This is a genomic window from Agrobacterium sp., from assembly GCF_032092815.1.
GTDB lineage: Bacteria > Pseudomonadota > Alphaproteobacteria > Rhizobiales > Rhizobiaceae > Agrobacterium.
In genome coordinates this window covers 1-113194 of record NZ_DAMDBP010000006.1, presented here as the reverse complement: position 1 = coordinate 113194, position 113194 = coordinate 1, and the positions used below count along the sequence as shown (strand labels likewise).

At 55.7% G+C, this 113194-nt stretch carries 121 protein-coding genes, 1 tRNA gene and 1 riboswitch (1 of these 123 cut by a window edge); of the genes, 72 read left to right on the top strand and 50 right to left on the bottom strand.

The features are described from left to right. From RT613_RS05105 to RT613_RS05075, 7 genes are all read left to right on the top strand, one after another. Window positions 1-138, top strand: the 3' portion of a protein-coding gene (locus RT613_RS05105) for a type II secretion system F family protein (protein WP_313613490.1). Its footprint begins 846 nt before the window's first position; the window shows 138 of its 984 coding nt (coding positions 847-984); the start codon falls outside the window, past its left edge; its stop codon occupies window positions 136-138. 220 nt (window positions 139-358) lie between these two features. Continuing rightward, entirely contained in the window at window positions 359-1114 is a 756-nt protein-coding gene (locus RT613_RS05100; protein ID WP_409558765.1) for a FadR/GntR family transcriptional regulator, read from the top strand. Then, window positions 1111-2277, top strand: coding sequence for a PLP-dependent transferase (locus RT613_RS05095; RefSeq protein WP_313613486.1), 1167 nt, complete (start codon window positions 1111-1113; stop codon window positions 2275-2277). Before RT613_RS05100 ends, RT613_RS05095 begins: the two co-directional genes overlap by 4 nt. 48 nt (window positions 2278-2325) lie before the next feature. After that, a complete protein-coding gene (locus tag RT613_RS05090) occupies window positions 2326-3585 on the top strand; it encodes a sugar ABC transporter substrate-binding protein (protein ID WP_313613576.1) in 1260 nt (419 codons plus the stop codon). A gap of 123 nt (window positions 3586-3708) precedes the next feature. Continuing rightward, complete coding sequence (locus RT613_RS05085) at window positions 3709-4644, top strand: sugar ABC transporter permease (RefSeq protein ID WP_313613484.1); 936 nt, start codon at window positions 3709-3711, stop codon at window positions 4642-4644. Between the two features lie 4 nt (window positions 4645-4648). Then, complete coding sequence (locus RT613_RS05080) at window positions 4649-5482, top strand: carbohydrate ABC transporter permease (protein ID WP_313613482.1); 834 nt, start codon at window positions 4649-4651, stop codon at window positions 5480-5482. Between the two features lie 10 nt (window positions 5483-5492). Beyond that, a complete protein-coding gene (locus RT613_RS05075; RefSeq protein ID WP_313613480.1) occupies window positions 5493-6572 on the top strand; it encodes a sn-glycerol-3-phosphate ABC transporter ATP-binding protein UgpC in 1080 nt (359 codons plus the stop codon). Window positions 6573-6635: 63 nt separating this feature from the next. Here RT613_RS05075 and RT613_RS05070 read toward each other — a convergent pair whose 3' ends face one another. The 7 genes from RT613_RS05070 to RT613_RS05040 all read right to left on the bottom strand — a co-directional run bounded on the left by RT613_RS05070 (window position 6636) and on the right by RT613_RS05040 (window position 14004). Further along, window positions 6636-8027 carry an FGGY-family carbohydrate kinase gene (locus RT613_RS05070; RefSeq protein WP_313613479.1) on the bottom strand — a complete coding sequence of 464 codons (1392 nt, stop codon included), beginning with the start codon at window positions 8025-8027 and terminating at the stop codon, window positions 6636-6638. Next, window positions 8024-8347 carry an L-rhamnose mutarotase gene (gene rhaM / locus RT613_RS05065; protein WP_313613477.1) on the bottom strand — a complete coding sequence of 108 codons (324 nt, stop codon included), beginning with the start codon at window positions 8345-8347 and terminating at the stop codon, window positions 8024-8026. Before rhaM ends, RT613_RS05070 begins: the two co-directional genes overlap by 4 nt. Before the next feature lie 3 nt (window positions 8348-8350). Further along, on the bottom strand, window positions 8351-9358 hold the full coding sequence (locus tag RT613_RS05060; protein WP_313613476.1) for an ABC transporter permease: 1008 nt from the start codon (window positions 9356-9358) through the stop codon (window positions 8351-8353). After that, the gene (locus RT613_RS05055) at window positions 9355-10356 is read right to left on the bottom strand and encodes an ABC transporter permease (protein WP_313613475.1); all 1002 of its coding nucleotides are present in this window, start codon (window positions 10354-10356) and stop codon (window positions 9355-9357) included. Before RT613_RS05055 ends, RT613_RS05060 begins: the two co-directional genes overlap by 4 nt. A 10-nt stretch (window positions 10357-10366) precedes the next feature. Beyond that, complete coding sequence (locus tag RT613_RS05050; protein ID WP_313613575.1) at window positions 10367-11896, bottom strand: sugar ABC transporter ATP-binding protein; 1530 nt, start codon at window positions 11894-11896, stop codon at window positions 10367-10369. 208 nt (window positions 11897-12104) lie between these two features. After that, on the bottom strand, window positions 12105-13127 hold the full coding sequence (gene rhaS / locus RT613_RS05045) for a rhamnose ABC transporter substrate-binding protein (protein WP_409558764.1): 1023 nt from the start codon (window positions 13125-13127) through the stop codon (window positions 12105-12107). 46 nt (window positions 13128-13173) lie between these two features. After that, a complete protein-coding gene (locus RT613_RS05040) occupies window positions 13174-14004 on the bottom strand; it encodes a DeoR/GlpR family DNA-binding transcription regulator (RefSeq protein ID WP_313613474.1) in 831 nt (276 codons plus the stop codon). A 196-nt stretch (window positions 14005-14200) separates the two neighbouring features. Between RT613_RS05040 and RT613_RS05035 the strand changes: the two genes are divergently transcribed. Further along, window positions 14201-16297 carry a bifunctional rhamnulose-1-phosphate aldolase/short-chain dehydrogenase gene (locus RT613_RS05035; RefSeq protein WP_313613472.1) on the top strand — a complete coding sequence of 699 codons (2097 nt, stop codon included), beginning with the start codon at window positions 14201-14203 and terminating at the stop codon, window positions 16295-16297. Window positions 16298-16342: 45 nt separating this feature from the next. On the opposite strand, the gene RT613_RS05030 is transcribed toward RT613_RS05035, so the two are convergent. Next, window positions 16343-16501, bottom strand: a complete 159-nt coding sequence (locus tag RT613_RS05030) for a YqaE/Pmp3 family membrane protein (RefSeq protein ID WP_148146741.1) — start codon at window positions 16499-16501, stop codon at window positions 16343-16345. An 82-nt stretch (window positions 16502-16583) separates the two neighbouring features. Here RT613_RS05030 and rhaI point away from each other — a divergent pair, with 82 nt between their 5' ends. Beyond that, window positions 16584-17876, top strand: a complete 1293-nt coding sequence (rhaI, locus tag RT613_RS05025) for an L-rhamnose catabolism isomerase (protein WP_313613470.1) — start codon at window positions 16584-16586, stop codon at window positions 17874-17876. Between the two features lie 68 nt (window positions 17877-17944). Here rhaI and RT613_RS05020 read toward each other — a convergent pair whose 3' ends face one another. Beyond that, window positions 17945-18715 (bottom strand): DeoR/GlpR family DNA-binding transcription regulator, encoded by a 771-nt coding sequence (locus RT613_RS05020; RefSeq protein WP_313613469.1) that lies wholly within the window; start codon window positions 18713-18715, stop codon window positions 17945-17947. A gap of 65 nt (window positions 18716-18780) precedes the next feature. Between RT613_RS05020 and RT613_RS05015 the strand changes: the two genes are divergently transcribed. Further along, window positions 18781-19377: an NUDIX domain-containing protein gene (locus RT613_RS05015; protein ID WP_313613573.1), complete on the top strand. Its 597-nt coding sequence runs from the start codon at window positions 18781-18783 to the stop codon at window positions 19375-19377. Between the two features lie 62 nt (window positions 19378-19439). On the opposite strand, the gene RT613_RS05010 is transcribed toward RT613_RS05015, so the two are convergent. Then, window positions 19440-19961 carry a GcrA family cell cycle regulator gene (locus tag RT613_RS05010; protein WP_313613468.1) on the bottom strand — a complete coding sequence of 174 codons (522 nt, stop codon included), beginning with the start codon at window positions 19959-19961 and terminating at the stop codon, window positions 19440-19442. Between the two features lie 440 nt (window positions 19962-20401). On the opposite strand from RT613_RS05010, the gene RT613_RS05005 reads away from it, so the two are divergent. From RT613_RS05005 to RT613_RS04995, 3 genes are all read left to right on the top strand, one after another. Beyond that, window positions 20402-21601, top strand: a complete 1200-nt coding sequence (locus tag RT613_RS05005; protein ID WP_313613466.1) for an aspartate aminotransferase family protein — start codon at window positions 20402-20404, stop codon at window positions 21599-21601. A 52-nt stretch (window positions 21602-21653) separates the two neighbouring features. Continuing rightward, window positions 21654-22571 (top strand): ornithine carbamoyltransferase, encoded by a 918-nt coding sequence (gene argF / locus RT613_RS05000; RefSeq protein ID WP_313613464.1) that lies wholly within the window; start codon window positions 21654-21656, stop codon window positions 22569-22571. 393 nt (window positions 22572-22964) lie between these two features. After that, on the top strand, window positions 22965-23972 hold the full coding sequence (locus tag RT613_RS04995; RefSeq protein WP_313613462.1) for an Hsp33 family molecular chaperone: 1008 nt from the start codon (window positions 22965-22967) through the stop codon (window positions 23970-23972). A 23-nt stretch (window positions 23973-23995) separates the two neighbouring features. On the opposite strand, the gene apaG is transcribed toward RT613_RS04995, so the two are convergent. Further along, complete coding sequence (gene apaG, locus RT613_RS04990) at window positions 23996-24388, bottom strand: Co2+/Mg2+ efflux protein ApaG (RefSeq protein WP_313613460.1); 393 nt, start codon at window positions 24386-24388, stop codon at window positions 23996-23998. Window positions 24389-24575: 187 nt separating this feature from the next. Continuing rightward, window positions 24576-25760 (bottom strand): O-succinylhomoserine sulfhydrylase, encoded by a 1185-nt coding sequence (locus RT613_RS04985; RefSeq protein ID WP_313613458.1) that lies wholly within the window; start codon window positions 25758-25760, stop codon window positions 24576-24578. Between the two features lie 43 nt (window positions 25761-25803). Next, window positions 25804-25882, bottom strand: a riboswitch (SAM riboswitch). Window positions 25883-25960: 78 nt separating this feature from the next. Between RT613_RS04985 and RT613_RS04980 the strand changes: the two genes are divergently transcribed. After that, window positions 25961-27055, top strand: a complete 1095-nt coding sequence (locus RT613_RS04980) for a 2'-deoxycytidine 5'-triphosphate deaminase (RefSeq protein WP_313613457.1) — start codon at window positions 25961-25963, stop codon at window positions 27053-27055. Window positions 27056-27127: 72 nt separating this feature from the next. Next, window positions 27128-27201: transfer RNA gene (locus RT613_RS04975), tRNA-Gly, on the top strand. A gap of 72 nt (window positions 27202-27273) precedes the next feature. Here the strand turns inward: RT613_RS04975 and RT613_RS04970 are convergent. The 12 genes from RT613_RS04970 to RT613_RS04915 all read right to left on the bottom strand — a co-directional run bounded on the left by RT613_RS04970 (window position 27274) and on the right by RT613_RS04915 (window position 33104). Further along, entirely contained in the window at window positions 27274-28296 is a 1023-nt protein-coding gene (locus RT613_RS04970) for a site-specific integrase (RefSeq protein WP_313613572.1), read from the bottom strand. Continuing rightward, a complete protein-coding gene (locus tag RT613_RS04965) occupies window positions 28283-28510 on the bottom strand; it encodes a hypothetical protein (RefSeq protein WP_313613455.1) in 228 nt (75 codons plus the stop codon). Before RT613_RS04965 ends, RT613_RS04970 begins: the two co-directional genes overlap by 14 nt. Next, complete coding sequence (locus tag RT613_RS04960; protein WP_313613453.1) at window positions 28510-28848, bottom strand: HNH endonuclease signature motif containing protein; 339 nt, start codon at window positions 28846-28848, stop codon at window positions 28510-28512. The genes RT613_RS04965 and RT613_RS04960 overlap by 1 nt, the downstream gene beginning before the upstream one ends. Then, complete coding sequence (locus RT613_RS04955; RefSeq protein ID WP_313613452.1) at window positions 28845-29087, bottom strand: hypothetical protein; 243 nt, start codon at window positions 29085-29087, stop codon at window positions 28845-28847. Before RT613_RS04955 ends, RT613_RS04960 begins: the two co-directional genes overlap by 4 nt. Continuing rightward, on the bottom strand, window positions 29087-29662 hold the full coding sequence (locus RT613_RS04950) for a hypothetical protein (protein ID WP_313613450.1): 576 nt from the start codon (window positions 29660-29662) through the stop codon (window positions 29087-29089). Before RT613_RS04950 ends, RT613_RS04955 begins: the two co-directional genes overlap by 1 nt. Before the next feature lie 2 nt (window positions 29663-29664). Beyond that, on the bottom strand, window positions 29665-30789 hold the full coding sequence (gene dnaN, locus RT613_RS04945) for a DNA polymerase III subunit beta (RefSeq protein WP_313613448.1): 1125 nt from the start codon (window positions 30787-30789) through the stop codon (window positions 29665-29667). A 4-nt stretch (window positions 30790-30793) separates the two neighbouring features. Further along, a complete protein-coding gene (locus tag RT613_RS04940; protein WP_313613446.1) occupies window positions 30794-31135 on the bottom strand; it encodes a hypothetical protein in 342 nt (113 codons plus the stop codon). Further along, window positions 31132-31407 (bottom strand): hypothetical protein, encoded by a 276-nt coding sequence (locus RT613_RS04935; protein WP_313613445.1) that lies wholly within the window; start codon window positions 31405-31407, stop codon window positions 31132-31134. Before RT613_RS04935 ends, RT613_RS04940 begins: the two co-directional genes overlap by 4 nt. A gap of 3 nt (window positions 31408-31410) precedes the next feature. Then, a complete protein-coding gene (locus RT613_RS04930) occupies window positions 31411-31542 on the bottom strand; it encodes a hypothetical protein (protein ID WP_313613443.1) in 132 nt (43 codons plus the stop codon). A gap of 68 nt (window positions 31543-31610) precedes the next feature. Beyond that, window positions 31611-31823 (bottom strand): hypothetical protein, encoded by a 213-nt coding sequence (locus tag RT613_RS04925; protein WP_313613441.1) that lies wholly within the window; start codon window positions 31821-31823, stop codon window positions 31611-31613. A gap of 81 nt (window positions 31824-31904) precedes the next feature. After that, the gene (locus tag RT613_RS04920; protein WP_313613440.1) at window positions 31905-32087 is read right to left on the bottom strand and encodes a hypothetical protein; all 183 of its coding nucleotides are present in this window, start codon (window positions 32085-32087) and stop codon (window positions 31905-31907) included. 240 nt (window positions 32088-32327) lie between these two features. Continuing rightward, window positions 32328-33104, bottom strand: a complete 777-nt coding sequence (locus tag RT613_RS04915; protein ID WP_313613438.1) for a hypothetical protein — start codon at window positions 33102-33104, stop codon at window positions 32328-32330. Window positions 33105-33582: 478 nt separating this feature from the next. Between RT613_RS04915 and RT613_RS04910 the strand changes: the two genes are divergently transcribed. The 38 genes from RT613_RS04910 (at window position 33583) to RT613_RS04725 (ending at window position 64448) form a co-directional block, all read left to right on the top strand. Further along, window positions 33583-34056, top strand: coding sequence for a hypothetical protein (locus tag RT613_RS04910; RefSeq protein ID WP_313613436.1), 474 nt, complete (start codon window positions 33583-33585; stop codon window positions 34054-34056). Then, window positions 34053-34265, top strand: coding sequence for a DUF6525 family protein (locus RT613_RS04905; protein ID WP_313613435.1), 213 nt, complete (start codon window positions 34053-34055; stop codon window positions 34263-34265). Before RT613_RS04910 ends, RT613_RS04905 begins: the two co-directional genes overlap by 4 nt. Window positions 34266-34285: 20 nt before the next feature. Next, window positions 34286-35797: a ParB N-terminal domain-containing protein gene (locus tag RT613_RS04900; protein WP_313613434.1), complete on the top strand. Its 1512-nt coding sequence runs from the start codon at window positions 34286-34288 to the stop codon at window positions 35795-35797. Then, on the top strand, window positions 35794-37707 hold the full coding sequence (locus tag RT613_RS04895; protein WP_313613432.1) for a DNA cytosine methyltransferase: 1914 nt from the start codon (window positions 35794-35796) through the stop codon (window positions 37705-37707). The genes RT613_RS04900 and RT613_RS04895 overlap by 4 nt, the downstream gene beginning before the upstream one ends. After that, window positions 37704-38261, top strand: a complete 558-nt coding sequence (locus RT613_RS04890) for a hypothetical protein (protein WP_313613431.1) — start codon at window positions 37704-37706, stop codon at window positions 38259-38261. Before RT613_RS04895 ends, RT613_RS04890 begins: the two co-directional genes overlap by 4 nt. Beyond that, a complete protein-coding gene (locus RT613_RS04885; protein WP_313613430.1) occupies window positions 38258-38551 on the top strand; it encodes a hypothetical protein in 294 nt (97 codons plus the stop codon). Before RT613_RS04890 ends, RT613_RS04885 begins: the two co-directional genes overlap by 4 nt. Beyond that, window positions 38548-39774 carry a helix-turn-helix domain-containing protein gene (locus RT613_RS04880; protein ID WP_313613428.1) on the top strand — a complete coding sequence of 409 codons (1227 nt, stop codon included), beginning with the start codon at window positions 38548-38550 and terminating at the stop codon, window positions 39772-39774. Before RT613_RS04885 ends, RT613_RS04880 begins: the two co-directional genes overlap by 4 nt. Then, window positions 39761-40429: a transcription termination/antitermination protein NusG gene (locus RT613_RS04875; RefSeq protein WP_313613427.1), complete on the top strand. Its 669-nt coding sequence runs from the start codon at window positions 39761-39763 to the stop codon at window positions 40427-40429. Before RT613_RS04880 ends, RT613_RS04875 begins: the two co-directional genes overlap by 14 nt. 226 nt (window positions 40430-40655) lie before the next feature. After that, window positions 40656-41012: an HNH endonuclease signature motif containing protein gene (locus tag RT613_RS04870; RefSeq protein ID WP_313613426.1), complete on the top strand. Its 357-nt coding sequence runs from the start codon at window positions 40656-40658 to the stop codon at window positions 41010-41012. Between the two features lie 140 nt (window positions 41013-41152). Beyond that, window positions 41153-41641, top strand: coding sequence for a hypothetical protein (locus RT613_RS04865; RefSeq protein ID WP_313613425.1), 489 nt, complete (start codon window positions 41153-41155; stop codon window positions 41639-41641). A 61-nt stretch (window positions 41642-41702) separates the two neighbouring features. Next, window positions 41703-43340, top strand: coding sequence for a terminase large subunit domain-containing protein (locus RT613_RS04860; protein WP_313613424.1), 1638 nt, complete (start codon window positions 41703-41705; stop codon window positions 43338-43340). Continuing rightward, entirely contained in the window at window positions 43340-44563 is a 1224-nt protein-coding gene (locus RT613_RS04855; RefSeq protein ID WP_313613422.1) for a phage portal protein, read from the top strand. The genes RT613_RS04860 and RT613_RS04855 overlap by 1 nt, the downstream gene beginning before the upstream one ends. Continuing rightward, window positions 44563-45417 carry a head maturation protease, ClpP-related gene (locus RT613_RS04850; RefSeq protein WP_313613421.1) on the top strand — a complete coding sequence of 285 codons (855 nt, stop codon included), beginning with the start codon at window positions 44563-44565 and terminating at the stop codon, window positions 45415-45417. The genes RT613_RS04855 and RT613_RS04850 overlap by 1 nt, the downstream gene beginning before the upstream one ends. Window positions 45418-45445: 28 nt before the next feature. Next, the gene (locus RT613_RS04845; RefSeq protein WP_313613420.1) at window positions 45446-46660 is read left to right on the top strand and encodes a phage major capsid protein; all 1215 of its coding nucleotides are present in this window, start codon (window positions 45446-45448) and stop codon (window positions 46658-46660) included. Between the two features lie 69 nt (window positions 46661-46729). Beyond that, complete coding sequence (locus tag RT613_RS04840) at window positions 46730-46897, top strand: hypothetical protein (protein WP_313613419.1); 168 nt, start codon at window positions 46730-46732, stop codon at window positions 46895-46897. Between the two features lie 4 nt (window positions 46898-46901). After that, window positions 46902-47483 carry a head-tail connector protein gene (locus tag RT613_RS04835; RefSeq protein WP_313613418.1) on the top strand — a complete coding sequence of 194 codons (582 nt, stop codon included), beginning with the start codon at window positions 46902-46904 and terminating at the stop codon, window positions 47481-47483. A 9-nt stretch (window positions 47484-47492) separates the two neighbouring features. Then, on the top strand, window positions 47493-47684 hold the full coding sequence (locus tag RT613_RS04830) for a hypothetical protein (protein WP_313613417.1): 192 nt from the start codon (window positions 47493-47495) through the stop codon (window positions 47682-47684). Further along, entirely contained in the window at window positions 47659-48009 is a 351-nt protein-coding gene (locus RT613_RS04825; RefSeq protein ID WP_313613415.1) for a head-tail adaptor protein, read from the top strand. Before RT613_RS04830 ends, RT613_RS04825 begins: the two co-directional genes overlap by 26 nt. After that, complete coding sequence (locus RT613_RS04820) at window positions 48006-48428, top strand: HK97-gp10 family putative phage morphogenesis protein (protein ID WP_313613413.1); 423 nt, start codon at window positions 48006-48008, stop codon at window positions 48426-48428. Before RT613_RS04825 ends, RT613_RS04820 begins: the two co-directional genes overlap by 4 nt. Window positions 48429-48430: 2 nt before the next feature. Continuing rightward, on the top strand, window positions 48431-48835 hold the full coding sequence (locus RT613_RS04815) for a DUF3168 domain-containing protein (RefSeq protein WP_313613412.1): 405 nt from the start codon (window positions 48431-48433) through the stop codon (window positions 48833-48835). A 19-nt stretch (window positions 48836-48854) separates the two neighbouring features. Continuing rightward, window positions 48855-49304, top strand: a complete 450-nt coding sequence (locus tag RT613_RS04810) for a phage tail tube protein (RefSeq protein ID WP_313613410.1) — start codon at window positions 48855-48857, stop codon at window positions 49302-49304. Further along, window positions 49304-49636, top strand: a complete 333-nt coding sequence (locus RT613_RS04805) for a gene transfer agent family protein (protein WP_313613409.1) — start codon at window positions 49304-49306, stop codon at window positions 49634-49636. Before RT613_RS04810 ends, RT613_RS04805 begins: the two co-directional genes overlap by 1 nt. 601 nt (window positions 49637-50237) lie before the next feature. Next, window positions 50238-52166 (top strand): phage tail length tape measure family protein, encoded by a 1929-nt coding sequence (locus RT613_RS04800; RefSeq protein ID WP_313613408.1) that lies wholly within the window; start codon window positions 50238-50240, stop codon window positions 52164-52166. A gap of 3 nt (window positions 52167-52169) precedes the next feature. After that, the gene (locus tag RT613_RS04795) at window positions 52170-52814 is read left to right on the top strand and encodes a hypothetical protein (protein ID WP_313613406.1); all 645 of its coding nucleotides are present in this window, start codon (window positions 52170-52172) and stop codon (window positions 52812-52814) included. After that, on the top strand, window positions 52814-53479 hold the full coding sequence (locus RT613_RS04790; RefSeq protein WP_313613404.1) for a hypothetical protein: 666 nt from the start codon (window positions 52814-52816) through the stop codon (window positions 53477-53479). Before RT613_RS04795 ends, RT613_RS04790 begins: the two co-directional genes overlap by 1 nt. Next, window positions 53479-53910 (top strand): GNAT family N-acetyltransferase, encoded by a 432-nt coding sequence (locus RT613_RS04785; protein WP_313613403.1) that lies wholly within the window; start codon window positions 53479-53481, stop codon window positions 53908-53910. Before RT613_RS04790 ends, RT613_RS04785 begins: the two co-directional genes overlap by 1 nt. A gap of 19 nt (window positions 53911-53929) precedes the next feature. Continuing rightward, window positions 53930-56416 (top strand): phage tail protein, encoded by a 2487-nt coding sequence (locus RT613_RS04780; protein WP_313613401.1) that lies wholly within the window; start codon window positions 53930-53932, stop codon window positions 56414-56416. Then, complete coding sequence (locus tag RT613_RS04775) at window positions 56413-57957, top strand: hypothetical protein (RefSeq protein WP_313613399.1); 1545 nt, start codon at window positions 56413-56415, stop codon at window positions 57955-57957. The genes RT613_RS04780 and RT613_RS04775 overlap by 4 nt, the downstream gene beginning before the upstream one ends. Before the next feature lie 4 nt (window positions 57958-57961). Then, complete coding sequence (locus RT613_RS04770; protein ID WP_313613398.1) at window positions 57962-58156, top strand: hypothetical protein; 195 nt, start codon at window positions 57962-57964, stop codon at window positions 58154-58156. Beyond that, window positions 58149-59909: a hypothetical protein gene (locus tag RT613_RS04765; RefSeq protein WP_313613397.1), complete on the top strand. Its 1761-nt coding sequence runs from the start codon at window positions 58149-58151 to the stop codon at window positions 59907-59909. The genes RT613_RS04770 and RT613_RS04765 overlap by 8 nt, the downstream gene beginning before the upstream one ends. Before the next feature lie 2 nt (window positions 59910-59911). Next, window positions 59912-60220: a hypothetical protein gene (locus RT613_RS04760; RefSeq protein ID WP_313613395.1), complete on the top strand. Its 309-nt coding sequence runs from the start codon at window positions 59912-59914 to the stop codon at window positions 60218-60220. A 43-nt stretch (window positions 60221-60263) separates the two neighbouring features. Further along, on the top strand, window positions 60264-61124 hold the full coding sequence (locus tag RT613_RS04755; RefSeq protein WP_313613393.1) for a hypothetical protein: 861 nt from the start codon (window positions 60264-60266) through the stop codon (window positions 61122-61124). Beyond that, a complete protein-coding gene (locus RT613_RS04750) occupies window positions 61121-61375 on the top strand; it encodes a hypothetical protein (protein ID WP_313613392.1) in 255 nt (84 codons plus the stop codon). Before RT613_RS04755 ends, RT613_RS04750 begins: the two co-directional genes overlap by 4 nt. A gap of 138 nt (window positions 61376-61513) precedes the next feature. Further along, window positions 61514-61969 carry a hypothetical protein gene (locus RT613_RS04745; RefSeq protein ID WP_313613391.1) on the top strand — a complete coding sequence of 152 codons (456 nt, stop codon included), beginning with the start codon at window positions 61514-61516 and terminating at the stop codon, window positions 61967-61969. Further along, entirely contained in the window at window positions 61953-62276 is a 324-nt protein-coding gene (locus RT613_RS04740; protein ID WP_313613389.1) for a hypothetical protein, read from the top strand. The genes RT613_RS04745 and RT613_RS04740 overlap by 17 nt, the downstream gene beginning before the upstream one ends. Before the next feature lie 29 nt (window positions 62277-62305). Continuing rightward, entirely contained in the window at window positions 62306-62497 is a 192-nt protein-coding gene (locus RT613_RS04735; protein ID WP_313613387.1) for a hypothetical protein, read from the top strand. A 10-nt stretch (window positions 62498-62507) separates the two neighbouring features. Next, window positions 62508-64007: a hypothetical protein gene (locus RT613_RS04730; protein ID WP_313613386.1), complete on the top strand. Its 1500-nt coding sequence runs from the start codon at window positions 62508-62510 to the stop codon at window positions 64005-64007. An 81-nt stretch (window positions 64008-64088) separates the two neighbouring features. Continuing rightward, window positions 64089-64448 (top strand): hypothetical protein, encoded by a 360-nt coding sequence (locus RT613_RS04725; protein ID WP_313613384.1) that lies wholly within the window; start codon window positions 64089-64091, stop codon window positions 64446-64448. A 328-nt stretch (window positions 64449-64776) separates the two neighbouring features. Here RT613_RS04725 and RT613_RS04720 read toward each other — a convergent pair whose 3' ends face one another. From RT613_RS04720 to RT613_RS04690, 7 genes are all read right to left on the bottom strand, one after another. Beyond that, window positions 64777-65670: a tyrosine-type recombinase/integrase gene (locus RT613_RS04720; protein ID WP_313613382.1), complete on the bottom strand. Its 894-nt coding sequence runs from the start codon at window positions 65668-65670 to the stop codon at window positions 64777-64779. A gap of 272 nt (window positions 65671-65942) precedes the next feature. Beyond that, window positions 65943-66482 carry a hypothetical protein gene (locus RT613_RS04715; RefSeq protein ID WP_313613381.1) on the bottom strand — a complete coding sequence of 180 codons (540 nt, stop codon included), beginning with the start codon at window positions 66480-66482 and terminating at the stop codon, window positions 65943-65945. Window positions 66483-66961: 479 nt separating this feature from the next. Beyond that, on the bottom strand, window positions 66962-68722 hold the full coding sequence (locus tag RT613_RS04710) for a penicillin-binding protein 2 (protein ID WP_313613380.1): 1761 nt from the start codon (window positions 68720-68722) through the stop codon (window positions 66962-66964). Window positions 68723-69019: 297 nt separating this feature from the next. Further along, window positions 69020-69622, bottom strand: coding sequence for a general stress protein (locus tag RT613_RS04705; protein ID WP_313613379.1), 603 nt, complete (start codon window positions 69620-69622; stop codon window positions 69020-69022). A 23-nt stretch (window positions 69623-69645) separates the two neighbouring features. After that, window positions 69646-69954 carry a PepSY domain-containing protein gene (locus RT613_RS04700; protein WP_313613378.1) on the bottom strand — a complete coding sequence of 103 codons (309 nt, stop codon included), beginning with the start codon at window positions 69952-69954 and terminating at the stop codon, window positions 69646-69648. A 102-nt stretch (window positions 69955-70056) separates the two neighbouring features. Next, entirely contained in the window at window positions 70057-71073 is a 1017-nt protein-coding gene (locus RT613_RS04695; RefSeq protein ID WP_313613377.1) for a DNA topoisomerase IB, read from the bottom strand. 21 nt (window positions 71074-71094) lie between these two features. After that, a complete protein-coding gene (locus RT613_RS04690) occupies window positions 71095-71499 on the bottom strand; it encodes a hypothetical protein (RefSeq protein ID WP_313613375.1) in 405 nt (134 codons plus the stop codon). 198 nt (window positions 71500-71697) lie between these two features. On the opposite strand from RT613_RS04690, the gene RT613_RS04685 reads away from it, so the two are divergent. After that, window positions 71698-71991 (top strand): hypothetical protein, encoded by a 294-nt coding sequence (locus RT613_RS04685; protein WP_313613373.1) that lies wholly within the window; start codon window positions 71698-71700, stop codon window positions 71989-71991. 19 nt (window positions 71992-72010) lie between these two features. On the opposite strand, the gene RT613_RS04680 is transcribed toward RT613_RS04685, so the two are convergent. The 6 genes from RT613_RS04680 to RT613_RS04655 form a co-directional block, all read right to left on the bottom strand. Further along, complete coding sequence (locus RT613_RS04680) at window positions 72011-73237, bottom strand: FAD-binding oxidoreductase (RefSeq protein ID WP_313613372.1); 1227 nt, start codon at window positions 73235-73237, stop codon at window positions 72011-72013. 22 nt (window positions 73238-73259) lie between these two features. Next, complete coding sequence (locus RT613_RS04675) at window positions 73260-73667, bottom strand: TIGR02588 family protein (protein ID WP_313613370.1); 408 nt, start codon at window positions 73665-73667, stop codon at window positions 73260-73262. A 6-nt stretch (window positions 73668-73673) separates the two neighbouring features. After that, window positions 73674-74531 (bottom strand): TIGR02587 family membrane protein, encoded by an 858-nt coding sequence (locus tag RT613_RS04670; protein WP_313613369.1) that lies wholly within the window; start codon window positions 74529-74531, stop codon window positions 73674-73676. Window positions 74532-74587: 56 nt separating this feature from the next. Further along, complete coding sequence (locus RT613_RS04665; RefSeq protein WP_313613368.1) at window positions 74588-75028, bottom strand: DNA-binding protein; 441 nt, start codon at window positions 75026-75028, stop codon at window positions 74588-74590. A 70-nt stretch (window positions 75029-75098) separates the two neighbouring features. Next, window positions 75099-75659, bottom strand: a complete 561-nt coding sequence (locus tag RT613_RS04660) for a type 1 glutamine amidotransferase domain-containing protein (protein ID WP_313613366.1) — start codon at window positions 75657-75659, stop codon at window positions 75099-75101. Beyond that, on the bottom strand, window positions 75656-75901 hold the full coding sequence (locus tag RT613_RS04655) for a hypothetical protein (RefSeq protein WP_313613571.1): 246 nt from the start codon (window positions 75899-75901) through the stop codon (window positions 75656-75658). The genes RT613_RS04660 and RT613_RS04655 overlap by 4 nt, the downstream gene beginning before the upstream one ends. 361 nt (window positions 75902-76262) lie before the next feature. Between RT613_RS04655 and RT613_RS04650 the strand changes: the two genes are divergently transcribed. After that, window positions 76263-76589, top strand: coding sequence for a BA14K family protein (locus RT613_RS04650; RefSeq protein ID WP_313613364.1), 327 nt, complete (start codon window positions 76263-76265; stop codon window positions 76587-76589). Between the two features lie 11 nt (window positions 76590-76600). On the opposite strand, the gene RT613_RS04645 is transcribed toward RT613_RS04650, so the two are convergent. From RT613_RS04645 to RT613_RS04630, 4 genes are all read right to left on the bottom strand, one after another. Continuing rightward, the gene (locus tag RT613_RS04645; protein WP_313613363.1) at window positions 76601-76807 is read right to left on the bottom strand and encodes a hypothetical protein; all 207 of its coding nucleotides are present in this window, start codon (window positions 76805-76807) and stop codon (window positions 76601-76603) included. Window positions 76808-76950: 143 nt separating this feature from the next. Then, window positions 76951-79164, bottom strand: coding sequence for an FAD-dependent oxidoreductase (locus tag RT613_RS04640; protein WP_313613361.1), 2214 nt, complete (start codon window positions 79162-79164; stop codon window positions 76951-76953). 16 nt (window positions 79165-79180) lie between these two features. Then, complete coding sequence (locus RT613_RS04635) at window positions 79181-80389, bottom strand: acetyl-CoA C-acetyltransferase (RefSeq protein ID WP_313613360.1); 1209 nt, start codon at window positions 80387-80389, stop codon at window positions 79181-79183. Between the two features lie 70 nt (window positions 80390-80459). After that, window positions 80460-82256 carry an acyl-CoA dehydrogenase C-terminal domain-containing protein gene (locus RT613_RS04630; protein ID WP_313613359.1) on the bottom strand — a complete coding sequence of 599 codons (1797 nt, stop codon included), beginning with the start codon at window positions 82254-82256 and terminating at the stop codon, window positions 80460-80462. A 371-nt stretch (window positions 82257-82627) separates the two neighbouring features. Between RT613_RS04630 and RT613_RS04625 the strand changes: the two genes are divergently transcribed. From RT613_RS04625 to RT613_RS04610, 4 genes are all read left to right on the top strand, one after another. Further along, window positions 82628-86533 (top strand): peptidoglycan-binding protein, encoded by a 3906-nt coding sequence (locus RT613_RS04625; protein ID WP_313613358.1) that lies wholly within the window; start codon window positions 82628-82630, stop codon window positions 86531-86533. A 210-nt stretch (window positions 86534-86743) separates the two neighbouring features. Then, entirely contained in the window at window positions 86744-87670 is a 927-nt protein-coding gene (locus RT613_RS04620) for a sulfite exporter TauE/SafE family protein (RefSeq protein WP_313613357.1), read from the top strand. Next, a complete protein-coding gene (locus RT613_RS04615; protein WP_313613570.1) occupies window positions 87670-88497 on the top strand; it encodes a TIGR02186 family protein in 828 nt (275 codons plus the stop codon). The genes RT613_RS04620 and RT613_RS04615 overlap by 1 nt, the downstream gene beginning before the upstream one ends. A 150-nt stretch (window positions 88498-88647) precedes the next feature. After that, a complete protein-coding gene (locus RT613_RS04610) occupies window positions 88648-89088 on the top strand; it encodes a universal stress protein (RefSeq protein ID WP_313613356.1) in 441 nt (146 codons plus the stop codon). Window positions 89089-89095: 7 nt separating this feature from the next. On the opposite strand, the gene pdeM is transcribed toward RT613_RS04610, so the two are convergent. The 9 genes from pdeM to RT613_RS04565 form a co-directional block, all read right to left on the bottom strand. Beyond that, window positions 89096-89821, bottom strand: a complete 726-nt coding sequence (pdeM, locus tag RT613_RS04605) for a ligase-associated DNA damage response endonuclease PdeM (RefSeq protein ID WP_313613355.1) — start codon at window positions 89819-89821, stop codon at window positions 89096-89098. Between the two features lie 9 nt (window positions 89822-89830). Continuing rightward, the gene (locus RT613_RS04600; protein WP_313613354.1) at window positions 89831-92341 is read right to left on the bottom strand and encodes a ligase-associated DNA damage response DEXH box helicase; all 2511 of its coding nucleotides are present in this window, start codon (window positions 92339-92341) and stop codon (window positions 89831-89833) included. A 113-nt stretch (window positions 92342-92454) separates the two neighbouring features. Further along, window positions 92455-92808, bottom strand: a complete 354-nt coding sequence (gene mnhG / locus RT613_RS04595; RefSeq protein ID WP_313613353.1) for a monovalent cation/H(+) antiporter subunit G — start codon at window positions 92806-92808, stop codon at window positions 92455-92457. Beyond that, on the bottom strand, window positions 92805-93086 hold the full coding sequence (locus tag RT613_RS04590; protein ID WP_313613352.1) for a K+/H+ antiporter subunit F: 282 nt from the start codon (window positions 93084-93086) through the stop codon (window positions 92805-92807). Before RT613_RS04590 ends, mnhG begins: the two co-directional genes overlap by 4 nt. Then, entirely contained in the window at window positions 93083-93571 is a 489-nt protein-coding gene (locus RT613_RS04585; RefSeq protein WP_313613351.1) for a Na+/H+ antiporter subunit E, read from the bottom strand. Before RT613_RS04585 ends, RT613_RS04590 begins: the two co-directional genes overlap by 4 nt. After that, on the bottom strand, window positions 93568-95217 hold the full coding sequence (locus tag RT613_RS04580) for a monovalent cation/H+ antiporter subunit D (RefSeq protein ID WP_313613350.1): 1650 nt from the start codon (window positions 95215-95217) through the stop codon (window positions 93568-93570). Before RT613_RS04580 ends, RT613_RS04585 begins: the two co-directional genes overlap by 4 nt. After that, window positions 95214-95552, bottom strand: a complete 339-nt coding sequence (locus RT613_RS04575) for a Na+/H+ antiporter subunit C (protein WP_313613348.1) — start codon at window positions 95550-95552, stop codon at window positions 95214-95216. Before RT613_RS04575 ends, RT613_RS04580 begins: the two co-directional genes overlap by 4 nt. After that, window positions 95553-98468 (bottom strand): monovalent cation/H+ antiporter subunit A, encoded by a 2916-nt coding sequence (locus tag RT613_RS04570; RefSeq protein WP_313613346.1) that lies wholly within the window; start codon window positions 98466-98468, stop codon window positions 95553-95555. It lies immediately after the preceding gene. Between the two features lie 113 nt (window positions 98469-98581). After that, window positions 98582-98980: a hypothetical protein gene (locus RT613_RS04565; protein WP_313613344.1), complete on the bottom strand. Its 399-nt coding sequence runs from the start codon at window positions 98978-98980 to the stop codon at window positions 98582-98584. Window positions 98981-99458: 478 nt separating this feature from the next. On the opposite strand from RT613_RS04565, the gene RT613_RS04560 reads away from it, so the two are divergent. The 13 genes from RT613_RS04560 to RT613_RS04500 all read left to right on the top strand — a co-directional run bounded on the left by RT613_RS04560 (window position 99459) and on the right by RT613_RS04500 (window position 113091). Then, window positions 99459-101054, top strand: a complete 1596-nt coding sequence (locus RT613_RS04560; RefSeq protein WP_313613342.1) for a methyl-accepting chemotaxis protein — start codon at window positions 99459-99461, stop codon at window positions 101052-101054. Next, on the top strand, window positions 101054-101353 hold the full coding sequence (locus RT613_RS04555; RefSeq protein WP_313613340.1) for an STAS domain-containing protein: 300 nt from the start codon (window positions 101054-101056) through the stop codon (window positions 101351-101353). Before RT613_RS04560 ends, RT613_RS04555 begins: the two co-directional genes overlap by 1 nt. Continuing rightward, window positions 101350-101715 carry a chemotaxis response regulator CheY1 gene (gene cheY1 / locus RT613_RS04550; RefSeq protein WP_250983432.1) on the top strand — a complete coding sequence of 122 codons (366 nt, stop codon included), beginning with the start codon at window positions 101350-101352 and terminating at the stop codon, window positions 101713-101715. Before RT613_RS04555 ends, cheY1 begins: the two co-directional genes overlap by 4 nt. Window positions 101716-101731: 16 nt before the next feature. After that, the gene (locus RT613_RS04545) at window positions 101732-103981 is read left to right on the top strand and encodes a chemotaxis protein CheA (protein ID WP_313613338.1); all 2250 of its coding nucleotides are present in this window, start codon (window positions 101732-101734) and stop codon (window positions 103979-103981) included. A gap of 12 nt (window positions 103982-103993) precedes the next feature. Then, the gene (cheR, locus tag RT613_RS04540) at window positions 103994-104893 is read left to right on the top strand and encodes a protein-glutamate O-methyltransferase CheR (protein ID WP_313613337.1); all 900 of its coding nucleotides are present in this window, start codon (window positions 103994-103996) and stop codon (window positions 104891-104893) included. Continuing rightward, window positions 104893-105957, top strand: a complete 1065-nt coding sequence (gene cheB, locus RT613_RS04535; RefSeq protein ID WP_313613335.1) for a protein-glutamate O-methylesterase CheB — start codon at window positions 104893-104895, stop codon at window positions 105955-105957. The genes cheR and cheB overlap by 1 nt, the downstream gene beginning before the upstream one ends. Next, complete coding sequence (locus RT613_RS04530) at window positions 105957-106346, top strand: response regulator (RefSeq protein WP_313613333.1); 390 nt, start codon at window positions 105957-105959, stop codon at window positions 106344-106346. Before cheB ends, RT613_RS04530 begins: the two co-directional genes overlap by 1 nt. Then, entirely contained in the window at window positions 106343-106888 is a 546-nt protein-coding gene (gene cheD / locus RT613_RS04525; protein WP_313613331.1) for a chemoreceptor glutamine deamidase CheD, read from the top strand. The genes RT613_RS04530 and cheD overlap by 4 nt, the downstream gene beginning before the upstream one ends. A 13-nt stretch (window positions 106889-106901) precedes the next feature. Next, window positions 106902-107285 carry a hypothetical protein gene (locus tag RT613_RS04520; protein WP_313613329.1) on the top strand — a complete coding sequence of 128 codons (384 nt, stop codon included), beginning with the start codon at window positions 106902-106904 and terminating at the stop codon, window positions 107283-107285. Between the two features lie 134 nt (window positions 107286-107419). Beyond that, on the top strand, window positions 107420-109102 hold the full coding sequence (gene fliF, locus RT613_RS04515; RefSeq protein WP_313613327.1) for a flagellar basal-body MS-ring/collar protein FliF: 1683 nt from the start codon (window positions 107420-107422) through the stop codon (window positions 109100-109102). Between the two features lie 482 nt (window positions 109103-109584). Then, window positions 109585-110316, top strand: coding sequence for a transcriptional regulator VisN (visN, locus tag RT613_RS04510; RefSeq protein WP_313613326.1), 732 nt, complete (start codon window positions 109585-109587; stop codon window positions 110314-110316). A gap of 10 nt (window positions 110317-110326) precedes the next feature. After that, window positions 110327-111073: a transcriptional regulator VisR gene (gene visR, locus RT613_RS04505; RefSeq protein ID WP_313613325.1), complete on the top strand. Its 747-nt coding sequence runs from the start codon at window positions 110327-110329 to the stop codon at window positions 111071-111073. Window positions 111074-111243: 170 nt separating this feature from the next. Then, window positions 111244-113091, top strand: coding sequence for a methyl-accepting chemotaxis protein (locus RT613_RS04500; protein ID WP_313613323.1), 1848 nt, complete (start codon window positions 111244-111246; stop codon window positions 113089-113091). Window positions 113092-113194 lie beyond the last annotated feature (103 nt).

Here is a 113194-nt window from a genome sequence, read left to right as displayed (position 1 = left end):
GAGCGCATGAATGAGGCTGAAAAGAAGGCGGCGGCTCTGCCTCCTAAGTTGACCGTTCCGATGATCCTGTTTTTCCTGCCCGTTCTGATCGCGGTTATTCTCGGACCGGCTGGCATTCAGGTCGCAGACCGCTTCTGATTGGTTTCTTCTGCTATAAAGCCTTCACACATTCGTTTGGCTGCTCAGCATAGGAAATTTCATAGCGCGCTATTTAATTTCGCCATTGTAATTGTTGATGTTTTCCGCGGAGTGGCACGCCAGAACTCCGCACGTCAGCTTGTTTTTCAGAATTTGAAAAAACAGAACAAACTGATCCAACCTCGACCTTGACAGATCGTTAATGCGGCATAATGCTAAGATGTCAGACCAATTAATAGGTCGTCGGGGAAAAAACGTGAAGGTTAAACAGGAGAGGCCGTCAATCGCGCCACTGCCACCAATTGATCGTGTGGCACAGGTGACCAGCGCATTGTCGGATTACATCGACAGAGCCAGCCTCAAGACGGGTGACCGTTTGCCTGCCGAGCGCGAGTTGATGGCAGCGCTTGCTGTTGGTCGCTCGACCATCCGCGAAGTGATCCGGCATTTCCAGGCGCTGGGCGTCATGGAAACCCGTAAAGGCAGCGGAACCTATCTGCTGAAGCCTGTCACCACAGCGACAATTCACATGCCATTGTCCCTCGAAACGGTGAACCTGCGCGACATTCTGCTCCAAACGCTGGAAGTGCGGCGCGGCATCGAAGTGGAAGCCAGCATGGTGGCTGCGCGCCGCCGCACCGCCACCGATGTCGTGACCATTGAGCAGAAACTCGACGAAATGGAGCGGGCACATCTCGAAAGGGGCACTTCCGGTCGTCAGGACCTCGAGTTTCATCTGGCCATTTATGACGCCACGCATAATCCGCTGTTCCGCCAGTTGCTGGAGCAGATGCGAGAGGCTTTTGAGCAGTTCTGGGATCAGCCCTTTGATCGACCGGATTTTGCGCGCCGCTCGTTCCCATTCCATCGCACGCTATTTAACGCGATTGCCGCGCAGGACACTGAAGCGGCACGCCGTGAAACACTGAAAATCCTCGATATTGTCGAGGAAGATATCAAGGAAATGTCCAAATGAATGATGTGACCGGCACGTTCGATCTTGCGTCACAGATCGTCGCCCACGATGAAGAAAATGCCTACGAGGCCGTTGTCCCGCCAATCGTGCAGACCTCGCTGTTCACTTTCTCCAGCTATGACGAGATGGTCTCGACCTATCGCGGCGAAAAGTCCCGTCCGGTCTATACCCGTGGTTTGAACCCGACGGTCCGCGCCTTCGAGGAAATGCTTGCCAAGCTGGAAGGCGCAGAAGATGCCATCGGGTTTGCCAGCGGCATGTCAGCGATTTCGTCGACCGTCCTGTCATTCGTCGAGCCGGGCGATCGGATCGTTGCCGTGCGTCACGTTTACCCGGATGCCTTCCGCCTGTTTGGAACACTTCTCAAGCGCATGCGGGTTGAGGTGACCTATGTGGATGGTCGCGACGAAGAAGCCGTTGCCAAGGCGCTTCCCGGCGCCAAGCTGTTCTACATGGAAAGCCCGACCAGCTGGGTCATGGAGGCGCATGATGTTGGCGCATTGGCCGCAATCGCCCGCAAACACGGCATCATCAGCGTCATCGATAACAGCTGGGCCAGCCCGATCTTCCAGCAACCTTTGAAGCTGGGCGTTGATATTGTCCTGCATTCGGCCTCCAAATATCTCGGTGGCCACAGTGATGTTGTCGCCGGTGTGGTTGCCGGTTCGAAGGAGCTGATCAGCCGCATTCGCGGGGAGGCCTATCCATATCTTGGCGGCAAGCTTTCGCCGTTCGATGCATGGCTGCTGATCCGTGGCATGCGCACATTGCCGATCCGCATGAAGGCGCATGAGCAATCGGCACTGACGATTGCCCGCAAACTTCAGGACCTTGATGTCGTGGAAACCGTCTGCCATCCGGCTTTGGCCAATCGCCTGCCGACCGGTCTGAACGGCACATCGGGCCTGTTTTCATTCATTTTCCGGGAAGGCGTGAATGTGCGCGCTTTTGCGGATCAGCTTAAATTTTTCAAGCTCGGCGTCAGCTGGGGCGGTCATGAAAGTCTGATCGTTCCCGGCGAGGTGGTGCTTGAACAAAAAGCGCAGCCCAATTCAGCCCAGACCTTCGGCATCAGCGCCCGTTCGGTGCGGCTGCATGTCGGTCTTGAGGGGACAGATGCGCTTTGGGGAGATCTGGAAGCGGCCATCGCTGCTGCGACCTGATGGAGTAACGACAACCAACGAAACCCAACAACAGGGGGAACTGGAATGATGAAGAAGCTGCTGACCGCTGCGGTTTTTGCCTCGATGATGGCAGGCACGGCACTTGCGGACACGACATTGAAGCTGGTGGAGGTTATTACCAGCCCTGAACGGACCGAGACCTTGAAGTCCATCGTCGCCAAGTTTGAGGCAGCGAACCCGCGCACCAAAGTTGAGATCATTTCGCTTCCTTGGGGGGAGGCATTCCAGAAATTTGCAACCATGGTATCGGCTGGCGAAGTGCCTGACGTTATCGAAATGCCGGATACCTGGCTGTCGCTTTATGCCAACAATGGCATGCTCGAAAGCCTTGAGCCATATCTCGCAAAGTGGGAGCACACACCAGGTCTGACATCGCGTGCGCTTGAACTTGGCCGCGACGTCAAAGACACGGCCTATATGCTGCCTTACGGCTTCTATCTGCGCGCCATGTTCTACAACAAGAAACTGCTGTCGGAAGCAGGTGTGAGCGAACCGCCAAAGACCATGGATGAGTTCACCGAAGCCTCGAAGAAGATTTCGGCACTGCCGGGCAAATACGGTTATTGCCTTCGTGGTGGTCCCGGTGGCCTGAATGGCTGGATCATGTTCGGCGCATCTATGGCCGGCTCCAACAAGTTCTTCAATGAGGACGGCACTTCGACGATGAACAGCGAAGGCTGGGTCAAGGGTCTGACATGGCTGATCGATCTCTACAAGAACGGTTATGCACCGAAGGACAGCGTCAACTGGGGCTTCAACGAAATCGTTGCCGGCTTCTACACGGGCACCTGCGCCTTCCTTGACCAGGATCCGGACGCTCTGATTGCGATTGCCGAGCGCATGAAGTCGGAAGACTATGGTATCATGACCATGCCAAAGGGTCCTGATGGCAAGACCTTCCCGACAATCGGCTTTGCTGGTTGGTCGATGATGGCGTCGTCCAAGGACAAGGATCTGTCCTGGAAGCTGATTGAAACGCTCGAAGGCCCAGAGGGCAACATCGAGTGGAACAAAAAGACCGGCGCTCTTCCGGTTCACAAGTCGGCTGAAAAAGACCCGTTCTATGCCAGTGAACAGTTCAAGGGCTGGTTTGCCGAACTGGAAGACAAGGATGCCGTGCCAACCACCATGCCGACCTATCTGGAAGAATTTGCCTTCTTCAAGGATTCGCTTGTGATCAAGACCTCGCAGGAGGCCTTGCTGGGCGACATCACTCCGGAAGATCTGGCCAACCAGTGGGCAGACTACCTGACCAAGGCGCAGCAGAAGCACCTTGCCAAGCAGTAAAACGAAGTGCGGTGCGGGGTTCAGCCCCGCACCGTGACTTGCTGTCGGTTTGATCTCCGAAAGCCCTGATAAAGAGTGGTGGCGCAAGGCGACCGCCAAAAGGCCAGAACAGGAATGCCTTCCATGAACAACACTGCCCTTCCGCACACGCGGCGCCAGGACAGACGACCATTTTTGCAGCGGCTGGCGCACAAGAGTGAGCCTTGGCTCTACAGTGCGCCGTCGCTCATCCTGATTGCCGCCGTCATGCTGGTGCCATTGGCACTGGGCGTGTCCTATGCATTTCGGGATGTGCAGCTTCTCAATCCGTTTTCAGGCGGCTTTATCGGCATTGAACATTTCAAAACGCTGTCGCAGGACCAGGCCTTTTACCGCGCTCTGAAAAACACGCTGTGGTGGACCGGTGCCTCGGTGTTCCTGCAGTTTGTGTTTGGCCTTATTCTGGCATTGCTGCTCGACAAACCCTTTTATGGCCGTGGACTTGTCCAGGCGCTGGTCTTCCTGCCTTGGGCGGTGCCGACATTTCTGGCCGGCCTCAACTGGGCATGGTTGTTTAATCCGCTGATCGGCCCGCTGCCACACTGGCTGCATGCACTCGGCATTCTGGATGCGCCCAACAACATCCTGTCCGATCCACAACTTGCCATGTGGGGACCAATTGTCGCCAATATCTGGTGGGGCATTCCGTTCTTCGCCATCACGCTGCTGGCTGCCTTGCAGGCCATCCCGCGTGATATTTATGAAGCGGCCGAAATCGATGGCGCAGGTCCTGTCCAGCGTTTCATGTCGATTACGTTGCCGTTTCTGGCGCCGACCATTGCCATCACCGTGCTGCTCAGAACCGTTTGGATTTCCAATTTCGCCGATCTGATCATCGTCATGACCAATGGTGGTCCGGCAGACCGCACGCAGATCGTCGCAAGTTACATTTTCACGCAGGCTTTCAAGCGGTTGGATTTTGGTTACGCTTCGGCTATCGCGCTGGTGTTGCTGGTTCTTCTCCTGGCCTATTCGATGCTGATTATCCTGCTGCGCCAATCGATGTTGAAGAAGGATTGATCCCATGAGAGCCAATAAAGTTATCTCCATCGGCGCTCATCGTCTTGCCATTCTGGTCTATGTGGTCGTTGCGCTTTTCCCGTTGTACTGGTTGTTGAAGGTGTCGGTCACGCCAAATGACCTGCTCTACAGCGAAGGTGTGCGCATGTGGCCGTCGCGCATGACATTTGACCATTTCAGCTTCGTTATTGCCCATAGTGCTTTTCCAGTGTTCTTCAAGAACAGCCTGATCGTTGCCGGTTCGACAGCCGTTGTCGTGACAATCCTTGCATCTTTGTCCGGTTACGCGCTGTCGCGTTTCGACTTCAAGGCGAAATACTGGATCGTCGGCCTGATGCTGCTGACCCAGATGTTTCCGCTGGTCATGCTGGTTGCGCCAATCTTCAAGATGCTGTCGCCGCTTGGCCTGACCAACAGCCTGACCGGGCTCGTTGTGGTTTACACCGCCTTCAACGTGCCGTTTGCCACCTTCCTGATGCAGTCCTTCTTTGATGGAATTCCGAAGGATCTGGAAGAGGCAGCGATGATTGATGGCGCCAGCCGTTTTGTTGCCTTCCGGCAGATCATTCTGCCTTTGACGCTTCCCGGCGTAGCGGCAACCCTCGGCTTCGTCTTTACCGCGGCCTGGAGCGAACTGCTGTTTGCGCTGATGCTGATCTCCGGCAACGACGCGGCGACATTCCCGGTCGGCCTTCTGACCTTCGTTTCAAAATTCTCGGTGGACTTTGGACAGATGATGGCGGCGGGCGTTCTTGCGCTTATCCCGGCCTGCGTCTTCTTCCTGCTGATCCAGCGTTACCTTGTTCAAGGCCTCACCGCCGGCGCGGTGAAAGGCTAGGAGCTCTATTATGGCATCTATCGATATTCAAAATGTTCGCAAAACCTATGGCAACTATCCGGTGCTGCATGGGGTCGATCTGGAAATTCAGGACGGGGAATTTATCGTCCTGGTTGGACCGTCCGGCTGCGGCAAGTCCACGCTACTGCGCATGATTGCCGGTCTGGAAGATATTTCGTCCGGTGACATCCGCATTGAAGGAAACCGCGTCAACGACGTCGCACCGAAGAACCGCGATATCGCCATGGTGTTCCAGTCCTACGCGCTTTATCCGCATATGTCGGTTGCCGACAATATGAGCTACAGCCTTCGGCTTCGCAAAACCGCCAAGGAAAAGATTGCCGCTGCCGTCAGCGGTGCGGCCGCGAAACTGGGGCTTGATCCGTTGCTGGAACGCCGCCCCAAGGCGCTCTCGGGTGGCCAGCGTCAGCGCGTCGCCATGGGGCGTGCCATCGTGCGCCAACCCAAGGCCTTCCTGTTTGACGAGCCGCTTTCCAATCTCGATGCCCGCCTGCGTGAACAGATGCGCGCTGAAATCAAGAAAATGCATGCCGACCTCAAGGCAACCTCGATCTATGTGACCCACGACCAGATCGAAGCCATGACACTGGCTGACCGTATCGTTGCCATGAATGGTGGCGTGGTGCAGCAGGTCGGCACACCGCTCGAACTTTACGATACCCCAGCCAACCTGTTCGTTGCCGGGTTTATCGGTTCTCCGGGCATGAACTTCCTGACCGGCACCTATGTTGCGCAGGATGGTAGCCATGGTGTTCGCCTTGCCGATGGCACGGTCATGAAACTGGCAAAGCCGGTCAAGCTGCATGAGAACGCGTCTGTCACCCTCGGCATTCGCCCCGAGCATGTCACCATGGTCGAAACGGGTGGCATTGAGGCCGATGTTGAACTGATCGAGCCGACCGGTTTTGGCATCATCATTCACCTGTCACTGCATGGCCTGCCGTTCAAGATTTTCACGCTGGATCGTGCCGCTCTGTCGGCTGGTCCCAAGGTGCGGGTGGATTTCCCTGGCCAGCACCTGCATGTGTTCGACACGGAAGGTGCACGCGCCGTCAGTCTCGACGCCTGAAACAACAAGGGCTTCCCGTTTATCGATCGGGAAGCCCTTGATCTCAGCGTTTGCTGGATTTTTTCAGCCGGCAACACGCTCCATCGCCGCATGCCAGTGGCGTTTGTATTCACCGACCTCGAGCCTCCCCGCAACAATTTCGCGACTGTCTTGTGTGGTGGGTGATGACCCCGTTAGCAGAGCCGCGCCAGCGCTGGTGCCCGTCGAGCCACCAATCGCAATCACATCAGTATTGGCAAAACTGGAAAGCGCCTTGAGATAAAGGGCATTTTTGGCAAACGGCCCTTCAACGAGGATTGGCCCTTTGCGACCAAGTAGTCCGAGACTGACATCCGTCATCAAGGCCAGATAAAGCGCTGCCGCTGCATGCCGCTCGGCATTGTTGGCGTCCTTGTCTGCAACCCACCGGGCATCCTCGTTCGGAAATGGACCAGACCCTTTGACCACACTTGGCAACAACATCATGCCATGTGTCAGCACTGTGGGTAACGCGGCTTCAATCTCCACGGCTGGTACGCTGCCGAACTGCTGGCTCAGCATTTCATATTCACGGCCGCCCATGAAACGGGATGACGGAACGGGACGGGCATAGGCATCGACATTGGTCAACGTATCGCGTGTTGGGTCCAGTTGATCGAGCGCGCCGCCAATTGCGAAATTCACCACCCATGTCCCGGTCGAGACGACGGAAAAATCTCCATCGCGCTTGAGAAGGTGCGGTAACAGCGAAGCGTTGGAATCGTGAATGCCGCAATAAACCGGAATCTGTTTCGACAGGCCGATCTCGGTGGCAATCTCTTGCCGTACGGGCCCCAAGATGTCGAAGGCTGAGCGGACAGGCGCCATCAACTGGCGAATGTTGAGCGTATCAACCAAAGACGAAAAGTCTTTTGTCCGTGGGTTCCACAAATCGGTATGGCAACCAAGCGATGTGACTTCGGTTGCAAGAACACCGGTTAACCGCGCAGCCCAATATTGGGCATAGGTAACAATGCTGCGGACCGTCTGAAAAACGGTAGAGAAGGCAGTCTTCTGGTAGTGAATTTGCGCGCCGAGATTAAGGCCGACCGACTGCAAGGGTGAGCCGGTTTCCGCAAAATCAGGGCGTAGCGAAATGTAATCCTCCCTGATCTGGGCAGGGTAGGCATGCTCGTAATCGAGCACCGGCATTGCCAGCTGCCCAATTTCATCCAGCAACGCGGCAGATGCGCCATGGGTGGTGATGGAGATGGCATCGAAACCGGGTGTAACGGCGAATGTCTTCAGGCTTGTAAGAATGAACTGCCAGAGAGCCTCGACGTCGTAATGCGGATAAAGCCCGCTTTTGATGACGGTGTTAGGCCGACGTTCAACGGCGATTTCGGCACCTGTTGTCGTATCGAGTACGACCACCTTGGCGTTGGTCTTGCCGATGTCGATGACGGCGACGCGATGGGAAGCGGATGCACTGTTCATTTCAGATGGAACACGGTCACGAGGTCGGTTGCAACGGGGGAATTATCCGGATTGCTCTCCATGATGTCGGCCATGTGCGCCCACCATTTTTTCATCACCGGCTGGTCGGGCAGGGCCGCCATGCCGTGATTTTTAGGGCGGGTCAGCACACCAAACAGAATGTTGGTCTCATGATCGAGATGGATGGAGTAATCGCTGACGCCTGCCTCATGCAGCAGGGTCACCAGTTCCGGCCAGATCTCGTCATGGCGTTTTTTGTATTCGGCTTCCATGCCGGGAAACAGTTTCATCTTGAAGGCGTGTTTTTCCAGATCCGGCATGGCTTACCTCATGGTCCGAAAGCGGCGAACGATGATCGGAAGTGCGATGGTAACGATCAAAAGCAGGCCGACAAAAATGGACATCACGATGCCCGGTACATTGAGAAGGCCAAGACCGAAGGTCACAAGCCCCATAACGAAGGCGGCAATGACAACACCGCCAATTGTGCCGGAGCCGCCAAGAATGGACACGCCACCCAGTACCACCATCGTCACGACTTCCAGCTCCCAGCCCTGCGCAATCGACGGGCGGGTGGAGCCAAGGCGCGAGGTGAGGCAGACGGCAGCAATACCGCTCATCAATCCCGTCAGCAGAAACAGGATGAATTTAACCCGCTCGACTGGAATGCCGGAAAATCGTGCGGCAAAGGGATTGCTACCGATAACGAAAACCTGGCGGCCGAAATTCGTGGCGTGCAGCAGAATGGCGAAAATCACCGCCATTACGATGAACAGCACAAATTCGAATGATATGACCCAGAACACGTAGCCCTGACCGAAATAGGAAAAATCGGCTGGATATTTGCCATAGGCCTGGTCACCCAGCACCATGTAGGAAATGCCACGAAACAGGCTCATGGTGCCGATGGTGACAACAATTGATGGCAGCTTCAGCCCTGCCACCAGAAAGCCGTTAAACGCACCGCAGAGAAGGCCGGTGCCAATACCAATCGCAACGAGGCCCGGCGTGCCGACCCCCATCTGGACGGCATAACCCATGGCGGTGGAGGCCAATGCGATGATGGCAGCAACCGAAAGATCGATCTCGCCGGCAATGATCAACAACGCCATGGCAAAGGCGATCATTGCCTTTTCCGTGAAGTTGAAGGTGGCGTCCGACAGGTTCCAGGCATTGAGGAAGTAGGGCGAGGCAAAGGAGTTGGCGACGAAGATCAGGATCGCCACACCCAGCAATAGCACTTCCCAGCTGGACATGATGCGTTTGAACGGGGTGCCGAGCTTGTCAGGAATAACGCGGACTGAGGTGTTTTCGGTGTGTGAGATGCTCATGCCGCAACCTCCTTCGCTGTATCTTTTGCGGCCTGATCCCGCAGGATGATGCGGCCCTTCTTCGCTTCAGCGCGGGCGTTGAAGACGACCGCAAGGACAATAACGATGCCGGAAATCGCCATCTGCGCGAAGGGTGAGATGCCAATCACCGGCAGGGCATTTTTGATGACGCCGAGAAACAGGGCGCCAAGGACAGCTCCTGCCACTGAGCCAATACCACCGGCAATCGAAATGCCGCCAATCACGTTCGCTGCTACGCTGTCGAGTTCAAAACCGGCGGCAATATCGACATAGGCAACGGCGTAACGTGACACCCAGAGATAACCCGCCAGACCGGCCAGCGCGCCGGATAGCACGAAGGCAAGGAACCGTGTTCGTCCAACATCAATACCGGCATAGATCGCGGCGTTGGGGTTACCGCCCGATGCAAAGGTAGAGCGGCCAAACGAGGTGCGTGTCAGAACCAGCCATGCGCCAGCAATGATGAACACGGCAATCCAGGAGAGGACCGGAACACCAAGGATCGGCAGCCGTGGAATATTGAGGAAACTTGGCGACATCTGGTGCGCGTTGACCCAGCCACCACCCGACAACACAAAGGCCATGCCGCGATAGATGGTGAGGGTACCCAGTGTCACAACAATCGGCGGAATGCGCAGTGCCCAGACGAGAAAGCCGTTGATGCCGCCAAGACATGCACCGATGCCGATGGCCATGGCAATGAGAACAGGCAATGGCACGCCGGGAAAGGCCGCATTGGTCATGGCCACCGCCATGCCGGTAAAGGCAAGGTTCGCGGCGACGGAAAGATCGATCGATTTCGTCAGGATCACGCCCATCTGGCCAAGCGCCAGAATGATGAGAATGGATGTGTCGTTGAAGATATTGACGAGATTGGCCGGTTTTTCAAAACCGGGAGCGCGCATCGAAAAGCCAATGATCATCAGGATGATGATGCCGGCCAGCAAGATTTCGCGGTTTTTGAGAAGTCTCTGCATCGTCAATGTCCTAGAGGTTGCCAGTGGCGGCGCGCACCAGCGCTTCCGGCGAAAATTCGGCACGTTCAAACATGCCGGCCATCAGGCCTTCACGCATCACCAGAGCACGATCGGACATGCCGAGAATTTCCGGCAGTTCCGATGAGATCATGATGATCGACAGGCCCTCTGCCGCCAGTTCGCTGATGAAGCCGTGCACGGCCGCCTTGGAGCCGATATCGATGCCCTTGGTCGGTTCATCGAGAATGATCACCTTGGGCTGTGTTGCCAGCCATTTGCCGATGACAACCTTCTGCTGGTTGCCGCCGGACAGCGTGCCAACCGGTACGGAAAGCGCTGCGGCGCGCAGATCAAGTCGCGTGGCATATTTGCGCGCCAGCGCAAACTCGTTGGCGGCGGCAAGAAACCCCTTGCGTGAAGTGCGTGCCAGCGAGGGCAGCGACATGTTCTGGTAGATCGGCATGTCGAGCGCCAGGCCGTGGCGCCCACGTTCCTCTGGAACATAAACGATGCCAGCACCAATGGCGTCGCCGGGAGAATGGATCTGGATATCCTGACCGTTGAGGGCCAGACTGCCGGAGGCCGGTTTGGTGATGCCAAACAGCGACTGACACAGTTCCGAGCGGCCAGCGCCGATCAATCCGTAAAGGCCAAGAATCTCGCCCTTGCGAAGATCGAAGGAAATGTCGCGGAATTCGGTGTCGTGGCAGTAGTTCTTCACCGAAAGCACGGTAGCGCCAATATTGACGGCCTGTTTCGGGAAAGCATCCTTGACGTCACGTCCCACCATCAGGCGCACGATATTTTCCTGTGGTGTATTGGCCAGCTGTCCGGCGCCCACCATCTTGCCGTCGCGGAACACTGCGTAATTTTCGGCAATTTCATAGACTTCATCGAACTTGTGGCTGATGAACAGAATGGCTTTGCCCTGCTTTTTCAGATTTTCGACGATGCGGAACAGGTCGTCGATTTCCTTGCGCGACAGGGCAGCTGTCGGTTCATCCATGATCACGATGCGGGCTTCAACCGAAAGCGCGCGGGCAATCGCCACCAGATGGCGCTGCGCAATGGACAGGTCTTTCAGCCGGATCGACGGATCGATGGTGCTTTCGAGTTTTTCGAGCAAAACCCGTGCACGGTTGTTGATGGTTTTCCAGTCGATCAGACCAAAACGGCCTTTTGGCGCGTGGCCGAGAAAGATGTTTTCACCAACCGATAGCTCGTCAAACAGCACGGTTTCCTGATGAATGGCCGTGACGCCGCGATCAATGGCATCCTGCGCACTTTGAAAATTGACCTGCTGGCCATCAAGCAGGATTTCGCCTTCATTGGGGCGGTAAATGCCGGTCAGGATTTTCACCAGCGTCGATTTTCCAGCACCGTTCTCACCGATCAAGGCGGTGACCTTACCGGGATAAAGCGCGATATTGACGCCATCCAACGCCTTTACGCCAGGAAATATCTGGCTGATGCCGCGCATTTCCAGAATGGGTGTCTGGTTGGCGGAAGCCGACATTTCAGGTGTGGTGGTTTCAGCCATTTTTTCAATTGCCATGGTCATTACTGTGAACCTGAAGTGCTCATGAGCGAGCAATAAGCAAACCGCATACTCGACGTCATCCTCCGGCTTGACCCGAGGATCCAACGAGGTTGACGAAGTCGATCCATCTCAGATGGCGATGACGTTGAGTATGCAATTGCGGTCTAAGACCCCGACGGCTTTCGCCGCCGGGATAGGCTGTCGCAGATCAGAAAATCTTCGAGAACTCATCGATGTTCGATGCGTTGTAGATGAACGGCTCCGACATTGCGGCTTCGCTGTTTTCGCCAACCTTGATCTTGCCCATGCGGCCAGCTTCGATTTCCGAGCTTGGCTTGCCATCGGTGTCACCCTTGACGAGGTGATAGGCAATCTGCGTGGCAGAATAACCAAGGTCGATCGGGTTCCAGATCGCAAATTCCTTGGTGGCGCCAGACTTGATCGCACCGGCCATTTCGGACGGAAGACCAAGGCCGGTTACGTAGACTTCACCGATCTTGCCAGCATCCTTGACGGCCTGCGAGGCTGCGAGAACGCCAACCGTGGTTGGTGCAACGATAACCTTTACGTTCGGCTGCGAGGTCAGCAGGCCCTGTGCTTCACGGTAGCTCTTGTCGGCCAGGTCATCACCATAAACTGTGGTGACGAGGTTGAGGCCCGGAAAATCACCCAGCTGCTTCTTCATTTCCTCGATCCAGATGTTCTGGTTCGTGGATGTTGTGGTCGCAGACAGAATGGCGAAATCGCCCTTGCCACCTTCGAGATGAGCTGCGGCCAGCTGCAGGCACATCTTGCCGATCAGCGCGTTGGACGATGGGTTGAGCTGCAGGATACGACCTTCCGGTGCAACGCCGCTGTCCCAGGAAATGACCTTGATGCCGCGCTGTTCAGCCTTCTTGAGAGCTGGAACAACCGCATCCGGGTCGTTTGCGGAGATTGCGATGGCATCAACGCCCTGTGCGATCAGCGAGTTGATCACTTCGATCTGGCCTTCTGCCGTGGTCGAGGTTGGGCCGGTATAGATGATTTCAACGCCGCCAAGTTCCTTGGCAGCTTCCTGCGCGCCCTTGTTGGCAGCTTCGAAGAAGCCGTTGCCGAGCGACTTGACGACGAGCGCGATTTTCATGTCGGCGGCCTGTGCCGTCGTGCTGAGGCCGGAGCCAATACCGACGACGCCCATGGCGACGCCAAGCATCAATGCGCGTGACAATGTTCTACGTGTAAGTTTCATGCCTTTTCCTCCCAGTTGATGGCTTAACTCCTCCCGTCGACGCTCCTCAAGCGACCGACGTGGAACCTCTTTTGTCGGGCGGCGCATCGGCCGCCCCGCTCGCCGTTGATCCAGCGACAATCAGTTTTATGCCGGCGTCTTCCACCATGCGTGCCGCATCGTCAGGCACGCCCTCATCGGTGATGATGGTGGAGACATTTTCCAGCGGACAAAGAATGAGACTTGAGCGTTTGCGGAACTTGCTGGAATCGACCATCACGATCAGTTCCTCGGCCTGCCGCATCAGCTTCTGCTCGCTTTGAATGACCAGCGCGTCGGATTCCATGATGCCAAGGGCACCAACGCCCTGTGCACCGATGAAGATACGGCGTGCGTAAAAATTGCGGATCGCATCATTGTCAAAGGGCGAAAGGATCAGGCTCTGGTCGCGATAGATCGCGCCGCCGGGAACGCTGACATTGCACTTTGAATGTTTGACGAGATGTTCGGCAATCGCAAAGGAATTCGTCATTACCTGCAGGCGGCGCGCCGACATGTAATGTACCATCTGGAAGGTCGTCGTGCCGCCATTGATGATGATTGCATCACCATCGTCGCACAAATCGACAGCTTTGCGTGCAATTGCGCGTTTTTTATCGATATTGACTGATTCGGAGACGCGGAACGGTCGGGCCGCCAGGTTGCCGAGCTGTGGCGGGTGCACAGCTTCTGCACCACCACGCACCCGGCGCAGTTTGCCCTGCACATGCAAAGACGCGATATCCCGCCGGATGGTTGCTTCGGAAGCATCCGTCAATTCGGCAATATCCTGCACCGTCACCACAGGCTTTTCCTGTACGGCGCTCAAGATAATGCGATGGCGTTCGCTTTCGTGCATGGGGTCCTCCTGATGAGCAATTATTCGCAAACTCTTTACGTTGTCAATCAAGATCGATCAAATTAATCAATGGTGCGACGCACAATGAAAATTTATGATCGTTTTTGATTGACATTGCGGTTTTGATTGCGCGATACCTGCATCAACGGGAGGCGGACCATGTGTGGTTCGCGAACGAAACACTTGGGAGGAAGACATGACGGGCAAAACCCGCCTTCTCGATAATCGCTGGGATGATGCTTACGCTGCAAAGCTCGATGAGCCGGGCAAGCTTTTGTATCGCTCCAACCTGCTGGGCGCCGACAAGCGCATCACCAACTATGGTGGCGGCAACACCTCGGCGAAGGTTCTGGAAACCGATCCGCTGACGGGTGAAAAAGTCCGTGTCATGTGGGTTAAGGGATCTGGCGGTGACGTCGGCACCATCAAGCTGGATGGCTTTTCCACGCTTTACATGGACAAGCTGGAAGCGCTGAAAGGCATCTATAAGGGTGTCGAAGACGAAGACCGCATGGTTGGGTTCCTGCCGCATTGCACGTTCAACCTCAACCCGCGCGCGGCCTCCATCGACACGCCTCTGCACGGTTTTGTGCCCTTTGATCATGTCGATCACATGCACCCGGACGCAATCATTGCCATTGCCGCCTCGAAGAATTCGAAAGAGCTGACACAGCAGATTTTTGGGTCTGACATTGGCTGGTTGCCATGGCGCCGTCCGGGTTTCCAACTTGGTCTCGATCTGGAAGCCTTCGTCAAGGCAAACCCGACGGCCAAGGGTGTTGTGCTGGAAAGCCACGGCCTGTTCACCTGGGATAATGATGCCAAGACATGCTATGAACTGACACTGGCCATCATCAACAAGGCCATCGAATGGTTCGCAGCGCAAACAGAAGGCAAGACCATCTTCGGCGGTGCCGTTGCAAAAAGCCTTGATGTTGAAACGCGCCGCGCTATTGCCGCCCGCCTGATGCCGGAAATCCGTGGTCGGATTGGCCGCGAAGAGCGCAAGCTCGGTCATTTCGATGATCAGGATGCGGTTTTGGAATTCGTCAACTCGAAAGATCTGAAGCCTCTCGGCGCATTGGGTACATCCTGCCCGGATCACTTCCTGCGCACCAAGATCCGCCCGCTGATCCTTGATCTCGATACGTCAAAACCTGATGTCGATGGTCTGCTGGCTGGTCTCGACAAGGCTCTGGACGATTATCGCGCAGATTACACGCGCTATTACGAGAGCTGCAAACACGACAATTCGCCTGATATGCGTGACCCGAACCCGGTCATCTTCCTTATTCCAGGCGTTGGCATGTTCTCATTTGCCAAGGACAAGGCAACGGCACGTATTGCCGGTGAATTTTACGTCAACGCCATTAATGTGATGCGCGGTGCATCGACGGTGTCCGAATATCAGGGCCTGCCAGAACAGGAAGCATTCGATATTGAATACTGGCTGCTGGAAGAGGCAAAACTGCAGCGTATGCCGAAGCCAAAGAGCCTTGCCGGCAAGGTGGCTTTCGTCACCGGCGGTGCCGGTGGCATTGGCCGCGCCACAGCCGAGCGACTGGCGGGCGAGGGTGCCTGCGTGGTGCTGGCCGATATTGATGAAGCCGCACTCGAAAGCGCCAAGGGCGAGTTCGAAAAGCGTTTCGGCGCGGATGTCGTGCGCAGCGTCAAGCTTGATGTGACCAAGGAAGACGGCGTTATCTCTTCCTTTGCGCAAGCCACTGTCGAGTTCGGCGGTGTCGATATTCTGGTGTCGAATGCCGGTATTGCCTCCTCGGCGCCGGTCGAAGAAACCACGCTTGCCATGTGGAGCAAGAACATCGACATTCTGGCAACCGGTTATTTCCTGGTGTCGCGTGAAGCGTTCAAACTGTTCCGCCGGCAGAACATCGGTGGCAACATCGTATTCGTGGCGTCGAAGAACGGTCTTGCCTCATCGCCAAACGCCTCTGCCTATTGCACGGCCAAGGCTGCGGAAATTCATCTGGCCCGTTGCCTTGCACTGGAAGGTGCGGATGCCGGCATTCGCGTCAACACCGTCAATCCAGACGCGGTTCTGCGCGGGTCGAAAATCTGGAACGGTGAATGGCGCGAACAGCGTGCGGCGTCCTCCAAGATCGAGGTTACCGATTTGGAAGAGCACTACCGCAAGCGTTCGATGCTGAAGCTCAACGTGTTCCCGGAAGACATTGCTGAAGCGATTTATTTCCTGGCCTCGGATGCATCTGCCAAGTCGACCGGCAACATCATCAATGTCGATGCCGGTAACGCCCAGAGCTTTACACGATAATATCAGCTATCCACCCTCGGTCTTTGCGGGCCGGGGGTGATCTGCTTATTTTCGCAGGATAACCCAGATGGCATGAATGATGCCGGGCACATATCCGCACAGCGTAAGAAGAATATTCAACCAGAAATGCAGACCAATGCCGACCTGAAGAAAGACGCCGACTGGCGGCAGGATGATGGCGAGAAGAATGCGAATAACGTCCACGATTATACCTTTGGTTCTTGAAACATCTGGACTGTTGAAACGCGATTGACGGCGATTGGTTCAATACGCCGGGGAGGAAGAGATGACGGATACGAAAATCAAGGCCGATGTGATCGCGGCTGAAAATGACAAGCGCGCTGCGGCATTGAAGGATGATTATGCGGCGCTGGGTGCGCAGCTTGACCGTCGCGGCATCGATATTGAAAATGTTACGAAAAAAGTGTCCGAGTTTTTTGTTGCTGTTCCGTCCTGGGGTGTTGGCACGGGCGGTACACGTTTTGCCCGCTTCCCGGGCCAGGGCGAACCACGCGGCATTTTCGACAAGCTGGACGATTGCTCCGTCATCAACGAACTGACCCGTGCGACCCCGAATGTCTCCCTGCATATTCCGTGGGACAAGGAAGATCCGAAAAAACTGAAAGCCCATGCGCAGGCTTTGGGTCTTGGCTTTGATGCCATGAACTCCAACACCTTCTCCGATGCGCCGGATCAGGCCCACTCCTATAAATATGGTTCGCTCAGTCACACCGATGCGGCAACGCGCCAGCAGGCTGTCGACCACAACATTGAATGTATCGAAATCGGCAATGCGCTGGGTTCCAAGGCGCTGACGGTCTGGGTTGGCGATGGCTCGAACTTCCCCGGCCAGAGCAATTTCACCAAGAGCTTTGAGCGTTATCTGACTGCGATGGCAGATATCTACAAGGCGTTGCCGGATGACTGGAGCATCTTCTCCGAACACAAGATGTATGAGCCGGCTTTCTATTCCACCGTGGTGCAGGATTGGGGTACCAACTACCTCATTGCCAATACGCTCGGCGAAAAGGCATTTTGCCTTGTGGACCTCGGTCACCATGCGCCGAATACCAACATCGAGATGATTGTCGCGCGTCTTATCCAGTTCGGTAAGCTCGGCGGTTTCCATTTCAATGACAGCAAATATGGCGATGACGATCTGGATGCCGGATCGATCGAACCATACCGTCTGTTCCTGGTGTTCAACGAATTGGTGGACGCGGAATATCGCGGCGTGAAGGGTTTCCACCCGGCCCACATGATCGACCAGTCGCACAATGTTACCGACCCGATTGAAAGCCTGATTTCGAGCGCCAACGAAATTCGCCGCGCCTATGCCCAGGCACTGCTGGTGGATCGCAAGGCACTTGATGGCTACCAGCAGGACAATGATGCGCTGATGGCCACCGACACGCTGAAACGTGCGTATCGGGCAGATGTCGAGCCGATCCTTGCCGAGGCACGTCGCCGGGCAAGTGGTGCGATCGATCCAATCGCTGCCTACCGCGCCAGCGGCTACCGCGCCAAGGTCGCGGCAGAGCGCCCGGCATCCAAGGCCGGAAGTGGTGGTATCATCTAAGCATAGCAGTCTATGAATTGACCCGAGGCAGTCCGTTCCGGATTGCCTCGGTTTTTATCTCCAGGCGTTCATCTCGCCATTTCATCGGCGCGGATCACCCGACAGCCAAGTTGCTGCAATTTGCCGATGGTGGTTTTGTCCGCCTTTGTCGTGGCGATAATCCCGTCGATATTCTTGAGTTCAGTGATCGCAAAGGCCGAAACCGCGCCAATCTTTTCCGATGAGCCGAGAATATAGGCCGCACCTGATATCGAAATGATCGCCCTTTTTATTTCGGCCTCTTCGCTATCGCCCGTCGTGATGCCTTGTTCGGGATGCAGGCCGGTCGCGCCGATAAAACAGATATCGGGGCGATAGCGCGATAACCACGCCAGAGTGGCCGCGCCGACCGTGACCACGGAGTGGCGAAAAAGCCGGCCGCCAACAATCTCCACAGTGATATTGTCATGCTCCACCAGTTCCAGTGCCACATTGAGGCTATGGGTAATGATGGTGGCGCGCAAATCCCGTGGCAAATGTCTTGCGATCTGGATGGCCGTGGTGCCACCATCGAGAAAGACCAGTTGACCCGGCTCGATCATGCCTGCCGCATGTCTGCCGATCTCGGCCTTTTCATCATCGGCAATCGCCACACGGCCTGAAAAAGGCGCGACGGCTGGAGATAGCGGCACGGCGCCGCCATGCACACGTTTCAGGTGTCCCTCCTTGGCCAATTCGCGCAAATCCCTGCGGATCGTGTCTTCTGATACCCCCATTGCCTTGGCTGCGTCGGTGGCAACCACACTGCCGCTTTGGCTCAGCAGTTTGAGGAGGTGGGCTTTTCGCTCTTGTACTAACATCACATTCAATCCTTGACTCTGCATGAGTTTGCACGAAAATGCACGAATTGCAAAGAGGTGATATGATGAATGAAAGCAGTTTCCGGCCTTTGTCCGAACGTGTTCTTGCTGACGATTGGGGTCGCCTGACCAAATATGAATATGAGTTGCGCCTTCGGGATGGCAGTTGGCAGCGCCAGCAACGTGAAGCCTATGACAGGGGAAACGGCGCCACCTGCCTGTTGTATAATCCGGTTACCGGGTGCGTTCTGCTGACCCGGCAGTTTCGCTTGCCGGCTTTCCTGAATGGTGGCTTGGAGAGTTTGATCGAAGCGCCGGCCGGTCTGCTTGAAGGCGCCGAACCGGCCGTGCGTATGCGCGCCGAACTGATCGAGGAAACGGGCTATGACGTTTCCGCCCTGACACATCTCTTCGATGTTTACATGAGCCCCGGCTCGGTCACGGAATATCTCGCATTTTTCATTGGTGAATATTCAGAAAAGCAGAAGATTTCCGAGGGCGGTGGTTCTGCTGACGAAGGGGAAGACATTGATGTGCTGCAGGTGGCGCTGCCGGAGGCGATGGCGATGATTTCCAGTGGCGAAATTCGCGATGCCAAAACCATCATCCTGCTGCAACATCTGACGATCCGACTTATGCAGCAAACGGTGCTGACGGACTAATCTATCCATCAGGCAACAAAAAAGGCCGCGTTAGCGGCCTTTTCGGTGAATGGATGATCTGATCAGGCCCGGCGGCGTTCGCTGACCGGCTGGTAAGCCAGCTTCGCGTGGAACTTACAGTAAGGCGAGGAATCCTGGGAATCGCAACCACAGAAGTGGAAGTCTTCTGCCATTGGGTCGCCAACTGGCCACTTGCAGGTGCGTTCTGTCAGTTCCGTCAGGCTCAGACGACGTGAGATCGGAACAACAACGTTGCTGGCTGGTGCAAATTCAAGAACTTCGCCGCTTTCGACTTCAATCTCTTCCTTGATGAGATTGGCGCCGGATGCGCGGGTTACCGTGCGGGTAACAACGCGGGACGCGTAGTTCGGAGCGCGCGGAGCAGATGTCGTGCGCTTTGTTTGGGTGCGGGCGGATGTCGCTGTGCCACCGGCTTTCGCACGGCCCGGCAGGCTAAGACGGTGAACCTTGCCAATAACAGCGTTACGGCTTACGCCGCCAAGCTGAGTGGCAATCTGGCTCGCACTCAGTCCTTCGGACCATAGTTTCTTGAGTTTTTCGACGCGCTCATCTGTCCAGTTCATGCCGCTCTCCGCTGTTCGCGTGTTGTAGGCAGAATCCGTCACCCTTGCCGCGGCAAGCCGCGAACACGCCTATACAGGTATTTTGTGGTGACTAGTTCCGCCGCTTGCAGTCTAGTAATTGCCTATTAACCTAGTGTGAGGCTGACTCCGTGACAAGAGTCGAGGGAATCATCGCGAATCGATTTTCCGGTTTTCCCCAACTTGCTGCGAAAATGAGGCAGTCCTGGAGCGTCGCCAAAAGATTTATCTGCGGTTGAGCCGCACCGAAAAATGCCGGAAAGTACCGGAAAATGCTGACTTTTGTTGACAGCGCAGGGTGAAGTGATGATAGTGCCGGTGCCGCCGCAAGGCGGCATTTTTGATTTTCAGGCGTTGGATAACCCGCAGCGCCGCTTGACAAACTGTTTTAAGCGCAGAATGCGCGAAGGAGTGATACTGCCATGGCCGAAGCCGCGCCATTGTTCGATACTTTTTCCAGAGCCCCGCTCCGTTTCGAGCGCGGCGAGGGCGTGTGGCTCATTACGGAAACTGGCGAGCGATATCTCGATTTCGCAGCAGGCGTGGCGGTCAATTCGCTCGGCCACGCGCATCCGCATCTGGTTGAAGCGATCAAGGCGCAGGCTGAAAAGGTCTGGCACCTGTCCAACCTCTATGAAATTCCGGGCCAGGAAAAGCTTGCCAAGCGCCTGACCGACGCGACCTTTGCCGACAAGGCCTTCTTCACCAACTCCGGTGCTGAAGCGCTGGAATGCGCCATCAAGACCGCGCGCCGTTACCACTATTCGAAGGGTCATCCGGAAAAATTCCGGATCGTGACCTTTGAAGGTGCTTTCCATGGTCGTACGCTGGCCACGATCGCAGCCGGTGGGCAGGCAAAATATCTCGAAGGTTTTGGCCCGAAGGTTGAAGGCTTCGATCAGGTGCCGTTCGGCGATCTCGAAGCCTTGAAGGCCGTCATTACCTCGGAAACCGCAGCTCTGCTGATCGAGCCGGTGCAGGGAGAGGGCGGCATTCGCATCGTGCCGCCGGAATTCATGCGCACGCTGCGCGATCTGTGTGATGAACACGGCCTGCTGCTGATCCTCGATGAAGTTCAGACTGGCGTTGGCCGTACTGGCAAGCTGTTTGGTTATGAATGGACGGGTGTGACGCCAGATATCATGGCAGTTGCCAAGGGTATCGGCGGCGGTTTCCCGCTCGGCGCCTGCCTTGCAACGGCTGATGCCGCATCCGGCATGACTGCTGGTACACATGGTACGACCTATGGCGGCAACCCGCTGGCCATGGCTGTCGGTAATGCGGTTCTCGATGTTGTGCTGGCCGATGGCTTCCTGGACCATGTCCGCGATATCACGCTGATCTTCCGCCAGGGCCTGGCATCTCTGCAGGATCGTTTCCCTGATGTCATCGAGGAAATTCGTGGCGAAGGCCTTCTCCTCGGTATCAAGCCGAAAATGCCGTCTGCAGAGCTGTTGCAGGCCATGCGCGCAGAACATGTTCTGGGCGTGCCAGCCGGCGACAACGTCATCCGTCTTCTTCCGCCACTTGTTGTGACGGCAGAAGAGGCAAGGGAAGGGCTGCGCCGCATTGAAAATGCAGCAATCGCACTTTCGGCATCACAGCAGGCGAAAAGCGCCTGAATGGGTAAGGAGCCGGCCACCACAGGTGGCTGGCGAAATGGGGTAAAATAGAATGGCATCTCCAAAGCATTTTCTGGATCTTTCGGCTGTTTCAAGCGGCGATCTGCGCTCGATCCTCGATGATGCGCGAACACGCAAAACCGCAACGAAAGCCGGAACCGCCGACAAACCGCTCGACGGTAAAATGCTGGCGATGATTTTCGAGAAGCCGTCGACACGCACACGCGTATCGTTTGATGTCGGCATGCGCCAGCTCGGCGGCGAAACCCTGTTCCTGTCGGGCACGGAAATGCAGCTTGGCCGCGCCGAAACCATTGGCGACACGGCCAAGGTTCTGTCGCGTTATGTTGACGCCATCATGATCCGCACCACCGATCATAACCGCCTACTGGAACTGGCCGAGCACGCGACCGTGCCTGTCATCAACGGCCTGACCGACGATACCCATCCCTGCCAGATCATGGCGGACATTCTGACATTTGAAGAGCATCGCGGTCCGGTCAAGGGCAAGACGATTGCCTGGACTGGTGACGGCAACAACGTTTTGCATTCGCTGGTCGAAGGTGCCGCACGCTTCGGTTACCGCATGAACATGGCGGTGCCGATGGGCTCCGAGCCGCACGACAAGTTCCTGAACTGGGCACGCAACAATGGCGGCGACATCATGCTGTGCCATGATGCAGAACGTGCGGTGGAAGGTGCCGACTGCGTGGTCACCGATACCTGGGTGTCGATGAACCAGGAGCACAAGGCACGTGGCCACAACATCTTCCAGCCTTATCAGGTCAACGGAGCCCTGATGCAGAAGGCCAACACGGATGCGTTGTTCATGCACTGCCTGCCAGCCCACCGCGGCGAGGAAGTGACTGACGAGGTGATCGACGGGCCGCAGTCTGTGGTGTTTGACGAGGCGGAAAACCGCCTGCACGCCCAGAAGTCCATCATCGCATGGTGCATGGGTCTCGTCTGATCGCACAGCCCTGACTGGGCCTTGATCTTTTATTGCCGACTTCCCATTTGGGTGTCTTCTGAGCGCGCAAGCTGGTGAATGCCAGCCTTGCGCGTTTTACTGCATCATTCCTGACATCGAATGTGATGTAGGGTCAAATCATGCAGCATTTAACAAGTGTCACGGCATATCCTGCGACTTCTGTGAAAACGCACGGCGTTGTGATGACACTTTCCAGACACGGCATTTTCCGTCCGGAAATGCATAAAAACAACGGATTGAGCGTTTTGTCAGCCGATTCCGGCTGGGGACGTATGCGCCACAGGTGGTTTCGCTTTGCGCGCACCTGTGCAAAAACACAATGACGACGCACGCGACCTGTAAGGGAAGCGGGTGCTGCAAGGAGTATTTGGTATGGCAGATGCAACAGTAGAGCTGGATGATCTGAAATTTGCGGGCGACGACAATGTTTTGCCGTTCCAGATTGATGGACTGGATGTGCGCGGCCGCGCCGTGCAGGTTGGCCCTCTGTTGAACGCCATCCTGCAGCGGCATGACTACCCGCCAGTGGTTGCCCGCCTTCTGGCCGAGGCAACGGTGCTGACGGCGTTGATTGGCACGTCGCTGAAATTTTCAGGCAAGCTGACCCTGCAAACCAAGGGTGATGGCCCGGTTGATCTTCTTGTGGCGGATTTTACCGCACCGGAAAGCATGCGCGCTTACGCCCGTTTCGACCAGGAACGGCTGGATGCGGCCATCGCTGACGGCAAGACCAGCCCGCCGGAACTGCTGGGCACGGGTATCCTCGCCTTTACCATCGATCAGGGCATGGGCATGCAACCCTATCAGGGGATCGTGCCGATGGACGGTTCGTCACTGGAAGAGATTGCCGGAACCTATTTCCGCCAGTCGGAGCAGTTGCCGACCCGTATCCGCTTGGGCGTTGCCGAGTTCTTTGATCGTGACGAAGACGGCAAACCGCGTCATGGCTGGCGTGCCGGTGGCGTGCTGGCGCAGTTCCTGCCGCAGGCGCCGGAGCGCATGCGTCATCCTGATCTGCACGGTGGCGATGGCGATGATGCCGATTTCGAAACCGTCTATGATGATGCATGGACGGAAGCGGCAACCCTGCTGGAAACCGTGGATACCGACGAATTGACCGATCCTCAGGTTCCGGTCGAGCGGCTGTTGTTCCGGCTGTTCCACGAGCGTGGTGTGCGTATCTACGATCCGCAACCGGTTTTCGATCGCTGTAATTGCTCGCGTGAGAAGATCAAGGGCGTGTTGTCAGGGTTCACCGCGCAGGAAATCCGCGACAGTGAAGAAGATGGTATGGTGTCTGTAACCTGCGAGTTCTGCTCGACAACCTACAGATACGAGCCGACCGAACTTGAAACGGTCGTCGCAGCCTCAAAAAACTGATGTGATTGGCGCGTTCTCGACGGTCAGTTGAGAACGCGTGTCAGGCCCGGCGTGTCCAAAGAGAAGGCCGGGATCGCAACGTCGAACACTTCGCCGTCGTCGGTTTCCATCTGGTAATGGCCAAACATCATGCCCGAAGGTGTATCCAGCGGGCAACCGGACGAATATTCATAGGTCTCGCCAGGCTTCAGGTGCGGAATTTCACCCACCACGCCAGGGCCGGAGACTTCATCCACCTGGCCATTCTGGTCGGTAATATGCCAATAACGATGCGTCAGGCGCACGGCCGCAGGCGACTTGTTGGCAATGACAATCTTGTAGCCCCAGACGTAGCGGCTATCGTCCGGATCCGACTGTTCTTCAAGATAATAAGGATCGACAGCAACTTCGATCCCGTTTGTCGTTGCACGATACATACGCGCTACCTTTGATAATCTGCCTTTATTCTACACTACAACATCCGGTATTCGTCAAGAATTGACATAAAACAGCCGTTACCGAACGCTGACCAAGGCGGATAGTAGATTAAATGCTGAAATAGAAGGTAAATTTAGGGCAATGTAAAAAGCCGTGTTTCATGTCGAAACACGGCTTTGTTTGGTATCAGGCCTGTACTTTGGACAGGGCCTGCGCAAAATCTTCGATCAGATCATCCGTATCTTCGATACCGCAAGAAAGACGAAGCGTACCGGCAGCGATGCCCATTTCGGCACGTGCCTCATCGTTCAGGTTCTTGTGGGTCGTGGTACCCGGATGGGTGATCAGGCTCTTGGCGTCGCCGAGATTGTTGGAAATCTTCACGACGGAAAGGGCATTCTGCAGCGCAAATGCCGCTTCTTTGCCACCCTTCAGTTCAAAGGCTACCATGGTTGAACCACCTGTCATCTGGCGGGCGATGATATCGGCCTGCGGATGGTCCTTGCGGCCCGGATAGATAACCTTTGCAACCTGCTTCTGTTCGGCCAGGAAGTCAGCAATACGACCGGCACTGGCTGTCTGCTGCTTGACACGCAGCGCCAGAGTTTCCAGACCCTTCATCATCGTCCAGGCATTGAACGGCGACAAAGCAGGGCCGGTGTGGCGGTAATATTCCTGGAACTCTTCCTCGATCCACTTCTTGTCGGAAAGAACGACACCGCCAAGGCAACGGCCCTGGCCGTCAATGTGCTTGGTGGCGGAGTAGACGACGATATGTGCGCCCAGTTCGAGTGGCTTCTGGAACAGCGGCGTGGCGAAAACATTGTCGACAACCACTTTTGCGCCAATCTGGTTGGCAAGCTTGGCAACGCCGGCAATGTCAACCACTTCCAACGTCGGGTTGGTCGGGCTTTCCAGGAAGAACAGGCGGGTGTTGGGGCGAATGGCGCCTTCCCAGTTGGCAAGGTCGCGGCCATCGATCAGCGTGCATTCAATGCCGTATTTCGGCGCAAGCGTCTCAACCACCCAGCGGCAGGAGCCGAACAGGGCGCGGGCAGCAACAATATGATCGCCAGCCTTGAGCTGGCACATGATGGCGGCGGTTACTGCGGCCATGCCCGATGCGGTGGCGCGTGCTTCTTCAGCGCCTTCCAGCATGCACATGCGCTTTTCAAACATGTCGTTGGTGGGGCTGGCATAACGGGCGTAGATAAAACCATCCGTTTCGCCCTTGAAACGGGCCTCGGCGGCTTCAGAATTTTCGTAAACGAAACCTTGGGTCAGGTAGAGTGCTTCTGATGTCTCGCCGAATTGCGAACGCAGGCTTCCACCGTGAACAAGCTTCGTTGCCGGGCGCCAGTTATTGCTCATGTTCATCACCTTCAAACAAAAAAACCGGCCGCAAAAGCAGACCGGTTTCGAACACCCGGTCTTTTTAGCCACTTGTTTAACGTGGCTGCAAGCCGACCGGCCAAATCACCACGGGATAAAATTGGCATACGCCCGTTAACGGCTTGCGTCAATGCCGGTGTTTTGGTTTTGTCGATTGGAAAAGCAACAGGTGAAGTATCATGAAAAGAACGACCGGTATTTTAACGGATGGAGCCATCCGCGGCCTGTTCGACAGCGGCAATCTGAAGAGCGAGGCGGCACTCGATGCCGATCAGGTTCAGCCTGCCAGCCTTGACCTGCGCCTTGGCGCGACAGCCTACCGCGTTCGAGCCAGTTTCATGCCGGGCCCGGACTGCACCGTCATGTCCAAACTTGAGCGTCTGCAATTGCACGCCATTGACCTCAGCCAGGGTGCGGTTCTCGAAACCGGCTGCGTCTACATTGTACCCCTGATGGAAACGGTTGATCTGCCGGCCGGCATGTCGGCGTCGGCCAATCCGAAAAGCTCAACCGGTCGTCTGGATATCTTCACGCGCGTGATCACCGACAGCGCGCAGGAATTCGACAAGATACCGGCTGGTTACAAGGGCCCGCTTTATCTGGAAATCAGCCCGCGCACATTCCCGATCGTCGTGCGCCGTGGTTCGCGCCTGTCGCAGATCCGTTTCCGCATCGGCCATGCGCTGCTCAACGAAACCGAACTTCTTTCTCTGCACGCAGCCGAAACGCTGGTTGCCAGTGAAACCCCGAACGTTTCAGGTGGCGGTATTGCGCTCTCCATCGACCTGCAGGGTTTTGGTGAAGACCGCCTGATCGGTTATCGCGGTAAACACCACACCTCGGTGGTGGATGTTGATATCAAGGCGCAGCATGATGTGTTTGATTTCTGGGAGCCACTTTACAACCGTGGCCGCTCCGAACTGATCCTGGATCCCGACGAATTTTACATTCTCGTGTCCAGAGAGGCCGTACACGTGCCGCCGCTTTACGCTGCGGAAATGACACCGTTCGATCCGCTGGTCGGTGAGTTCCGTGTGCATTATGCTGGCTTCTTCGACCCGGGCTTCGGCCATGTCAGCGCCGGTGGCGCAGGCAGCCGTGCCGTTCTGGAAGTGCGCAGCCACGAAGTGCCGTTCATTCTGGAACATGGCCAGATCGTTGGTCGTCTGGTGTACGAACACATGCTGGAAAAACCGCAGGGGCTTTATGGCACAAGCGCGGGTTCCAACTATCAGGCGCAAGGCCTCAAGCTGTCCAAACATTTCCGCATGTGACGACAGCGTACTTCATCCAAATCCGACCGCGGCTTGACAGCCGCGGTGATCTGTTGAATGTCTTCATCCACTGCGGGTGTAGCTCAATGGTAGAGCAGCAGCTTCCCAAGCTGAATACGAGGGTTCGATTCCCTTCACCCGCTCCACCTTATTTCTCAGGGCCTGTAGCTGTTTTTGATCCGCGAAAATCCTGTTAGTTTTACAGGCAGTTTTACAGCTCATGTTCGCGTTCTGGCCTCATTGAGCTGGCGGATCATCTCCTTGGTCGCGGACTGGCGGCCAACGTAGCGACGGATAATCTTCTCAACTGTTGCCTCTTCCCACGCCATTACCTCCGCAATAACGCGCACTGACAGACCGGCAATATAGAACTTGGTTGCAGCTGTTCCGCGCAGGTCGTGGAAATGTAAGTCCCGATCCAGCATGTTGGCCTTTTCCTTGGCGCGCCAGAACATGGTGTTGAAGCCGTCCTGCTTCCATGGCTGCTTTTTGGTGCTGGTTAGAATGACCGGCGAGCGTTTGTGGATGCGATCGAGAACTTCATTCAAGGCGTCGTAGCGCGGGATCAGCGCTTCACGCTTCTTCTTGCTCTTTCCAGTCGTCATCACAATGGCATCTGCTCCAATATGCGACCACGACAGTTTAAGCAGATCTCCGATGCGCAGGCCGGTGTGTGCGGCCAGATCGATGACCCACTGCACTTCCTCTGATGCGACCGCTTTGACCTGGGCGATATCCGCATCAGTCCAGATGATTTCTGATCTGTCGGAACTGTAGAGGTGCTTGATGCCCTCTGCGGGGTTGGAGCTCAACACGCCCATTGGGTCAACGCCGTGCGACAGGATGCGGGAAAGCACCTGCATACCGGTATCCGCTGCGCGCGGCGTGTCGGCGTACTGCCCCCGCCATTGGCGAATGCGGGGCCGGATCTTGTCGGGGCGGTTGAACTGGGCAATGCTGAGATCTCCGAAATGAATTGAGATCTTGTCTATCCACGGCGTCCAGACGCGCTTCGTGGAGTCAGCAACTTTCTTAAATGCGGTTGCCTTATAGTTCGTAATGATAGATCGGAAGCGGCCGTTCTCCGGCTCTGTCCGATTGGCAACGGCCTCGTTGTAAGAGGCCATGAATGCGGGTGTACCGGGTTCGCCGTTAAGTCGAGGGCCACCGCGCCAGGCATAATAATAGGTAATGCCTTTGGCCTTTACGGTGTGAATGCCCTTGAGCTCAACTGTAACCATTCTTTCGATCAAACTCCGCTAACTCTCGGTCCAAGTCGTTTTCGTCGCTCGGAGTCGGGGTTGTAAAATGCCATCTAAAGGTGCCGTCTGGCAATGCGTCCAGCGCAGATGGCGAAAGGCCTCCGCTTTTCAGGGCAGCAAGCGTCGCTTTCAGGTCGCTGGTGCGGATGGTTGGCCTTCTTTTGCGCCGCTGGGTTGGTTCTGTCTGCGTCATCAAACTACCTCCACACAGCGCAAACGCTTTGCTTCCTCGCGGCGCAATGCATTGCGTTTGCGGGTCACAAGCTCCAGATGATCAGGATCATATCGAACGCACAGGCGATTGCGGCATACGTGATCCAGTTCTTTTTTGCCGGGAATGTAGCCGTGTTCGTTCGTCCACATAGCGATATGAACGGCGACAGTCTGACCATCCAGCGACATTCGCGGGTAGCCGGCTCCTCGACCTTCCGTCCCTGATGTCGGACCGGTCCACAGCCAACAACCTGTGTTTTCGTCAATCCTCACGCGCGCCATGATCTTGGCGCGGATGCGCTCGCGTCTAGTGGTCATAGCCAATCCTTCTCTCGAAGGCTTAGAGCTACCTTTCCGGAAGCGATGATGTTGTCGAGCTCCTTAAGCCCGGCGTAGCCATTGTGGCAGTTGACCGGGAAATCCGTATCCCATTTGATGAGGCGTGCAACCACGTCGGAAAGTGCGTTTGTCTGTGCCGTGAGCGCCTCGGCCTTTCCGGCCTCGAAACCCTTATTGTATGCAGCAATGCGGCGCTTGGCGTAATTTGACTTGACCATCAGCCGATCTCCCGCAGCGCGTTGTATGTTTCAAGAAACAGCTGTGCGGCAACATGCGGGTCTTGGATCGGAACAATCTCACCATCAAAAGGCGTTGCTGTGCCGCTCCATTCTTCGCCATGCCAGAGCATCAGGTCGCGGCGTTCGGTTGCCAACATCCGCATATCCAGCAGTTTGATGTAGCCGGGATTGCTCATGGTGATGCCGAACCTTTTCAGGCCTGCTGCCTCACAACGTTTTTCGATGCGTTTGTAGTCCGGGCATTCAGCCTTCAATGGCGCATTCATGTCGCCGCAGGTTGCTTCGCCAACCTCGTGCATCAGCGCAGCCAGTTTGTGTTCCGGCGCGGCGTAGTGCGCCATGATCACGCAATGCTGCGAGATCGGGTAATAGACACGCTTGCCCGTGCGTCGACTGACACAGTGACCGGTAAACCGTGACTGGAAGGAAAGGCTGTAAGCCACGTCCTCAATTGTCAGCTCGGCGGCTTCCGGGTTTTGGAAATCGAAGTAGGTGCCGGAACCCAATAGGATGGTCGGGCCCACGATGCGGCGGATGTGTGCGGTCTGTGTCATGGCTAAACCCTCATCGGCATTAGAATGTAGTCTTCGTCGGCATCGTTATCCGGCGTAAAAAGACCGGCCATCGCAGGGTCTGATCCGTGCATGCGAAACGATGTGGTAGAGATGCTTTCGAGTAAGCTGGAGAGGAATGAGCCGTTAAATCCGATCTCGTAGTTTTCTCCGGCGTAGTCTGCATCCACCGCCTCACTGGCGGTTTCGCCAGACTTCGAAACCAGCTGCAGCTGCAGCCCGTCATGGCTGATCGAGACTTTCAAGCCATCCTTACTGGTGTCCGCAGCGACAACACAGGTCCGCTTGATCGCCGCTTTCATTGCATCTCGATCAGCAGTGACAAACTGCGGCAAACGACGCGGCATGATCCTGCTGTAATCAGGGAAGGTTCCGTCGACCAGGCGGGATATCAAAGTCGTATCGCCACTCTCGAAAGCTATCTTGGAGTCGCTGATGTACACCTTGCAGGGTGTTTTCATCGGGCCAAACAACTTGCGGAAAATAGCGACGGTTTTTACAGGAACAATGACGCTGGGAAACTCAACCTGTTCATCAACATCCATCCTGACAACAGCCATCTGACGACCGTCCAATCCGACGACGGTCAGTTGGCGATCGCCAGACGCGTGCAGGTAAGCACCCATGAGAAACATGCGCGCCTTATTGGTTTTCTCAATCGCGTAATAGACCTTCCCCAAAACCTCTGAGAAAAGCGCAGAGCCCATCGTTATGCAGAGATCCGGAAGCGTCCGCCCAATCGACGGGAAATCGCTGTCAGGTAACGTATGAATAGAGTAGCGAGATCTCGCGGCACGAATGCCGATCTGATAATCAGCGCGACCGCGTTCGAAAACAATCTCTGCACTCTCTGGTGCGGCTCGTGTAATTTCTCGAAGCTCCTTCGCCGCTACGGTTACACCGCTGACGGATTGAGCCTCGATCAGGTCGCACGATGTCCTGATCTCAACATCCAGATCCGTGCCGCAGACGATCAAGCGACCGCCCTCCGGCTTGAGCAAGATGTTCGAGAGAATAGGTATGGTGCCCTTCGCATCAACAGCCTGTGTCGCCGCCTCAAGGGCAGTGAGCAGCTCGGTACGGTGGACTTTGAATAATACGTCAGCCATGCCTTCACGCCCTGCCGCGACTGAGAAGGTCGGCGACCTTCTTTTCGTGAGAAGGGGGGGGCAGGTCGAACTGACGGTGCATTTCGTCCATAGCGGCTTCAATGTCGCCCTCGGCCATCAAGCGATAGATTTGCTCAAGGCTGTATCGATCTGGCTTGTTGAAATTGTCATAAGCCTCAGAGATCTCCTCTTCGTCGAAATCGCTTAGATCCACCTGGACCTTTGCGACGACGGTGAGTGGCGGCAGTTCGCGGCCAGTCAGGCCAACACTTGAAAGCCAGTCAGCAACGCCAATTGCCGTCTGAGTAGCGAAGTCCACCGTGACTGTGCGGTTGAAAATACTCATGCGTACTTCTCCATGTCTGCGATCATCGAAACAAAAGGCAGGGTAATGCGCCCGCCGTGGAGCTTGATCGACAGCGGGCGGTGTTTCATGAAGTCTTGCGGCTCCTGATCAATGGGCGTTTCAAGACGCAACTCTCTGAGCCGCTTACGCACGCGCTCCGGCTGCACGCCGTAGATTGCGGCGATCTGGTTGCGGCCATGGCCCTGCCGTACAAGCCTCCGCAACACGTCTGGCTTTGGAAGTTTTGGTGGATTGATAACGACGTGCTGCATTGCTCACAGGCTCCGGTAAAGCGCGAAAACCGCGATCAGCAGTGCGGCGCTGCACACGCCAACGACGGTCTGCAGGACGCGAATTTCCTGTGCGCTTGGTGGCGGTGTCGTGATCATGGGGGAAATGAGAAACATGCGGTGATCTCCTGTCATCCGTTCGGGAAACCGCCTCGTGAGAGGCGGAAACCGGAGTGGATCAAGGATTAAGCTGCTGCTTCAGCGCTGCTGGCTGCAGCTTCATCGGGCTGAACTTCATGCACATGCAAGTCCATGCCGGAATGGCAAATGAAGTCCTGAGTTGCGCCAGCCTCAACGCGACCACCGTAATTCGGGATCTGCTCACCAGACTTAGGGTCGGTACCTTTAACGTCTACAGGCCAGCCGTGGTTGGCCTTGACGGTGATTGTCGTTGTCATGATTGCCTCCATGAGATGTGAAACGATGATCCGTTTCGGATGCCGCCTCGATCGGGAGGCGGTCACCGAAAGGGATGCAGGTCACGCGGCTTCGCGCTGCGACAGCCGGTTGGCGATGGCACGGGCTTCTTCGCCATATGTATCGATTTGCGATCGGGTGAATTTCAGCAGCATCTGTCGCTCGGTGCAGCCATCACCAAGGCGCAACATTTCATCTGCCATGTCCTTGATGATTTTTCGTTCTGCTGGTGTGCGTTCGTTCATGACGTCTCTCCATCCTTGAGGGAGACCGGGAAGCGCGCGGGAATGGGGGAATGGACACGCTGCCCGGTCAATTTCCATGCCGTGCGGTTCGGCTTGGATGGACGGAAGGTACATAACGTACCCTTATGCGTCAATAGAAAAGGTACGATTAATACCCTTTAAAAGGTATGCCGAATCAAAAACGCTCGCTAAGGCTTTGGCCTTCCGAGCGTTTTGCTGTCTAAAAAATTTTTGGATTGCTTACGGTTTTCGTACGATCCAGAGCACCTTGCCTATGACCTGGACTTCTACGTCATCGGTGTTTCGGTACAGTCGAATCGGCTCTTGGTGTGCGGGATCGTTACTCTCCGGCCACAATTCAAAGCCATCCGCCGTCATGCGAACGCGCTTTGCTGTTCGCTCTACCATCTGTCCGCCAAAGCGACGGCGCTCTACTACGGCAAGGTCTCCGTCTTCAATTCCGATGCCTGCCGCTATTGTGTTAAGGCACACAAGTCGTTCGCCATGTTGGGCTATTTTGTTCAGGCATTGTCCATCAATCACTAGCGCGAATTGCCACTCAACAGGGTATGAACCTATTGATGGAACGTAATCAATGTCATCGTAACCGAAGTCCATGTCTTCGACGCTAATCCATGTATTCGCCGCAACTTTCCCGGTAACCGGTATCATCCCTATAGGCGCATTGGTGGTGCTGAGTCCATTAGGTGTTTGTAGTTGTTTCGGCGGCTCGCCCTCGCCAGCTTGCAGCCATGCCCATGGCACGCCGAACGCGCGAGCGTAGATTTTAGCGTCTGACACATCAAAGCCGTTGCGGCCTGATTCGTGTGCCTTGTACGTATTGACCTTCCATAAAAAGCGCTCTGCGGCCTTCTGTGCGCTGGTGTAGCCAGCGGCTTTTCTTGCCTGCACCAAGCGTTCTGCGCGCGCTTCTTTTTCGAAAGTTTTGTTATGGGTCAACATGTTATGAATAATACCCAGATTAAAGGTACAAGTAATACCGCGCGATGTTGACATTTAGGGTATAATTCGTACCCTTAAGGAATGAACCATTCCGTCATCATAGGCAGCTGGCCAACGCTCACTGATTTCGCAAACGACTTAGGCGTCGGATACGAAACAGCGAAGGGCATGCGTCGAAGGGGAACGATTCCACCTGGCTACTGGGTGCGCGCCGTGTTGGCTGCGCAAGTGCGCGGAATTGAAAAGGTAACCTACGAGCGTCTTGCTGAGTTGGTGGCCATCCCCGAATCGGTGACCAAACCATTGGAGGCCGCTGAGTGACTGGCCTTCATTTCCAATCGCGCGGGTGCTCCTCCCTGCCTGCTGCGTCCCGCGCCGGGGTTCTTCCTTCTTCTCGCTCCGGCGCGGGTATTTCTCGTTTTGCATGCGGGCCTCCTTTGGCCTGTTGGACTCTGCGACGCTAAAGGTAGCGCGCACCAAATTCACCGGAAGAATTTCCACAAAGATTCCCTTGATTTTCGAGGATGATTTCGTGCGCCCAGACGACACTGAAAAAATGCGCCCTACGACACAGGAAGAGCGCCGCGACCTTAAGGCGACCGTTGGCCGGTTGCTACGACAGGTGGGAGCCTCCAACGTTGCCAAGGAAAGCCGCGTCGGTGAGGCGCATCTCTCCCGGTACGTTTCTCCGCGTGAAAAGGATTTTATGCCGCTTGACGTGCTGGCCGATGTCGAGCGCATCGCTGGCTATCCACTTGTTACCGAGTTTATGGCCGAATTGAACGGTTATCGCCTCGTTGCAAGTGAGGCTGAGGTCGATGCGCCTGACATGGAAGATGTCAGCCGGTTGGCAGACACCAAAGGCAAGCTGCTATCGGCGCTGATTACATCGTTCCTTGACGGAAAGATTGACGCTCATGAGAGGCGCGCACTGTTGCCGCTGCTGGATGATGCGATTGCCCAGATGCAGGAGCTGCGCAGCGGCTTGATCGGCGGTGCCGTATGAGCGCAACCCCTTCCAATGTCTATCAGGTCCGCATGGCGCGGTTTGATGCTCTGCCACCTGCGGTACGTGCCGTGATCAACGGTTCTGCTTTCGAGTTTCAGCCGCGCACGGCGGAAGTGATGTTGCTGCGGGGTGTCTCCCCTGCTCGCTGCGCTGAAAGACTGCAATCGGTCGATGCGCGCATGTTGGCGCGAAAGGCTGGTGCGTGATGGCGGCTATTGAGTTTCCGTTGCCTAAGGTTCTGGGTATTGCCATTGTTGCTGCCGCTGTTCGTGATGGCGAGTATCGCAGCAAAAGCGCCAATGAGACCATTGCCGCCAATTTATGCGTTGTGCAGCGCTACCTGACGCGCGACCCGAAAGACGGCAACCTGTTCCGCCCTGGTGAACATGCCACCGGCATGCTGGACCGGGCGCGGGAGTTGGGCAAGCTGCCAGAAGAAGCAGCAATGTCGCGCATTGTCGTGACTGGTCCTTATCAGCTGCTACCGCCCCTTTCTGACGACGATTTCAAATCGCTGTACGACGACATCGCAAAGCATGGCGTCAAAGTGCCTGTCGAATACGATGAGGTCGGTGAAATTCTGGATGGTCACCACCGCGTAGCCATCTGCAAGATGCTCGGAATTACCGACTGGCCGCGTTTTGTCCGCGCAGATCTTAGCGAGGAGGGAAAGCGCTCCTTTGCACGTTCCCTTAACTTTGCACGTCGGCAGCTATCTGGCGCGCAAAAGCAGGCGATCATTCAGGAGCATCTTAAGGATGCACCCTCGTCATCAAATCGCGCTATCGCAAAAGACCTCGGCGTTGACCACAAAACAGTTTCCGCCGCTCGCAAGCGCATGATTGATGGTGGGGAAATTCCCCACCATGACATGGTTGTTGGTCGCGATGGCGTGGTGCAGCCAGTCGCAAAGCCGATCAGAACCATGTTTTTCCCAGAGGTTGAAAACCTCGGCGAAATGAAAAAGGTCATCAAGGTTATCGGTGACCGTGAGCATTTGAAGAATGTCACCCAATACATGGGTGCGATGAACGCTTTGCCAGCCATCGCTGCGCCGGAAAGTTCAGCGGATGTCACGCCTCGATCCAATCCTCGTGCGTCAATCGGCACATCGACCCGGACCAATCAAGAGCGCGGCTTCAATCTCTATGAGACACCTGATGAGGCAATGTTTGCCCTTCTCGCGCTTGAGAAGTTTTCTGATCGCGTAAAAGAACCAGCCTGCGGGCGTGGCGCAATATCGCGGCGGCTTGAGGCGGCTGGCTATGACGTTATCCTGTCGGATCTCGTCGATTATGGCACCGCTGATCGCTACGGCATAGTTCAGTCAGTTGCGGATTTTCTTACATCTGAGCCGGATGAGACTATCGGATGCGATATCGTCACCAATCCGCCATACGGCACGGCTCTCAACGCATTCGTTGCGCATGCGCTGCGCGTACACCGACCGCGCAAAATGGCGCTCCTTCTCAATCTTAATTTCTTCTGCGGTTTCGATGATCCTGATCGTGTCTTTGCCATGGAGGAATGCCCTCCAGCGCGTGTTCTGATTTTCAAACGTCGCCTGCCGATGATGCACCATGACGACTACGACGGGCCGGAAGCGGCAAGTCGCATGAACACGGCGTTCTTCATCTGGGAAATGGATGATGACGGTTCTTACGGTCGGCACGGCGACACGCGCACCCTCCGCATCGATTGGAAGGATTACATGCCTTCCGAAGGCGGTGCGGAATGAACGCGCACGTCGGAAGTCTCTTTACTGCTGCCGCGCTGGCAATACCAGCCATCGGCCCGAACGGTCCTTATATCATCGATAGTTTTGCAGGTGGTGGCGGTGCATCAACCGGGATTGAGCAAGCTTTGGGCCGTTCGCCCGATTACGCAATCAACCACAACGCGGCGGCGTTGGCGCTGCATGCTGCCAATCATCCTGAAACGATCCACCTTTCGGAAAACGTCTACAAGATCGATCCGCTTGACCATCTGCGCGGCAAGCATATCGGGCTGGCTTGGTTCTCGCCCGATTGCAAACATTTCAGCAAGGCCAAGGGTGGAAAGCCGGTTGAGCGCAATATTCGTGACCTCTGCTGGATCATACCTGGTTGGATTGAGCGCATTCAGCAGAGCGGCGGCAAAGTCGATGTCGTCATCATGGAGAATGTCGAGGAATTCAAGGATTATGGCCCGCTGATTGAAACGGCAAAGGGTCTGCGTCCGGATCTTGAGCGAAAGGGCGAGACCTACAAGCAATGGTGCGACAAGTTGAAAAAGCTTGGCGCAAAAATGGAAAGTCGTGAAATCCGTGGGCGCGATTACGGTGCGACGACAATTCGCAAGCGCCTGTTCATCATCATGCGGTTCGATGGCAAGCCTATCGTCTGGCCTGAGAAAACCCACGGTGCACCAGATGAGCAAGACGTGATCGACGGTCGAAAGATGCCGTGGCCTATCATGGCGGATGAGATCGACTGGAGCATTCCATGCCCTTCGATCTTCGATACATCGGCAGAGATTTGGGAAAAGTTTGGCGTTCGTTCGGTTCGGCCAATTGCCACCGCCTCGCAGGCGCGTGTGGCTCGCGGCTTTGATCGGTTTGTACTCAAGGCGAACCGACCATTTCTTGTTCAGACGGGTTATGGCGAGAGGGTCGGACAGGCTCCTCGATGCATGAGCATTGATGATTCACTCGGAACTGTCGTGGCCGGTGGCGTCAAGCATGCGTTGATTGTTCCGCACCTCAACTCCTACTATGGCGTGGGCGATGGTGGGCAGGATCGTTCGGCGTCTGTCGATGAGGCTATCCACGTCATTCCATGCGAAAACCGCCACGCGCTGATAGCTCCAGTCTTGACCTATGCGCAGCAAGGTGGGGCTTGCCGTCCGATTGATGGGCAATCCCACACCATAACTGCCAGCAAGAAAGACCAGAATTCGTTGCTGGTTGGCTACATGGCGCAGGCGAACAATGATAGCCGGCGTGTGGGTGGTGTTAATCCCGGCCGTCCTCTTGATGAGGCGTTGTCGACAGTTACACAGACTGGAAGCCAGCAGCAGCTGGTGTCGGCATACATCACGCGCGACTTTGGAACGTCGACTGGCCACAGCGTGCTGGAGCCTTCCGCGACCATCATGCCGGAAGGGCAGGGCAAGAGCCGCCTGATCATGCCTTATCTGCAATCTTACTACGGGACCGGAGAAGGTGCCCGTGAGGATGATGCCTGCCGTACCATAACGACGCGTGATCGGTTCGGTCACATAGAGGCATCGATTGATGTCCCTCCGTTTACGGCTGCGCAGGCGGACCGTGCTCGCCAAGTTGCAGACTTCCTGCGCTCTCACGGCGTATGGGATGAGCGAGAGTTCGTCACGATTGAGGTTGATGGTGTCACCTTCGTTGTTGTCGATATCGGCATGCGCATGCTTGCTCCGCGTGAGCTGTACAGCGCTCAAGGATTCCCTCGCGACTACCAGATTGACGGCTATTTCGACCGGTCGCAGGTCGATGCTGACGGTGCTTCTAAGTGGGTGCCATTTACGAAAGAGGTGCAGGTTTCCTGCGTTGGCAACAGTGTTTGCCCGCCAGTTGCCAGAGCGCTCGTAGAGGCCAACTGCGGCCATTTGGCTGTGCAGGCGGTGGCAGCATGACATCGCCAGCGCAACAGCAACGCGACCGCGAAAAGTCCAAGGTATCGCGCCTCACTATTATCAAAGACCAGTGCCGTGGCGACAGCTGGTTCGCGGATGCGACTGACGGTCAGGTTCACATCATCGCCAAGCGCTCTAGCGGTGAGCAGGTTGTACTGGCCACGATCTACGCCGACGCTTTGCCCGGTGAGGTCGAGCTGATCAGTGGTGCACTGGAAAACACAGTGATGTTCCTTGAACTGCGCGACAGGGCAATCGTCGCGCTCCGGTCAGGTCAGCAACAGCCGCGCCAAGGGCAGCAGCAGGACAGATTGCGGGATGGCGACTTCGCCGCAAATGCCGCCATGCTCTGTGCTGAACCGCTGTTCCATCGCTTCTTGGAGCGGAAGGATAGCCAAGGCGCGATTTACGACGCCAAACAGGCAGACGCCGCTCTCAAGCGGGTTCTGTGCATCAACAGCAAAACACAATTGAACCGCGAGGCACGCGCGCAGACAGCGTTCCTAGACCTGCGTGCGGACTATCAGGCTTGGAAAGAAAAGGTAAAAGCATGACGGGGATGCTGCCAGTAACTGAACAACTGCAGGAATGCAGCAACGATGCGGAGCGGGCGAAATGGCTGCTGAGTGTGCCCACCTTCATCTTCTATCGTGATCAGGACAATATTTATCGCTTGCTGCGCTCGGTGCGCTTCATGCGCGGTATCGAACTGGTGAGCCTTGAGCTTTCCGGAATGCTGTCGACGCGGGATATCGACGGGAGAATTCCAGCGGAGATAGCGCAAGCGATTGACGCGTCCCGAGGCTTTCTCAAGTCGCTGGTGAAGAAAGGCGGCTTGGCATGAGCATTCTCATCATGAGCCGCCTATTCAAGGCACAATTGGGTTCCAGCAGCCGCAAGATGCTTGCTGTTCGCCTGGCTGACTTTGCCGATGACAATGGCAAGGGCATCTGGCCATCCATCGACACGCTGTCTCAGGAAACGGAACTTTCCTCTCGCACCGTGCAGCGTCTGCTGGCTGATTTCGTCAAGGAAGGGCTTCTTGTGGTGGTCAGGAAGGCCAGCGGACGCCCCGGCGAGGCCAACCGTTATGACTTCGATATGAAGGTTGTGAACAGCCTTCCAGACGCCAAGGCTGAACCGCATACGGGTGACACCATGTCACCCGTAAACGGAGAGGTTGAGACGGGTGACGCCATGTCACGGGTGACACTGGATGCGGAGACGGGTGACACTGACGGTAGAGACGGGTGTCACCATGTCACCCGAACCGTAATAGAACCACCAATAGAACCTTCATCAGAGAGAGGCGCGGGTGATGAGGTTGTTTTAGATCGATCTGAAACGCCGGGAACTGCCGCTTTCGACAAACGCGTTGCCCGGTTCTGCAATGGTGAGGGTTACGCTACCGGTGAGTGGACAGGTTGGACCGGATCAACTCTCGGATACATCGCTGGCTTCTTCGCAAAGCTCACTCCGGAAGAGCGCCATGAGGCGGAAGAACACCGGGATGCGTTTCTGACGAAGTGCGCGCGAGACAAGGTGAAGCCGCAGCCGGTATCTAATTACTTCCGTGACAAGACGTGGCGTGCATTAGGCCAGCGCGATGTTGCTGTGGCCAAGGAACTGGCTGATCGTAAGACCGGCAAGCCTGATGCGGGCAAACCGGCCAGATGGGCAGCGTCTTTCTCACCACCCCATGCTGCGGCCTATTTCAAAGTTCTGCTGGCTGGTCCTTCGCAACCGGATGCTGCGCCTGAAAACGGTGTTTGGTTCCGAAACCAGCTACAGATGGCTTGGCCGCGTTTGTCGCAGTTCTTCACGCAGAGTGACGTGAAAGGCGGGTTGGTGGTTTCGGAAGAGACGGCAAAGCTTGCGGAGCTGATGGAGTTTGTACCTGCGGCATCAGAGCTGATGGGTGACTGGCGCTCGCTGTTCAAGGCCTATCGCTGGCCAGAACCAAAGATCATGACGTCAGGCGGTTACTTCCCGAAAGGTGGTCCGGAAGGGCTGGATGCGTTCGCTGTGGCAATTTCAACGATGGGGGCAGACCATGATGCAGCATAATTCGAAACACTTTTGCCAGTCCAAGCCTATCGAGATCCGGCCTTTCGCCGATGACAAACAGGACAGAGCGATTGCGAATCATCGCATTCAGATACGCCACATCGGCATGGCCAGCAGGCGAATCGCTGAGGATTACCCTGATCTGGCGGCATGGTTCTGCCTGAAAGTTGTTGGCGGTCGCGAATTCTCCGTGGAAAAAGCGCTTCATGATGAGGGTGTGTGGGCGTTGGTTCCTACGCGAAAAGGGGACAAAATCATGAAGCGTCACCGCATCATCCCAGCGCCAACGCTTCCTGTTTTGCCGGGATATTTGCTTGTTCGCTGCGTTCCGTCACCAGCTGCATTTGCAGGTTTGGTGCGGTTTAACAAGGTGCTTGGGATAGTAGGTGGCGGCGATGATCCTTACCGAGTGCCCAAGAAATTTGTTAGTAAATTCATCACGAAAGCGCAGGCAGGCGACTACGATAGCCGTCGCATAACGGTTCTCGGATATGGCTTGAAGGATAACGTCAAAGTCGTCGACGGACCTTTTGCAAGCTTCCCTGGTGTTGTGGTGGCTATCGATGTCGATAAGGCCAGAGTAGAGGTTGAGGTGAATATCTTCGGTCGACCAACGCCTGTCGAATTAGATGTTGCGCAGATCGAGAAAGTGTGAGTACAACTTCGCTCACGGATGAGCCTATGATCCTGATTGCGAGCCTTTGAGCGGATGGCATTGACCAGAAGCGAGTGAAACGAAAGTTTCCAGGTGGGTACGCCGGTAGGCCCCAGCCCTGACTGTCTCCCAAGAGACACCGATTCAGGGCCAGTGCTACAGCTATGAGATTATCGCGGACTTGATGAGGCGACCTTAACCGGTCGCCTTTTTGCGTATTAGAGATATGGGCAGACTTACAACCATCAAGCCACGTATCGGCACACTTCCTCCGAGGCTTGGGCCTGCGACTGGTGAGGTTGAGCGCAACCGTCATCGTGATGCCAGTCTCGAATATCGTGGATGGTACAAGACGGCGCGATGGCAGAAGCTGCGCATGTCGGTGCTGATACGCGACAGGTTCACTTGCCAGATGGTTGGATGCGGTCGCATCGACGGCAACACGTCGAGACTGGTGGCTGACCACAAGACGCCGCACCGTGGTGATGAGCGCCTGTTCTGGGATGAGAACAATCTCCAGTGCCTGTGCAAGCCATGCCACGACAAGCTCAAGCAGCGTGAAGAGCGCCGCCAGCATCTGTGAAACACTCGGCGTGAAACACTCTTGCTAGGTTGAAACTTACTGCGGTGTAAGCCCGAAACCATGGGTGGGGGGGTATCAAAAGTTTGGGAACCCCTCAACCTCTAGACCCGCGCCCCCCTCATTCGGAGATTTTTTTCGTCATGAGTGAGAATTTTGACCTGTTCGGCAACCCTTGGGTTGATAAGCCGAGCAAGCGCGGTCGACCTCAACATGAGGTGACTCCGAGAAGTCGCAATAGAGTCAGCATGTTAGTGGCTCTTGGTTGGGCGAACCCGAGAATTTGCAGCGCGCTTGGCATCACTTTGCCCACTCTGCACAAGCATTATTTTTATGAGATCCGCCAACGCGACGGTGCGCGCGACAAGCTGGAGATCAGACGCCTGGAGCTTGCCTGGGAGCTTGCCGAGAAAGGTAACGTCGGTGCGTTGCGTGAATTTGGAAAACTCCTTGAACGCAGCGACCGGATGGAGATTGAGCGCGAGCTCTCATCTGAGCCGAAGCATGAAGAGCCAAAGGTGAAGGCCGAAAAGGTCGGCAAGAAGATTGCCGATGAACGGCGCGCCATTGATGCAGACGCCGATCTGATGGCGGAACTGGAGCGGGAAGCCTCGCACAATGCACACCACTGAGGATTTACCTCGTTTCGCATGCCCTGATTGGTGGGATCGCCTTCAATCTGGCCAGACGCCTATGGCTGACGTGCCGATCAACAAGGAAAAAGCGGCCAAGGCCTTGGCGTTTTTCAATCGGCTGAGACTGCCGGATGTGCCCGGTAATCCCTCGCTTGCGGAAGCGTGCGGCGATTGGTTCAGGGATATCCTATGCGCCTTCCTCGCCAGCGAGGATCCGGAAACAAAACGTCGCCTGGTTTGGGAACTGCTTTGCATGGTCCCAAAGAAGAACTCGAAGACGACGTATGTTGCGGCCCTGGGCCTCACGGCGCTTTTTATGGAAGAAGCGCCAAACCGCCAGATGCTGATCGTTGCACCTAGTCAGAACATTTCCGAACGCTGCTTCAGTCAAGCGCAGCTGATGATCCAGAACGATCCGAAGCTCAGCGAAGTGTTCAAGGTGCAGGAGCATCTCAAGTGCATCACTCGTGTGAAAACAGGCACGAAACTGGACGTGAAAACCTTCGATACGTCGATTGTTACCGGGGAAATACCCGTCATGACCATCATCGACGAGCTGCATGAACTGGGCAAGGTATCCAAGGCAACTCGCGTGATGCAGCAGATACGGGGCGGCGGCATAACAAAACAGCGTGGTCAGGTTCTGATGATCACGACGCAATCGGATGAATCGCCGGCTGGTATCTGGCGAACGGAACTTGATAAGGCTCGGGCGATCCGAGACGGCAAGGGCGGCGCTTCGCCAATCATGCTGCCAATCCTGTACGAGTTCCCTCGCGAACAGCAGGTTAATCAGGATTACTGGCGAAACCAGAAGAATTGGCCGCACCTTCTGCCAAACCTTGGCCGGTCGATCGATCCGCAGGCGCTGGTCGATGACTACGAAAACAACGGCAAGGTCAACAAGGAAACAGAACAGATCTGGGCTAGCCAGCATCTCAACATCGAGATCGGCGTGGGACTTGGCGGCGACGGATGGTCTGGTGCGCTGCATTGGGCCGGTTGCATCGACACGAAGTTGACGGACCTGGAGGTGCTGCTGTCTCGCTCTGAGGTTTGCACGATCGGTATCGACTGGGGTGGGGCTGACGACTTGGCCGCGCTCTATGTCATCGGTCGTGAAAAGCGAACAAAGCGCTGGCTTGGTTGGGGCCGAGCATGGGCAAGGCCGACTGTTTTCGAGCAGCGTAAAAGCATCGCGCCGCGTCTTCGCCAATTTGAGGAAGCAGGCGACCTTGTTGTTTCTCAATCAGGTGAAGAGCAGGCCGAGTCAGCTGCTGCGATCTGTAAGCAAGTGTTCGATAGCGGTTTATTGCCGGAAGCGTCGGGCATTGGTCTCGATAGCGCGGGCATCGCACTCCTGCTCGACGCGCTTGAGGGGCTCAATATCGAACAGCCTCTCGTTCAGGCCGTGGCGCAGGGGTGGAAATTGCAAACGGCGATCTCTTCTGTGCCGTTGAAACTCGAAGATGCGCGTTTCCTGCATGGTGATCAGCCGATGATGGCGTGGGCCGTGGGGAATGCCAAGCAAACCTTGAAGGGCAGCAATTACGTGGTGACGAAGGAAGTCTCCGGCGCTGCCAAGATCGACATGCTGATGGCCCTGTTTAATGCGGCGATGCTCATGTTTCAGAACCCTGAAGCGGCGAGCCCTGTTGATATGGGTGATGTAATCTCTAACGCGGTGTTTGTCTGATGGGCCTGTGGAACCGACTTTTCGGAAAAAAGCTGACTGCCCGCGACAGCGAGCTGTATGAAATTTGGGATGGTGGCGAGACCTGGGCAGGGGAGCATGTGTCGACGCAAGGCGCGCTGAACCTGTCTGCATTCTGGGCCTGCACAAGGGTAACGTCCCAGACTATTGCGAGCTTTTCGCTGGAGCTTATGGAAAAGAGGTCTGACGGAACGCGCGTCAGAGTCGCCGATCATCCATTGCAAGAGCTTTTGGATGAGAGCCCAAACGCTGACCAGACCTCGATTGAGTTTTGGGAGGGCAGGGTGCTCGGGCTCTGCACCACGGGGAACGGGTTTGCTGAAAAGGTGTATTCTGGCAACCGGCTTGTTTCGCTTGATCGCATGCCAGCGGATACCTCCGTTGAGCGCAAGCAGGACGGATCTCTGCGGTATCGTTTCAATGACAGAGGGAAACTGATTGATCTTCCCGAGGATAAAGTCTTTCACCTGAAGGCTTTTGGCGACGGGGATGTCGGGATGTCGCCAGTGGCGCACGCACGCCAGACGCTTGGCATAGCGATCGCGTCAGAGCGTGCTGCTGGGCAAATGTTCGGCAAGGGAATGCGTGCCAAGGGTTTTTTCACATTCCCTAATCAGCTTTCCCCCGAGCAGCGCGAACAGGCCCGTAAGAACTTCGCTGATCGATATAGTGGGCCCAATGCTCCAGGCATCGGTATTCTTGAGGCCGGTGTGGATTTCAAGGCGGTGAACATTACTCCGCGTGATGCTGAGATGATACTCAACCGGCGTTTCAACGTTGAAGAAATATGCCGTTGGCTTGGTGTTCCGCCCATCATCATTGGGCACTCCAGCGATGGCCAGACGATGTGGGGATCTGGCGTCTCCGCGATTATGCAGAGCTGGTTAAATCTCAGCCTGCGTTCCCAGCTCCGCCGCATCGAAAAAGCGATATCGAAACGCATCATGACGCCTGAAGAGCGTAGGCGCTTCAAAGTCAGGTTCAACTATGAAGATCTCTTGCGCGGCGACAGTCAGGCAAGAGCTGCGTTTTACACGTCTCTTCTGAGTTCTGGAGTGATGACCATTAACGAGGTTCGTCGCCTAGAAGGTCTCCCGCCAGTCGAGGGGGGAGATGAGGCCAGAATGCAGATGCAGAACGTGCCAATCACTGAAGCTGTTAATGCGATCCTTGGTGTTCGCGATCCAAAAACTGGAGATAGATGATGAGCCTTCGCGCATTGCCAGAGTTACATTGCCCGGACGGCGTGACAGGTTCGGTCCATCTCACAGAAAACGCTCTCCAGATGTATCGCCCTGTGGAAGCGCCACGGGCAGCTGCGGCTGATGGAGCCAACGTGATCACAATCCTTGATGTGATCGGTTATGATTGGTGGACGGGCGAAGGTGTCACCGCCAAACGTATCTCTGCAGCTCTGCGCCAAATTGGCGACAAACCAGTGACGGTCCTGATCAATTCCCCGGGTGGCGATTTCTTTGAGGGTGTCACCATCTACAACCTGCTTCGCGCGCATCCGTCAAAGGTGACTGTGCGGATTCTTGGAATTGCTGCATCCGCCGCATCGGTAATTGCGATGGCCGGCGATGAGATACAAATCGCCAAACTTGGCTTTGTGATGATCCACAATACGCAGTGGGTTGCTGCGGGTGACCGCCATGTCATGTACGAGACCGGCGACATCATGAAAGTTTTCGACGCTACCTGCGCCGAGATGTACGCCGAGAGAACCGGGCTTGAGATTTCTGAAGTTGAGAAAATGCTCGATGCGGAGACCTGGCTTGGAGGCCAAGGCGCAGTCGACAAAGGTTTTGCAGATGAGGTCGCCGATTTCGATGTTTCGACCTCGGATGTTTCCAACTCAAAACCGGCTTTGTATCGTCTGGAAGCGGCTCTTGCTTCCGGAAAGCCGCTGCCTCGCTCTGAGCGCAGGCGATTAATCAAAGAGATTTCGGAGGGCATGCCGAGCGCTGCGCCTTCAGATGTCATGCCGAGCGCTGACGATGATGCAATCGACCGCCTGCGGCTTGCGGCGGCCAGACTTAGTCTAACGCGGGCCTGAGCGCCCTTCCCAAAATAGGAGATCAGCAATGGCTGACGAGATCCGAGACCTGCTCAAGCAGGTAACGAACGACCTTTCGCGCGTGAATGATGAATTCAGCAAGAAAGCGGAAGAGTGCCTTACCGAAGTAAAGAACAGCGGCAAGCTTTCTGAGCAGACCAAACAGGAAGTCGATAAACTCGCGACTTCGCAAACTGCTCTTTCCGGCAAGCTGGAAGATCTGCAGGCTCGCCTCGGCGAAGTGGAGCAGAAGGGTGCTCGACGCGGTGGATCGGGCGGCGAAGAGAGTAAATCAATCGGCTCCCAGCTTGTTGAAAACCAGCTGACAAAAGACTTTTCGCAAAGCGTCCAGGCCGGTCGCCGCGTCAGTGTTCCTGTCAAGAACGTGACGTTGTCTCCGGATATTGCGACCGGCGTTGTCGAGCCAATGCGGCTTCCTGGCATCGATGTGATGCCCAAACAGCGCCTCTTTATCCGCGATCTTATCGCTGGCGGCCGCACAACCTCCCCGGCAATCTTCTGGGTGCAGCAGACAGGTTTCACGAATGCTGCTGCCGTCATCGCCACCGAAGGTACTTCAAAGCCTTACTCGGATATCGAGTTCGATACGAAAATCACGCCTGTGGCCACCATTGCGCACATGTTCAAGGCATCCAAGCAGATCATGGACGACTTCGCGCAGCTTCAATCCACGGTCGACGCGGAAATGCGTTATGGTTTGAAGTATGTTGAAGAACAGGAAATTCTGTTCGGCTCCGGCGCAAGTGGTCACCTTGAAGGTATCGTGCCGCAGGCATCTGCATTCGCACCTGCCTTCGCTCCTGATGCTCGCACTCCAATTGATGATCTTCGATTGGCTGTGTTGCAGGCCCAGCTGGCGCGCCTGCCAATCGATGGTTTTGTTATCCATTTCGTTGATTGGGCCAAGATCGAACTTACCAAAGATGCTGGCGGCAATTACATCCTGGCCAATCCGCTGCGTATTGCCGGTCCAACATTGTGGGGTCGTCCGGTTGTTGAAACCGAGATTCCGGCATTCGAAGGTGAGTTCCTGGCTGGTGCGTTCCAAACAGGTGCACAGATCTTCGACCGCGAAGATGCCAATGTCGTCATCTCGACAGAGAATGCCGATGACTTCGAAAAGAACCTGATCTCAATTCGTTGTGAAGAGCGCCTGGCGCTTGCGGTGAAGCGGCCAGAAGCTTTTGTCACGGGTCCATTTGGTGAAGCGGTTGCACCGTAAGTTGGCGCTCGTCGGTTGATCAAGGCGGGCAGAGAAATCTGCCCGCTCTATGAACCGATGGAGAAAATAATGAAACTCACTGCGTTAAAAACATTCAGACATGGCGCTGACCTCTACCGTCGGGGAACCGTCGTCGAGATGAGTGAGGCGAAATTCAAGCCGCTTATCGAGCGGAAGCTCGTTGGCAAGCCTCCTGAAGATGAGAACAAAGCAGGCAAGGCAAAAGGCAAGGGGTAAAAGCATGTATCGTCCAGTCCTCGTTACTGCCCCTGCCGCCCTTCCAGTGTCCGTCGATGATGTGAAAAAGGCGTTGCATATTGATAGCGACGACGACAACGCGACGATTGAGGCTTTGATCCAAGCTGCAGTTGACCGCTACGAGGGCTGGACGGGTATTCTTGGAATATGTCTCGTTGAGCAGGTGTGGCGGCAAAGTTTTGATCAGTTTCACCCGTTCCTCTGCCTGCCTCTCGGTCCTGTTATTCAAACCATATCTGTGACCTGGCGAAACGCTGCGGGGCAGATGTCAACCACTCCATCGAGTGGATATGGGCTCGAAACATTCTCTGACGGCAGTTCTTCAATCCGGTTTCGAAACTCCTTTGAAGCGCCCTCAGATATCTACGAGCGCGGCGCTGTCGCGGTTGAGTACAAAGCGGGTTGGCCTGTTGTTAACGGCAAGTCCACCGTTCCGAAAGACATCTGCAATGCCATCATCATGAGGGTGCAGATAGGCTACGAGCAAGCTGCGGCAGATGCGGGTCATGCTCTTGCCGTGATTGAAGATGCGCTGATTTCGAAATGGCGCAGGTTATCAAGTTAGGATCTGATCATGGCGCGTGTTCGATTTATCAAGGATTTTGATTACAAGCCCACGTCGCAGTCCACCATTGGTTACAAGGCTGGATGGGAAGGGACTGTGAAGCGCGAATGTGCTGAAGCTGCGGTAACCGCTGGCAAGGCTGTCTGGGCTGGCAAGGATGCGGAGGCGCTGAACAATGGCGAAACCGAGATCAGCCGGTGACCTGTTTCACCGCGTCGCATTTGATAGGCGGCAGACTGTTGATCGGGGGGATGGTGTCTTTGTTGGTTCATGGGTCGAGCAGTTTCAGGTTCGGGCGGGATTTACGCATCTGCGCGGCGGCGAAAGTGTCATGGCTGACCGCCTTCAGGGTCAGCATCCGCAGATCATCTTCGTTCGCTCGTCATCGCAGACACGGCAAGTGGATACGGACTGGCGGGTGAGGGATGTTCGGTCTGGGACTGAATTCAATATCCGTGACGTAACGCCGACCACCGATCGGCTATGGCTCGATTTCCTGTGTCAGAGCGGAGTGGCCAGCGGATGAAGGTGAAGGCTACGTTCCTCAGCCGCGAAAAGACCATGCGGCTTTTGAATGCCGTCGTTCCAGAGGCTGAGAAAGAGCTTGCAAAGGCGCAGCTGGAAAGCGCCCAAACCCTTGCTGGCAAAATCAAACCTCGCGCTCCTGGTCCCCGCACTGGGAAATATCAGGCCAGCATCCAGGCGGACCGGTTGGAAAATCGACCAAAAGAAAGGTCGATTGGTGGCGGCGGACTGAAAAATCAGACCAAAGACCCGAACGCGACCGGCGTATTCGCAGACTTTATCTGGCGTTTTCTGGAGTTCGGCACGGTGAAGATGGCGAAGCGACCGCACATCTTTCCGACCTATCGACAGGAAAGGCCAAAGATTAAACGAAAAATGGCTGCCGCCGTACGTAAGGCTGTCAAAAAAGCAAAGGGCTGACCATGGCCTCACCAGCTTATGAATTGCAGGTAGCTATCGTCACTCGATTGCGTGCGACGGCTGATCTGGCGTCCGTTGTGGGAAACCGCATTTACGATGTTGTTCCTGATGGGGCAGAGTTTCCTTACATAACTCTTGGTGCCGCCGACGAGACGAGTGATGATGCTGATTGCATTGATGCGTTCGAGCTGTCGATGGATATCGATATCTGGTCGCGTGAGCCGGGATTTCAGCAGTGCAAGGCCATTAGTGATGCGGTGCGCAACGCACTCAGGTCGCCTGACTTGGAGCTGGCAACAAACGCCCTCGTTTATTTCAATCACCGACAGACCCGATCTTTTCGCGATCCGGACGGTCTTACCTCGCATGCCGTGATGACCTTCGAAGGTGTCGCGGAGCAACCTTAAACCTTTCAGGAGAAAAGCTGTGGCAAAAGCAACCACCATCAAGGGGGGGAAGTTTCGTATTCTACTCGGAAACGACGCTGACCCTATCAATTACGCTGCACCTTGCGGCTTTACGCAGCGTTCGATCACGCTCAACAAGGGCCTAGAAGAGGTCAATATTCCGGACTGCGATGACCCTGACAAGGTTGACTGGGTGGGCCGTGACGCCACCTCTCTTTCGATGACTGTTTCAGGCGAAGGTGTCTTGGCCGAAGAGAGCGTTGAGGCTTGGGTCGAAGGGTGGGAAAGTCTGGATTCTGTTCCGGTCAAGATCGAATGGGAATTTCCGGCAAAAACCATCACGTGGACCGGATACATGCAGATCGAAAGCCTTGAGGCTGGTGCAGCAAATGCCGGTCGCGCGACCCTCAATGTGTCGATGCAGAGCGATGGCGAGATGGTGCGGACGGTTACACCGGCAACGCCGTAATGAGCAGAGATGGATCGTGTGAAGAGGCCTTTAACGGCCGGATGACCATTTTCAAACTCTCGTGGCGAGAGCTTATGAAGATACAGGAGGCCTGCGACGCTGGGCCTTTTGTTGTCCTTGATCGCCTCATGACCGGTCGATGGCGATTGCAGGATATCTCCGAAGTCATCAAATGGGGTTTGATCGGAGCTGGAATGGACCAGCAATCTGCGATCAAGCTTGTTGCCGATGAGGTGCAGGGACGCATACCACTTGAAAACCTTGCGGTCGCACAAAAGGTTCTCGGCGCTGGTGTCGTTGGCGCTCCGGAGGAAGATGTCGGAAAAAAATAGGCGGCGGCAAATCGGGCAAAGCGGAAGCTCCGCTCCCAAACGGTAAAATACGATTTGCCGCCATTATAGCCAACGGTGTCGCCATGGGGCTTTCACCGCAAGAGGTGCTGGGCCTGTCGATCTTCGAGTACCTGGCCGCTCTCGATGGGTTCATCGAAATAAATGACCCGGAGGGAGAGAAGAGGCTTGCAGAAAGCGAAAAGGACGAGCTTTGGGATTGGTTGAGGGCATCGAACTAGGGCTCGCAGTGTTCAAAAGACCCCCGCCATGTCTAGCGCTTGTCGCCAAGTCCCGTCGAACCGTCCTAAATCGTCGCATAAAGAAAGATCTGCGTTATAGGCCGTAGTTCTGACGGGTTCTCCCTTCTTTAAAGGAAGGGTCTCTTTAGCCATTCTAATGCATTCCGACTTGGATAACCTCTGCTCTTCAAGGGCGGTTTTCTGTAGCGCTTCCATCTGCGAGCGATGCTTTAAGTTAGCGTTATTTTGTCGAAGGTGTGACTGGTATTCGCCCCAGGCGTAGTAGGCTCCTCCGCCGATAACCACCATGCATGCAGTCGAGACTAATAGTTTTTGTAACTTTTCCAACGAAAGACTCCTCCATGGCGACCGACAATGAGCAGCTGGTTCTTAGCATTAGCGCCGACGTACGCCAAATTCAGCGTCAGATGAAGAGCCTTGTCGGCCAAACGCAACGTGACACAAAAGCTATCGAAGCAGCGTTTGGCGGCATCGAAAAAGCGGGCGCAAACGCATATAATGGCATTGCTGCCAACAGCAATTACGCGTTGAAGTCAGGTATCAAAAACGCGAATGACTTAGAGCGAGCCATGAAGCAGTCACACGCTCAGGCCGTCAATATGACCTACCAGCTTCAGGACATTGGTGTGCAGTTGGCAGGTGGCCAGTCGCCTTGGTTGATCGGCGTGCAGCAAATTTCGCAAATGAACCTCGGAGCGTTAGGTCTTAGGGGGTCGCTAGCAGCGCTAGGTGGTGCAGCGGCGTCTATTTTAAGTCCTATTAATTTGGCGGCGCTTGCCTTTGTGGGCCTCGGTGGTACGGCACTGCAATACTTCGGCTCTGTTTTATCTGAGAGTGATAAATCAGAGGAAGCCTTGCAGAAACAGGGCGAATTGATTCGTAATTTGGCAAAGGAATGGGGCGATGCTGTTCCTGCCCTTAAAGAATACGCCGATGAATTGGAGCGTACGGCCAACGCCGCTGAGTTGAAGCAGGCTGGAAGCATATTAAATGAGCGCGAGCTGTCAGGAATAAAAGATCGGCTAGTTGAGGCTCGAATTGCGGTTGATGACTTGGCGAGTCAGTTGAGAGTGGCAGGCGAGGAAGAATCGTCCATTCTCGCCCTGCAGAGCGCCTTTGCGGCGTTTTCTGAAGCTGCTGAAGAAGGTGCTGTACAGGTTGAAGATGTAAAAGGCGTGCAGGACGCGCTTGCGACGGCTATTTCGGGAACGGGCATCCCTGCGCTGATTGAGTTTCAGAAGATGTTCGATGGCGTAGCGAGCGCCGCGACAGCGTCTTCGCAGGCGGTGCGAGAAAACAATGCTGCCATTGCGCAAGCGCAAGCACTAATGAATGATCCTCGCACTTGGAGAAGCGCAGGAGCTGACGGCCAGTATGGCGCGGACGCCACTATTCAGGGCACAGACTTTCCTCTTCCTGATGTCGGCCCTTCTCCACAAAGCAGGCCTTTGATCGAGTTGGAGGATCTTCCGAAGGGTGGAGGGCGTAAAACCCGCGACGCTGCAGCGGAAAAAGTTAAGCGCGAGAAGGAAGCTGTTGTTGAGCTCATTGCTCAATTGCAATTCGAGCAGGATATGCTGGAGGCGACCGATGTGGAGCGCGCCAAGGCAAACGCGCTCCGCCAGGCTGGTGCCGTCGCCACAGATGAGCAGAAGGCAAAAATTTCGGAGCTCATCGAACAGACGTATGCGGAGCGCGACGCCATCCTGGCCAACAGAGATGCAATGCTGGCATTGCAGGATGCAAGCCGTGAGGTGTTGCAAGGGATTGTTTCCGATCTTCGGGATGGGAAAAGCGGCGCTGACATCTTGGCCAATGCTCTTGATCGGATTGCGTCCCGCCTGTTGGATTCCGCATTTGATGGTCTCTTCAGCGGTGGTTCTGGCGGCCTTTTTGGCGGAAAGATCATTCCAGGCATCCTTCATTCAGGCGGCGTTGCAGGCCGCGATGGATATGGTCACGGGCGGGCGGTGTCTCCATCGGTATTCAACGGCGCTACACGTTACCACACCGGTGGCATCGCGGGGCTTAAGCCTGATGAAGTTCCGGCAATTTTGCAAAAGGGTGAGCGGATCATTCCGCGTGGCGGTTCAATGTCGGGTGGGGCAAATGTTTCGCTGAGTTTTGCCCCTGTCATTGATGCGCGTGGCGCAGATGTTGCTGCTGTTGCAAGGCTGGAGCAGGTCGTTGCGAAGCAGGGTGCCGAGATGCAGGGCCGCGTTGAGGCGGCAGTGCGCTCTGCGCAGAAAAGAAACGTCAAGTTGGGGTGATGCATGGCTATAACATACCCACTCCCGTTGTCGTTTCTCGATGATCTGCCAGGATGGACAACAGAGTTTGAGTTGCTGTGGCGGCAGGAGCAATCCCGCACGGCTGGCGGACAGACTATTGCCAAGGATCTTGGATCCCCTCTGTGGCAGATGACGGTGCGGTCCAAGGTGATGAAGCCAAACCAGCTTGATCATTGGCGGGCGCGTCTGGCCAGTCTTGAAAACGGCCTGAAAACCTTTCGGGCGTTTCCCAAGTCGCGCTGCTATCCAGTGGCGTATCCGAATGGCAGCTGGCCAACTGGCGGCGCGTTCGATGGCATAGCAGAACTGACCACGATTGCCGCCAATCGCAAGGCGGTTTCTTTGCATGACTTACCAGCCGGCTATCAGGTTTCGATCGGCGATTACATCCAGATCGGCGACAAGGATCTGCATATGGTGATGGAGCCTGCCCTGGCTGCCAGTGATGGTTACACTGGTCAGTTTGAGGTTCGTCCGCATCTCTGGCCGGGTGTTGTTGCACCACGGAATGCAATCGTTTTCAAGCCATCCTGTGTCATGGCCATTGTGCCGGGATCGGTCTCGACGACGGCAGATCTTGCAACAGGGCGCGGGTCGATTACCTTTCAGGCGATAGAGGCCCGATAATGCGTAACATCTCTGCCGATAACCTTGCTGCGCTTGAGGCGCGGCAACTGGTGGCTCGTGACTTCCTGTGGATGGTTGTTCGCAACCGCACCACAGGTGTTCCTGTGACCGATGGCATGTGGTCGGACGTCGGGAATATCTCAGCCGCTGTTATCCATCCTGATACCGGGTTGCCTGTTACGCGTGACTGGTATGGGTCTGGCACTCTGGTACAGATCGACGACATTCCGCTGGTCAACAATCTGTCTGTCCAGAACGTGAATATCCGCATGTCGCAGGTCAGTGACCATGTCGAGCAGCTGGTGCGCGAATATGATTGCCGACAGGCGCGTGTTGAAGTCTACCGTGGCTTGTTTGATCCTGACAGCCGCCAGATGGTGGCTCCAGCCCAATGCCGGTTCGTCGGCTTCGTCGACAACGTCAACATCGTTACCCCACGCGAGAATGATGAGGGTTCCGTTACGCTGATATGCGCCAGCCACTCACAGGAAATGACGCGCGCGAACCCTTCGACGCGCAGTCATGCCACGCAGATCCTGCGAAGCCCTACGGATACCTTTTTCCAGGATGCGGCGACCGTGCAGGAGTGGGAGTTCTTCTGGGGTAGCGAAAAGGGCAAGATTGCCACGCAGCCAAAGCGCAAAAAGTTTCTCGGAATATTCTGATGAGGGCGCGTTTCGCTGAGCATGGTGACCGCGATCGCGTGGTGGCATTGCTGCGTGACAGTCATTGTGCTGCTGGTTTCGATTATCCATTCGATGCGGCACGGGCTGACTATCTGTTTCAACAGCACATGTCGGCAGTCTCGGCCTGCGTAATCGTGGCGGGAGAGCCCGCGCAAGGGTTGTTGATGGCTGTTGCCTTTGACCATCCATTTGGTGCGGGGAGAATTGCCAAGGAAACCGTCTGGTTTGTCTCGCCTGCAGCTCGCGGTCGATGTGCGTTTCTGATGCTGGATGCCTACGAGGACTGGGCGAGGTCTGCCGGTTGCGTGTCGGTCGGTATGGCCTCTCTGGCCAGCAACGATGTTTCCAAGATTTACGAGCGGCGCGGTTACGCCGCCGTCGAGACACATTTCATGAAGCCGCTGCGCTAGCGGCGACCAAGGAAAATCGATGGCTATTTTTACCGGGATCGCCTCGCTTGTCAGTGGCGTGTCTGCATTTATTGGTGGCCTCGGCGCAGTGGGTTCGTTCCTGCTTAAAACGGCTGTTGGTCTTGGTGTCAGCCTGCTCGGGCAGGCCCTTTCGGGAAAGCAATCCTCCGCTCAAAACTTTGCCATCAATGGCACCCTCCAGGGTGGTGGCGATCTGGCGCGGTCATTTATCGTTGGACGATACGCGACCGCTGGATCTTTGGTGTGGGTGAATACTTGGGGCAAAGACGGCGATACCCCGAATGCCTATCTAACGCAGGTCATTGCCCTATCTGATTTGCCAGTCTCCGCCTTGGTTGAGTTCTGGGTGAACGGCGAGCGAGTTGTGCTTGGCGGCAATGGTGCCTATGGCTTGAACTGCGGTGGCGTGTACGCCGATAATCTTTGGGTTCGGTTCTATGATGGAACGCAGACCGTCGCTGATGGTGTCGCGATTGGTGCGTCGAATGCATCGCGCTCCTGGAATTCGAACCGGGTCGGTAGAGGTGTAGCCTATGCCGTCGTCACTGCACGCGTATCCAAAAACGTATTTTCCGGGGTGCCGTCTTTCAAATTCGTTCTGCAGGGCCGAAAGCTCTACGATATCACAAAAGACAGCACGGCTGGCGGCGTCGGTTCGCATCGGTGGTCAGATCCCTCCACGTGGGGCGGTGATGGTGATGATCTGCCCGCCGTGCAGATCTACAATATTCTGCGCGGCATTACCTATAATGGTGATTGGTTTTATGGCCTGCAGAACCTTGCTGCGGCTCGTCTACCATCGGCCAACTGGATCGCGCAGATCAATAAATGCCGGACTGGAATACTCGGTGCATCGGGTCTTGAGGCAACGTATCGAAGTGGCGGCGAGATCAATGTTGATGCACCAATCTCGACGGCTCTTGAAGCGCTTCTAACTGCCTGCCAAGGCAAGATTTCGGAAGTTGGTGGCGTTTACACGCTTCACTGCGGCACGCCCGATGGGCCAGTCGTTTCATTCACGGATGCCGACATCCTTTCGACCGAGGAGCAGGAATTCACGCCTTTCCTTGGGCTTGCTGACACGATCAATGGCGTCTCGGCCACCTATCCATCGCAGAGTGATGGTTGGGTGACAAAGACTTCGCCGCCGCTCTACAGGCCTGACCTTGAGTCCGAGGATGGCAACCGTCGACTGATGGCTGATGTGCCGTTAGACTTCGTGCCCTACGCCGAGCAGGTTCAGCGTCTGATGAAATCGGCACTGGAAGAGGCTCGGCGTTTCCGCCGGCACACTCTTGTGCTGCCGCCAAAGTTTTGGCCATACGTCACGCCTGGTGAAGTGATCGAGTGGACATCAGTCCGCAATGGATACGTCAACAAGCTGATGCGTGTGGACGGCGTTGCAGACCGCGCCAACCTTGATGTGATGATCGACATCACTGAGGTGGATCCCGCCGATTACGACTGGGACAGTGATACCGATTTTCAGCCTCCAGTTGATGGGTCGATCGGCGTTATCCGGCCGCAGCCGCAGCCAATTGTCGACTGGTTCGCTGAACCGGCGACAGTCAAAGACAATCTTGGCGTCGATCGTCGACCAGCAATCCGCCTGACCTGGGACAATTCAGACGGGCGTCTCGATGACGTTATCGGCATTGAGTACGAAGTGCGCCTATTCGCAACACTTGAGAAAGTGACAGAAGGGCGCACGGACCAGCCTCAAGCTGGTTCCATGCTCATCTCGCAAAGCCTGCTGCCAAACGAAAGTTATGGCGTGCGTGGCCGATACATTCCAGATGGCGACAGGGTTACCCTGTGGTCTGATTTCATTCCGGTCATCACGCCGAATGTGTTGCTGTCCGATAAAGACGTCTATGTCGATATCGATCTGAGCGGTGTTGGCGACATGCTCGGATGGCTTGCCGACAGTAGCCGTAATGCTCTCGAAGCTGCGTTGGAGCTGCTTGGCGATGTGCAGGAGAACGCCAACGTCGGATTCCTCGACAAGCAGGAATTGCGGCGCGAGCTGACGGCGCGTGCCGGGGCGCTGGAGGCATCCTACACCGAGGTCGTCGAGGTAGCGGTTACGCAGATCGCAGCCGTTGCTGGCAAGGTGGAAACCCTGTCTGCGGCGATGGGCGGCAATGCAGCGACTGTGAACATTCGTTGGGCTGTCGTGGCGGCACCAGCAGGTTACGCTGCGCGTTACGGTATTGAGGCGGCGGTCAACGACGGTGAATATCGCGCGGCTTCGTTCCTTATGGATGTGCCGGTCGATCCTGAGGATCCAACACGCATTATCCTGCGGGCCGACCAGATCCTGATGATCAGCAATGATGATCAGGATATCCAGCAGCCCTTTGTCTTTGAGGATGGCGAGTTGACCCTTGCTGTTGCCAACATCGGCACGGTGCTGGCTGGAACGATCAATTTCGGCAATGGCCGCGTCATCATCGACGAGAACGGAATTCTTGTAACGTCATGACAGTCAGAACACTGATAGGCATCGACTATGCGGGTGTGTCTTGTGTGAAGATCACCAAGGGCACCCGCAACCCAAAAGACATTCTGGATAATGAATACGGCGCCTTCTACTACAACAGCAAATGGGCCGCAGATGTGCGGATCTTGTTTTCTGGTGTAAACGCCACGTTGGGGCTTGGATCCTTCACAACGTACTATTATCCGCCCGGTTCTGGATCAGGTAATTATCAGTGGTGTGCAGACAACTACTCCGCAAACGCCAATTCTTTTGATCAGAAAAACTACTATCGGAATTCAGCCTTTCCGGACCTGGTGTATTCATTGCCTCTGCATGAGGTGAAGCCGATCCGAAAGACCAATGGGCGGTTCGTGCAAAACAGCATGATCGTTTCCTACCGAGGATATGAGGATCGTGGTACGCGCAGGTCTCCCCCGAACAGCGCGGTCTACGGCTGGTGCCAGAATTACAATAATTCGCTGAGACTTCCTGTCGGCACGGTGAATGGCATTCCCGAGATGCTTTGTTCGCCATCCACGCCGTCTGGGTCTGTCGAAACATTTGGTTCGGCGCTGGCGGTGTGGAACCTGCCGGGTGACGAAACGCCAGTGCAGAACGGTACCCCATTGCCGCCCGTGCCTGGTCAACACACGATCATCATCAACAAGGACAGCCTGAAAGTCGCCAAGCCGGGATTTGATGCTCGTACGGCGTCGGGCACGCAGCTGGCTTTCGATAGCGCCAATCGACCTGCAAAGGTGGTTGCCGCAGACGACATTGCCTTGAATGCAGGTGTCAATGAATATGACATTGGCTTTGCTGTTCCGGCCTCAACCTTTGTCGATGTGCATTATTACGTTGGTAGCGATATCTATTACCCGGCGTCGCCAACTGATTTGTCTTTCGGTGGAGAGCACTGGATCAGTGGCGGCAAGCTGTATTTCAATGCAGGAGCAGCATGTCGCGCTCGCTTCATTATTTACGCTTTCGACAACACGCCTGCGACGTCAGGCAGCAACGATGTGTTCCGGCAGATAGAGATTGGCGGCCAACCGGTCATGCAGCTGTTGCGACCTGGTGCTGGTGCTAATCCATCGTTCGCAGACATCGTGCTTGATAGCCGATGGCCTTGCTTACAAATCATCAAGGAAGGATTCATTTCGGTGGCCGACGGATCACAGTCGTACACCGTGACCCACAACGCGGGCAACGATGTCTTCCCGATGGTTAAATACACCACAGTGCATGGATCGCAGTCGGCCTCCAGTATCTCAATCAGCAAGTCGGTTCGTCAACCGCGTGTTGCAATCGGCAGGCTGACCCACGGTGGCAGCGTGCATGTTCCGTTATTTCAGTGTGGTGACAGCACATACTGCCGCCTGACCAACAATGATGCGACGTTCTACACGCATCGTGGCGCGGCCAATTGGGCATTTTGGCGGACCTCGCAAGACTACACCAACAAAACAGTCACCTACGAATACGACCCAGCGCCGCTTTACGGCATTCGCTACTACATCTTCGGGCTCCCCAAAAAGGACTGACCTCATGTCAACAACAACGACCATCGATCTCGATGTGGCGCTGAATGAAGCGCTGACGAGGGAAAAGATGCTGAAAGACCGCTGTCTGATTTTGGCGCAGGCGAACAAAACGCTGAATGAACAGATTGAAGTCCTGAGGAAAGAGATTTCCGAATTAAGGATGGAAGAAAAGGTTAGGGCGGAGCGCAACGATGGCTGATTATACTTTCCCAACCAGCTACGGCGTTGGTACGGCGACTATCAGCAATGGTTCTATGACGGTTACCGGGCAGGGCACCTACTGGATGTCTGATGATCCTAAGCTGTCCCCGTTGCGCGCTGGCGATCTGTTCGGCACGCATGTGGGTATTGCGGTTCGCATTTCTGATATCGTCAGCGATACCGAGCTGACGCTCGCGCATGAATGGCCGGGTGATGACCAGACCGCTGCACCGTATGAAATTCAATTGACGCCTCGCATCGTCGGAGCGCAGGAGGCGACACGTCGTCTGCTTGTCTCGCTTGCCAACGGTAACATCGAGGCGTTTGCAGCGCTTGCTGGCGGATCTGATCTTCTGCCGATTTTCACTGGCTCGGGCACGATGGGAACTATCAACCGTAGCGACCTTATCAATGGTGTTCGTTATGACGTTCAAGTTGATGATCTGGCAGGTCGCGCAGCGTATGATGGGCAAGAAGAAGGCTTTGCTGTTCTTGTCGCCGATATAGGAGACAGTCGATCCGCGCTCTACACGAAACGGTCCAACACATCTGCTGACTGGTCTGATCCAGCTTACATAACCGGGGCGACGGGCGAGGAAGGACCGTTTACAACAATCATCTTCGCGCCAGTACAAACGCTTCCTCCGGGCGACAATGTCACTATGACAACGGACACATCCGTTCCTGGTCAGGTCACTATCACGCTGGGAGTTCCTGTTGGCGTTCCTGGCGATATGGCTGGGCCAGATGGGGGGGTTGCTGATGGCGATTATGTTGTGTTCGATGGCACATCTGGCAAGTTGGTCAAGAAGGCATCTAGCGCTCCTGGGGGGCAAAATGATGCGTTGTTTGCGATTGAAATAGCAGACTTGAAAGGTGTTCGACTTGGGATGGTTGGCGGCGTGGCTGACGCGTTCGATGATGAAGCCGGAGTAGCCGTAGGATCTTCTGTAAATCAAGTTTATGATGCCGCAAATGATCTGTATCGGCCAGCTTCTTCCGCAACAACACAAGACATCGGGACCGCCGCAGCTGCATTACCATATTCGGCAGGTACATTCATTGATTGGGGCAACCCCCTAACTGCAAACGACGTTATATCCGGCGTCGGTTTGTTTGGTTCAGCGGCGACATATTCGGTAAAAATACTTCGTCGTAATTCTGCTGGAAACTATGATGTTATTGTTTCTGAAAGCTTCTCTCATCCTGGTGGTGGCTATGCTGTCAAAGATTTAGCTACACCGTTTGTTGTGCCCGCAACTGGCCTCTATTGTATAGGCGTCTATCTTCCTGCCATCACAACAAACAATCGAACTGCCGGAACCAGCAGAGCCTACAATTCCGGCAATGTAACGGGCAGCGGTGTTACGGCATCTGAAAATCTGGCGAATGCGGATTTGCCGCCATTTAGGGTACTGAAAAATCCCGTTGTCAGCGACATGACATTGGTTTCGGTGTCTTACTCTGCTTCTGTTCAGCCGTCTTCTGGGCGAGTTTCCATTCAATTGGCAGGAACGGAAATAATTTCTCCTAACGTTGATCTATTTGGCGACATATCCCGGGACAATGGCACGACGTGGACGGCTGCGGTTCTTGCTCTCACGACCAACCTCTCCGGCATCCGTATGTACGAGGCAAACGACATTAGCCTGTCGTCCCAGCCTGCCGGATCATCTGTGAAGTGGCGCGTGCGAACCGCTAACAACAAAAACATTCAAGTGTCGGGCGTTGTCCTGCAATGGAAGGATTGACCATGGCTCCAAAGACATTTGGTGTTCGCGCTGAGACGCCGACTGAAGCCGATTATGAGGCTGCCATCCAGACGTTGGTTGATGCGACCGCAACCGAACGGAAGTTTCGTGACGGCGTGACAGTGGCCTCATATGTCAACTCAACCAATACGCAATGGGCAGCAGAGGCTATCGCCTTTGTTGCCTGGCGCGATGGTGTATGGGCCTATGCTTATTCCGAACTCGACAAGGTCGTGACCGGGCAACGTCCTCAACCGACCGTGGATGAGTTCTTGGCCGAAATAGACCCTATCAACTGGCCATCTGCGTAATCCGCGCACGGCCTCTGCTGATCATTTCCTGAAAGGATCCACCATGGACAGAACCGTACCCAAGGGCGCGGCGCTGCTGCTTGTCTTCGTTTACGAAACCGAGACGAAAAAGAAAGCGCCGGATTGCTACGACGTAATCTTTGGTCACCGTCAGAAAGCACTGCCCAAGCCGCTCACTTCAATGACGCTGGGTGAAGTGCAGACTGCGCAGCGCACTTGGAAAACCAAGGCCTGGGCGGCGAAGTTCAACTCAACTGTCGCATCCTCGGCTGCTGGTGCGCCGCAGTTCATGGAAAAGACGCTGGCGGATCTTATCGTCGAACTGCGGCTGCGCCTGACGCAACTGTTCGACGGCGACCTGCAGGACAGGCTTGGATACCATCTGCTGAAGCGTCGCGGTTATGAGGAATTCATGGCCGGAAAAATGAGCCGGACGGCGTTTGGCAAGCAGCTGGCGCAGGAGTGGGCAAGCTTCCCGGTGCTGGAGGCCACAAAAGGCGCATACCGCAGCCTGACGCGCGGGCAAAGCTATTATGCCGGTGACAATGTAAACAAAGCACTAGTTGCGCCGCAGCTCGTCGAGGCGGTGCTCGATCGCGTGCGCCAGCTGGGCAATGACGTTGCGCCGGAAGAAACGGTTGCGCCGATCATTGTTGAGACGCCTGTCGTTGCTGATCCTGGCGAACTGGAGAAGTCACCCGCCAAGAGCAAGACCGTATGGACATGGGCGCTGACAGCTATCGGTACCGGCGTCACTGCGGCTGGAAGTTTCCTTGGCGGTCTCGACTGGCGTGTGCAGCTGTTCATTTCCGCCGCGATCGTTGGCTTCGCAATCTACGGCATCAAACGCCGGTTTGACCTCGCCAAGGCCGTGCGTGATCTCAATGCGGAGTTTGGCACATGATCGGCACGCTGAGAGACATGGCCGTTGCAGCTGGCGGCATCGCCATCGGCGTTCTCGTCGCTTCGCCTGCGGCCTACCTATTCGGGAAGAGTGACGAGCGTGCGGGTCTCGTTGTCGAGGCGACCACCAAAGCCATTTCCAAAATCCAGACCATGGAGGAAAACAATGAGGCCTTTCGCGATCTTACGCCTCACCACCGTTGCCTTGTTCTTATGCGCGACAGCAAGCTGCCAGACAGCGCCTGCGATTGACGGGGCAGGGTATCAGCATGTTGCATTTTCCAATGCGCAGGCTGCGCGCCTTGCTGCAGAAGATGTGACGGCCGGTCCTGCGATTAATTCCAACAATCGCCAGTGCGCCAAAGATGCGGCGTGCAGGAAATGATGGCGATGGCTGCCACACCACACTCAGGCGTCGGGATATGGATCCGCGTTCGCCATCGCTTCGGGCCGCGCATGACAGAGTGGTTCATGGGTTTTCATACCGCCGTATGGGGTGCTGTTCTGCTCTACTCGGACCGGCTGTTTGATCAACCGGCTTGGGCCGGTTTCCGTGCGATCTTCGGAAACGAGATCCTGCTTGGCTGGGCCATGCTGCTGCTCGGCATTCTCCGGACAATTGGCCTCATCATCAATGGAGCTCGAAAGGACGTGACGCCGGTCATTCGGCAGGTGTCCGCTGGCATAGGCTGTCTCATCTGGGTCGGCATTTCGTATTGCTATGCATCCTCTGGTGTCGTGAGCACCTGGTTCGCCATCTATCCGCTGTTTGTGGTTGGCGAGCTGGTCAACATTCATCGTGCTGCATACGACCAGGGGGAAACGAGATATGAAAGAACTGGCTGATCTTCCACCTGTTGCACTCATTGCCCTCGGCGTTACGCTCGCCTTTATCTTTGTTGTCCGACACTTTGGCTTGGCGTCCGGACAGAAGGCTGGTCCGGAAAACAAAGCACCGATTGCTGCCGTCATCGTCGACCCAACGGCATTGAACAAGGCCACCGCTGCGGTGGAAGAGCATACAGCTGCGGTCAAACGTCATGCCGAGGTTGTCGAGGATGTTGGCAGACATGTTGGCCATCTCGGAACAGAGATGAACCGGATCCGTGAAGAATTGCGGATCTGGCGCGAGATCGAGCGCAGCGCGCGCTGAAACAATTTCACATAACAGAGGATATCGCGATGGCTGATACCGCCACGAGAAAACGACGCACGGCCAGTTACATCGGCGCGGGCGTAAGTGACCCTGTCGGCTGGACGCAAGTTGCGCCGGTCGCGCCTGCGCCAGACGGCAAGGCTTACATCACAGATGGCGGCACGCCGCTGCGGTACAAACTGGACGATGCAGGCGGCTACGCGCTGCGAGACGTGTGAGGAGAACGATATGGTTTCTGCAGCAACAAGAAAACGCCGTCTCGCAAGCTACATCGGCGCGGGCATTGTCCCCCCAGATCAGGGCGGTGAGGTAACGCCGCCAGAATATCCAACGTTTCCTTTGGGCGTGAAGGTCATCAGCGCGGGAGACAGCACGAAGGGGCGTGGTTTTTCGGGAGCTTCACCCGGATCAGCTCAAGCATATAGCAATAATGTCAGCGGCTTGATGTTAATGCATGCTTTGCATCCTGTTTTCTTGGCCAATGAATTTCCGTGGGACACATCTACCGACCCATCACCGCCACCTCCAGCCACTCAAGGAAACTTGCGTTGGACGCGTGGCATCAGTATGGCCGTCTCTGGGTCAGGCATTAATGTGCACGAAGCGCTCATGCCGCTCATCGTTTCGATGTTCGGTGAGGACCCCGGCATCTTCTACTATCGCCCAACCGTCAACTCGGTCGGCGGCAATCCGACAGTGATTGCGGCCACGATAGCCAGAATAATCGCCCTGCTTGATATCGCCCGAAACGCGGGTGAGTACATCGTTTTGGCGACTATGCCTCCGTGGGCAGCAGGGTCTCCCACATGGGACAGCGCGGAAAACCGCGCCAACCGCATCACCATCAACCAAGCGATGGCCGACTACGCCGCTATGCACGGTCAGTCCAAGGTTATGTTCGTCAACTTGGATAACGTATTCCTTGCCCCGGACGGCATTTACATGAAGTCTGGTTTCCTTAATGACGATGTGCACTTCCGCACAACTGCCGCTCTAGCTGAGGCTGATTATCTCTGGTCAGAGGCATTCAGCAAACTCATCCCTGTTGCCGATGATCAATGGTCAGCAGAGTCGCGCCCCAACATCCATACCAATCCGACGTTCATAGGCACGGGAGGCTCGGTTGCGACGGGTGTGACTACTCCTGCTGCTGACGGCGATTTGCCTTCTGGAGCAAGTTACGCGGTCCCGGCAAGTTGGAGGTGGCGCGGCAATACCGGACAGACTTCGAGCGGCAAGGCATTTGTTCGACCGCACCCGGCAGGAGGTGGTCGGCAGATCACCGGACTTATCGTTGTTCCTGCTGGTGTTGGGACAACTGAGAAATACGAACTGCTGATCGGCGGAACGGGGGCGGTTGCAGTTGCCAGTGCTCCTGGACAGTTCGTGGAAACGTGGTTTGATGTTACAATCCCTGTCGGCGCAGAATTCTGCACCCCGCCAGCAATCATCCAGGCTGATGGAACGGGCGGAACAGGTGGTTGGAACATTCGGGCGCTCAATTGGGATAGCGCCTATACCAATATCTCCGGCAACACGACTGGCCGCAGGTGGCGCGTGAAGAGCTCGCCTTTGCTGATGGGGGCTGGCTCAACGGGCTTCAAGTCGATATTGCAGGTGTGGGTCGATCAAGAAGCTGCGCTCGCTGCCGGGGTCAAGCCGATCATCGAAGTCTCTGAAATGCGCTCCACAATCGTAAGCGATCCGCGCACCGCCTACAATTTGTAGCTTCGTCAGGCCGGGCCGGTTCCGCGACTGATCCTGCCGCCCCATCGCAGGACCGCCGCCCCATCATCAAAGGACAGCTCCATGAGCAAGCTCACTTACCAGCAGAAGCTGGATGCACTCGCATATCGTTTTTACCAGGGCGCAGAATGGAAGCCAAAGGCGGGCGATTTTTACACGACAAGCCGCGCTGACCTTGAGCTTTACCAAGTCGTGTCTGTAGAGGACGGCGTTGTCCGCACTCGATTTACTGAGGGTTCAGACGCAATTGCTGTATGGCCGGAAGATCAGTTTCTGACTGGAGGCTTTGGGCCAAAGCGCGTCTTTGTGCCGGAGTGGGTTCTCGACCCTGAGAAATATTGCTCCGGTCACGTGGCGAGCGCTGATGATCCCAAAGTGTGTAGGCATTGCGATATCCACATCGACAGCCTGCGTCCCGATTAAACCCCATACCCGCCTAATATTTGGAGAGAGTGATGTCGCTCACCAGAGAGACAATTATCAAGCAGGCTGACGCAGCTTCGGTCAGTATCGCGATGCGACCGCCATACATGAGGCCGAGCGAAACAAAGCCTCTGCCTCCGCGATTGTGGGAGGATCTTCGGCTGGAGATGCAGAAGCGCCTTCGTGAAGCGACTGGAGAGGAATTTGCGATAGTTTCATTCGATTTCGGCCCAGCCGAATAATTACCCATCCCCCGCATAGAAAATGGTGGGGTCAACAAAAAGCCGCTCGGAACGATCCGGGCGGCTTTTTTCGTTCTTCGTGCTGGTCAGATTGCGCCGGAAAACTGGAAGGCGTTGAACCTGTCGGCAACTATCCGGCCTGCGTTCTGGCGCGGATGAACATAGATCTCCAAAAAGATCGACGAGCTTTTCCAATCGCCGGCCGCCATTGTGGTTCTAATATCCATACCTGCCTCAATGGCGTTGGTAGCAAATGAGTGGCGTCCGCACAGGTGGCTTGATTTGTAGCTGATGCCTGCGCGGTCACACACCGCGTGGATGCGCTCGTTGACGCTGTGGCGGTTGATGTACCGGAACACCCTGCCGCTCGATGCTGGCGCGGCCCGCAGGTCGCGCATTCGGTCAATCAATTCATCGGTCAGGAAGCGTAGCGAGTTTGTTCCAGTCTTGGTTTTGCGCAGCAAGGCTGTCCTGGCTGAAAAGTCCACGTCCGACCACTCTAGCCTGATGGCCTCGCTTATTCTCGCGCCGGTCTGGCTCATGAATAGGATGAGCGCTGACAGGTGAGGGAGGTTGCTGATGTCGCATTCTCTGATGAAGGCGTGTAACCAGACATGTGATGCCGGTGTCTTTCGTTGCGGCCTGTCTTCCTTGAAGCGACGCAGCCGCATCAAATTGCACCAGCCGCGTTCATATGCATGCGTGATAACGGCGCGAGCTGGCGAAAGCGCCTGGCGGTTCCTGGTCGCATTGCTTTGATCCGGATAGAGCGCTTCTGCCATCTGTCTTATGTCGAACGGGTGGATCGACCGCAGTTCTCGGCCTTCGAAATAGCTGATGATCTGGGGCAGGAAACGATTGCAGCCACCGTGCGACAAGTAGCTGGCTGCGGCCTCCTCGAATGTTTTCTGCTGCGTGGGTGGGTTCTGGTCATGATTATTGATGACGTAACGATTGCTCGCTACATATGGATTAGCCATCTGACACCTCTTATGTGTTGGGCTGGTTAGAACCCGCTGCGGACCTGCAAGTCTGCGGCGGGTTCGTTCACTTTAAGGGTGTCGCAGTGGATCGGAAGCCATCAATTTATGATGTTGGATGTGTGGTTAATGCGGCTTCCGGAGAAGGCTTGGGCTATAAACGCAACGCCAGTGCTTTCTTGCTGTTTCATAGTGTGCGTTCCCCCGAAGCATCGGAGGAACGCGACTTGTTAGGGAACGCTGGTAAGCAATTTCAATGCGCTAATTCAGACTTAAAATCTGTTGACCGGCATACTTGATTGTAAATGATGTTCTTGAGCGAGAAGCATTGTGTCGAAGGCTGCGCGCTTAGCGTCGTCGAGAGACTCAAACAGATCTCTTGTGAAGTATGACCGATCGATATGTGTGTTATTGACAACACCCTTCCAGAGCCCGTTGGGCGTTTTGAACATCGTGACTCGATACCAGCCGTCCTTGATTTGTGGGTTACCTTTGCCGTTGATGTACCAGCCACGGCGAGAGGCGAAGGTCTTTCTCTTTCTGGTATTATTCTTGAGGGTTTTATCTCGATTGGCTGCGCCGATGAGGTCTTCTGACATATGGCCTGCACAAACCAGGCCGCAGGCTAACGTGTCCGCGTATCTTGGATTGCGCATGTACTGCACATAACGGATCTCCATCGCTTCACACATCTCACAAATTTGCGACGGTTCGCCGAGATCCTCAACGTTGACGCACTCCCAGCCTTTTTTGGGTACGCCCTCGCGCGCCCATTTACCCCTGCCTGCTCCTGGACCGTCAAAGTTAGACATCGATCTTCCCCCGCTATGATGCTTGCCTAAGTTGAGAAGGTAGTGAATTTTCGCCTGATGTAAAACATTGATAGCGTCCCAGCTGGAGGGTAGAGGCACCGCGTCGCATGGTGGGCAAAAGCATCCTTTGTTGTGGCTATGGTGTAATGCGAGGTTATATATTTAACCGCGAAATTGCGGCACCTATTGCACCACATAACGCACCACAAATGACGAGTGGATTACGTTTTCATTAAGGAAAAACAATATGCGCGGTAAAAGTTCAACTCCCGCTACCAGCGTCGAACCTTGACGGTGAAATTGTTTTACACGCCCGTTGAAAACATTAAGTTATTTTAAGCGTCGTAAGGGCGGTTTTTACACGCAACACATTGATAACGCTGCGATAGATGGAGCTTCCCAAGCTGACGAAGCGGGTTCGATCCCCGTCACCCGCTCCACGTACCTGACGTAATGCAGGACCGTTTCGCCAATTCACCTCAGTAATTGACGATCAACTGCGGTTTGCCATCCAGATCGAAGGTTGGTTGAACGCCGAGCAGGGCTGCCGTGCGGGAGATGATTTCCTTGGTCAGCGGCGCTGCGGTCGATGCAGCGGTCCGGCCGCCATTTACCCCGGTTTTCGGCGCGTCGACGATGGTCAGAACCACGTAACGCGGGTCATCCATCGGGAAGCCGGCGACAAAGGCATTGAAGTTGATGTCCTTGGCGTAGCGGCCGTTGATCACCTTGTCGGCGGTACCGGTCTTGCCGCCCACATGAAAACCTTCCACCTGTGCTGCGCGGCCTGACCCTTTCAGACCGTTCCAGGTGTAGAGATAGCGCATATCGGCGCTCGTCTTTTCCTTGATCACGGCACGGGAGATGACGGAGGCATCGTCCTTGCTGCGTGGCAAAAAGGTCGGGTTGATCAGGTTACCGCCATTGATCAATGCAGCGGCTGCAACGGCGGTCTGCAGCGGTGTGGTTGCAACACCGTGGCCAAACGAGATCGTCACCGAATTGATCTTTTTCCATGTTCTCGGCTGGGTCGGTGTGGCTACACCAGGCATCTCGGTATCCATTTTGGAAAGAAGGCCAAGCCGTGTCAGGAACTCCTGATGGCCTTCAATACCAACCCGGTCGGCGATATCGGCCGTGCCGATGTTGGAGGAGTACTGGAAGATTTCCGGGATCGACAGCGGTCGGTATTTGCCTTTGAAGTCCCTGATGGTGAAACCACCCATGCGGATCGGACGGGACGCATCGATAACGGTGTTCAAATTGATCTTTTCGGCATCAAGCCCCATTGCCAGCGTAAAGCTTTTGAAGGTGGAGCCCATCTCGAATGTGGCGTTGCTCATCCGGTTGAACCAGCCCTTTTCATATTCCTTGTCGACGCTGCCATCGGCAAGCGTGCGGGAGGGCTGGTTAGGGTCATAATCCGGCACGGAGGCCATGGCGATGACTTCACCCGTGTCGACGTCAAGAACAACCGCACCTGCCGCTTCGGCCTGATAATCAGTCATGGCCTTGGCAACCATTTCCCGAACCATGTTCTGGACGCGCAGGTCGATTGAAAGCCGCACCGGCTCAAGACGCGTTTGGGCGGTCAAACCAACGGATCTGAGATCGGCATAACCCTGCTGGTCGATATAACGCTCCATACCGGCCAGCCCGAGATTGTCGATATTGACGTGACCGACAATATGCGATGCGGTGACGCCGCCGGGATAAAAACGTCGTTTTTCGGGGCGGAAACCAATGCCGGGTATGCCGAGCGCCAGAATGTCGGATTGTTGTTTTGGTGTGAGCTGACGCCTTAACCACTGAAACGCGCTTCCCGATTGCAGCCTTCGGTGCGTGTCCTTCCAGTCGAGATTGGGAAGAACCGTCGCCAGTTTCTCGACAACCTCGTTCGCGTCAATGATTTTTCGCGGTTCGGCATAGAGGGAAACAGTGTTGATGTCAGTTGCCAACAATTCGCCATTGCGATCCAGAATGTCCGGTCGTGAAGCCATGGCATGGGTGTTGAAATCAATTGCGCCTGTCACAGCAGGGTCGGCCATACCATATTGCACGAGCCTCGCACCGACCACCGCGTACATCACCACGAAGCCGGCAATCAGAAAACTCAGCCTCTGCCGCGCATCACGTTTGCGTCGCGCAGCACTGCCAGAAATTGTCTCGGCAGACCGCCTGCTCTTGCCTTGCAAGTCGAAATGGGCGCGTCTTCTGAGCCGGACAACGAAGCCAATCATTAAGGGGAACCTACACAATAACGCAAAACTGAAATGTGAACGGTCCTGTCACCCGCTGGACTGGAGTGTGTCTTTAAAATGGCCGCAAGCCAATGAAACCAGGGGAAGTTTTGCGGCCGTCATTAAATTTATATTAATATACACCTAAAGTTGGTTAGGGAGGATTAACCTTTGGTTTGTTGTGTCAGGCGGCCCGAAAACAACACTCCACCTTTGCCTGCGCCCCTTGTGAGCAAGCCTGAAATAACAATGGAGCGCTTCCGTTTCCGGAAACGCTCCTTAAATGTACGGCTCACCTTAACGCAGGTTGCGGTATCGCAACTGTTCCGCTGCAATTTCATCCCGCGTGTACGGGTCGCTTGTGTCGTCAAAGCGTTTCCATCCGCCTTCCTCATAGGTGCGGCGACGCTCAGTCGGATCGACCCAGTTGGAGCGCTTGAGAATGGCTGCGGCGTCATCAGCCTTGGCCTCGTCAACCTTGGCAACAACCAGGCTGCCGCCGCGGCGCACGCCTTCGGCATAGACATTGGCATGTTCTTCCGGCACTCCTGCTTTCACCAATGATCCGATAATGCCGCCGGCTGCACCGCCAGCCACGGCGCCGGCAACAGCACCTGCGGCGGTTGCGGCAAGCCAGCCGGCTGCGACCACAGGTCCGACGCCGGGAATGGCCATCACCCCGAGGCCGGTGAGGAGACCAACGCCACCGCCAGCAACTGCGCCAATTCCGGCGCCCGTTTCGGCACCTGCGGCCGCATGGGTTTCCGTATAACCTTCATGGTCGAGGTTATTATTGGCGATGATGCTGATATCTTTTGAGGGAATGCCTGCCTCTTCAAGGGCGGTCACGGCACTGCGTGCATCGTCACGATTGTCAAAAAGTCCGGTTACTGTACGCATTGATGTTTCCTCCAGTTTTTTGGTTATTGGGTGACAATGTTGCCCTGATAATCGAGGCCGACATCAACTTCGGCGCCATCCTTCATGGCCTTGGCGCGCCACACACCCTGGGAATCCAGCGCCAGTCCGGTGACGGTGGTGTAACCCGCAGCCTCAATTCGCTCTTTTGCCTGCGCTTCGGTAAAGCTGTTTTGGCCGGCAACCGGGGCGGTTGGATTGGAACTGTCGGGCGTGGTGACCGCAGGTGTCTCACCTGCAGGGTTGGCCGGTTGTTGAGCCAGGGCTACCGATGACAAAAGGGTAACGGCTCCGGCGATGACCAGATTTCTCATTTTTCCTGTCCTTTCAGGCTGTTATGTCTAATAAACAGCTGAGACGGTGGAAGGTTCCAAAGGATCAACGAGGTCGATCCTCGGCCTGCCCAGTGCAGCGTCTCAGCTTAGAAAGTCACGCAACAGCACTTCATCCTTGCGCATATGTGCGGTGCGGGTGCCGGGTTTTTGTGTCAGCGCCACCAGTCTATTTTGCGCTTTCTCGTCGCTCGCCAGCGCGAGAACTGAGGGATGGATATAGCTTTTTCTGCATATGGCCGGGGTGTTGCACAATTCCACCGATGCGGCGTTACACATCGCTTTCAAGGTAAGGGTGTCGTTGCGGGCAAGACACCGCACCGCGTAGCTGAAGGCCGCCAGCGTCCCGCCCCAGGTGCGAAAGGTTTTGGCAGAAATGTTCTGACCGGCAATTCGCGCCAGATATTCGTTCAACTGGCTGGAATCGACCGGGTGGATATTGGCATCCGCATCTTGCCAGACAAAAAGCTGCTTGCCGGGCAGATCGGCAATCTCCTCGAGGATTTTCTGCAGTCGAGGCTGTTTGAGTGTGCGTTGTACCCGGTTGCCGCCTTTGGCCTTGAATTTCAGATCAATGGTTTTGCCGAATTTTACATGCCGCTTCAGAAGGGTTGTCGCACCATAGGTGCCGTTGTCACGCAGATAGGACTTGTTACCGACCCGCAGGAAAGTCGCATCCAGCAACAATACAATTGCCGCAAGTGTGACAGTTTCCGGGCTCTCGCTGCGTTCGATGTCGGCTAGAGAACGGCGCCGGATGACAGGCAGACATTCGGCAAATTCCAACAGTTGGTCGAACTTGCGTTCGCCGCGCAATGCTTGCCAATCCGTATGATAGCGATATTGTTTGCGGCCACGCGCATCCATGCCAGTTGCCTGCAAGTGGCCATTTTCTTTCAGGCAAATCCAGACATCCTTATAGGCTGGCGGAATGCCAAGGCTTTTGATGCGCTGGATAATGCTGGTATCCCTGACCGGCTCGCGATCTGGAAATCGGTAGCGAAAACCCTTGCCTGATTTTAATCTGGTAATGCCCGGATCGCTGTCCTGCACATAGATCAGACCGTTTTTCTTGAGTGCACGCGTAACAAGCGTATCCATGTCCAGCACACCAACACTGTGTTATTCGGTCTGGGTTGGCAGGATGTTGTCCACCCGCACAACGCCGTCCACCACACCGCGCTCCAGGCCGGGTGCTGCCTTGCCATCATCAACAACCGTGTAGAGTTTTTCATTGCGGTACATGCTGGCATTTACCGTTGTCACGTCCTCGGCCGGTGCCGCATCCACCTCAAGAAAATCCAGTTCCCTGTCAGCGGCGACGATACGCGCGTCAGCTGGTGATTCCGCACAAACGCTGATTTCGTCATGTTCCGTCGCTCCAAGCCAGTTGGGGTCGTCATCGGCGGCAACCGGAATAAGCCGATAGATATGCAGGGGCCGGTCAGGCGTCCCTGCTGTTGCCGAGAGTTGTTGAGGTTGACCGTCGCCACGCCTTGTGGGTTGGTCAATGTCGTGTCTGTCCATCGTGCTCACCTCCTGAGATATGGACCACAACGAGGTGATGTTGTGTGCGGTTCCGTCGTCAGGTGAATGTGCCGCTTGTCACTGTATATCGCTGTTTGCCCTGTCGTGCGGGTGATCGGCCATGGAACGATAATCAGTGTTACTGGTTCAAAACCATATGAAGCCCGGGAGGCTTGAGGTTTTTGAGAGGAGTTTCAGATGGCGCAGAAACCCAAACCGGAAGTGTTTACGGCGCGCGAGGCGCGGCAGGGGTGGCGAGGTCGCCCAGTTCTGGTGGTGTTAATCGTCAGCCTCGTGCTGGTCGCAGCCGTGTGGTTTGCCGCGGAAATCTGGGGCAGTGTCAACGCTCCGGCACCATCAGAGGCGCCGTCAACCTCCAGCCCGTCGACAAATGGTAATCCCGGTGCTGATGGGCAAAGCGGGTTCGATAACAATCCACCATCCGGCAGCACGCCTGCAACAGAGGGAACCGACACAAAACCGGTTCCATGACGGGTTAACGGTCGACCGACTAGCCGAATTCGAACAGTTCGGCATCCGGATCTTTGGTGCCATTGATGCCTGCCGCAACAATTTCCGCTGCAATCTGGCTAAAGGTTATGCCGTTACCGCCAAACCCCATGACGCAATAGACATTTGGCATGTCAAGGACTGGTCCGATCAGCGGCAGGCCCGTTGTTGTGGACCCAAAGGCCGCAGCCCATCGGTAGTCAATCTTGCCGATATCAAAGCCCAGAAGCTTGCTGACCTTGTCACGGATCGTTTTTGCTTTTGATCGCAGCTTCTTTTCCGATTGATAGGCGCTGGGATTATATTCGTCCTCACCGCCGACAATCAGGCGCCCGTCATGATCGGTCCTGAGATAGAGATAGGGATCAGAGGCTTCCCAGAGGATATGTTTGTCCAACCAATCCGGGCGAGAAATGCCTGCCTTGCTGGCAATTGCCCATGTTGAGATGATCTCGTGTTTTTTATTGGCGACGGTTTCCAGAAATTCGTAACCGGTGCAGAACACGACATTGTCGGCGCAGATGAGTTTCCCCTCAGTCGTTGCCAGAACGACCTCGGTGTCAAAGCTTTTCATGTCGGTGATTTCGATGCCACTGACGATCTCCGCACCCTGTTTTGCCACGTGACGCAGCAGGCCAGCCGTCAATTGGCCGGGATTTGCCGAGGCGGATATGTCGCTTAAAATGGCACCAGTCCGGTCAATTCCGTAGAGCTCTTTCAGCTCCGCCTTGTCGACGAAACGGGCTTCAATACCGGCCTTTTTGCGTGCCTCGATTTCAGTTTTCAACCCACGTGCTCCGAGCTCGTCACCGCTGAGATAAAGTGCCGGTTTGCGCTGCATGGAACAGGATATGTCGAGCGACCGGACAATATCTTCCAGCTTCAAAACCGCTTTTGCCGAGCGTTGCCATGCCCGGTTGGCGCGCTCTTCTCCAATCATGGTCTGGAGTTTGTGCAACGGCACGTCGATTTCGTGCTGGATCATTGCCGTGCTGGCGATGCTGCTGCCGTGAACGGGTTCGCGCTTGTCGACAATGAGCACAGACTTGCCGGGTTTGACCAGCGCTTGGGCAACCAGCGCGCCGCTGATGCCAGCCCCGACAATGACAGTGTCGTAGCGGCTATGGGCAATGTTGCGTTTGCTTCGCACTGAGATGCGGGGACTGTCGATCCACAGCGGACGTGAATCTCTCAAGTCTCGCTCTTTTGTCAGCTTGGCTTTTGTCATGGCATTCTTTCACTGGGGGAGATCATGGCTCGGTATATCCAACGACATCGAGATTGAGGGGGCCGGTCGCCGGATCGTTTTTGAAGAAAAGGGTGCCGGTTTCACGGGATTCGGACGCCACGTAATCGAAGGTGACGTCGGAGCTCTCCTCGTTGCCGGCCAAAGCGAGATCACCGCGGACATGCACCTGTGCAGCCGTCGAAAGGGACGTGTTGTGGATGTCGAAGGTGACACGGTAGGCTTGGCCATCTGGTCGAACCACCACACGTGAGATTTCAAATCGTGCGTCCTCATCCCGGTAGCGGTAGATATCCCAGCCGATCCATAAAAACAGGGCAATCACCAGCAGGGTGCAGAAACCACCCACCAGCCATTCGATCCAGTGCGGATCTGCCGTTTCTATGTGTTTGTTGCCGACCGATTTTGTCATGGCTGCTCACAGAATAAGCCGCGCGGCGGCGGCACCAATCGATGCGGGAAATCCGAGGATGACAACCGCCGTCAGGATTTGAGACAGGGAGGTGTGGTCAAGGCGCTCGAAGGTCCACAGTGCATAGACACTGACTGCCAGCGCTATGATGTAACCCGGCATGGTGAAGCGGATGAAGGATTGCCACCAGCCATTGCCTTTAGACAGTCCGTGCGATCCCTTGAAGTGCAAGGCATAAACAAAGCCGTGCATCAGAGCGATGGAGATCAGAACGATACAGGCCGTATGGAACGGGGTGATCTTGTAGGCGATCAGGGTCATCTCGTCGGTTGGCGCGACATTGAGATTGAGAAAAAGCGCGCCGACCATCATCATGAACAGCTCGTGGAGATATCCGGTCTCTCCTTGATGTTCGCCTTCCTCTTCATCCTTTTCTTCGGAATGGGCGCCAAGCTGGCTGCGTCCCAACAATGCGCCAATGCTGGCAGGTACTGATTGCAGAGCGATTTTGGCAATGGCGGTGCTTGTTGTCAGCTGATCGTTGAGAATACCGAGAACAGACAGAATGCCGGCGCTTACGGCAATGCCAAGGCCATAGGCGATGATCGCGTCACGCACCGCTTCATGCCAGGATGAGGTTTTCTCAAACCCGATCCGCCGGGCAAGCACGATCAGCAACGGTAAATTGAGAATGCATAACAGCAGTAGACGGCTGCGATTGACGTAAAGACCGAGAAACCACATTTCCATGGTCATCAACATCGGCAGAGCAAACAGAAGAGCTCCCGCCAGACCACGGGCAAGGCCCGTGATGAAATGTGTGGTCTCTCCGCCCCCGGTCTGCCGGGATGCCGCTACACCCATGGATCGCCTCCACCTTCCTGCAGGCGATAACGTGCGGCCGGTTGCCTTGTTCCGCTTCAGGCAGAGGTATCGATCAGGGCGATACCGAATTCCGGGCGAAAGGTGCGTTTAAGCTCGGCAGGTGTTTCGCGCACAATCACTTCCAGCGTCGGACGGACATATCCTTTGACGAAATGACCACCGCGTGTGTGACCGTCGGCAAGACCGAGAACCGCATGCAGATGCGGGTTTGGTCTGCCATTTTCATCAAGCGTAATGTCTCCGATCAGGCTCAACACCTCGCTTTGGTCATCAATCGGAATATCGTCATAACTCTGTGAAGCAAGATCGAAAAAGGCAAGCGTTGCTTTTTCAAACGCGCCTATGGCCGTCACCGATGCGGCATTGATGTCATGCCTGATGGCAAAGTCCTTGATAAGAGCAAAGGCTTCTTCACCGGGTTCGATCACCAGCATGAATACCCGCTCACGATCATCAGACAGCAATTTGCTCTGCATGAGGTTTTCTCCCTTTCATAAAAAAGAAAGGCCGCCAGAAAGACTGGCGGCCGGGCCGTTGCTTGTGCGGTTACGCTGCACGTCGCTTGTGTCGCCCTTCTTCGATTTCCTCGACGATCTTGCCCACGAAGGCATCGAGATCGTCAGGCGAGCGGGATGTGATGATGCCCTGATCGACCACCACCTTCTCGTCCATCCAGATACCGCCGGCATTTTTCATGTCTGTTTTGATCGAGCCATAGGATGTAACCTTGCGGCCCTTCACGGCATCGGCTTCAACCAGCAGCCAGGGTGCATGGCAGATGGCAGCCACGACCTTGCCGGATTCGGTGAAGTCTCGCACGACCCGCATGGCATTGGCATCGGCACGCAATTTGTCAGGATTGATCTGGCCACCGGGAAGAACAAGCGCATCAAAATCGCGGGTGAACACATCTTCTGCGGCGAGGTCGACTTCGACTGCATCGCCCCAATCGGCCTTGTCCCAGCTTTTGATCTTTCCTGATTTGATCGAGGCAATTTTGACATTTGCGCCGCGGTGCTTCAATTCCTCGTAAGGAACGCGCAGTTCGGAGCGCTCATAGCCGTCGGTCGCCAGAATGACGATATTTGCCTTGTTGATCTCGGTCATGTCTTTGTCCTTTCTGTTTCCTCGCTATTGCCATCGGTGTTGATCGACGGCAGGAAAAATTCGACATCTTCACGGGTCGCCTGATCCAGCGTTTCGATGTTGGTTTGCCAGAAGGTGGCGGCCTCTTGAGGCTCTTCTTCATATTGGCGAATGAAGGTCTTGTTATCGTCGATCATCACCTGACGCGTGCCGCCGAGCCTCAGATAGTCTTCGGCCAGCTTGCGTGTTTTTGTCTTTTCCACGTGTGTCTGTTCCATGGGCTTATCCTCAATCCGCAGGATGGAAACGTGTCGCAGTTGAAGCGCGCCGGACGGGTAAGAAGCTCGTCTGCCGTTTCGTTGGCCATCAGGAGAAAACGGAAAAATCCTGATGTTCTTCGGCGCCGTCAGGTCCGTTTGACACGGCGCGCTTCTGATAGGGGAACGTCACAGGGGAAGCATTGTTCCTGAAAAACAAAGTAAGAGAACTGGCGCGCGAAGTAAGGGTGGCATGACGGGCCATTTCACGAAGTCGTGTCGGCGATATTACCATGTCATCAAGGCGTTCTGGAACCAAATCAGCCCGGCTCTCGTTTGTTTTTCACACGAAGAGAGGGAAATTCCCATGTTTACAGTGGTAAAATTCGTTCCAGTATTTGCCTTGAGCGTTGGCCTACTCTCAACCTTCAGTCTGCCCGCTCATGCCCTGAGTGTCATCAAGCCTGTTGAACAAAATCAGGCGACAGGAGCCGAAGGCCAGCAACGTCATTATCCGCTTGCAGCCTTTGCAGGCGATGCGGCTGCCAATGCCGACAAGGGTAACTTTCTTCTGTCGCCGGAAGAAGTTCAGCATGTGAAGTGGTGCGCACAGCGATATATGTCGTACCACCCGGTTGATAATACCTATCAGGCCAGTTCAGGCCAGCGATTGGAATGTCAGTCGCCCTATTGATGGGCAAGCATTTATGCTTTGAGAGCGTAAGGACTGGATTGGTTTCTGGCGTCTTCTATTTCCTCATCAAGGGCGCTCAGCCGCATCATATGTGAGGTAATGTGCAGAGCAATGATCGAGCGGTCGTCAATGGCGAACCGTTTCCAGTTTTCCAGACCGGTAATCACTTCGATGAGGTCTTGACGCTCTTTTTCGAGTTTTTCGATGCTGAAAATCATGATTGCCGCCCTTTTCTACGGTGGGCAAACGTGCGCAGCCTGTAAAAGTTCAGCCAAGGTTCAATTGAGTAAAATTTAAGGTAAATTTTATCTTACATCTCATAGAAAGCGCCGCGCACTTGGAGTGCGCGGCGCTTGATCTTTTAGGCCGCAGCCTTCTGGTCTGTGTACGGGTCGAACCTGCCGTAGAAGGTCTCACCCTTGGCCGCCATATCCTTCAGCAACGGCGTCGGCTTGAAGCGCGGGCCATAGGTCTGGCTAAGCTGTTCAGCCAGTTGCACGAAGTTCTTGACGCCCATGCCGTCGATGTAAGACAGCGCACCACCTGTATAAGGCGCAAAACCAAAGCCAAGAATGGAACCGACATCGGCTTCACGTGGGTCGGTGACGATACCTTCTTCCATGGTTCTGGCCGCTTCCAAAGCAATGGTAACGAGGAAGCGCTGTTTCAGCACGTCCATGTCGACATCCCCAGGTTTCTTCTGCGGGTAAAGACCTTTCAGCCCTGGCCAAAGTGACTTTTTCGCTGGTTTTGGCGGGTAGTCGTAAAAGCCCTTGGTGTTCTTGCGACCAAAGCGGCCTTCGTCTTCTACCAGCTTTTTCACCAGCTCCATATGACGGGGATCGACAGCCTTTTCACCCAGATCGGCAACGGTTGCCTTGAGGATCTTGTAGGAAAGGTCGATGGCGACCTCATCATTCAAGGCCAGCGGGCCAACCGGCATGCCAGCGAACTTCGCGGCATTTTCGATCATCGCGGCAGGCACACCTTCAATCAGCATTTCATAGCTCTCAGCCATGTAACGCAGCACGCAGCGATTGACGAAGAAACCACGGGTGTCGTTGACGACAATCGGTGTCTTCTTGATTTTTGCCACGTAATCCAGCGCAACGGCCAGAGCCTTGTCGCCCGTTTCCTTGCCCAGAATGACCTCTGTCAGCATCATCTTTTCAACCGGTGAGAAGAAGTGAATGCCGATGAAATCCACCGGGCGTTTTGCGTTCTTTGCAAGACCGGTGATCGGCAGGGTCGAGGTGTTGGAGGCAAAGATTGCGCCTTCAGGCAACACGGCTTCCACCTGCTCGATGACGGCTTTCTTGACATCACGATCTTCGAATACTGCCTCAATGACCAGATTTGCGGTCTTGAGTGCCGCATAATCGGCGCTTGGCGTGATGCGAGCCAGAATGGCAGCACCTTCATCCTGTGTCATGCGGCCTTTGCCGACACTGTCCTTGACCAGTCCTTCACAGGTCGCCTTGCCCTTGGCAGCGGCTTCGTCATCACGGTCAATCAGCGTAACGTCGAGACCGGCAACGGCGGTCACGTAAGCAATCGATGCGCCCATGAAACCGGCACCGACCACGCCAACATGTTTCAGGTTGCTTTTGGGTTGATCTTTTGGACGGCGTGCACCCTTGCCCAGTTCCTGCATGGAGATGAACAGCGAGCGGATCATAGCGAAGGCTTCCTTCGAGCGAAGGATTTCCGTGAAATAACGCTGCTCGACCTTCAATGCGGTATCGAAGGGCAATTGCAGGCCTTCATACACGCATTTGAGAATGGCAAGGGCTGCCGGGTAGTTGCCAGCACTTTCACGACGCAGAATAGCCGGTGCTGCTGGCCAGAGCTGAGCGGCTGCCGGTGTCCAGATGCCGCCGCCGGGCGCCTTGAAGCCTTTTTCATCCCAAGGGGCAACCGGCTTCAAACCATCCTTGATCATCTGCTTGGCTGCTGGAATGAGCTGGTCCGGTTCAACGACCTGATGCACAAGGTTCATAGCCTTGGCACGTTGCGCGGTCAGCGATTGGCCTGTCGTCATCATTTGCAGTGCCGACTGGGCATCGGTCAGGCGTGGTACGCGCTGTGTACCGCCTGCGCCGGGGAAAATGCCAACCTTGACCTCAGGCAGTGCCAGCTTGACGCTTTTGGCATTGGAAGCCACGCGGCCATGACACGCCAGCGACAGCTCCAGCGCGCCACCCATGCAGGTGCCGTTGATGGCAGATACCCATGGTTTGCCGTTGGTTTCCACCTTGCGGTACAGCCAGTTCATCTTGCCAACGAGATCGAACAGCTTCTGTGCGGCCTCGTCCGGGTTCTTTTCCTTTTCCTCATGGTAGAAGGAAAACATCGACTTGATCATCGACAGGTCTGCACCACCGGAAAATGTGCTTTTGCCTGACGTGAAGACCACGCCTTTGACGGCTGCGTCGGCAACCGTCGCGTCAACAATCGCATCAAGTTCCTGCAGGACTTCGGCCGTAAAGACGTTCATGGACTTGTCGGGCATATCCCATGTCACAAGGGCAATGCCGTCGGCGTCTGTTTCGATTTTGAAATTGGTATAGCTCATCGGTTTCCTCCCGAAATCAAACGCGCTCAATGACCGTTGCCGTGCCCATGCCGGCACCGATGCACAGTGTGACCAGGGCAGTGTTGAGGTCACGGCGCTCCAACTCGTCCAGAACGGTGCCGAGGATCATGGCGCCCGTTGCACCAAGCGGATGACCCATGGCAATGGCACCGCCGTTGACGTTCATTTTGTCGTGGCTGATGTCGAAGGCCTGGCAATAACGCAGCACAACGGCAGCAAAGGCTTCGTTCAGTTCAAACAGGTCAATATCGGACAGTGACATGCCGGTCTTCTTGAGAAGCTTTTCGGTCACATCGACCGGGCCCGTCAGCATCAGCGCCGGATCAGAGCCGATATTGGCAAAGGCCTTGATACGTGCGCGCGGTTTCAGACCCATGGACTGGCCACCGGCCTTGGAGCCGACCAGAATGGCGGCGGCGCCATCCACGATGCCGGAAGAATTGCCGGCGTGATGCACGTAATTGATACGCTCGACTTCCGGGTGGGCCATGATGCCGACGGCTTCAAAACCACCCATTTCGCCCGGCATCTGGAAGGATGCGTTGAGCGAGGCAAGTGCCTGCATGTCGGTGCCGGGGCGTATGTGTTCGTCGCGGTCGAGAATGGTGATGCCGTTCTGGTCCTTCACCGGAACGACCGAGTTCTTGAAGTAGCCATTTTGCCAGGCATGGGCGGCACGCTTCTGGCTTTCCACCGCATAGGCATCCACGTCGTCGCGGGTAAAGCCGTATTTGGTGGCAATCAGGTCAGCCGATACGCCCTGCGGCATGAAGAATGCCGGGAAGTTGACCGACGGGTCCATGTACCAGGCACCGCCCGACATGCCCATGCCAACGCGCGACATGCTTTCCACGCCACCGGCAATGACGATGTCGTCAGAACCGGCCGCCACCTTGCCAGCGGCAAAATTGACGGCGTCGAGACCAGACGCGCAAAAGCGCGAAATCTGCATGCCCGGTGCCTTGGTGGAATAACCGGCTTCAAAGGCTGCAGCCTTCGGGATAACCGCGCCGGCATCCATGACAGGATCGACGCAGCCCATGATGATGTCATCGACGGTGGATGTATCAAGTCCGTTGCGATCACGGATCGCTTCCAGCGTCTTGGCAGCAAGGCGAACAGACGGCACTTCATGCAGGCTGCCGTCCTTCTTGCCGCGTCCGCGCGGTGTGCGGACATGGTCGTAAATGTAAACCTCGGTCATTTCTATCTCCCTGTGACGCAACGAGGCGTCTTCGAAATCTTGGAGGGGCAGGAGAGGGGTTTTACACCCCTCAAAATGCCTCGGCTGCCAGTTCCATCATCGTGTCGGCACCCGTTTCGATACGGGCCTTGCGCAGCACCGTTTCCGGCATGATACGCTCCATGAAGAACTTTGCCGTAACGAGTTTCGTCTTGAGATAATCCTCATCCGACGCCGAACCGGACGACAGGGCGCTTTGCGCCGCCTTCGCCATGCGGGCATGCATGTAACCCAGAACGACAAGCCCGAAGAGGTGCATGTAATCGGTCGAACCGGCACCGGCATTGTCAGGTTTTGCCATGGCATTCTGCATGAACCACATGGTTGCGGCCTGCAGATCGTTCAAGCCCTTCTTGAGACCCTTGGTATAGGTCACCAGCGCCTCATCGGCACGATTTTCCTCGCAGAAATCGCCGATTTCCTTGAATAGTGCCATCACGGCACGGCCGCCATTCAGTCCCAGTTTGCGACCGACCAGATCCAGCGCCTGAATGCCATTGGCACCTTCATAGATCATGGTGATGCGCGCATCACGCACATACTGGCTCATGCCATGTTCTTCGATGTAGCCGTGACCGCCAAAAACCTGCTGTGCCATGACCGCATGGTCAAAGCCCTTGTCAGTCAGCACACCCTTGAGGATCGGAGTGACGAGGCCGAGCAGGTCGTCAGCCGTCTGGCGTTCCTTTTCATCCGACGAGCGATGGGCGATATCCGATTGCAGCGCTGTCCACAAAAGGAAGGCGCGACCGGCTTCATTATAGGCCTTGATCGTCATCAACGTGCGGCGCACATCGGGATGAACAATAATCGGGTCGGCCTTCTTGTCTGGAGCCTTGGCGCCGGATAATGAGCGGCCCTGAATACGCTCACGGGCATATTCCACGGCGTTCTGATAGGCGATTTCGCCAATCGACAGGCCCTGCAGGCCAACACCGAGGCGGGCTTCATTCATCATCACGAACATGGCCGAAAGGCCCTTGTTTTCTGCGCCCAGCAGATAACCGGTCGCATCATCGTAATTCATCACGCAGGTGGAATTGCCGTGAATGCCCATCTTGTGTTCGATGGCACCACAGACAACCCCGTTGCGCTCGCCCGGCTCACCACTGTCATTGATCAGGAATTTCGGCACGATGAACAGTGAGATACCCTTGGTGCCTTCCGGTGCGCCTTCAATGCGGGCAAGAACCAGATGGACGATATTGTCCGTCATGGAATGCTCGCCAGCCGAGATGAAAATCTTCTGGCCGGAAATCTTGTAGGAACCATCTTTCTGCGGCACGGCCTTGGTGCGCAGCAGGCCAAGGTCGGTACCGCAATGCGGCTCCGTCAGGTTCATGGTGCCGGACCATGTGCCTTCGACCATTTTTGGCAGATAGGCCTTTTTCTGTTCATCCGAACCGTGAACGAGGATAGCGGCGATCGCACCCTGCGTCAGGCCGGGATACATCATCAGTGACAGGTTGGCCGACGACATATATTCGCCGATGGCGGCATGCATCGTGTAGGGCAGGCCCTGACCGCCAAATTCCTGCGGAACGGCAAGACCAATCCAGCCACCCTGGCAATAGGCATCATAGGCCTGCTTGAAACCATCAGGCACGGAAACCGAACCGTCATCGGCGCGTTTGCAACCTTGGTTATCACCGGAAAGATTGAGCGGGAAAAGTTGTTCTTCTGCCAGTTTGGCAGCCTCACCGGTGATCGCCTCGATCATGTCAGGCGTGGCGTCCTCAAAACCGGGAAGATTATTGTAGCGCTCCAGACCGAGCACATCATTAAGAATGAAAAGCGTATCTTTAACAGGGGCCTTATAAACAGGCATTACCGATGTTCCTCCGCATCGTTCAAGCTCAGATGGGATCATAGTTGCAAATTTTGACGTTTGCGTAAACGTCAAAATGTAGAAAAGCGGTAAATTAATCGGCAGCGGAGGTGCACCGAAGGCATCTGGAGGAGTTTAATCCGCAAATTTTAAGGGAATTGTAGCAAAAGTTAAAAAATACCGACGTCGGTTAACCACTTCTTTACCACGTTTCGTAAATTGTTGGAAACATGGTGTCTGTTGGCGTTGTCTGCTCGTTTCATCTCAAACGTGCATCACAACGAGTCAGGTTGGGGTGACTCATCTTCCTGATGACAATGCGGATAGACACTGGGCGGACCAATGCCAACCATCACGAAGTGAGCAGGAACATGAACGGATCGAGACCTAGTCGGTATAGCGATAATGGCAGATCGTCCCTTGATGCCTTGAGCCGGACCATCGAAGGTCTGGAAGCTCGCATTGAGGGCCTTATGGGCCAGCCTTCTCAGGAGCCACAGCCTCAGCGCAGGCAGGATCCTGCTGAGCGTCCAGAGCGTGTTGAGCGTCACGTCCAGCCGCCGCTTGCCGCGCGGCCGGAACGGTTCGATCCCATCAATGAAATTCGTCAGCGCCAGCGTGCCTTGAATGCGGCCTCCAGATTGCAGCCGCCTGAAGAGCCTACAGAGGCGCGCCAGCCGGAGCGGGCACCTTTCGTGCCAGCACAGCGCCCACCTTTGACGCGCACCGCAGCGCCGTCGGCAGAGGCTTCAAGACGCGCCTACCAGCCTTATGAGCCGCGCCAATCGCAGCCTCAGGCAGCATCCTATGCACCTGCAGTTCAGGCTCCTGCCCAGCAGGCTGCTTCGATGCAGGCACCGGCACCACAGAGCAATGACACTGCCATGCGCGACATCGCACAGGCTCTTGTCAGCTTACGTCAGGAACTCAAGCAGGATCTGTCCGAAGGCATTGCTCGCGAAGTGCAGGGCCTGCGCTCGGAAATCCGCAACATCAAATCCATCGCTGAAGACAACCAGTTTGTCGGCGATATCCGCTCCGATATTGAGCGCCTTGCCGCCAGCATCGATCAGCTTGGCAGCAGTGCATCTCCGCATGCCTATGACCTGCGCGAGGAGTTTGACGACCTGCGCGGCCTGATGGACCAGCTTGCCCGGCAGGATTCGGTCAACCGCATGGAAGACCATTGGCAGGGCGTTGAGGAAAACCTCAGCAAGTTCGATACATCTGCGCTGCAGGAAGAAATCGTGTCACTGGCCTACCGGCTGGATGACATCAAGGGTCATCTTGGCGCGATGAGCGACAGCCCGGCGGTGCGCATTCTTGAGGAAAAGCTGATTACCATTGCCGAGGCAGTGGAGCAGCTTGGCATGCATATGCAGCCTGCAGGCGGCGCGATCACCGAGCAGTTTTCCAATCTCGACCAGCGTCTGGATGAAATCAGCCGTGCCATTGCCGCGACAAGCTCGCGCACGGCACAGCCTGCCGTCGACCCCGCACTGTTCCAGCGTCTGGAAGGTCGCCTGAACGGGCTTGCCGCGCAAATTGACGAGTTGAGCTCGGTATCTGCCCGCAGCAATCCGGCCGATGAACTGGCTGGCCGCATGGAGGCCTTGACCCGCCGGATCGAGGAACTGGCAAACGAGCGTGATGCCGTCCATCTTGATGAACGGCTGGACCAGCTGTCATTGATGATGGAACGTGCGCAAAAACCGGTTGCACAGCCGGAACTCACGGGCTTCCTCACCGACATCTCGCGCAAGATCGAAGCGCTGGATCACGGCACCTTCAACGATGCCTTGGCGTCTCGCCTCGATGATCTCGCACGTCGCATTGAAGATCTCGATTATCGTCAGGCACAGCAGCAGCCCGTGGCAGCCTATGATGACGGTGCATTCCTGCGGCTCGAAGAACGGCTGGTGGATATTGCCGCCCGTCTGGATGAAACCTCATCTTCTTCCCCGGCCGACTACAACGTGCTTCAGAATCTGGAAGACCAGATCGCCAACCTGTCTTCGCTGATAAGCCAGCCGGCTCCACAGCCGGAGCCATTTGTCATGCCAGCGGAACTTGATGCCCGCATGGCGGCTATCGAAGACTACATGGCCTCCAACGATGAATATATCATCGAGGCAGCGCGTCAGGCGGCAGAAGCGGTGGTGGATGCCTATGCCCGCAAGGGCCTGTCCGGCAACGTCCAGCAGACCGACATGACAATGTTGAACGATCTGGCCAGCGACCTCCGTAATCTGGAAAATCTGAGTCGGTCTTCGGAAGAGCGTACGCACCGTACGTTTGAAGCCCTGCACGAAACTTTGGTGCAGATTGCCGGTCGTCTCGACAACTTCGACAATCGCTCCTTCTCAGAGGCAAATTTCGCAGCCGTTCAGCAATCCTGGCAGGATGCACCGGTGGAAAGCCGCCCTGCACGTGAACAGGTAAAAGAACCAGCATCCGGCAGCCTTTTTGCCTATGCAGGTGATGAAGAGGCTGCACCGGCAAAGCCGATGTTCAATACCGCAGCACTTGATCGCCAGCTTTCGGAAGAGGCAGCCCAGCAACTGGAAACGGCAGCGGAAGCACTGATCATTCCAGAAGCACGCCCGGCCGCCGAAGTTGCTGTCGCTGAAATGCCTGCTGCGCCAGTCAAGGAAAAGCGCAGCCTGCTTGCAAGTCTGACAAGCCGTTTCAAGTCCGAAGCATCGCGCACAGTGGCAGCTGAACCGCAGCCGCGCACCCAGATCAATCCGGCGCCATCACTGGATCCGATTGATGTGTTGCCAGCTGGACAGGAAAATGAACTGCTGGAGCCAGGTTCTGGCGTTCCAGACGTCAAGAAGATCCTGGAGCGCGTGCGCGCCAGCCAGAATGCACAGCGTGATACCGGCAAGGGTATGGGTCCAGAGGTCAGCAAGGCAGACTTTATTGCCGCTGCCCGCCGTGCCGCACAGGCTGCTGCGCAGGAAACAATGCCTGAGAAGGCAAGTGCTGCCGCGAAAAAAGACGTTATTGGCCAAGAGGGTAAAACCTCTGCATTCGCGCGTTACCGTCGCCCGATCCTGATGGGAATCGGCGCAATCCTGCTGGTCATGATGGCGCTGCCGTTGGTGAAGTCGGCGATCGAGGGTGATCCTGCACCACAGGTCATCGAGCAGGCTCCGGTGCAGACGCCGGGCGAAAATTCCGCCATCACACCATCCGCTACGCCTGACGTTGCCCAGGATCAGGTGACGATCCCGTCCGACCTGCTGTTGGAAAACGACAAGGCGGTTGAGCAGGATGCGGCCATGACCGCCAATCAGCAGCCGAACGCCATCGACGAAAGGGTCATTGGCGGTGCGCCGCTGCCTGAAGCAGAAAACACGCAAGCACCTGCCCAGACGCAAGGCGCGCCTGCTGATGCAGTTGTTGCAGATCAGATCGCCATTCCTTCTGAAATTCAGCCCGCATCGCTGGTCGAAGCTGCCGCTTCGGGCAATGCCGCTGCCCTGTTTGAGGTTGGTGCACGGTACACGGAAGGACGTGGCGTTGCAGAAAATGCCGGTGAAGCTGCAAAATGGTACAGACTTGCGGCAGATCGTGGTTTTGCACCTGCGCAGTACCGTCTTGCCAACATGTTGGAAAAGGGAACGGGTGTTTCACGCGATCTGACTGAGGCGACGGATTATTATGCCAAGGCTGCCGATCAGGGCAATGCTGGTGCCATGCACAATCTCGCCGTTCTTCTGGCCTCGGATGCCGTTGGACAGCCGGATTACGTCAAGGCTGCAAGCTGGTTCCAGAAGGCATCCGAACTCGGTGTCCATGACAGCCAGTTCAACCTTGCCATTCTTTACGCCCGCGGTAGCGGCGTAAGCCAGAATATCGAGGAATCCTACAAGTGGTTTGCCATCGCCGCCAATGGTGGCGACGCCGACGCTGCCCAGAAGCGTGATGAAGTTGCCAAGGCCATGCAGCCGGCCCAACTTGAAAGCGCCCGTGCCAAGGTTGCCGCCTGGAAGCCGACGCCGCTGAATGAGGACACCAATTCGGTCAATCTGCCGGATGAATGGGCAGGCAAGGAAGGCGTGACAACCGCGACCGTCGACATGACCAAGGCGATCCGCAACATTCAGGCCATTCTGAACAAGAACGGTTTTGATGCCGGCACCGCCGATGGCCAGATGGGCAAAAAGACGGTTGCGGCCATCAAGGCATTCCAGCAGTCCGTAGGACAGCAGCCGGACGGCGTCATTTCCGATACGCTGGTCAAGGCACTGCTGGAGCGTAACACCTAATCGTAAACGTTCCAGCGCCCAAATTTCCAATTTATCAACGCAATTCCGGTAGATGAATTGACTTGCCTGCCACCGGCAGGCATGACAGTTCAGGATGTGCGGCCAAGCCGTATCCGTATGACTGATGGAATGCGACGAACAGGCAAAGCACGCGTCCACAACACGTCTTTGCCTTTCTGCCTTGAACCGTACCCTGCTTGAGGTCCGACCGTGACTGTTTATCTGCCGATTGCGGAACTGTCGGTGAATATTTTCATCATTCTTGGCATGGGCGCAGCCGTCGGTTTTCTATCCGGTATGTTCGGTGTTGGTGGCGGCTTTCTGATCACGCCGCTGTTGATTTTCTACAATATTCCCCCCGTCGTGGCGGTTGCCACAGGTGCAAACCAGGTGGTCGCATCGTCGATCTCCGGTTCCATATCGCATTTCCGGCGCGGTACGCTCGATGTGAAACTGGGAACCATGCTGCTGATCGGAGGTATTGCAGGGGCCACTGTCGGTGTCTGGCTGTTTTCGCTCCTGCGGCGCGCAGGCCAGCTCGACCTGATCATTTCGCTGCTATACGTTATCTTTCTCGGCACCATTGGTGGCCTGATGTTGATGGAAAGTATCTCGGCTTTGCGTCGCGCAGCCCGCAATGAACAGGTAACGCTGAAAAGGCCGGGGCATCACAACTGGGTACACCGCCTGCCGTTCAAGATGCGGTTCAAGAAATCCAAGATCTATCTCAGCGTAATTCCGCTGATCGCCCTCGGTTTCTTCATTGGTATCCTGACCTCTGTCATGGGTGTTGGCGGCGGTTTCATCATGGTTCCGGCCATGATCTATCTTTTGCGTATCCCAACCAACGTGGTTGTAGGAACATCGCTATTCCAGATCATTTTTGTGACCGCCTACACCACGATCGTGCAAGCGGCGACCAACTATTCGGTCGATATCGTGCTGGCCTTCATCCTGATGATAGCAGGTGTGGTCGGCGCGCAATATGGCGTGCGTGTTGGCCAGAAACTGCGCGGTGAACAGTTGCGCGCCCTGCTGGCACTTCTAGTCTTGGCCGTCGGTGTTCGTCTGGCTGTTGCTCTTGTCGTTCGGCCGGAAGACCTTTTCTCGGTTGCAGTGGGAGGGGTGGGCTATTGATCACCAACCTGATCAGGGCTCTGGTTGCCAGCCTGGTTTTGGGCGGTTCTGCCTTGGCGCAAACACCGCCGCAAACGCCGGCCTTGACGACGACGCCCTATGGTCAACCGCAGACTGTGCGTGAAACCATTGAGATTGGCGCATCGACCACGGAAATTGCCATTACCTCGGATTTTCGCGGTGCAGACTTCACATTGTTCGGCGCGCTCAACAATGCCGACCAGTTGCTGCTCGCCATTGGCCAGTACGATGTGATCGTGACGCTGGCAGGGCCGCTTGATCTGGCAACAGTGCGAAAGAAGGAGCGTGTATTCGGCATTTGGGTCAACACCAGCTCGATCAGTTTCGAGCCGCTGCCGGAGTCTTATGCGCTCGCCAGTACCCGCGATGTCAATTCGATTGCCAGCGCCGAAGTGCTGAACGAGATCGGTCTTGGTGTGAACCACCTGTCTCTCGTAACAGCCGGTTATGCCGGAGAGCCGGACAATATCGGTGAGTTTCGTCAAGCCTACCGGCGGCTGAAGCTCGCTGACGGGATTTACCGCAATGATGAAGCCGGCGTTCGCCTTGAACGAACCGGCCTGTTCTGGGCAACCCTGCGTCTGCCCGCCAACGTGCCGAATGGCGTTCACACGGCGCGTGCCTACCTGTTCAAAAGCGGCGATTTTATTGCCCAGCGCGAGCTGCGTCTGCGCGTTGTCAAAACAGGTATCGAACAGGCCATTACGGATGCGGCGCATGATACGCCGCTCGCTTACGGCATGTTGTGTGTGCTGATTGCCGTGATTACCGGCTGGAGCGCCAGTATCCTCTTCCGCAAGGAATGATGGTTTTCATCCGCAGGCAGTTACGAATAGCTTGATACGGATCAATCCAGTTTGTCCTGTTGGGGTGCATGATGTTTCCATCAGCGCGCAAGGCAGAGATCCTTTGATGATAGCGCTGTATGTCGAGCGTTGCCGCAAAGGGGACATGCCATGTTCAAGCACATTCTCATTCCAACTGACGGATCGCCTTTGGCCCAGATCGCGGTCGATAGCGGTTTTGCCCTGGCAAAGGATGCTGGCGCGAAAGTCACCGTCATCACGGTCGCCGAACCGTTTCACATCGTCGCGGCGGATGCGGAAAACATTGCCATCATTACCGAACGGGAAGAAACGCATATTTGCGATGAGGCCGAGCAGGTGTTGAAGGACACGCAGGCAAGGGCAAAAACGCTCGGCCTTGAGTGTGATGCCCTGTTTGCCCGCGCCAACAAGGCTTATGAGGCCATCATCGAGGCAGCAAACCAGAATGGCTGCGATCTGATTGCCATGGCCTCGCATGGCCGCAAGGGCATGAGCGCCGTGGTGTTGGGCAGTGTCACCTCGAAGGTTCTCAGCAACTCGAACATTCCGGTTCTGGTCTACCGTCAGTAATCGCAGGTCAGCCGATCAGATTGCCAAACCGCACCGAATAGATGCGGTCGCGGCCCAGCATGTGGGCGACAAGGCGGGTCTTGTCGAAAAGACCGTGCATGGCTGCATGGCGAAGGTCCAGCCCGCCGGTGGTCACACCAAAGGCTGGCATGATCAGGCGCGCCCCGTCTGTGGCGAAACAGGCGCGGCGCACCGACTTTTCCCGTCGCCTTACCACAGCTGCCGGGTGCAGGTGCCCGGCAACTTCGCCATGAACCTGACCATTTTTGGGCTCGTGTCTGAACACCAGCCCGGCATAATGCAACTCATCGATGGATGAACCCGGCAGGCCAACCGCCCCATCCGGGTCATGGTTGCCATTGACCCACAGCCAGTCACGACCCTTGGCCATCTCCTGAATGGACTGGCGAAACAGCGGTGGCAGCAGCGATGACCCTTTCCGGTCATGGAAATTGTCGCCAAGGCTGATCACGGTTTTCGGTGCATAACGCTCAATCAGGATTTGTAACAGTCGTAGTGTTGCGAGCGTATCATAGGGCGGGTGAAGCTGCCCGCGGCGCGCAAAGGCTGCGCCTTTTTCCAGATGAAGATCGGATACCACCAGGATGCGATCCTCGGGAACGAAAAGCCCACCAAGCGGATCGCACAGTGCTGCCACGCCATGAATACCGATTTCAGCGGTCTGGCTTGGCGTGTCTGCAGCAATATCGCGGTAGCTTGTAATTCGGTTCATCGGCGCGGATTATTCCTTCATGGCTTCGCGGATCAAGTCTTCTGCAGCTTCTTCCAACACGGTATCATTGGCCTCGCCAGCCACAGGCTCGCGGCCGATTTCCAGCATCACCGGCACGGCAAGCGGTGAAACCTGCTCCAGCGCCCGGTGGGTGATGTGGCTTTTGATTCGTTTCAGCATATCCCCAAGCCTACCGATATCCAAAAGTCCCGAGGCCGCGTCCAGCCGCGTTGCTTCCATCAGAATGTGGTCAGGCTCATGGCTGCGCAGCACGTCATAGATCAGATCGGCAGAGACGGTGACCTGCCGTCCGGTCTTTTCCTTGCCCGGATGCCGCCTCTCGATCAAACCCGAAATCACGGCACAATTGCGGAATGTGCGCTTCAACATAAAGGATTCGTCAAGCCACGCTTCCAGGTCATCGCCCAGCATGTCTTCATCAAAAAGTTCGGCAAGGGAAAGACGCCTGCTGGCCAACATGCGGCCCATGTCCTCCATGCCCCACACCGCGAGCGAATAGTCCGTGGCGACAAACCCGAGCGGTTTGGCACCGGCACGCTCAAGCCGCCGTGTCAGCAACATGCCAAGGGTCTGGTGGGCCAGCCGTCCTTCAAATGGATAACAGATCAGATAGAACCGTTTGCGATGTTCGAATGTCTCGACTAGCAACTCGTTGCGCGCGGGAATGAGAGATTTCTCTTTTTGTATTTCCAGCCACTCGCGCACCTGATCTGGCAGGTGTGACCAGCGGGTTGGGTCTGCTAGCATCGAGCGAACCTGATCGGCGAGGTAGGTTGACAATGGAAACTTGCCGCCAGCATAGGACGGGATTTTTGGGTCCATCGAAAAGGCTTGCGAGGCAAGACATTCGTTTTCCCTTATACCTTCAAAACGCAACACCTTGCCGGAAAACAAAAACGTATCGCCTTGTACAAGCTGTTCGAGAAAATACTCCTCAACCTTGCCAAGTGACATGCCGCCGCGACCCAGCGTGCCGCGTGCATTGCGCCTGACCATCCGCACATTCAGTTCGGCGGCCTCGATAATCGTGCCAAGGTTCAAACGATATTGCTGTGCGACCTGCGGATTGGAAACCCGCCAGAGGCCCTCTTTGGTTTTGCGAATGCGGGCGTAACGCTCATAGGTTCGTAGTGCATAACCGCCAGTGGCAACAAAATCGAGAACGCGATCAAAGTTGTGACGGGCAAGTGGCGCGTAAGGGTATGCGCTGGTGACCTCGTCAAACAGCACATCCGCATCAAAGGGCGCAGCACAGGCCATGCCTAAAATATGCTGCGCCAGCACATCCAGCGTTCCGGCGCTCACCGGGGGCGTGTCCTGCGCACCAATGTAATTGGCATCAAGGGCCGCCTGACACTCCATCACCTCAAAACGATTGGCGGGGACGAGAATTGCCTTGCTGGGCTCATCCATACGGTGGTTGGAACGTCCAATACGCTGCGCAAGCCGACTGGCACCCTTCGGTGCACCAATATGAACGACGAGGTCGACATCGCCCCAGTCAATACCCAGATCGAGCGTTGAGGTGGCGACGACGGCGCGCAGACGGTTCTCTGCCATCGCCGCTTCCACCTTGCGGCGCTGGCCAGCATCCAGCGACCCGTGGTGCAGGGCAATCGGCAGATTGTCGTCATTGATGCCCCACAGTTCCTGGAAAATCAGCTCTGCCTGTGAGCGGGTATTGACGAAAATCAGCGTTGTCTGGTGCTGCTTGAGGATCTCATAGAGTTCCGGCATGGCGTAACGGGCCGAATGGCCGGACCAGGGAATTCTCTCCTGCGCATGCAGGATCGAGATATCAGGTTTGGCTCCACCGGAAACCGTAATCACCCCGGCGGGGCCGATCTCATCATGTTGTGGCGCCAGCCATTGGCGCAGGTCCATCGGCTCGGCGACTGTTGCCGACAGGCCGATCGTGCGCATGGCAGGCGCATGTTTGCGTAGCCGCGCCAGCCCGAGCGACAACAAATGGCCACGCTTTGATGTGACGAGCGAATGCAATTCATCGAGGACGACAAATTTCAGGTCCTTGAAGAAACGTTCAACCTCCCGGTTGGCAAGCAGCAGGGCCACCTGTTCTGGCGTCGTCAGCAGAATGTCGGGCGGGTTCAGCTTCTGTCGCTGTCTTTTGCCCTGCGGCGTATCGCCAGTGCGGGTTTCAACAGTGATGGGCAGATCCATGTCGGAGACCGGCTTCATCAGGTTGCGTTCAATATCGACCGCAAGTGCCTTGAGTGGCGAGATGTAGAGTGTGTGGACCCCACGGAAGGCTTCGCCGGGCAGTTTGCGCGACTTGGGACGCTCTGCGAGATCGGTGAGTGATGCCAGAAAGCCGCCAAGTGTTTTGCCGGCGCCGGTGGGAGCAATCAGCAGCATGTTTTCGCCACTGCGCGCCCGTGCCATCAATTCAAGCTGATGGGGGCGTGGTTGCCATCCCTTATCCTGAAACCAGCGGCTGAAAACAGCCGGAAGTCCCGTTGTCTGTGCCTTGCTGTTCACTCACGCGCACCTTGCAGCTATCGCAGCAACCCGCATCAAAGGTGCGGAATAGGTTCAATATGTGGGCTCTCAACACACGCAAGACAACGGGCAATTGAAGAACAGCCGATAATTTACGGCTGTTCGGAATCCAGGCTGTTGCGCACTTCGGTATTCTGCTCGGTACGGTCGCGGTAAAGGGCGGCCCGGCCAAGTAGCATCAGCGATACGGGTGTTGTCACCGTCATGAAGATGCCGATGAAAATCTCGTGGAAGGCAAAACGTCCTTCAGACACCGAGAAATAGATGATCGATGCCATGACAATACCGCCCGTTCCCCAGCTTGTACCAAGCGTCGGGGCGTGCAGACGCTCATAAAAGCTGTTGAGCTGGGCAAAACCGATGGTACCAATCAGCGTGAGACCGGAACCCAGCAGAATGAAGAAGGCAACGGCCGCCCACAGTGGAAATTCACCGAATTCGCTCATTCGATCACCTCACCACGCATCAGGAATTTGGAAAGGGCGACGGTTGAAACGAAACCCAGGATGGCAATGACCAGCGCGGCTTCGAAATACAGAACGTTGCCGGTGCGAATGGCAAATGTCAGCAATTGCAACATGGCGCAGACATAAAGCGTGTCGAGGCCAAGCACCCGGTCCTGCGCACGGGGGCCGCGTGCAATACGCGAAACGGATATTGCCATGGCAATGGCCAGAAACAGTTGCGCAAGGCTGATTGACCAGAAAAGAATGATTGAGCTCATTCGAATATCTCCATCAGCAGTTTTTCATAACGGTTCTTGATCAGGGCCGTCCACGCGGTTTCGTCCACATCGTCCAGCACGTGCAGCAGCAACGTGCCCTGGCTGGAGTTATATTCCAGCCATGCGCTACCCGGTGTGCTGGTCAAAATAACCGCAAGTGTGGCAAGCCCCATGGGATGTTTCAACTCAAGCGGAATGTTCAGGAAGCCCGAACGGCGTTTTTTTTCCTTCTTGAACAGGATGATCTTCGCTACTGATATGTTCGAGCGAACAATGTCAAAAAGCACGATCAGGATGAGCTTGGGCAAAAGGTACCAGCGCCGGAACTTTGGTTTTGCGGGTCTGAGCGCCGCCATAGCGATGGAGGCAATCATCGCAACCGTTGTGCCGAGAAGAAGATGCCCGAGTGAAAATTTGTTCAGCACCATCCAGAATATGATCAGCGATAGCGTCAGCAGTGGATAGGGTAGGATGCGTGCAATCATGGGCGCGCCTCCTCTTCAGGGCTGGTGGCACGTGGGGCAGAGATAACCCCTTGAATGTAGGATTCAGGCAGGTCGAGGATCCGCGCCGTTTCTTCCATGTACCGCATTACAGGGCCAGCTTGAATGGTCATCAGCAGAGTCAGGCCCAGCAACGCCATGACAGGCGCGATTTCAATGACCAGCACGCGTGGAACCGTGCCTTCGATCGATGCCCAGAAGGTGCGGATACCGGCGCGAGTCATGGAAATGAGTGCCGAAAAACCGGAAAACACGATCAGGAAGACTATCCACCAGGAAAGGGCCGGAATACTGTCATTGGCGCCAAGCCCCGACGGGTTGAGGATGGCCGACAGGATTGAGAACTTGGCGATGAAGCCGGAAAGTGGGGGGAGACCGGCCAAGAGAATACCACAGGCGGCAAAACAGGTGCCAAGGACTGCCATGGTTGCGGGCATGGTCACGCCCATTTCATCCTCTTCGTCGTCCTCCTCGCCATCGCCATAGGCTTCCATGGTCACAGCAAGAACGTTGGCACCCGCGTCCTGTCCGCGTTCCACAAGCTCAATCAGCATGAAGAAGGCGCTGATGGTGAGCGTGGAGCTGACAAGATAAAATAGCGCACCGGCCGCGACCGTCGCATTGCCGGTACCCATGGCTGCCAGCAGGGTTCCAGATGACACCAGTACAGAGAAGCCGGCAAGCCTGCCGAGCGCCTGTGAGGCAAGCACGCCTATGGCACCAAATACAATTGTCGCGATGCCACCGTAGAGCAGTGCGTCATGGCCGAAACCGGCCGATTCTCCGGCAGTAGAGCCAAACAGCAGGAAGGAGAGGCGGGCAATCACATAAATACCGACCTTGCTCATGATGGCAAAGAGGCCGCCAACCGGTGCAGAGGCCGCGCTATAGGTGGAAGGCAGCCAGAAATTGAGCGGCCACATGCCTGCCTTGACTAGAAACGCCACGCCAAGTACCGCAGCACCCGTTTCCAGCAGCATGCGCTGGTCAGGCTGCAGGGCAGGGATACGTTGTGCCAGATCACCCATGTTCAGTGTGCCGGTCACACCATAGATCATGCTGACGCCAATCAGGAAGCACAATGCGCTGACAAGGTTGATGGCGATGTAATGCAGTCCGGCCTTGACGCGAAGCTGGCCGGAACCATGCAGCAAAAGACCATAAGATGCCGCCAGCATCACTTCGAAGAACACGAAGAGATTGAACAGGTCACCCGTCAGGAACGCGCCGTTGATGCCCATCAGCATCAGATGGAACAGCGAGTGGAAATGCGCACCCGACTTGTGCCACTTGGCCAGTGAATAGATCAGTGCCGGAATGGCCAGAAGTGATGTCAAAAGCAACATCAGGGCCGACAGCCTGTCAGCGACCAGGACAATGCCGAAGGGGGCAGGCCAGTTGCCGAGCAGATAGACGCCGGTAGAGACGACTGCGGCCACTTCCGTGTTGACGGTCGAGTTGACCTGCTGGAACAGCGTGATGGCCACCAGCAGCAAGGCACAGCAGGATACCAGACTGATCATGGCCTTGGCGAAACGCTGGCGCTCATCGAAGAACAGCAGCAACGCGCCGGTCAAAAGCGGCAACATGATAGGCGCGATGACGATATGCGACGGGAAAGAATTCATTTGGATTGCTCCCTTCCGTCAACATGGTCCGTGCCGGTCAGGCCGCGTGCTGCGAGCAGAACGACAAGGAAAAGTGCGGTGGTGGCAAATCCAATGACGATAGCCGTCAGAACCAGCGCCTGCGGAACAGGGTCGGTCAGGGTTGAAATATCGACGCCATCCACCAAAACCGGTGGTGCGTTGCTCTTGATGCCGCCAACACCAAAGATGAACAGGTTCACGGCATAGGACAGGAGCGACAGGCCAACGATGACCTGATAGGTGCGGGGACGCAGGATAAGCCAGACGCCAGAGCCGGTGATCACACCGATGCCGATTGCAAGGATCAATTCCATTTATGTGCCCTCCGCTTTCGTGTCCGCAGATTTAATGCGGTAGTTACGCAGCGACTGGTGGGCAATCGCGATCAACATCAACACGGTCGCGCCGACAACGAGCGAGAATACGCCGAGGTCAAACAGCATGGCCGTGGCAAAAGGCACCTTACCGATATAGGGCAGGTCAAGATATTGCGAATAGGACGTCAGGAATGGGTACCCCAGATACCACGACCCCATGCCTGTCAGCGCCGCAACGATCAGGCCGAAACCCATCCAGCGAAGCGGCAGAATGCGAATGCGATCTTCCGCCCAGCGTGTGCCGCCAGCAAGATATTGCAGCAGGAAAGCGATGGCCAGGGTGATACCGGCTGAGAAACCGCCGCCCGGCAGGTCGTGGCCGCGCATCAGCAGGAATACCGAAAAGGTAATGATCACGGGGAACATCCACTGCATGATGACCGATGGCACCAGCAGGTAGTCACGGACGGTATCGCCGGCCGAACGTCCCGGACGTGCAGCATCGAAGGCGTTCTGTATCCTCTGTTGTTCCGGTTTGGCCATGCTTTCGCTGGCAGGACGGAAACGGCGCAGCAGTGCAAACACCGTCAGTGCCACAATCGCGAGAACCGCAATTTCACCCATCGTGTCAAAGCCACGGAAGTCCACCAGAATGACGTTGACCACGTTCCGGCCGCCGCCTTCCGTATAGGCCCGCTCCAGGAAGTAATTGGCTATGGCATTTGGTACGGGAAGCGTCATCACCGCGTAAGCAATCACCGACATGGCGATGCCGCAGGACATGGCCACCAGGAAGTCGCGGGCGCGGCGAAGCTGCGCGGGCAGTTCGTTGCTGTTATCGACCTTCTCAACACGTTTCGGCAGCCAACGCATGCCAAGCAGGATGAGAACGGTCGTGACGATTTCAACGAGAAGCTGCGTAATTGCCAGATCCGGTGCGGACAGCCACACGAAGGTCAGGCAGGTGACGAGACCGGTTACTCCGAGCATGATCAGTGCGGCAAGACGGTGATATTTCGCCTGCCAGGCAGCGCCAAGTGCGGCAACCATGCCAATCAGCCACAGGATGACGAAGACCGGATCGAACGAGGTGACCCGAGGCAGGGTTAAGGCGAAATCGGACATGACAAGCGGCGACGTGCCGGCCAGCAGGGCAAACAGCACCAGCATACGCAACTGTGGCTGCAGGCGACGTGTGCCCAGCGTGCTTTCAAGCCAGCGCGCCCATTTCCAGGAGACGGTCACGAGAATACGTTCAAAGATACGCTGGCCGCGCAGATGTCGGAAAATCGGCGGTCCGTCATCGCACTTGGCGAGGTATCCATTCATGAGAACGTACAGCAGAACACCACTGGCCAGCGCGATCATGCTCATGGCCAGCGGCAGGTTGAATCCGTGCCAGATCGAAAGGCTGTAATAGGGTGTTTCTGGTCCCAGTACCGACAGAACTGCTGAGTGCAGGTACGGGCCGATAGACAGGCTTGGTACGATGCCGACTACAAGGCAGGCAAACACCAGAAACTCGATTGGAAAACGCATCCAACGCGGCGGCTCATGTGGTTTCGGGTTTGGCAGGCCATTGGGCGGCGGCCCGAAAAACACGGTGTGAATGAAGCGCAGCGAATAGGTCACGCTGAATGCACCGGCAATGGTCGCCACATAGGGAAGCGCCTTGTCGAGGATCGAATCGGCGTGAGTTTCCACGGCCTCGGCAAAGAACATTTCCTTGGAAATGAAACCATTGAGCAGCGGAACCCCCGCCATTGCCGCACTGGCTGCCATGGCCAACGTCGCCGTGGCCGGAAGGAAGGTATAAAGCCCACTCAGCTTGCGCATGTCGCGCGTTCCGGTTTCGTGGTCGATAATGCCGGCCGCCATGAACAGCGATGCCTTGAAGGTCGCATGGTTCATCATGTGGAAGATCGCGGCGACAGCGGCCAGCGGACTGCCAAGACTGAGCAGGGTGGTGATCAGACCGAGATGGCTGATGGTCGAATAGGCGAGCAGTCCTTTGAGATCCTGCTGAAACATCGCGAAATACGCGCCCAAAAGCAGGGTCGAGATACCCGCAATACCAACCAGCCAGAACCATTCTGGCGTGCCGGAAAACACCGGCCATAGGCGGACCAGCAGAAATACGCCGGCTTTCACCATGGTTGCAGAGTGCAGGTAGGCCGAAACCGGGGTCGGGGCGGCCATGGCGTTCGGCAGCCAGAAATGGAACGGGAACTGCGCGCTCTTGGTCAATGCGCCGAGCAGGATCAGGACCAGTGCCGGCAGATAAAGCGAATGGGATTTTACAACATCGGCCGACTTGAGAATAACATCAAGATCATAGCTGCCAACGATGTGGCCGAGCACCAGAAGACCCGCCAGCAAACAGAAACCGCCAATACCTGTCACGGTCAGTGCCATGCGCGCACCGTCGCGCGCCGTTCCGTTATGGTGCCAGTAGCCGATCAGCAGGAAGGAGAAGATGCTGGTCAGTTCCCAGAAGATCGACAGCAGAATGACATTGCCCGAAGTGACCACGCCGAGCATCGCGCCCATGAACAGCAGCAGGAAGGCAAAGAAGCGCGGAATAGGGTCCTCGGTGGACATGTAATAGCGCGCGTAGAGCACGACCAGCAGTCCAATGCCGGTAATCAGCACGCAGAACATCCAGGCGAAGCCATCAAGTCTCAGCGTGAAGTTCAGCCCAAGCTGCGGCAGCCATTCAGCGTCATAACGCAACACCGCGCCGTCAGCGACGGTCGGGTACAAAAACAGGGTAATCAGAAGTCCACACAGGGCAACGGCCCCTGCCACCGATGCCGGACCTGCTGCCGCACTTGTACGCAGCATCATTCCGGTGACGATGCTGCCAATGAAGGGCAAGGAGATCAGCAGTGGCAGAAGAAACTCATAATTCATAGGCGGCGGTCATTCATCAAGCGGGTTTCAGGAGCAAATGGTGTCTCTGAACCGAGGGCTTTCTCCAAACCGCAACCTCGCTGAATGCGAACCAGTAGAAGTATGCCTTACGGTTATGACATTTCCAAAGGAGGACCGCGCGGGACGCTGACAACGGAGTAAGGCGATTGAGGAATGCCCTGCTCATAACTGTCATGGGGGATCGTCGTCCCTGATTTGACAACCCTGCCTGAATTCGCTGCTTGAAGCAGGTCGGTTACGGGTGTGCTTTTTCTCAAGTTGCAGGGCGTGTAAAGCCGCTCGCGCGTCGAACACGCCACCATGCCATCGTCGAGAAACGCCTCGCGTGCCAGTTCTTGTGGCTGCAACCGTTCGACACGGTAAGGTTTGACAGGTGAGCCCTGACTAAGCCCGATATGGGCACTGATAAGGACGAACAGACAGGTTGTTGCAAGAACGATGAAGCCGTAAGGATGGCGCAGGGCTGGTTGACTGTTCCCCATCCATTGCAAGGTTTCATCTCCTTTGTTTGTTCGATCCGCGCCGCTCGTAATATCCCGTTGATTTTGTTTTAGGGTAACGGGAGACGCCTTGTCCAGCGTATTGGGGAAAGAAATGCGTCGCCTTCCTCGAAAAATCGGATTTTCGAAGGCGGTTTGGGGCGCAATAGGTCAAACATGAAACAAATTTTACCGTTTGACGCAGAGGTTATTGTTTCTTAACCTTCGAGCAAGGAATTAACCATAAAGATTACCTCTAATCACGGCGAAATGGGAGTTTTCTCGGGCTCCCCCTAGGCATGAAGCCGCTCTGCCGTACCGGGACTGATCCGGTATTCTCGTTTTCGATTTATTGGCCGTTTTGAGTGTCGCGCGCAGCAACCTTCGAGTTGTGCTTGTGTCGTGGCCATCAGAATTGACCGATAAACAGGCAGGTTTACCGGACCGTTTGGCCGGAAAAAGGATTTGGGGTCGTCTCTTGGGGCATGAATTGCCGTCAGATCAGTCGCGTAAGACGCAAGGCAGCAGCCTTGGCGGACGCTTGCGCTTTGCTGGCCTGGACCAGGAACAGTGTGAACTCCTGCGGCGTCACCGCACAACTCTGGAACCTCTGGCGCGTGGTGGCCTGCGCGACCTGATGTTGCGCTTTCAGTCCCTGCCGGACTGTTCTCCGACATTTGAGAGCGAGCATCAGCTTGACCGTTTGCATGATCTGCAAACCGCCCATTGGGGTGTGCTGACCGACGCCCGTTTTGATTCTCTGTATGCCGAGCGCGTGAAGGTTCTGTCCGACAGTGAAACCCGCATGGGGCTCGATCCGCGCTGGAACGTAGCAAGCCACGCAGTGGTCTTGGAACATCTGTTGTCGGGCCTCATCAAGCAGGGTATGCCGCGCTCGATTTTGCCGGGCTCCCGCAAACGGGTCAACGAACTTGCCGATCTGGTGAAGGCGGTTGTCCGTCTGGTGATGACAGACACGGAAATTGCCGTCTCCTTGCGGTTTAATGAACAGCGCATCAATCATCAAAAAGAGTTGGCGCGGTTGCGCAGCGAAGAACAGGCCCGCACGGTCGCCATGCTTGAGGGCACATTGCGTGCGGTTGCCGATGGCGACCTGTCAGCGCGAGTTATTGATGCGGATTTGCCGGAAGCCTATGGCGAACTGGTCAAATTGTTCAATTTTGCGCTTGATCGCATCGAGGATACCGTTGAAGCCGTTGGCAGAAATGCCGATGATGCGCATGCGCTCAGCAATGATTTCATTCAGGAAGGCAAGGCCCTCTCGGGCAATGCCTCCAGACAGACAGAACGTCTTCAGGATGCGGTTTCGATTATCGAAAACATTCTGACAGCTTTCAGAAACGGCGCTGAAAAGATGGATACGGCCGAAAAGGCGGTGTCTTCGGCGAAGCACTCTGCACAGGAAAGCGGGCAGGCAGTCGGTGAGGCCATCAGCGCCATGGCCGACATTGAAAAATCTGCGGAGCAGATCGGCAAGATCATCGGCACGATTGATGAAATTGCCTTCCAGACCAACCTGCTCGCGCTGAATGCCGGCATCGAAGCCGCACGGGCAGGAGATAGCGGTCGTGGTTTTGCGGTTGTCGCGCAGGAAGTTCGTGCCCTTGCACAACGCTCCGCCGATGCTGCCCGCGAAATCAAAAGTCTTGTCAGCGAAACAAAGGCACAGGTTGATTCCGGTGTGACGACAGTCAACCGCACGCAAAATGCCATTGAAGGTGTCGTGCGTCAGGTTTCTGATGTCAGCGGCATGATTTCCGAGATGACTGTCATGACGGGCGACAATGTCGGTCATCTCAAATCGGCAGCCAGCGAAATCAACGCGTTGGGATCTGAGGCCAGCGCCAGCGCGCAGCGCACGGTGCATGTCGCAGCAAAGGCCGATGATCTGCACACGGTTATCCTTGAGCTTGGCCGCACGGTTCGTGAATTCCGTCTGTCGCGACAGAATTACCAGCATGAAGCTCCGGTTGCGGCCAAGCCCGCACCCGCAGAGCCTGCCATGCGCGACACCGCATATTTTCAAGATTCGATACAGCAATTCAGACGGCAAGGAGTGAATTGATGGCAGGCAAGAAAAGCACGCAGGGAACGCTGCAATTAAACGCCGTGCTGGACCTCAACGAGGCGTCAGTGCTGCGCGGCAAATTGATGGAACTGCGTGGTTCTGCGCTTGCCATTGATGCATCGGCGGTCGAGCGGGTTGGCGTTCAATGTGTTCAGGTGCTGATGGCCGGCATCAAGACATGGGAAGCCGACGGCAAGGCAATCACATTCGCGAAGGCATCGGATGCTTTTGCAAAAACGCTCCAATTGATCGGCGTCAACATAGATCATCTGCTCCCGAAGGAGATACGGCAATGAAGAAAAAAGTGCTGACGGTGGATGATTCCCGCACGATCCGCAACATGCTGCTGGTAACGCTCAACAATGCCGGTTTTGAAACCGTGCAGGCTGAAGATGGCGTAGAGGGCCTTGAGGTTCTCGAGCAGAGCAATCCCGATGTGATTGTCACCGACATCAACATGCCGCGTCTGGATGGCTTCGGTTTCATCGAGGGCGTGCGCCGCAATGAAAAATTCCGTGCGGTACCGATCCTGGTGCTGACGACCGAAAGCGACGCAGAAAAGAAGAACCGCGCGCGGCAGGCCGGTGCGACCGGTTGGATCGTCAAGCCTTTCGATCCTGCCAAACTTATTGATGCCATTGAACGTGTAACTGCCTGATACGGGATTTTTCACAATGGATATGAACGAAATCAAAGAAATCTTCTTCCAGGAGTGCGAGGAACAGCTTGCGGAACTGGAATCAGGTCTTTTGAAGCTGAACGACGGCGATCGTGATCCCGAGACAGTCAATGCCGTTTTCCGTGCCGTTCATTCCATCAAGGGTGGCGCAGGCGCTTTCGGTCTGGATGATTTGGTTGCCTTCGCCCACGTGTTTGAAACCACGCTCGATTGCGTGCGTTCCAACAAGCTGGAACCCAACCAGGACGTTCTGAAAGTCATGCTCAAGTCGGCCGACGTTCTGGCTGACCTGACCAATGCGGCGCGTGACGGTGGCCATGTTGAGGAAACCCGCACACGCGGCCTCGTCAAGGAACTGGAAGCTCTGGCCAATGGCGAAATGCCAAGTGCTGCAAGCGTTGCCGAAGTTGCGGCTCCCAAGGCAGTTGCCGCACCTGCTCCGACAGATGAAAGCGGTTTCCAGCCAGTTGCCTTCTCGTTCAGCGATTTTGAAGACGACATCACGCCGCTGATGGAACCGTCTGTCTACAACGTGGTCTTCAAGCCGAAGGCATCGCTTTATTCCAAGGGCAATGAGGCTGCGCTTCTGCTGCGCGACCTGTCGCGCCTTGGCGAAATGGGCATCAATTGCGACATGTCCAGCCTGCCGTCGCTGGAAGACATGGATCCGGAAGCTGCCTACTTCTCCTGGACCATCGCGGTAAAAACAGAAAAGAGCATTGAAGACGTTCGTGCTGTCTTCGAGTTTGCCGAGTGGGATTGTGATCTTGAGGTCACTGCACCGGAGCCTGAGGCATCGGCTGAAGAACTGCCAATGGTGCCGGTTCCTTTCGATCTGTCCATTCTGGACGAGGACGTTGCCGACGAGCCTGCAGTACAGCCTGCGCATGATGACGCGAAGATGACTTCGGATGCCGTCGCCACAGCTGGTGCAGCAACAGACGTCTTGAGAAAAGTCTCTGCTGCCGTTGAAAAGAAGGAAGTGGCCAAGGAAGCCGCTGCTCCTGCCAATGCCGCCGCAGCTGCAAATGCCAGCGCCGGACAGACGATCCGCGTTGATCTTGACCGCGTAGACCGCCTGATCAACCTGGTGGGCGAACTCGTCATCAACCAGGCAATGCTGTCGCAGAGCGTGATCGAAAACGACACCACCGGCACCTCTGCCGTCAACATGGGGCTGGAAGAACTCCAGCAACTGACCCGCGAAATTCAGGATAGCGTTATGGCTATCCGCGCGCAGCCGGTTAAGCCGGTGTTCCAGCGCATGTCGCGTATTGTGCGTGAAGTTGCCGACATGATCGGCAAGCAGATCCGTCTGATCACCGAAGGTGAAAACACCGAAGTGGACAAGACGGTTATTGACAAGCTGGCCGAACCGCTGACCCACATGATCCGCAATGCCGTTGACCACGGCATTGAAACGCCGGAAAAACGCGAAGCCGCCGGCAAGAACCCGGAAGGTACAGTCAAGCTGTCCGCAAAGCACCGTTCTGGCCGTATTCTCATAGAATTGCAGGATGATGGCGCCGGTATCAACCGCGAGCGTGTTCGCCAGAAAGCCATCGACAACGACCTGATTGCCGCTGACGCAAACCTTTCGGACGAAGAGATCGATAACCTGATCTTCATGCCGGGCTTCTCCACTGCCGATAAGATCTCCGATATTTCGGGTCGTGGCGTGGGCATGGACGTTGTGAAACGTTCCATTCAGGCGCTTGGCGGTCGTATCAGCATCACGTCGCGTCCCGGTCTTGGTTCGACCTTTACCATGAGCCTTCCGCTGACGCTGGCCGTTCTCGACGGCATGGTGGTGACGGTCGCTGGTCAGACGCTGGTCGTGCCTTTGACGGCAATCGTCGAAACACTGCAGCCTGAAGCCGAGAGCATTCATTCCTTTGGTGCCAACCAGCGCCTGATCTCGATCCGCAACAGCTTCTGCCCGCTGGTCGATGTTGGGCGTATCCTGAACTTCCGCGCCACACAGGCAAATCCGGTCGAAGGTGTTGCACTGCTGGTCGAGTCCGAAGGCGGCGGTCAGCGCGCGCTGATGGTCGACGCCATCCAGGGCCAGCGTCAGGTGGTTATCAAGTCGCTTGAAGCCAACTACACCCATGTTCCGGGTATCGCTGCCGCAACCATCCTCGGTGATGGTCGTGTCGCTCTCATCCTCGACGTTGATGCGGTTGTTGGCGCATCGCGTGGTCAGTCCCTCAAGCAAGAGATGTCTCTTGCGGCAACCGGTTGAAAGCGGTGATGAATGACGTCGCTCAAGCTGAACGATTCACGACAGTCGCCTGATGAAGTGCTTGCCAGCGGAGAATATCCGCTGACACGCCGAGACCTGGCCGATATTGCAGCCATGATTTACGCCGATGCCGGGATTTATCTCAACGATTCAAAGGCATCGCTGGTTTATTCGCGCCTGTCGAAACATATCCGCAATCTCGGCCTGAGCGGCTTCAAGGAATATTGCGCGCTCGTTTCTTCTCCCGAAGGGGCGCAGCCACGTCGTGAAATGCTGTCGCATCTGACGACCAATTTCACGCGATTTTTCCGTGAAAATCATCACTTCGATCATCTGCGTGACGAAGTGCTGCCGGAATTGATTGCGCGCGCCAAGGCCGGTGGTCGGGTTCGTATCTGGTCTGCTGCCTGCTCTGACGGGCAGGAGCCTTATTCGATAGCCCTGACGGTACTTCAGCAGTTCCCGAACGTCACTGAATATGACTTCAAGATCCTGGCAACCGACATCGATCCAAAGATCCTCGCTCTGGCAAGGGCTGGTGTTTATGACGAAACGGCACTTGAGACCGTGTCGGCGCCCATGCGCAAGCAGTGGTTTACCGAAGTTGATGCCGGTGGTCGCAAGAAATACCAGATCAGCGACAAGGTAAAACGCCTGATTACCTTCAACGAGCTGAATCTGATGACGCAGTGGCCCTTCAAGGGACATTTTGATGTCATTTTCTGCCGTAACGTCGTGATCTATTTTGATGAGCCGACACAGATGAAAATCTGGAGCCGCTTTGCCGGTCTCTTCCCCGAGGGTGGTCACCTATATATCGGCCATTCCGAGCGGGTGTCGGGTGATGCCAAAAACATGTTCGATAATATTGGCATCACCACTTACCGTTACATCGGAAAGGGGAGGAAATAATGGGTGCTCCTGCCAGGGTTCTCGTTGTCGATGATTCTCCGACCATGCGCGGATTGATCACGGCCGTCCTGAAGGCTGACCCTGACGTTCAGGTCGTGGGTCAGGCTGGCGATGCCATGGAAGCGCGTGCAGCCATCAAGCAGCTCAATCCTGATGTTGTGACGCTTGATATCGAGATGCCTGACATGAACGGCCTCGAATTCCTTGAAAAGATCATGCGCCTGAGACCGATGCCGGTCATCATGGTATCGACGCTGACGCATCACGGTGCAAATGCCTCTTTGACCGCGCTGGAAATTGGTGCCTTTGATTGCGTGGGCAAACCCGCTCCAGGCGACCGCAATCCGTTTGGCGATCTGGCAGAAAAGGTCAAGGCCGCGGCACGGTCGCAGCTTGTCAGCTATCGCAGCACGGCAGCACCGCTTGCCGAGCGTCCCGCTCCACCAAAGGCGATGTCGGTCAGTGAATATCGTGGCGGTCGCAAGATCGTGGCGATTGGTTCTTCCACCGGTGGTGTGGAGGCGCTGATCACCGTTTTGCAGAAATTCCCGGCCAATTGCCCGCCGACGGTCATCACGCAACATATGCCACCGACCTTCACCAAGAGCTTTGCAGAGCGGCTTAACCGTCTGTGCGCACCCGTTGTGGAAGAAGCCACTGATGGTGCGAGACTGCAAATTGGTAAAATTTACCTCGCGCCCGGTGGGGAGCGTCATTTGCAAGTTGTCAATCACTCTGCGCCAAGTTGCAGATTGTTGGAGCGGGAGCCCGTCAACGGCCACCGCCCATCGGTCGATGTGCTTTTTGATTCTGTTGCCGAACTGGCAGGTCGCAATGCCGTGGGAGTTATCCTGACGGGCATGGGACGCGATGGTGCGGCAGGCCTTTTGAAAATGAGGCATGCCGGTGCGCGCACCGTCGGCCAGAATGAAAAGACATGTGTTGTTTATGGAATGCCAAGAGTGGCTTACGAGCTGGGTGCCGTCGAGCAACAGCTGCCGTTGACCTCTATTGGTGAGGAAATCCTCAAGTTAACTGCTGCCCGGAAAGAAGGTTCTGAATAATGTCTATCGCAGAGAAAATCAAAGTTCTGATCGTTGATGATCAGGTGACCAGCCGCCTGTTGCTGAGTGACGCACTGACCCAGCTCGGTTTCAAGCAGATCACTGCTGCCGGCGACGGCGAGCAGGGCATGAAGATCATGGAACAGCAGCCGCATCACCTGGTGATTTCGGACTTCAACATGCCGAAAATGGATGGTCTGGGTTTCCTGCAGGCTGTTCGCACCAACCCGACCACCAAGAAGGCAGCCTTCATCATTCTGACGGCGCAGGGTGACCGCGCTCTGGTTCAGAAGGCAGCCCAGCTTGGCGCCAACAACGTTCTGGCCAAGCCGTTCTCCATCGAAAAGATGAAGGCAGCTATCGAAGCCGTATTCGGATCGCTTAAATGATGGAAGCTGCAGCCAAGCGCGTGCATATCATTCAGGGTGAATACAAGGTCATCAAGGATCCCGATGTGGTTCTGACGACGATTCTTGGCTCGTGCGTGGCTGCGTGTATGCGAGATCCTGTCGCCGGTGTCGGCGGCATGAACCACTTTCTTTTGCCGGGTACGGGGGGCATGAGCGGTGGGGATGCAACACGTTACGGTGTGCATCTTATGGAGTTGCTGATCAACGGCCTGCTCAAGCAGGGCGCACGCAGAGACAGGCTTGAGGCCAAGATTTTCGGTGGTGCGAAAACCATTGCCAGCTTCTCCAATGTCGGTGAGCAGAATGCATTGTTTGCCATGCAGTTTCTGAAGGATGAAGGAATACCTGTTATCAGTTCCTCAACGGGCGGGGATCATGGTCGCAAGGTCGAATACTGGCCTGTCTCCGGACGGGCCCGCCAACATCCGCTCACTGGTGCGGAAACACAAAAAACGGTGGCTCTGGAAACCCGGCCACAACCGGCACCGAAGCCGGTCGCCAACGATATCGAATTTTTCTAGTACGGGGTTTTTTATGCATATTGCCGAGCATTCGCGGGTGGCACCATTGGAAGAAGCCCTGCCTGATGTCCTGATGCGGGTAGTCAGCGAACTTCATGATGTCGCCTATCTCATCGAGCGCATCGAACCTCAATTGCTCGAGATGGCCGATGGCGCCATCTCTGAAGACAGCTTGAAGCTGCTTCAGGGCATTGACCTTGCCGTGCAGAAAACGCGGGGCCTGGCGGAGTTCATCGATACGATCACCGGTTCCATTCCCACCGAATGGGTGATCGACGTCACCACGGCGCTGAGCCTCGTGAAACTCGCTGAAATGCAAAAAGCACTGGGAACGGGCATGCGTCACGGCCATTCGCAGCCGCTCGACAAGGTTTCAGGAGATGTCGACCTGTTCTGATCGGGCAAGTCGAGGCACATCGAAACCGTCATTTGACAAACCGCACTGCGCGAAACGCTCGCGCAAGCTTCGTCTTCTAGGTTGCCGCTAGGACTATTAGGTCTATGACTCCATGAATGACGGTGCGGAACAGAATGAATCTGTTAAATCAAGTCCCTCAGGTCTTAAGAAATATTGCAGCGCTAGGCCAAACGCGCTTGTTGCTCCTTGGTGGCGTCGGTATCGTCTCCATGGTTTTGGTCATTGCGGCGGCTGTTTACGTTAATAAGCCAGCTTACGAAACACTTTATGTCGGCCTGGAAAGTGCCGACCTGAATAAGATCAGCCTTGCGCTTGCCGAAACCAACTTTGATTTTGAAGTCGGTTCAGATGGTACGAGCATTCAGGTGCCAGTCGGCATGACCAGCAAGGCGCGCGTACTGCTTGCCGAACGCGGCCTGCCCAACAGCGCCAATGCCGGTTATGAGCTTTTCGACAATGTCGGTTCGCTCGGCCTGACTTCCTTCATGCAGGAAGTGACCCGCGTCCGCGTTCTGGAAGGTGAGATCAGCCGCTCTATCCAGCAGATCAATGGCATCACCGCAGCACGCGTCCACATCGTGATGCCAGACGTTGGCAACTTCCGTCGCGGCGAACAGAAGCCCACGGCTTCCGTGATGATCCGGGCGAGTGCCACAGCGGGCCGCAAGGCCGCAGCCTCCATCCGTCACCTTGTTGCATCGGCCGTACCCGGCCTCGAAGTCGATGATGTTACCATTCTGGACTCGACCGGTCAGCTCCTTGCTTCCGGGGATGACGCTGCAAATGGCGCCATGAGCCGTTCCCTGACGCTTGTGCAGTCAGTGCAGCAGGAAATTGAAACCAACATCGACAAGGCACTCGCACCGTTCCTTGGCATGGACAATTTCCGCTCAAGCGTGACCGCACAGCTGAACACCGACAGCCAGCAGATCCAGGAAACCGTCTACGATCCTGAATCGCGCGTTGAACGTTCGATCAGAACCATCAAGGAAGCCCAGAAATCTCAGGAACGTACACCTGATACGGCTGCCACCGTTGAACAGAACGTTCCTCAAGCTGCCCCGCAAGGTGGTAGCGGTGGTCCGGAATCCTCTGACGAATCCGATAAGAAGGAAGAGCAGACCAACTACGAAATCAACAGCAAGACAATTGCCACGGTTCGTAACAGCTACCAGGTCGAAAAAATCTCCGTCGCCGTCGTCGTCAACAAGGACCGTGTTGCTCGCATGGTTGGCGAACCAGTCGACCAGGCGAAGATCGATGCCTATCTTGCAGAAATGCAGAAGATCGTTACCTCTGCCGCTGGCATCTCGGCTGACCGTGGCGACGTTGTCACCCTGACAGCCATGACCTTCCTTGAAAGCCAGTTGCTCGATGAAGCTCCAAGCGGTCCGGGCATGATGGAAGTGTTGACCCGTAACTCTGCCGGTATCATCAACTCGCTTGCCTTCATCGCCGTTGCCTTCCTCATCGTCTGGCTTGGAATTCGCCCGGTTGTCCGCTCTGTCATGGGCAATGGTTCGGCCAATGCGGAACTGGCACAGGATGCAGCCGGTCTCGAGTTGCCAGACTTCTCCCCAGCCATGGGTGGTGGTGCCGGCGGTCTCATGGAAGGCTTTGGTGCAGACTTTGGTTTCGACAGCGCAGACGACCTGCTGTCTGGCGAAGATCCAAACGGCGGGTTCAATCGCCGGGTACGCGAAGGGCCGGAACGTCGCCTGTCGCGTATGGTGGAGATCAGCGAAGAAAGAGCTGCAAAGATTCTCCGCAAATGGGCCATCGAAAAGGCCGCTTGATAAAAAGGCCGGGGTCTCCCCGGCTTTTTGCATGCCTGGCTTCTGATGCAGGATGAACCACAGTTGGCAACGCTCAATGACGGAATTGCGGATTTGCAAGCGAGGTCAAGGGCGGAAAATTGAACAGGCGGCCGCAGACACCAAAACACCGAGCCCTGTCAAGTTTCGGTCACAAAGACTTTAATTGGCCCAAAATGTGAGGCTTATTCTTATTACTGTGGTTTTCCACAAGGCTATGAAACCGATTTCGCCGTTCGATCTCATATTGAATGCCACTTTGGCACAGCATTCATGATCTGTTCTGCATACTAAAGTGAAAGGCGTGGAAATGCCAAATTCTGATAGTGGTATTTCCTTGACCCTCTCCTAGAATGAGGTGATTCGTAGACTGGAAATTTGAAAATGCTTTTGGGCGGTTCAGGGGTAATGCAAATGCGTATGTACCTCCGGCCGGTCTGGCCTTCCTAAAGGAAACTCATCAGTTGAAGGCAGATGTGGATATTCGCAGACTGACGGTAAAGCCGCTGAACCCAGCGGTTAAGCCATCGTCGCGGGTTCAAGTCATCAGCTGGCTGGGTGAAGCTGCCGGACAGGGCGACATTTCCAGTTTGCTCGATGTGCTGGCGGCCTATGCAGGTGCGTCGCACTACATGCTGGCCCGGGAAGACCTGTTTCAGGAGCCGGGCCTCAGTTTCGTTATCACATCCAACTGGCCATTCGATCTGGTGAAGAAGATTGGCGGCACGCTTGCCGCAAGTCAGGCACGCATGAGCGAAATGGAGAAGTGCCTTTCGTTGCTGCAGCCGCAACTGCATGTCCTGCCGGACGAGCCATGTGTGCCAAAGGGTACGGATCGGCAATATTGCGTACTGGCGGTTTGCGTCGGCAACATCAGGTTTGCATTGCTGTTGATGTTTCCAGAAGGTGGCGTTGCCACAATTGAACGTCTGCGCGAAGTCGGTCTGTTGAGTGGTTATTGTGCCAGCTTCGGTATCGGCTGTGACCTGAAGGTCGAGCGGGATATCGACCTGACGGAGCGTGAGCTCGAGTGCCTCTACTGGATCGCCGAAGGCAAGACCAGTGATGAAATGGCGACCATTCTCGGCATTTCCCGCAATACGATCAACAACTATATCACCAGCGTCATGCGCAAAACCGCGACGAAAACCCGCTCCGAAGCAATCGCTTATGCGGTTCGTAACAATCTTGTTTGATGGTTGATTGATGGCTTATTCGAGAGACACCACGACGGATGAGCAGGGCGGGGTACAGATTGTCCGCGTCAGCCGCACGTCCAACCGATCTGATCTTTTTCCAATGCTGATTGGCATGCAAAAGGACATCGGCGCCAGGAATTTTGCCGTTTTCCGTGCTGCCGTTTCAAGCTTTCCCAACAAGAGAAAGCTGGTTTGCGAGCTTGAAAATTGGGGAATGGGCGCGGCTGAGCAGACCAATGCGCTGGTATCCGCTTTAGGCACAACACTTCTTGAGCACATCGATGGCTCGTTGTTGCCATTGATCTGGTCAACCGACCAGGGCAAGGGCATCTCCGTTACCTCGGAAATGCTGCCATTGCTAAAGCAGGCTGACAATAATGATCTGCCATATGCCGGTCTGGCGCTGCCGATAAAGCTCGGCAATATCGGCAATGGTCTGGTGGTGTTCTGCGGCACAAACCTGGAACTCGACTGTGGAACAATGATCGATCACCACATGAGGTGTTGTCAGGTGATGGTGGATCTTCTGGCGCTGGATGAGCGCCGCTCTACCCCAACCGAAGCCTTGAGCGAACGCGAGATTGCCTGTCTGCAACTGGCTGGCGATGGCAAGATCAGTGAAGAGATTGCTGTGAAGCTTGGCCTCTCTGTTCACACCGTCAATGCCTATCTCGGCTCGGCGACAATCAAGCTTGATTCCGTCAATAGAATTCAGGCAATCGCCAAAGCAATTCGCATGGGCTACATTCATTAATTGTAGTATTATTTATATTCAAAAGTAATTCTGAATATTAGAAATTGACATTGGTCATTTAAATAAGTTGCTTTGAATATTAGTGTTTTTGTTGTTTTGCAAAACTTTTTCAAATTTTAACGATTTCCCCCTACGATGCTTCGATCGTGAAATTTTGGGGGAACTCCTACATGAAGAAGCTCCTGTCTGCACCTGTTGCGGTGCAAATCATCGCCTTGACCGCATGTCTTGTTCTTTTGGGTATCGCTGCGATCGGCGTATCGACTTATGCAAGCCTCGAAGAAGACGTCATGGAAACGGCGGAACTTCAGACCCACAGTGCGGCACGTGCCATGGCGGTTCTTTACGAACTGAAGGTCGGTGGTGCATCGCTGAACCTCGAGAATGGAAACCTTGCCGGCGTCAATCGTGCCAGCATCGGTACTCTGCTTGATTCCGATCTGGTGGATAGAACTGCGCTGATCATCGGCGGCGTTTCCACCGTGTTTCAGAAGCAGGGCGAGGATTTCGTCCGCATCTCCACCAATGTGAAGAAAGAAAATGGTGAGCGTGCCGTTGGCACTAAGCTGGCGACCGACCATCCTGCATTTGCCAAGGTAAGCAAGGGTGAAGCTTATGTTGGCAAAGCCACGCTGTTCGGCAGCGAATACATGACCGGTTATTTCCCGGTCAAGGCAAAGTCCGGGGCTCCGGTCGGTGTCTTGTTTGTTGGTATTCCGATGCAGGTGTTCTTTGAGCATCTGGCTGGCCTCAAGGCCATGATCCTCCTGTCCAGCGTCGTTGTCATGGCAGCAGTCGGGCTGCTGGGCTACTTCGTGATCCGCCGCGCACTTCGTCCGCTTGGTGTGCTGACAGGTGCCGTCAAATCTTTGTCGGATGGCAATCTGGATACCGTCATTCCTTACGCTGATCGGTCCAACGAATTCGGCAATATTGCCAAGGCGCTGGAAGTCTTCCGTAACAACGCGCATGAAAAGCTGGTGATCGAAGGCCGCAGCGCCGCCGACCGCATTGCTGCCGATGAAGAGCGTACGCGTAACGACAATGAAAAGCGCACGCTGGACGAACAGATCGAATTCGCCGTAACCGAACTTGCCTCCGGCTTAGCACGCCTGTCGCAAGGTGATCTGACCCGCTCACTGGATAAACCGTTCTCCGGTCGCCTCGATCAGTTGCGTATCGACTTCAACACCTCTCTGGCGCATTTGAAGAATGTTCTGCAGCAAATTCGCGAACGCACGCTGACCATTCAGCACAATGGCGAAGAGATGCTGCAATCCTCCAACGATCTTTCCAGGCGTACAGAATCGCAGGCAGCCTCGTTGGAGGAAACTGCAGCGGCGGTTGAGGAGATCACCATTACGGTCAAATCCTCTGCCGAGCGTGCACGGGAAGCAAACCAGGCTGTCAACCGCACCAAGCAAAGCGCCGACAATTCCGGCAATGTGGTCAACAATGCTGTTGCCGCCATGGGCCGCATTGAAGACGCTTCCAAAAAGATCGAACAGATCATCGAGGTGATCGATGATATCGCCTTCCAGACCAATCTTCTGGCGCTGAATGCCGGTATTGAAGCGGCACGCGCTGGTGAAGCTGGCAAGGGATTTGCTGTCGTGGCTCAGGAAGTGCGTGAATTGGCGCAGCGCTCTGCGGATGCGGCACGCGAGATCAAGGGCCTGATCAATCAATCCAGCAATGAAGTTGAAACTGGCGCATTGCTGGTTCAGCAGGCAGGTCAGGTTCTCTCAGAAATCAGCGGCCAGATTGTCGATGTGAGCAAACACGTCGAAACCATCGCAACGGCCACGCAGGACCAGTCATCTGCGCTGCAGGAGGTTAACAGTTCCGTCAACCAGATGGACCAGATGACCCAGCAGAATGCTGCCATGGCAGAAGAATCCAGTGCCGCAAGCCAGATGCTGGCCAATGAGGTCCAGGAACTTCTGGCACTTGTTCAGCAGTTCCGTATGGAGCAGGCGGCGTCCTATGGCCGTGAGAGTTACGCCCGCGTGGCGTAACCTTCCTCTCCACAGTTCAAGTAATAGAAAAAGCCCCGCAACACGGTTTGAACTGACCCCCGAAAGTTGGACACCCAACCTCGGGGGTTTTGCATGTCTAAAT

Excerpts from the sequence above, each read along its gene's own strand:
- RT613_RS05100 (WP_409558765.1), top strand. The coding sequence starts at position 359 with ATGTCAGACCAATTAATAGGTCGTCGGGGAAAAAACGTGAAGGTTAAA.
- RT613_RS05095 (WP_313613486.1), top strand. The coding sequence starts at position 1,111 with ATGAATGATGTGACCGGCACGTTCGATCTTGCGTCACAGATCGTCGCC.
- RT613_RS05090 (WP_313613576.1), top strand. The coding sequence starts at position 2,326 with ATGAAGAAGCTGCTGACCGCTGCGGTTTTTGCCTCGATGATGGCAGGC.
- RT613_RS05085 (WP_313613484.1), top strand. The coding sequence starts at position 3,709 with ATGAACAACACTGCCCTTCCGCACACGCGGCGCCAGGACAGACGACCA.
- RT613_RS05080 (WP_313613482.1), top strand. The coding sequence starts at position 4,649 with ATGAGAGCCAATAAAGTTATCTCCATCGGCGCTCATCGTCTTGCCATT.
- RT613_RS05075 (WP_313613480.1), top strand. The coding sequence starts at position 5,493 with ATGGCATCTATCGATATTCAAAATGTTCGCAAAACCTATGGCAACTAT.
- RT613_RS05070 (WP_313613479.1), bottom strand. The coding sequence starts at position 8,027 with ATGAACAGTGCATCCGCTTCCCATCGCGTCGCCGTCATCGACATCGGC.
- rhaM (WP_313613477.1), bottom strand. The coding sequence starts at position 8,347 with ATGCCGGATCTGGAAAAACACGCCTTCAAGATGAAACTGTTTCCCGGC.
- RT613_RS05060 (WP_313613476.1), bottom strand. The coding sequence starts at position 9,358 with ATGAGCATCTCACACACCGAAAACACCTCAGTCCGCGTTATTCCTGAC.
- RT613_RS05055 (WP_313613475.1), bottom strand. The coding sequence starts at position 10,356 with ATGCAGAGACTTCTCAAAAACCGCGAAATCTTGCTGGCCGGCATCATC.
- RT613_RS05050 (WP_313613575.1), bottom strand. The coding sequence starts at position 11,896 with ATGGCTGAAACCACCACACCTGAAATGTCGGCTTCCGCCAACCAGACA.
- rhaS (WP_409558764.1), bottom strand. The coding sequence starts at position 13,127 with ATGAAACTTACACGTAGAACATTGTCACGCGCATTGATGCTTGGCGTC.
- RT613_RS05040 (WP_313613474.1), bottom strand. The coding sequence starts at position 14,004 with ATGCACGAAAGCGAACGCCATCGCATTATCTTGAGCGCCGTACAGGAA.
- RT613_RS05035 (WP_313613472.1), top strand. The coding sequence starts at position 14,201 with ATGACGGGCAAAACCCGCCTTCTCGATAATCGCTGGGATGATGCTTAC.
- rhaI (WP_313613470.1), top strand. The coding sequence starts at position 16,584 with ATGACGGATACGAAAATCAAGGCCGATGTGATCGCGGCTGAAAATGAC.
- RT613_RS05020 (WP_313613469.1), bottom strand. The coding sequence starts at position 18,715 with ATGTTAGTACAAGAGCGAAAAGCCCACCTCCTCAAACTGCTGAGCCAA.
- RT613_RS05015 (WP_313613573.1), top strand. The coding sequence starts at position 18,781 with ATGAATGAAAGCAGTTTCCGGCCTTTGTCCGAACGTGTTCTTGCTGAC.
- RT613_RS05010 (WP_313613468.1), bottom strand. The coding sequence starts at position 19,961 with ATGAACTGGACAGATGAGCGCGTCGAAAAACTCAAGAAACTATGGTCC.
- RT613_RS05005 (WP_313613466.1), top strand. The coding sequence starts at position 20,402 with ATGGCCGAAGCCGCGCCATTGTTCGATACTTTTTCCAGAGCCCCGCTC.
- argF (WP_313613464.1), top strand. The coding sequence starts at position 21,654 with ATGGCATCTCCAAAGCATTTTCTGGATCTTTCGGCTGTTTCAAGCGGC.
- RT613_RS04995 (WP_313613462.1), top strand. The coding sequence starts at position 22,965 with ATGGCAGATGCAACAGTAGAGCTGGATGATCTGAAATTTGCGGGCGAC.
- apaG (WP_313613460.1), bottom strand. The coding sequence starts at position 24,388 with ATGTATCGTGCAACGACAAACGGGATCGAAGTTGCTGTCGATCCTTAT.
- RT613_RS04985 (WP_313613458.1), bottom strand. The coding sequence starts at position 25,760 with ATGAGCAATAACTGGCGCCCGGCAACGAAGCTTGTTCACGGTGGAAGC.
- RT613_RS04980 (WP_313613457.1), top strand. The coding sequence starts at position 25,961 with ATGAAAAGAACGACCGGTATTTTAACGGATGGAGCCATCCGCGGCCTG.
- RT613_RS04970 (WP_313613572.1), bottom strand. The coding sequence starts at position 28,296 with ATGGTTACAGTTGAGCTCAAGGGCATTCACACCGTAAAGGCCAAAGGC.
- RT613_RS04965 (WP_313613455.1), bottom strand. The coding sequence starts at position 28,510 with ATGACGCAGACAGAACCAACCCAGCGGCGCAAAAGAAGGCCAACCATC.
- RT613_RS04960 (WP_313613453.1), bottom strand. The coding sequence starts at position 28,848 with ATGACCACTAGACGCGAGCGCATCCGCGCCAAGATCATGGCGCGCGTG.
- RT613_RS04955 (WP_313613452.1), bottom strand. The coding sequence starts at position 29,087 with ATGGTCAAGTCAAATTACGCCAAGCGCCGCATTGCTGCATACAATAAG.
- RT613_RS04950 (WP_313613450.1), bottom strand. The coding sequence starts at position 29,662 with ATGACACAGACCGCACACATCCGCCGCATCGTGGGCCCGACCATCCTA.
- dnaN (WP_313613448.1), bottom strand. The coding sequence starts at position 30,789 with ATGGCTGACGTATTATTCAAAGTCCACCGTACCGAGCTGCTCACTGCC.
- RT613_RS04940 (WP_313613446.1), bottom strand. The coding sequence starts at position 31,135 with ATGAGTATTTTCAACCGCACAGTCACGGTGGACTTCGCTACTCAGACG.
- RT613_RS04935 (WP_313613445.1), bottom strand. The coding sequence starts at position 31,407 with ATGCAGCACGTCGTTATCAATCCACCAAAACTTCCAAAGCCAGACGTG.
- RT613_RS04930 (WP_313613443.1), bottom strand. The coding sequence starts at position 31,542 with ATGTTTCTCATTTCCCCCATGATCACGACACCGCCACCAAGCGCACAG.
- RT613_RS04925 (WP_313613441.1), bottom strand. The coding sequence starts at position 31,823 with ATGACAACGACAATCACCGTCAAGGCCAACCACGGCTGGCCTGTAGAC.
- RT613_RS04920 (WP_313613440.1), bottom strand. The coding sequence starts at position 32,087 with ATGAACGAACGCACACCAGCAGAACGAAAAATCATCAAGGACATGGCA.
- RT613_RS04915 (WP_313613438.1), bottom strand. The coding sequence starts at position 33,104 with ATGTCAACATCGCGCGGTATTACTTGTACCTTTAATCTGGGTATTATT.
- RT613_RS04905 (WP_313613435.1), top strand. The coding sequence starts at position 34,053 with ATGAGCGCAACCCCTTCCAATGTCTATCAGGTCCGCATGGCGCGGTTT.
- RT613_RS04895 (WP_313613432.1), top strand. The coding sequence starts at position 35,794 with ATGAACGCGCACGTCGGAAGTCTCTTTACTGCTGCCGCGCTGGCAATA.
- RT613_RS04890 (WP_313613431.1), top strand. The coding sequence starts at position 37,704 with ATGACATCGCCAGCGCAACAGCAACGCGACCGCGAAAAGTCCAAGGTA.
- RT613_RS04885 (WP_313613430.1), top strand. The coding sequence starts at position 38,258 with ATGACGGGGATGCTGCCAGTAACTGAACAACTGCAGGAATGCAGCAAC.
- RT613_RS04880 (WP_313613428.1), top strand. The coding sequence starts at position 38,548 with ATGAGCATTCTCATCATGAGCCGCCTATTCAAGGCACAATTGGGTTCC.
- RT613_RS04875 (WP_313613427.1), top strand. The coding sequence starts at position 39,761 with ATGATGCAGCATAATTCGAAACACTTTTGCCAGTCCAAGCCTATCGAG.
- RT613_RS04870 (WP_313613426.1), top strand. The coding sequence starts at position 40,656 with ATGGGCAGACTTACAACCATCAAGCCACGTATCGGCACACTTCCTCCG.
- RT613_RS04865 (WP_313613425.1), top strand. The coding sequence starts at position 41,153 with ATGAGTGAGAATTTTGACCTGTTCGGCAACCCTTGGGTTGATAAGCCG.
- RT613_RS04860 (WP_313613424.1), top strand. The coding sequence starts at position 41,703 with ATGGCTGACGTGCCGATCAACAAGGAAAAAGCGGCCAAGGCCTTGGCG.
- RT613_RS04855 (WP_313613422.1), top strand. The coding sequence starts at position 43,340 with ATGGGCCTGTGGAACCGACTTTTCGGAAAAAAGCTGACTGCCCGCGAC.
- RT613_RS04850 (WP_313613421.1), top strand. The coding sequence starts at position 44,563 with ATGAGCCTTCGCGCATTGCCAGAGTTACATTGCCCGGACGGCGTGACA.
- RT613_RS04845 (WP_313613420.1), top strand. The coding sequence starts at position 45,446 with ATGGCTGACGAGATCCGAGACCTGCTCAAGCAGGTAACGAACGACCTT.
- RT613_RS04840 (WP_313613419.1), top strand. The coding sequence starts at position 46,730 with ATGAAACTCACTGCGTTAAAAACATTCAGACATGGCGCTGACCTCTAC.
- RT613_RS04835 (WP_313613418.1), top strand. The coding sequence starts at position 46,902 with ATGTATCGTCCAGTCCTCGTTACTGCCCCTGCCGCCCTTCCAGTGTCC.
- RT613_RS04830 (WP_313613417.1), top strand. The coding sequence starts at position 47,493 with ATGGCGCGTGTTCGATTTATCAAGGATTTTGATTACAAGCCCACGTCG.
- RT613_RS04825 (WP_313613415.1), top strand. The coding sequence starts at position 47,659 with ATGGCGAAACCGAGATCAGCCGGTGACCTGTTTCACCGCGTCGCATTT.
- RT613_RS04820 (WP_313613413.1), top strand. The coding sequence starts at position 48,006 with ATGAAGGTGAAGGCTACGTTCCTCAGCCGCGAAAAGACCATGCGGCTT.
- RT613_RS04815 (WP_313613412.1), top strand. The coding sequence starts at position 48,431 with ATGGCCTCACCAGCTTATGAATTGCAGGTAGCTATCGTCACTCGATTG.
- RT613_RS04805 (WP_313613409.1), top strand. The coding sequence starts at position 49,304 with ATGAGCAGAGATGGATCGTGTGAAGAGGCCTTTAACGGCCGGATGACC.
- RT613_RS04800 (WP_313613408.1), top strand. The coding sequence starts at position 50,238 with ATGGCGACCGACAATGAGCAGCTGGTTCTTAGCATTAGCGCCGACGTA.
- RT613_RS04795 (WP_313613406.1), top strand. The coding sequence starts at position 52,170 with ATGGCTATAACATACCCACTCCCGTTGTCGTTTCTCGATGATCTGCCA.
- RT613_RS04790 (WP_313613404.1), top strand. The coding sequence starts at position 52,814 with ATGCGTAACATCTCTGCCGATAACCTTGCTGCGCTTGAGGCGCGGCAA.
- RT613_RS04785 (WP_313613403.1), top strand. The coding sequence starts at position 53,479 with ATGAGGGCGCGTTTCGCTGAGCATGGTGACCGCGATCGCGTGGTGGCA.
- RT613_RS04780 (WP_313613401.1), top strand. The coding sequence starts at position 53,930 with ATGGCTATTTTTACCGGGATCGCCTCGCTTGTCAGTGGCGTGTCTGCA.
- RT613_RS04775 (WP_313613399.1), top strand. The coding sequence starts at position 56,413 with ATGACAGTCAGAACACTGATAGGCATCGACTATGCGGGTGTGTCTTGT.
- RT613_RS04770 (WP_313613398.1), top strand. The coding sequence starts at position 57,962 with ATGTCAACAACAACGACCATCGATCTCGATGTGGCGCTGAATGAAGCG.
- RT613_RS04765 (WP_313613397.1), top strand. The coding sequence starts at position 58,149 with ATGGCTGATTATACTTTCCCAACCAGCTACGGCGTTGGTACGGCGACT.
- RT613_RS04760 (WP_313613395.1), top strand. The coding sequence starts at position 59,912 with ATGGCTCCAAAGACATTTGGTGTTCGCGCTGAGACGCCGACTGAAGCC.
- RT613_RS04755 (WP_313613393.1), top strand. The coding sequence starts at position 60,264 with ATGGACAGAACCGTACCCAAGGGCGCGGCGCTGCTGCTTGTCTTCGTT.
- RT613_RS04750 (WP_313613392.1), top strand. The coding sequence starts at position 61,121 with ATGATCGGCACGCTGAGAGACATGGCCGTTGCAGCTGGCGGCATCGCC.
- RT613_RS04745 (WP_313613391.1), top strand. The coding sequence starts at position 61,514 with ATGGCTGCCACACCACACTCAGGCGTCGGGATATGGATCCGCGTTCGC.
- RT613_RS04740 (WP_313613389.1), top strand. The coding sequence starts at position 61,953 with ATGAAAGAACTGGCTGATCTTCCACCTGTTGCACTCATTGCCCTCGGC.
- RT613_RS04735 (WP_313613387.1), top strand. The coding sequence starts at position 62,306 with ATGGCTGATACCGCCACGAGAAAACGACGCACGGCCAGTTACATCGGC.
- RT613_RS04730 (WP_313613386.1), top strand. The coding sequence starts at position 62,508 with ATGGTTTCTGCAGCAACAAGAAAACGCCGTCTCGCAAGCTACATCGGC.
- RT613_RS04725 (WP_313613384.1), top strand. The coding sequence starts at position 64,089 with ATGAGCAAGCTCACTTACCAGCAGAAGCTGGATGCACTCGCATATCGT.
- RT613_RS04720 (WP_313613382.1), bottom strand. The coding sequence starts at position 65,670 with ATGGCTAATCCATATGTAGCGAGCAATCGTTACGTCATCAATAATCAT.
- RT613_RS04715 (WP_313613381.1), bottom strand. The coding sequence starts at position 66,482 with ATGTCTAACTTTGACGGTCCAGGAGCAGGCAGGGGTAAATGGGCGCGC.
- RT613_RS04710 (WP_313613380.1), bottom strand. The coding sequence starts at position 68,722 with ATGATTGGCTTCGTTGTCCGGCTCAGAAGACGCGCCCATTTCGACTTG.
- RT613_RS04705 (WP_313613379.1), bottom strand. The coding sequence starts at position 69,622 with ATGCGTACAGTAACCGGACTTTTTGACAATCGTGACGATGCACGCAGT.
- RT613_RS04700 (WP_313613378.1), bottom strand. The coding sequence starts at position 69,954 with ATGAGAAATCTGGTCATCGCCGGAGCCGTTACCCTTTTGTCATCGGTA.
- RT613_RS04695 (WP_313613377.1), bottom strand. The coding sequence starts at position 71,073 with ATGGATACGCTTGTTACGCGTGCACTCAAGAAAAACGGTCTGATCTAT.
- RT613_RS04690 (WP_313613375.1), bottom strand. The coding sequence starts at position 71,499 with ATGGACAGACACGACATTGACCAACCCACAAGGCGTGGCGACGGTCAA.
- RT613_RS04685 (WP_313613373.1), top strand. The coding sequence starts at position 71,698 with ATGGCGCAGAAACCCAAACCGGAAGTGTTTACGGCGCGCGAGGCGCGG.
- RT613_RS04680 (WP_313613372.1), bottom strand. The coding sequence starts at position 73,237 with ATGACAAAAGCCAAGCTGACAAAAGAGCGAGACTTGAGAGATTCACGT.
- RT613_RS04675 (WP_313613370.1), bottom strand. The coding sequence starts at position 73,667 with ATGACAAAATCGGTCGGCAACAAACACATAGAAACGGCAGATCCGCAC.
- RT613_RS04670 (WP_313613369.1), bottom strand. The coding sequence starts at position 74,531 with ATGGGTGTAGCGGCATCCCGGCAGACCGGGGGCGGAGAGACCACACAT.
- RT613_RS04665 (WP_313613368.1), bottom strand. The coding sequence starts at position 75,028 with ATGCAGAGCAAATTGCTGTCTGATGATCGTGAGCGGGTATTCATGCTG.
- RT613_RS04660 (WP_313613366.1), bottom strand. The coding sequence starts at position 75,659 with ATGACCGAGATCAACAAGGCAAATATCGTCATTCTGGCGACCGACGGC.
- RT613_RS04650 (WP_313613364.1), top strand. The coding sequence starts at position 76,263 with ATGTTTACAGTGGTAAAATTCGTTCCAGTATTTGCCTTGAGCGTTGGC.
- RT613_RS04645 (WP_313613363.1), bottom strand. The coding sequence starts at position 76,807 with ATGATTTTCAGCATCGAAAAACTCGAAAAAGAGCGTCAAGACCTCATC.
- RT613_RS04640 (WP_313613361.1), bottom strand. The coding sequence starts at position 79,164 with ATGAGCTATACCAATTTCAAAATCGAAACAGACGCCGACGGCATTGCC.
- RT613_RS04635 (WP_313613360.1), bottom strand. The coding sequence starts at position 80,389 with ATGACCGAGGTTTACATTTACGACCATGTCCGCACACCGCGCGGACGC.
- RT613_RS04630 (WP_313613359.1), bottom strand. The coding sequence starts at position 82,256 with ATGCCTGTTTATAAGGCCCCTGTTAAAGATACGCTTTTCATTCTTAAT.
- RT613_RS04625 (WP_313613358.1), top strand. The coding sequence starts at position 82,628 with ATGAACGGATCGAGACCTAGTCGGTATAGCGATAATGGCAGATCGTCC.
- RT613_RS04610 (WP_313613356.1), top strand. The coding sequence starts at position 88,648 with ATGTTCAAGCACATTCTCATTCCAACTGACGGATCGCCTTTGGCCCAG.
- pdeM (WP_313613355.1), bottom strand. The coding sequence starts at position 89,821 with ATGAACCGAATTACAAGCTACCGCGATATTGCTGCAGACACGCCAAGC.
- mnhG (WP_313613353.1), bottom strand. The coding sequence starts at position 92,808 with ATGAGCGAATTCGGTGAATTTCCACTGTGGGCGGCCGTTGCCTTCTTC.
- RT613_RS04590 (WP_313613352.1), bottom strand. The coding sequence starts at position 93,086 with ATGAGCTCAATCATTCTTTTCTGGTCAATCAGCCTTGCGCAACTGTTT.
- RT613_RS04585 (WP_313613351.1), bottom strand. The coding sequence starts at position 93,571 with ATGATTGCACGCATCCTACCCTATCCACTGCTGACGCTATCGCTGATC.
- RT613_RS04580 (WP_313613350.1), bottom strand. The coding sequence starts at position 95,217 with ATGAATTCTTTCCCGTCGCATATCGTCATCGCGCCTATCATGTTGCCG.
- RT613_RS04575 (WP_313613348.1), bottom strand. The coding sequence starts at position 95,552 with ATGGAATTGATCCTTGCAATCGGCATCGGTGTGATCACCGGCTCTGGC.
- RT613_RS04570 (WP_313613346.1), bottom strand. The coding sequence starts at position 98,468 with ATGAATTATGAGTTTCTTCTGCCACTGCTGATCTCCTTGCCCTTCATT.
- RT613_RS04555 (WP_313613340.1), top strand. The coding sequence starts at position 101,054 with ATGGCAGGCAAGAAAAGCACGCAGGGAACGCTGCAATTAAACGCCGTG.
- cheY1 (WP_250983432.1), top strand. The coding sequence starts at position 101,350 with ATGAAGAAAAAAGTGCTGACGGTGGATGATTCCCGCACGATCCGCAAC.
- RT613_RS04545 (WP_313613338.1), top strand. The coding sequence starts at position 101,732 with ATGGATATGAACGAAATCAAAGAAATCTTCTTCCAGGAGTGCGAGGAA.
- cheR (WP_313613337.1), top strand. The coding sequence starts at position 103,994 with ATGACGTCGCTCAAGCTGAACGATTCACGACAGTCGCCTGATGAAGTG.
- cheB (WP_313613335.1), top strand. The coding sequence starts at position 104,893 with ATGGGTGCTCCTGCCAGGGTTCTCGTTGTCGATGATTCTCCGACCATG.
- RT613_RS04530 (WP_313613333.1), top strand. The coding sequence starts at position 105,957 with ATGTCTATCGCAGAGAAAATCAAAGTTCTGATCGTTGATGATCAGGTG.
- cheD (WP_313613331.1), top strand. The coding sequence starts at position 106,343 with ATGATGGAAGCTGCAGCCAAGCGCGTGCATATCATTCAGGGTGAATAC.
- RT613_RS04520 (WP_313613329.1), top strand. The coding sequence starts at position 106,902 with ATGCATATTGCCGAGCATTCGCGGGTGGCACCATTGGAAGAAGCCCTG.
- fliF (WP_313613327.1), top strand. The coding sequence starts at position 107,420 with ATGAATCTGTTAAATCAAGTCCCTCAGGTCTTAAGAAATATTGCAGCG.
- visR (WP_313613325.1), top strand. The coding sequence starts at position 110,327 with ATGGCTTATTCGAGAGACACCACGACGGATGAGCAGGGCGGGGTACAG.
- RT613_RS04500 (WP_313613323.1), top strand. The coding sequence starts at position 111,244 with ATGAAGAAGCTCCTGTCTGCACCTGTTGCGGTGCAAATCATCGCCTTG.